This is a genomic window from Gemmatimonadaceae bacterium, assembly GCA_040882285.1.
Classification (GTDB): Bacteria; Gemmatimonadota; Gemmatimonadetes; order Gemmatimonadales; family Gemmatimonadaceae; genus JACDCY01.
This window is the reverse complement of sequence record JBBEBQ010000011.1, coordinates 1-115,343: the sequence shown is the minus strand read 5'-3', so window position 1 is coordinate 115,343 and position 115,343 is coordinate 1. Positions and strand designations below refer to the sequence as shown.

96 protein-coding genes (1 of these 96 running past the window's edge) are annotated in these 115,343 nt (G+C 66.2%); 57 read left to right on the top strand and 39 right to left on the bottom strand.

The window, feature by feature from the left end; translation table 11 throughout:
- Positions 1-1,884, top strand: part of the annotated coding region (locus WEA80_08085) for a hypothetical protein (GenBank protein MEX1186536.1) (this coding region is incomplete at its 5' end). 489 nt of the annotated region lie to the left of the window's left edge; 1,884 of its 2,373 annotated nt are in view.
- A 155-nt stretch (positions 1,885-2,039) separates the two neighbouring features.
- Here WEA80_08085 and WEA80_08080 read toward each other — a convergent pair.
- From WEA80_08080 to WEA80_08065, 4 genes are all read right to left on the bottom strand, one after another.
- A complete protein-coding gene (locus WEA80_08080; protein MEX1186535.1) occupies positions 2,040-2,921 on the bottom strand; it encodes an MlaD family protein in 882 nt (293 codons plus the stop codon).
- Positions 2,922-3,054: 133 nt separating this feature from the next.
- Positions 3,055-3,813, bottom strand: a complete 759-nt coding sequence (locus tag WEA80_08075; protein ID MEX1186534.1) for an ABC transporter permease — start codon at positions 3,811-3,813, stop codon at positions 3,055-3,057.
- Positions 3,810-4,895 carry an LptF/LptG family permease gene (locus WEA80_08070; protein ID MEX1186533.1) on the bottom strand — a complete coding sequence of 362 codons (1,086 nt, stop codon included), beginning with the start codon at positions 4,893-4,895 and terminating at the stop codon, positions 3,810-3,812. Before WEA80_08070 ends, WEA80_08075 begins: the two co-directional genes overlap by 4 nt.
- A complete protein-coding gene (locus tag WEA80_08065; GenBank protein ID MEX1186532.1) occupies positions 4,892-6,514 on the bottom strand; it encodes an LptF/LptG family permease in 1,623 nt (540 codons plus the stop codon). Before WEA80_08065 ends, WEA80_08070 begins: the two co-directional genes overlap by 4 nt.
- Here WEA80_08065 and sprA point away from each other — a divergent pair.
- The 6 genes from sprA to WEA80_08035 all read left to right on the top strand — a co-directional run bounded on the left by sprA (position 6,500) and on the right by WEA80_08035 (position 18,924).
- A complete protein-coding gene (gene sprA, locus WEA80_08060; protein MEX1186531.1) occupies positions 6,500-12,859 on the top strand; it encodes a cell surface protein SprA in 6,360 nt (2,119 codons plus the stop codon). The genes WEA80_08065 and sprA overlap by 15 nt on opposite strands.
- Positions 12,856-13,767: a M28 family peptidase gene (locus tag WEA80_08055; protein MEX1186530.1), complete on the top strand. Its 912-nt coding sequence runs from the start codon at positions 12,856-12,858 to the stop codon at positions 13,765-13,767. The genes sprA and WEA80_08055 overlap by 4 nt, the downstream gene beginning before the upstream one ends.
- A gap of 297 nt (positions 13,768-14,064) precedes the next feature.
- Positions 14,065-14,571: a helix-hairpin-helix domain-containing protein gene (locus tag WEA80_08050; protein ID MEX1186529.1), complete on the top strand. Its 507-nt coding sequence runs from the start codon at positions 14,065-14,067 to the stop codon at positions 14,569-14,571.
- A 74-nt stretch (positions 14,572-14,645) separates the two neighbouring features.
- On the top strand, positions 14,646-16,475 hold the full coding sequence (locus tag WEA80_08045) for an ATPase, T2SS/T4P/T4SS family (GenBank protein MEX1186528.1): 1,830 nt from the start codon (positions 14,646-14,648) through the stop codon (positions 16,473-16,475).
- 25 nt (positions 16,476-16,500) lie between these two features.
- Positions 16,501-17,727 (top strand): type IV pilus twitching motility protein PilT, encoded by a 1,227-nt coding sequence (locus WEA80_08040; protein MEX1186527.1) that lies wholly within the window; start codon positions 16,501-16,503, stop codon positions 17,725-17,727.
- Positions 17,728-17,730: 3 nt separating this feature from the next.
- Entirely contained in the window at positions 17,731-18,924 is a 1,194-nt protein-coding gene (locus WEA80_08035; GenBank protein MEX1186526.1) for a type II secretion system F family protein, read from the top strand.
- A 376-nt stretch (positions 18,925-19,300) separates the two neighbouring features.
- Here WEA80_08035 and arsB read toward each other — a convergent pair whose 3' ends face one another.
- Positions 19,301-20,407 carry an ACR3 family arsenite efflux transporter gene (gene arsB, locus WEA80_08030; GenBank protein MEX1186525.1) on the bottom strand — a complete coding sequence of 369 codons (1,107 nt, stop codon included), beginning with the start codon at positions 20,405-20,407 and terminating at the stop codon, positions 19,301-19,303.
- A 127-nt stretch (positions 20,408-20,534) separates the two neighbouring features.
- Between arsB and WEA80_08025 the strand changes: the two genes are divergently transcribed.
- A complete protein-coding gene (locus WEA80_08025; protein MEX1186524.1) occupies positions 20,535-20,747 on the top strand; it encodes a hypothetical protein in 213 nt (70 codons plus the stop codon).
- Between the two features lie 4 nt (positions 20,748-20,751).
- On the opposite strand, the gene WEA80_08020 is transcribed toward WEA80_08025, so the two are convergent.
- Entirely contained in the window at positions 20,752-21,450 is a 699-nt protein-coding gene (locus WEA80_08020; GenBank protein ID MEX1186523.1) for a TonB family protein, read from the bottom strand.
- 166 nt (positions 21,451-21,616) lie between these two features.
- Between WEA80_08020 and WEA80_08015 the strand changes: the two genes are divergently transcribed.
- From WEA80_08015 to WEA80_08005, 3 genes are read left to right on the top strand one after another with little or no spacing between them, the layout of a single operon-like run.
- On the top strand, positions 21,617-22,501 hold the full coding sequence (locus WEA80_08015; protein ID MEX1186522.1) for a methylated-DNA--[protein]-cysteine S-methyltransferase: 885 nt from the start codon (positions 21,617-21,619) through the stop codon (positions 22,499-22,501).
- 48 nt (positions 22,502-22,549) lie between these two features.
- On the top strand, positions 22,550-23,263 hold the full coding sequence (locus tag WEA80_08010; protein MEX1186521.1) for a cytochrome c biogenesis protein CcdA: 714 nt from the start codon (positions 22,550-22,552) through the stop codon (positions 23,261-23,263).
- A 60-nt stretch (positions 23,264-23,323) separates the two neighbouring features.
- A complete protein-coding gene (locus WEA80_08005) occupies positions 23,324-23,830 on the top strand; it encodes a TlpA disulfide reductase family protein (protein MEX1186520.1) in 507 nt (168 codons plus the stop codon).
- 106 nt (positions 23,831-23,936) lie between these two features.
- On the opposite strand, the gene WEA80_08000 is transcribed toward WEA80_08005, so the two are convergent.
- From WEA80_08000 to WEA80_07980, 5 genes are read right to left on the bottom strand one after another with little or no spacing between them, the layout of a single operon-like run.
- Entirely contained in the window at positions 23,937-24,278 is a 342-nt protein-coding gene (locus WEA80_08000) for a redoxin domain-containing protein (protein ID MEX1186519.1), read from the bottom strand.
- Between the two features lie 9 nt (positions 24,279-24,287).
- On the bottom strand, positions 24,288-24,569 hold the full coding sequence (locus WEA80_07995; protein ID MEX1186518.1) for a hypothetical protein: 282 nt from the start codon (positions 24,567-24,569) through the stop codon (positions 24,288-24,290).
- Between the two features lie 44 nt (positions 24,570-24,613).
- Positions 24,614-25,543 carry a biotin-dependent carboxyltransferase family protein gene (locus WEA80_07990; protein ID MEX1186517.1) on the bottom strand — a complete coding sequence of 310 codons (930 nt, stop codon included), beginning with the start codon at positions 25,541-25,543 and terminating at the stop codon, positions 24,614-24,616.
- Positions 25,540-26,202, bottom strand: a complete 663-nt coding sequence (gene pxpB, locus WEA80_07985; GenBank protein ID MEX1186516.1) for a 5-oxoprolinase subunit PxpB — start codon at positions 26,200-26,202, stop codon at positions 25,540-25,542. Before pxpB ends, WEA80_07990 begins: the two co-directional genes overlap by 4 nt.
- Positions 26,199-26,948, bottom strand: a complete 750-nt coding sequence (locus tag WEA80_07980; protein ID MEX1186515.1) for a 5-oxoprolinase subunit PxpA — start codon at positions 26,946-26,948, stop codon at positions 26,199-26,201. The genes pxpB and WEA80_07980 overlap by 4 nt, the downstream gene beginning before the upstream one ends.
- Positions 26,949-27,063: 115 nt before the next feature.
- On the opposite strand from WEA80_07980, the gene WEA80_07975 reads away from it, so the two are divergent.
- Entirely contained in the window at positions 27,064-28,221 is a 1,158-nt protein-coding gene (locus WEA80_07975; protein ID MEX1186514.1) for a hypothetical protein, read from the top strand.
- Complete coding sequence (locus WEA80_07970) at positions 28,218-29,801, top strand: hypothetical protein (protein MEX1186513.1); 1,584 nt, start codon at positions 28,218-28,220, stop codon at positions 29,799-29,801. Before WEA80_07975 ends, WEA80_07970 begins: the two co-directional genes overlap by 4 nt.
- A gap of 72 nt (positions 29,802-29,873) precedes the next feature.
- On the opposite strand, the gene WEA80_07965 is transcribed toward WEA80_07970, so the two are convergent.
- The gene (locus WEA80_07965) at positions 29,874-32,540 is read right to left on the bottom strand and encodes a DUF5916 domain-containing protein (GenBank protein ID MEX1186512.1); all 2,667 of its coding nucleotides are present in this window, start codon (positions 32,538-32,540) and stop codon (positions 29,874-29,876) included.
- Between the two features lie 197 nt (positions 32,541-32,737).
- Here WEA80_07965 and WEA80_07960 point away from each other — a divergent pair, with 197 nt between their 5' ends.
- Complete coding sequence (locus WEA80_07960) at positions 32,738-34,609, top strand: ABC transporter ATP-binding protein (protein MEX1186511.1); 1,872 nt, start codon at positions 32,738-32,740, stop codon at positions 34,607-34,609.
- Between the two features lie 61 nt (positions 34,610-34,670).
- A complete protein-coding gene (locus WEA80_07955; protein ID MEX1186510.1) occupies positions 34,671-35,579 on the top strand; it encodes a PhzF family phenazine biosynthesis protein in 909 nt (302 codons plus the stop codon).
- A gap of 52 nt (positions 35,580-35,631) precedes the next feature.
- On the opposite strand, the gene WEA80_07950 is transcribed toward WEA80_07955, so the two are convergent.
- Positions 35,632-37,080: a M20/M25/M40 family metallo-hydrolase gene (locus tag WEA80_07950; protein MEX1186509.1), complete on the bottom strand. Its 1,449-nt coding sequence runs from the start codon at positions 37,078-37,080 to the stop codon at positions 35,632-35,634.
- Positions 37,081-37,324: 244 nt separating this feature from the next.
- On the opposite strand from WEA80_07950, the gene WEA80_07945 reads away from it, so the two are divergent.
- The 4 genes from WEA80_07945 (at position 37,325) to WEA80_07930 (ending at position 43,391) form a co-directional block, all read left to right on the top strand.
- Positions 37,325-38,581, top strand: coding sequence for a heparan-alpha-glucosaminide N-acetyltransferase domain-containing protein (locus WEA80_07945; GenBank protein ID MEX1186508.1), 1,257 nt, complete (start codon positions 37,325-37,327; stop codon positions 38,579-38,581).
- 51 nt (positions 38,582-38,632) lie between these two features.
- Complete coding sequence (locus WEA80_07940; GenBank protein MEX1186507.1) at positions 38,633-40,264, top strand: TldD/PmbA family protein; 1,632 nt, start codon at positions 38,633-38,635, stop codon at positions 40,262-40,264.
- A complete protein-coding gene (locus tag WEA80_07935) occupies positions 40,261-41,631 on the top strand; it encodes a TldD/PmbA family protein (GenBank protein MEX1186506.1) in 1,371 nt (456 codons plus the stop codon). Before WEA80_07940 ends, WEA80_07935 begins: the two co-directional genes overlap by 4 nt.
- 155 nt (positions 41,632-41,786) lie before the next feature.
- A complete protein-coding gene (locus tag WEA80_07930) occupies positions 41,787-43,391 on the top strand; it encodes a TldD/PmbA family protein (protein MEX1186505.1) in 1,605 nt (534 codons plus the stop codon).
- Between the two features lie 176 nt (positions 43,392-43,567).
- Here WEA80_07930 and WEA80_07925 read toward each other — a convergent pair whose 3' ends face one another.
- Both WEA80_07925 and WEA80_07920 read right to left on the bottom strand, forming a co-directional pair.
- Entirely contained in the window at positions 43,568-44,125 is a 558-nt protein-coding gene (locus tag WEA80_07925) for a hypothetical protein (GenBank protein MEX1186504.1), read from the bottom strand.
- 478 nt (positions 44,126-44,603) lie between these two features.
- Positions 44,604-46,142, bottom strand: a complete 1,539-nt coding sequence (locus WEA80_07920; protein MEX1186503.1) for a PAS domain S-box protein — start codon at positions 46,140-46,142, stop codon at positions 44,604-44,606.
- 56 nt (positions 46,143-46,198) lie between these two features.
- On the opposite strand from WEA80_07920, the gene WEA80_07915 reads away from it, so the two are divergent.
- Positions 46,199-46,888, top strand: a complete 690-nt coding sequence (locus WEA80_07915) for a hypothetical protein (GenBank protein MEX1186502.1) — start codon at positions 46,199-46,201, stop codon at positions 46,886-46,888.
- A gap of 6 nt (positions 46,889-46,894) precedes the next feature.
- On the opposite strand, the gene WEA80_07910 is transcribed toward WEA80_07915, so the two are convergent.
- From WEA80_07910 to WEA80_07890, 5 genes are read right to left on the bottom strand one after another with little or no spacing between them, the layout of a single operon-like run.
- Positions 46,895-47,491, bottom strand: a complete 597-nt coding sequence (locus WEA80_07910) for a prepilin-type N-terminal cleavage/methylation domain-containing protein (GenBank protein ID MEX1186501.1) — start codon at positions 47,489-47,491, stop codon at positions 46,895-46,897.
- A complete protein-coding gene (locus WEA80_07905) occupies positions 47,491-48,024 on the bottom strand; it encodes a hypothetical protein (protein ID MEX1186500.1) in 534 nt (177 codons plus the stop codon). The genes WEA80_07910 and WEA80_07905 overlap by 1 nt, the downstream gene beginning before the upstream one ends.
- A 20-nt stretch (positions 48,025-48,044) precedes the next feature.
- Complete coding sequence (locus tag WEA80_07900; protein MEX1186499.1) at positions 48,045-48,704, bottom strand: type II secretion system protein; 660 nt, start codon at positions 48,702-48,704, stop codon at positions 48,045-48,047.
- Complete coding sequence (locus WEA80_07895) at positions 48,698-49,306, bottom strand: prepilin-type N-terminal cleavage/methylation domain-containing protein (GenBank protein ID MEX1186498.1); 609 nt, start codon at positions 49,304-49,306, stop codon at positions 48,698-48,700. Before WEA80_07895 ends, WEA80_07900 begins: the two co-directional genes overlap by 7 nt.
- A 59-nt stretch (positions 49,307-49,365) precedes the next feature.
- Complete coding sequence (locus WEA80_07890) at positions 49,366-53,442, bottom strand: AAA family ATPase (protein MEX1186497.1); 4,077 nt, start codon at positions 53,440-53,442, stop codon at positions 49,366-49,368.
- A 271-nt stretch (positions 53,443-53,713) separates the two neighbouring features.
- Here WEA80_07890 and WEA80_07885 point away from each other — a divergent pair, with 271 nt between their 5' ends.
- From WEA80_07885 to WEA80_07870, 4 genes are all read left to right on the top strand, one after another.
- Positions 53,714-54,253: a prepilin-type N-terminal cleavage/methylation domain-containing protein gene (locus tag WEA80_07885; GenBank protein ID MEX1186496.1), complete on the top strand. Its 540-nt coding sequence runs from the start codon at positions 53,714-53,716 to the stop codon at positions 54,251-54,253.
- Between the two features lie 26 nt (positions 54,254-54,279).
- Positions 54,280-54,825 (top strand): prepilin-type N-terminal cleavage/methylation domain-containing protein, encoded by a 546-nt coding sequence (locus WEA80_07880; protein ID MEX1186495.1) that lies wholly within the window; start codon positions 54,280-54,282, stop codon positions 54,823-54,825.
- 410 nt (positions 54,826-55,235) lie between these two features.
- Positions 55,236-55,850, top strand: a complete 615-nt coding sequence (locus tag WEA80_07875) for a prepilin-type N-terminal cleavage/methylation domain-containing protein (protein ID MEX1186494.1) — start codon at positions 55,236-55,238, stop codon at positions 55,848-55,850.
- Between the two features lie 105 nt (positions 55,851-55,955).
- Positions 55,956-58,256 (top strand): O-antigen ligase family protein, encoded by a 2,301-nt coding sequence (locus WEA80_07870; protein ID MEX1186493.1) that lies wholly within the window; start codon positions 55,956-55,958, stop codon positions 58,254-58,256.
- On the opposite strand, the gene WEA80_07865 is transcribed toward WEA80_07870, so the two are convergent.
- From WEA80_07865 to WEA80_07825, 9 genes are all read right to left on the bottom strand, one after another.
- The gene (locus tag WEA80_07865) at positions 58,243-58,749 is read right to left on the bottom strand and encodes a hypothetical protein (GenBank protein MEX1186492.1); all 507 of its coding nucleotides are present in this window, start codon (positions 58,747-58,749) and stop codon (positions 58,243-58,245) included. The genes WEA80_07870 and WEA80_07865 overlap by 14 nt on opposite strands.
- Positions 58,746-59,870: a tetratricopeptide repeat protein gene (locus tag WEA80_07860; GenBank protein MEX1186491.1), complete on the bottom strand. Its 1,125-nt coding sequence runs from the start codon at positions 59,868-59,870 to the stop codon at positions 58,746-58,748. Before WEA80_07860 ends, WEA80_07865 begins: the two co-directional genes overlap by 4 nt.
- Complete coding sequence (locus WEA80_07855; protein MEX1186490.1) at positions 59,867-60,829, bottom strand: AAA family ATPase; 963 nt, start codon at positions 60,827-60,829, stop codon at positions 59,867-59,869. Before WEA80_07855 ends, WEA80_07860 begins: the two co-directional genes overlap by 4 nt.
- Before the next feature lie 3 nt (positions 60,830-60,832).
- Positions 60,833-62,485 (bottom strand): secretin N-terminal domain-containing protein, encoded by a 1,653-nt coding sequence (locus tag WEA80_07850; protein MEX1186489.1) that lies wholly within the window; start codon positions 62,483-62,485, stop codon positions 60,833-60,835.
- Positions 62,486-62,528: 43 nt separating this feature from the next.
- Entirely contained in the window at positions 62,529-62,942 is a 414-nt protein-coding gene (locus WEA80_07845; protein ID MEX1186488.1) for a hypothetical protein, read from the bottom strand.
- A 70-nt stretch (positions 62,943-63,012) separates the two neighbouring features.
- Positions 63,013-63,609: a hypothetical protein gene (locus WEA80_07840; protein MEX1186487.1), complete on the bottom strand. Its 597-nt coding sequence runs from the start codon at positions 63,607-63,609 to the stop codon at positions 63,013-63,015.
- 1,314 nt (positions 63,610-64,923) lie between these two features.
- Positions 64,924-66,321, bottom strand: a complete 1,398-nt coding sequence (locus WEA80_07835; GenBank protein ID MEX1186486.1) for a type II secretion system F family protein — start codon at positions 66,319-66,321, stop codon at positions 64,924-64,926.
- A 10-nt stretch (positions 66,322-66,331) separates the two neighbouring features.
- Positions 66,332-67,993 carry a GspE/PulE family protein gene (locus WEA80_07830; GenBank protein ID MEX1186485.1) on the bottom strand — a complete coding sequence of 554 codons (1,662 nt, stop codon included), beginning with the start codon at positions 67,991-67,993 and terminating at the stop codon, positions 66,332-66,334.
- A 180-nt stretch (positions 67,994-68,173) separates the two neighbouring features.
- Entirely contained in the window at positions 68,174-69,508 is a 1,335-nt protein-coding gene (locus WEA80_07825) for a hemolysin family protein (protein ID MEX1186484.1), read from the bottom strand.
- A 210-nt stretch (positions 69,509-69,718) separates the two neighbouring features.
- On the opposite strand from WEA80_07825, the gene WEA80_07820 reads away from it, so the two are divergent.
- From WEA80_07820 to WEA80_07800, 5 genes are all read left to right on the top strand, one after another.
- Positions 69,719-71,062, top strand: coding sequence for an ATP-binding protein (locus WEA80_07820; GenBank protein ID MEX1186483.1), 1,344 nt, complete (start codon positions 69,719-69,721; stop codon positions 71,060-71,062).
- Complete coding sequence (locus WEA80_07815) at positions 71,055-72,437, top strand: sigma-54 dependent transcriptional regulator (protein ID MEX1186482.1); 1,383 nt, start codon at positions 71,055-71,057, stop codon at positions 72,435-72,437. Before WEA80_07820 ends, WEA80_07815 begins: the two co-directional genes overlap by 8 nt.
- A 118-nt stretch (positions 72,438-72,555) precedes the next feature.
- Positions 72,556-73,107 carry a Uma2 family endonuclease gene (locus WEA80_07810; protein ID MEX1186481.1) on the top strand — a complete coding sequence of 184 codons (552 nt, stop codon included), beginning with the start codon at positions 72,556-72,558 and terminating at the stop codon, positions 73,105-73,107.
- A gap of 205 nt (positions 73,108-73,312) precedes the next feature.
- Positions 73,313-73,738: a prepilin-type N-terminal cleavage/methylation domain-containing protein gene (locus WEA80_07805; protein MEX1186480.1), complete on the top strand. Its 426-nt coding sequence runs from the start codon at positions 73,313-73,315 to the stop codon at positions 73,736-73,738.
- Between the two features lie 106 nt (positions 73,739-73,844).
- A complete protein-coding gene (locus tag WEA80_07800; GenBank protein MEX1186479.1) occupies positions 73,845-74,273 on the top strand; it encodes a prepilin-type N-terminal cleavage/methylation domain-containing protein in 429 nt (142 codons plus the stop codon).
- 14 nt (positions 74,274-74,287) lie between these two features.
- Here the strand turns inward: WEA80_07800 and WEA80_07795 are convergent, their stop codons facing one another.
- From WEA80_07795 to WEA80_07770, 6 genes are read right to left on the bottom strand one after another with little or no spacing between them, the layout of a single operon-like run.
- Positions 74,288-75,007, bottom strand: a complete 720-nt coding sequence (locus WEA80_07795) for a class I SAM-dependent methyltransferase (protein ID MEX1186478.1) — start codon at positions 75,005-75,007, stop codon at positions 74,288-74,290.
- On the bottom strand, positions 75,000-75,947 hold the full coding sequence (locus WEA80_07790; protein ID MEX1186477.1) for a glycosyltransferase family 2 protein: 948 nt from the start codon (positions 75,945-75,947) through the stop codon (positions 75,000-75,002). Before WEA80_07790 ends, WEA80_07795 begins: the two co-directional genes overlap by 8 nt.
- Positions 75,944-76,546 (bottom strand): class I SAM-dependent methyltransferase, encoded by a 603-nt coding sequence (locus WEA80_07785; GenBank protein ID MEX1186476.1) that lies wholly within the window; start codon positions 76,544-76,546, stop codon positions 75,944-75,946. Before WEA80_07785 ends, WEA80_07790 begins: the two co-directional genes overlap by 4 nt.
- On the bottom strand, positions 76,543-78,474 hold the full coding sequence (locus WEA80_07780; protein MEX1186475.1) for a hypothetical protein: 1,932 nt from the start codon (positions 78,472-78,474) through the stop codon (positions 76,543-76,545). Before WEA80_07780 ends, WEA80_07785 begins: the two co-directional genes overlap by 4 nt.
- Entirely contained in the window at positions 78,444-80,495 is a 2,052-nt protein-coding gene (locus WEA80_07775) for a glycosyltransferase family 39 protein (GenBank protein MEX1186474.1), read from the bottom strand. The genes WEA80_07780 and WEA80_07775 overlap by 31 nt, the downstream gene beginning before the upstream one ends.
- Positions 80,492-81,313 carry a glycosyltransferase family 2 protein gene (locus WEA80_07770; GenBank protein ID MEX1186473.1) on the bottom strand — a complete coding sequence of 274 codons (822 nt, stop codon included), beginning with the start codon at positions 81,311-81,313 and terminating at the stop codon, positions 80,492-80,494. The genes WEA80_07775 and WEA80_07770 overlap by 4 nt, the downstream gene beginning before the upstream one ends.
- A 155-nt stretch (positions 81,314-81,468) precedes the next feature.
- Here WEA80_07770 and WEA80_07765 point away from each other — a divergent pair, with 155 nt between their 5' ends.
- The 13 genes from WEA80_07765 to topA all read left to right on the top strand — a co-directional run bounded on the left by WEA80_07765 (position 81,469) and on the right by topA (position 95,228).
- The gene (locus WEA80_07765; GenBank protein ID MEX1186472.1) at positions 81,469-81,828 is read left to right on the top strand and encodes a prepilin-type N-terminal cleavage/methylation domain-containing protein; all 360 of its coding nucleotides are present in this window, start codon (positions 81,469-81,471) and stop codon (positions 81,826-81,828) included.
- Positions 81,825-82,748 carry a prepilin-type N-terminal cleavage/methylation domain-containing protein gene (locus WEA80_07760; GenBank protein ID MEX1186471.1) on the top strand — a complete coding sequence of 308 codons (924 nt, stop codon included), beginning with the start codon at positions 81,825-81,827 and terminating at the stop codon, positions 82,746-82,748. Before WEA80_07765 ends, WEA80_07760 begins: the two co-directional genes overlap by 4 nt.
- Complete coding sequence (locus tag WEA80_07755; protein MEX1186470.1) at positions 82,741-83,166, top strand: hypothetical protein; 426 nt, start codon at positions 82,741-82,743, stop codon at positions 83,164-83,166. Before WEA80_07760 ends, WEA80_07755 begins: the two co-directional genes overlap by 8 nt.
- 226 nt (positions 83,167-83,392) lie before the next feature.
- Complete coding sequence (pilM, locus tag WEA80_07750) at positions 83,393-84,439, top strand: type IV pilus assembly protein PilM (GenBank protein MEX1186469.1); 1,047 nt, start codon at positions 83,393-83,395, stop codon at positions 84,437-84,439.
- Positions 84,440-84,452: 13 nt separating this feature from the next.
- Entirely contained in the window at positions 84,453-85,223 is a 771-nt protein-coding gene (locus WEA80_07745; protein ID MEX1186468.1) for a PilN domain-containing protein, read from the top strand.
- A gap of 2 nt (positions 85,224-85,225) precedes the next feature.
- The gene (gene pilO / locus WEA80_07740; GenBank protein ID MEX1186467.1) at positions 85,226-85,870 is read left to right on the top strand and encodes a type 4a pilus biogenesis protein PilO; all 645 of its coding nucleotides are present in this window, start codon (positions 85,226-85,228) and stop codon (positions 85,868-85,870) included.
- Complete coding sequence (locus WEA80_07735; GenBank protein MEX1186466.1) at positions 85,867-86,289, top strand: hypothetical protein; 423 nt, start codon at positions 85,867-85,869, stop codon at positions 86,287-86,289. The genes pilO and WEA80_07735 overlap by 4 nt, the downstream gene beginning before the upstream one ends.
- A complete protein-coding gene (locus WEA80_07730) occupies positions 86,286-88,190 on the top strand; it encodes an AMIN domain-containing protein (GenBank protein ID MEX1186465.1) in 1,905 nt (634 codons plus the stop codon). The genes WEA80_07735 and WEA80_07730 overlap by 4 nt, the downstream gene beginning before the upstream one ends.
- A 3-nt stretch (positions 88,191-88,193) precedes the next feature.
- On the top strand, positions 88,194-90,554 hold the full coding sequence (locus WEA80_07725) for a hypothetical protein (protein MEX1186464.1): 2,361 nt from the start codon (positions 88,194-88,196) through the stop codon (positions 90,552-90,554).
- A 152-nt stretch (positions 90,555-90,706) separates the two neighbouring features.
- On the top strand, positions 90,707-91,894 hold the full coding sequence (gene aroC, locus WEA80_07720) for a chorismate synthase (protein MEX1186463.1): 1,188 nt from the start codon (positions 90,707-90,709) through the stop codon (positions 91,892-91,894).
- A gap of 27 nt (positions 91,895-91,921) precedes the next feature.
- Positions 91,922-92,440 carry a shikimate kinase gene (locus WEA80_07715; GenBank protein MEX1186462.1) on the top strand — a complete coding sequence of 173 codons (519 nt, stop codon included), beginning with the start codon at positions 91,922-91,924 and terminating at the stop codon, positions 92,438-92,440.
- 31 nt (positions 92,441-92,471) lie between these two features.
- The gene (locus WEA80_07710) at positions 92,472-92,708 is read left to right on the top strand and encodes a DUF494 family protein (GenBank protein ID MEX1186461.1); all 237 of its coding nucleotides are present in this window, start codon (positions 92,472-92,474) and stop codon (positions 92,706-92,708) included.
- A 3-nt stretch (positions 92,709-92,711) separates the two neighbouring features.
- Positions 92,712-95,228 carry a type I DNA topoisomerase gene (topA, locus tag WEA80_07705; GenBank protein ID MEX1186460.1) on the top strand — a complete coding sequence of 839 codons (2,517 nt, stop codon included), beginning with the start codon at positions 92,712-92,714 and terminating at the stop codon, positions 95,226-95,228.
- A gap of 58 nt (positions 95,229-95,286) precedes the next feature.
- On the opposite strand, the gene WEA80_07700 is transcribed toward topA, so the two are convergent.
- Complete coding sequence (locus WEA80_07700) at positions 95,287-96,309, bottom strand: hypothetical protein (GenBank protein ID MEX1186459.1); 1,023 nt, start codon at positions 96,307-96,309, stop codon at positions 95,287-95,289.
- A 94-nt stretch (positions 96,310-96,403) separates the two neighbouring features.
- Here WEA80_07700 and trmFO point away from each other — a divergent pair, with 94 nt between their 5' ends.
- Together trmFO and WEA80_07690 are read left to right on the top strand one after the other, a co-directional pair.
- The gene (gene trmFO, locus WEA80_07695) at positions 96,404-97,774 is read left to right on the top strand and encodes a methylenetetrahydrofolate--tRNA-(uracil(54)-C(5))-methyltransferase (FADH(2)-oxidizing) TrmFO (GenBank protein MEX1186458.1); all 1,371 of its coding nucleotides are present in this window, start codon (positions 96,404-96,406) and stop codon (positions 97,772-97,774) included.
- Complete coding sequence (locus tag WEA80_07690; protein ID MEX1186457.1) at positions 97,771-98,712, top strand: tyrosine recombinase XerC; 942 nt, start codon at positions 97,771-97,773, stop codon at positions 98,710-98,712. Before trmFO ends, WEA80_07690 begins: the two co-directional genes overlap by 4 nt.
- A 6-nt stretch (positions 98,713-98,718) precedes the next feature.
- Here the strand turns inward: WEA80_07690 and WEA80_07685 are convergent, their stop codons facing one another.
- The gene (locus WEA80_07685; protein ID MEX1186456.1) at positions 98,719-99,102 is read right to left on the bottom strand and encodes a hypothetical protein; all 384 of its coding nucleotides are present in this window, start codon (positions 99,100-99,102) and stop codon (positions 98,719-98,721) included.
- 63 nt (positions 99,103-99,165) lie between these two features.
- Between WEA80_07685 and hslV the strand changes: the two genes are divergently transcribed.
- The 10 genes from hslV (at position 99,166) to WEA80_07635 (ending at position 109,659) form a co-directional block, all read left to right on the top strand.
- Positions 99,166-99,714: an ATP-dependent protease subunit HslV gene (hslV, locus tag WEA80_07680; protein ID MEX1186455.1), complete on the top strand. Its 549-nt coding sequence runs from the start codon at positions 99,166-99,168 to the stop codon at positions 99,712-99,714.
- On the top strand, positions 99,714-101,162 hold the full coding sequence (gene hslU / locus WEA80_07675; GenBank protein MEX1186454.1) for an ATP-dependent protease ATPase subunit HslU: 1,449 nt from the start codon (positions 99,714-99,716) through the stop codon (positions 101,160-101,162). Before hslV ends, hslU begins: the two co-directional genes overlap by 1 nt.
- A complete protein-coding gene (argF, locus tag WEA80_07670; protein ID MEX1186453.1) occupies positions 101,159-102,076 on the top strand; it encodes an ornithine carbamoyltransferase in 918 nt (305 codons plus the stop codon). The genes hslU and argF overlap by 4 nt, the downstream gene beginning before the upstream one ends.
- On the top strand, positions 102,073-102,573 hold the full coding sequence (gene bcp, locus WEA80_07665; GenBank protein ID MEX1186452.1) for a thioredoxin-dependent thiol peroxidase: 501 nt from the start codon (positions 102,073-102,075) through the stop codon (positions 102,571-102,573). Before argF ends, bcp begins: the two co-directional genes overlap by 4 nt.
- A 99-nt stretch (positions 102,574-102,672) precedes the next feature.
- The gene (locus WEA80_07660) at positions 102,673-103,707 is read left to right on the top strand and encodes a WD40 repeat domain-containing protein (protein MEX1186451.1); all 1,035 of its coding nucleotides are present in this window, start codon (positions 102,673-102,675) and stop codon (positions 103,705-103,707) included.
- Between the two features lie 103 nt (positions 103,708-103,810).
- A complete protein-coding gene (gene gcvT / locus WEA80_07655) occupies positions 103,811-104,983 on the top strand; it encodes a glycine cleavage system aminomethyltransferase GcvT (protein ID MEX1186450.1) in 1,173 nt (390 codons plus the stop codon).
- Positions 104,984-104,993: 10 nt separating this feature from the next.
- Positions 104,994-105,479 (top strand): MogA/MoaB family molybdenum cofactor biosynthesis protein, encoded by a 486-nt coding sequence (locus WEA80_07650; protein MEX1186449.1) that lies wholly within the window; start codon positions 104,994-104,996, stop codon positions 105,477-105,479.
- Between the two features lie 172 nt (positions 105,480-105,651).
- Positions 105,652-107,193, top strand: coding sequence for a sigma-54 dependent transcriptional regulator (locus tag WEA80_07645; protein ID MEX1186448.1), 1,542 nt, complete (start codon positions 105,652-105,654; stop codon positions 107,191-107,193).
- Between the two features lie 227 nt (positions 107,194-107,420).
- Positions 107,421-108,047 carry a hypothetical protein gene (locus WEA80_07640; GenBank protein MEX1186447.1) on the top strand — a complete coding sequence of 209 codons (627 nt, stop codon included), beginning with the start codon at positions 107,421-107,423 and terminating at the stop codon, positions 108,045-108,047.
- A gap of 295 nt (positions 108,048-108,342) precedes the next feature.
- On the top strand, positions 108,343-109,659 hold the full coding sequence (locus WEA80_07635) for an HD domain-containing phosphohydrolase (protein MEX1186446.1): 1,317 nt from the start codon (positions 108,343-108,345) through the stop codon (positions 109,657-109,659).
- On the opposite strand, the gene WEA80_07630 is transcribed toward WEA80_07635, so the two are convergent.
- Complete coding sequence (locus WEA80_07630; protein MEX1186445.1) at positions 109,656-112,739, bottom strand: AAA family ATPase; 3,084 nt, start codon at positions 112,737-112,739, stop codon at positions 109,656-109,658. The two genes, WEA80_07635 and WEA80_07630, sit on opposite strands and share 4 nt — an antisense overlap.
- 174 nt (positions 112,740-112,913) lie before the next feature.
- Positions 112,914-113,279: a BsuPI-related putative proteinase inhibitor gene (locus tag WEA80_07625; GenBank protein ID MEX1186444.1), complete on the bottom strand. Its 366-nt coding sequence runs from the start codon at positions 113,277-113,279 to the stop codon at positions 112,914-112,916.
- A gap of 342 nt (positions 113,280-113,621) precedes the next feature.
- On the opposite strand from WEA80_07625, the gene WEA80_07620 reads away from it, so the two are divergent.
- From WEA80_07620 to atpB, 3 genes are read left to right on the top strand one after another with little or no spacing between them, the layout of a single operon-like run.
- Positions 113,622-113,882: an AtpZ/AtpI family protein gene (locus tag WEA80_07620; protein MEX1186443.1), complete on the top strand. Its 261-nt coding sequence runs from the start codon at positions 113,622-113,624 to the stop codon at positions 113,880-113,882.
- A 58-nt stretch (positions 113,883-113,940) separates the two neighbouring features.
- Positions 113,941-114,300, top strand: coding sequence for a hypothetical protein (locus tag WEA80_07615; protein MEX1186442.1), 360 nt, complete (start codon positions 113,941-113,943; stop codon positions 114,298-114,300).
- Entirely contained in the window at positions 114,297-115,280 is a 984-nt protein-coding gene (atpB, locus tag WEA80_07610; GenBank protein ID MEX1186441.1) for a F0F1 ATP synthase subunit A, read from the top strand. Before WEA80_07615 ends, atpB begins: the two co-directional genes overlap by 4 nt.
- Positions 115,281-115,343 lie beyond the last annotated feature (63 nt).

Below are 115,343 nucleotides of genomic sequence, written 5' to 3'. Positions count from 1 at the left end.
TTCTTCCCGATGGTGGACGTTCTCAACAGCGGCTCCGTTTACACTTCCTTCGGATTCGAGCCGTTCACTCCGAGCAACGAGCTCCGCTACAACAGCATCCAGTTCCTTAACAACCTCACGAGACACGGGGTCAACCACGAGCTCACGGCGGGCGTCAGCGCCGAGTGGTACGAGTCGGAGAACGTGTTCTTCCCTGGCTCGCAGAGCGCGTACGTCTACAACTCGCTGTCCGATTTCTACACGGATGCGAACGACTATCTCGCCAATCCGAATCGCACCGTGTCGCCGGTGACGTTGCGCCGATTCCAGGTGCGCTGGTCCAACATTCCGGGACAGGACAAGCCCATTCAACCGCTCGAGGTGTTCTACGCCGGCATTTATGGGCAGGATCAGTGGCGCGTCAGCGACAAGCTGCGCCTTACGTTCGGCTTGAGGTTCGACGTGCCGCGCTTCAGCGAGACCGGATTGGAGAACCCGGCCGTTCCGGGCATGACGTTCCGGGATGAATTCGGCGCTCCGGTCAGATTCGCGACCGACAAGATGCCGGGCCGGAACATTTTGATTTCCCCGCGGTTTGGCTTCAATTGGGACCCGACCGGCACGCGCAGCACGCAGGTACGTGGCGGCACCGGAATCTTCACAGGGCGTCCGGCGTATGTGTGGATCTCCAACCAGATCGGCGAGAACGGCATGCTGACCGGGTTCGAGCAGTTGGACAACACGACTGCCCGGCCCTTCCATCCCGACCCGGACCACTACAAGCGTGGCGCAACCGGCGCCCCGGCGGCGAGCTACGGCCTCGCGCTTACTGATTCGACGTACAAGTTTCCCCAGCTATGGCGAACCAACGTCGCGGTCGACCAGCGCCTGCCATTCGGGCTTGTCGGAACCGGTGAGTTCCTGTACAGCCGGGACGTGAACGGCGTGTATTACATCAACGCGAATCTGGCTCAGAATCAGTCCCGGTTCTCCGGGGCCGACACCCGGCCGCGATGGGTCGGGGGTAACAGACTCAACAGTAACATCACCAGCGCGATCGTCCTGAAAAACCAGAACGACGGTTATTCATGGAACCTCGCGGGGTCTCTCGAGAAACCCTTCGGCGCCGGCACTTACGTCAAGACGGCGTACAGCTATGGTGTCGCGAAAAATACCGTCGATCCTGGCTCGATCGCGTTCGGATCATGGAACAACAACCCGCACTCAGGCAACCCGAACAGGCCGGGGCTGGCGTACGCGGGTACTTCGCCGGGGCATCGCTTCTTCCTGGCCGGCTCGATCCGGAGGGAGTATTTCAGCTTCGGCGCAACTACCGCGTCGCTGTTCCTCGAGAACCGCACCATTGGGAACACGAGCTACACTTTCAGTGGCGACTTGAACGGCGATGGCGGCTTCAGTAACGACCTCATCTACATCCATCGAGACGTGTCGGAGATGAACTTCCAGACGTATACCTCTGGCGCGGTAACCTTCACTGCGGCAGAACAGGCGGCCGCTTGGGACGCTTACATCAAGCAGGATAAGTATCTCAGTGCGAACAGAGGCAAGTATGCCGAGCGCAACGCCGTGTTTCTTCCCAGGGTCACGAGAGCTGACTTCAGTCTTTCGCAGGAGGTCTTCGGGAGCGTCTCCGGAAACCGGAATTCCCTGCAGCTGCGGCTCGACTTCCTTAACGTCGGAAATCTCCTCAACAAGAATTGGGGCATAGGCCAGCGAATGGTGGAAAACCAGCCGTTGATCGCTCGCGGCGCCGACGCGCAGGGAAGGGCGCTCTACAGGTTGGAGAATGTCGATGGTAAGCTCCTGACCGAGACCCTGGAGCCGACCGCCGGAACCGGGGACGTTTACCGGATTCAGCTGGGCGTGAGGTACAACTTCAACTAACGCCGCCATGGGTTAGCCGGAGCAGTGCTTCGCAGGAAAAAATCCCGCCTCACGGCGGGATTTTTTTCATGTAAAGGCTGGGTGGAGTTCCTGCTCAAGCTCCAGTCGACCACGAGCTGGGGCGGGAGATCGAGCGGCCGACGCCCTTCGCCGCGCTAGAAGATGCTGAGGTTGATGTAGCGCCGCGGATTGCGCTGAAAGTCCAGCGTCAGCGAATCGACCCGGGTCACGAGCCGCCGGACGTCGTTGTACAGCGCGGGATCGGTGAGGAGCTTGCCGGCCGTGCCTTCTCCGCTGTCGAGCTTGGCCAGCGTCGCGCTGAGCTGCGCCGACGTCCGGCTGAGCTCGGCAGACAGCTCCACGACGTTGGCGCTCGCCGCCTGCATGTTCCTGAGGGTGGAATCGACTTTAGCGGAATCCACGGCTGCCGCGGCTCGGCGAAGTGATGCCATAGTGGCGTCCAACTGACGCGATTGTGCCGTAACGACTGCGCTCAACTGGTTTACCAGCCGATTCGTTCCGGCAAGCGTGGCTCGCAACTCGGCAAGGCCGCGCCCCAACACCAGCTCCCGCTCGAACTCCCGCGTGATCGCCTGAACCGACCCGGCTATTGAATCAGCTTTGGCCGCGAGCTGATCCACCCCGGGCGGGCTCGGGGCCACGGGCAGCGTGTCGCCCTCGGCGTGCGTGACCGGGTTCGGCCGGTCAGGAACCAGCGCCACGGCCTTGTCGCCGAAGAAGCCCGCGGGAACGACCGACGCGCGCGTCCCTTTCGGCACCCGGTAGCCGCCGGTCATCCTGAGCGTGGCCATGACGCCGCCGGTCGGGATGAACTCGACCTTGTCCACGTAGCCGGCGGTCACGCCCGAGAGCAGCACTGGTTGCCCGCGCTTGAGCCCTTCGCCCCATGGGAACTTGGCGTACAGCGGATACCCCCGCTCCAGCCCGCCCTGCGCCAGCCATACCGTGCCGGCGATGGCTACGATCAGGCCGATGGTGACGATGATGCCTACGAGAACCTCGTCGCGTCGCTTCATCGGTTGGTTTGCAATGTCATCGTATGGCTCTGAAGAAGCTGTTGGCTGTTGGCTCTTGGCTATTGGCCAGACGGAAACGTAGGAAAACCAGGGCGGTTAGCTAATAGCCAATAGCCAACAGCCAAAAGCTGTCTCAAATCAGGTACCTGGCCAGCACCATCGCGGTGAGCGCGTCGAGCATCAGTATCGCCACGGAAGTTACGACCACGGCGCTGGCGGTGCTCCGGCCGACGCCCTCGGCGCCCGCCTCGGCATAGAATCCCTCGTACGCGCAGAAAAACGCGATCGCCGTTCCGAACAGCGTGGCCTTGAGCAGGCTGTAGAAGATCTGGAACGGAGCGAAGGAGAGGCGCAAACCCTCGGCGAAATCGGCGTTGGAGATGCCGACGCTCTGGGCCGCGAACATGCCGGTCAGGATCCCGATCGAATCCGCGAATATCGTGAGCAGGGGAACCATGATGATCGACGCGATCAGGCGCGGCACGACGAGATACGCCACCGGATCGTACGCCAGCGTCTCGAGCGCGTCGATCTGCTCGGTCACGCGCATCGTCCCGAGCTCCGCGGTGATGCGCGCGCCCACGCGGCCGGTCAGCACCAGCGCGGTGAGCAACGGGCCGAGCTCGAGCACGATCGACTGGCGCGTGATCAATCCCACGACGGTCAGCTCGACTCCCGGCAGCAGCTGGAATCGCGTCTGCACGGCGGTGACCGCGCCGATGAACGCCGCGACGGCGGCGACCAGCGGCAGGGAATCCACTCCCATCTTCCGCATCTGCCCGATGATTTCGGGCCCGTACGTTCGCGGCGACGCCGCCCCGCGGCCGATGTCGCGCGCGAAGTAGGCGCGCGCGCCTATCCCCCCGAAGACGTTGCCGACGGCTTCGATCAAGTTCTCACCCGCAGAAAGAGATACGTCCCGGTCACGCCGAAGAGAATACTAGGTATCCAGGCCGCGAGGTCGGGCGGGAGCAGTCCCTTCGAGCCGACGGCCTTGGTGAGCTGGATCAGCACGAGGAAGATCATCGTCGTCGCCAGGCTGATCCCGATCCCGTACGCCGCGCCGCCGCGCTGCGTGCTGGTCGCGAGCGGCGCGCCGAACAGCAGGATCACGATGCACGTCATCGGGACCGCGATCTTGAGCATCCGCTCGACCCGAAGCTGATTGACGTCCGCTCCGGACCGCTCCATGGCGCGGATGAACCGCCCCAGCTCCGCGAACCGCATCTCCTCCGGCGCTTTGGGCGAGGCCGTCAGCTCCACCGGCCGCTGATCGAAGTAGCGCGCGCGCGCCGAGTCGAAGGTGAACGTGATGTTGCGGGACGTGTCGGGGATGACGTGCATGACGCCGTTCTTCAGCAGCCAGCCGCGCCCGGGCTCGTACGTGCCGCTGGTGGCCGACAGCACGTAGCTGGGATACTCCGGCCCCGCGCCTTTGCGCTCGATGTCGACCCCGTGCACGGTGCGCTCGCTGACGCGCAGCGCTCCGATCTTGTATACCCGTCCCTGCTCGGCGGCGTACGCGAAGTTGAAGCGCTCGTTGCCGCCGGTGAACTGGTCCGCGCGCAGCAGCTCCTGCCGCTTCCTGTTGGCGAACGGCGCCAGCTCGCCGAGCACCAGTCCGGTGACGGTCGCCAGCAGCGCGCCCGCGAAGATCGGCGCGATGACCCGGTAGAAGCTGATCCCGGACGCCTTCGCCGCGGTGATCTCGGAGTGGCGCGTGAGCCCGCCGATCGAGAACACCGTGGCGAACAGCACGGCCGCTGGCAGGATCAGGAAGACGGAATCGGGGAGCCAGTACACGTAGCTGAGCAGAAGATCCCCCTGCGTCAGCTCGCGGTTCAGGTACGTGTCGAGGTTGTCGGTCAGGTCGAACACGATCAGCAGCAGCGGAAAGCCGAGCGCCGTGGCCACGAAGATCTTCCAGAACTCGCCGAAGACGTATCTGTCCAGCGGCCGCACGCGCAGTCTCATGGAGTCTGCCTGCGGCGCTCGAGCCGGATGCCCACGCGGGCGACGTGGCGCGCCAGCCAGGCGCGGAACGAGTCGGCCATCTCCCGCGCGTCGCCGCCGCGCGACGTGGCCGATTCGGTCCCGAGCTTCGCCAGCAGCACCAGCCCCGCGGCGCCGAACAGAATGTTGGCTCCCCACATCGCGAGGGCGGGCGGAACCATGCCGCGGTTGCCGAGCGACTGGCCGCCGATGAGCGCCACGTAGTAGAGCCCGAACACCCCGATGCTCACGCCGATCGTCAACCCCACTCCGCCGCGGGGAAACCGCAGCGCGATCGGCGCGCCCAGCAGCACGAACACGATGCACGCGACGGCGAGCGCGAATTTCTTGTGGATCTCCACCGAATAGAGATTCATGACCCGGGCCGCCTCGACCATTCTGATGCGGGATGCGTCGAGCAGTGCCGGCAGCACCGCCTGCGTCTCGGGTGGAACCGGTGATACGCGGGTGCCGGCGTTGAGCGCCGCCGGCTTCGGCACCGCGCGCAGGGCCATCGTCGGCCCCTGGCTGTCGGGCGTGGCGTCCATTTCCCGGGAGGCAAGCCCGAGCGATGGCGCTACACCCGGGCGGGTCGCGGCGCCGGTGTCGGGCCGATCGCCGCCGATGGAGCCGAGCGCGCCGAGGAGGGCGCAGTACGCCCCGCCGAACGACAGGTCTCCCGGGGGATCCCGGTCGAGCTCGAGCACCTCCCGGCTCAGCTGGATCTTCGCGGCTCTCGCGTCCCGCAGCCGCTCGGCGAACCCCGCCTGCGCGTCGGTGTAGGTCTTCTGGGCATCACGTCTCGTGCGCTCCATCTCGCAAACGGTCATCTCGCGCTCGCCCTTGTACGTTCCCGTCTGGCTCTCCTTGAATTGATTGCCAACGCTGCGCACCCGCACCAGATCGACCTTGAAGAAGAGCCGCTGCAGCTGCGTCGGGTTGGCGGCGGGCACGTCCTGCAGCGTGCCGTCGTACAGCGTCAGGAGGAGGTCGGATTGATCGCTGGACATCGCCATGTTGCCGCTGTCCGCGTGGATCGTGCGGCGCCGTCCCACGTCGCCGAAATCGTAGATCGTGATCTCGCGCATCCGGTTCGAGTTCTTGTCGATGTGGCCGGCGCGCAGGTAGAACTTTCCGGGGCTGAGCTCGTTGATCACCTGCTCCCGGAGCGCGAACGTGGGCTTCTTCTGCACGATGTCGCGATGCAGCACCGCGAGGCGGTGGTTCGCGCGCGGCATCACCTGGTCGTTGAACAGGATCATGCCGAGCGTTATCGCCGCGGCGGCGATGATCACGGGGGCCATGACGCGGCGCAATCCCACGCCGCTCGACTTCAGCGCGGTGATCTCGTTGTCCGCCGCTAGGCGGCTGAACGCGTACAGCGTCGAGATGAGCACGGCCATCGGCAACGTCATCGCGAAGATGAACGGGACGGTGAGGCCCACGAACTCGCCGATGACCGACCAGGGCAGCCCCTTGCCGGCCAGCTCCCCGAAGCGCTTCGCGACGTAGTTGAGGAGCAGCATGGACGTCAACGCCGAGATCGCGAAGGTGAGCGGGCCGACGTGCTCCTTGAGAACGTACCTGTGAAGTATCTTCACGGCGTGAAATATACGGGTGGGCTGTTCGCGCTCATCGCGGCGGTCTCGCTCGCCGCCGCGGGCGAAATCACCGTGTCATCCGACACATCGGGCCGGCGGCTTGTTCCCGACACGATCCCGCCCGTGCCGCGGGACACGATCCCGCCCGTGCCGCGGGATACGATCCCGCCCGTGCCGCGGGATACGGTGCGCAGCGATACGGTCCGCGCCCCGCGCCCCGGCGTCCCGCCCGTGGGGGTCCGTCTGAGGATCGGTCCGGATTCGCTGCCCTTCAGGCTGCCCACGGTGCGCGCCCTGAGCGAGCGCGAGTCCTTCCGGCTTGCGCAGGAGCAGATCGCGGCCGCGCGCGCGACGGCGTTTCAGCAGAACGTGCGCAGCATCATGGAGTCCACCTGGGGCCAGGTGCAGGCGCGCACGTTCGCCACGCAAGCCCGTTCAGCGACGTTTCCCGAAGAGCTTCCGCCGAAGCCGCCGTCGGGCGTCGCGGAGAGGGCCGCGACGCTGCTCGGTGATTACACCGACCTCTCCGTGCACCTCGACGGGCGCGTGGAGTTCCGCGCCGAGCGCGCCGTCAACGAGCGGTGCTCGGCCGTGGGCGGCTTCGATCCCGTCATCGGCTGCCGCACGGGGTTCGAGCCGCTGTTCGATTTCCAGGCGTCGCTCCGCTCCGGAGGCGTGGTCGCGAACCGGATCCACGTGAACGTCGATTACGATTCGCAGCGCGAGTTCGACGCTTCCAACAACATCTCGATCTACTACCAGGGGAGGGAGAAGGACCTGCTCGAGCGATTCGAGATCGGCAACGTGACGTTCCAGCCGCCCAGGTCGCGCTTCATCACCGCGGGAATTCCGAGCAACAACACCGGGCTGCAGGCGATCACCAGGCTCGGTCCCATGCGGCTCAAGACGATCATGGCGCAGCAGAAGGGAAACATCGTCGCCGACCGCGTCTTCACGGTCGGCGACCGCACGCTGCAGGCGGTCGACAGGAACATCGAGGATTACCAGTTCGAGCCGCGCCGCTTCTTCTTCTCCGTGGACCCGCGGCTCTTCGGGCGCTATCCCAACATCGACCTCCTCGATTCGCGCGCGCTCGAGACGGCCGCCGCGACGCTGCCGGACACGCTCCGCCCCACGCGGCTGTTCGTGTACCGGCTGCTCATCGGCGCGCAGCCCGCTACCCCCAGCGGTCCGCAGTTCCGGCTGCTCGGCGATCCCCGCTCGCGCCGCGGGCAGGTGTACGAGTATCTCCGCGAGGGGATCGACTATTACGCGGACCCGTCGCTGCTATGGATCGCGCTCGTGCGGCCGCTGTCGATAGACAGGGAGCGGCTCGTCGTCGCGTACCGCGTGCGGGTCAACGGCCGCGACACCACGCACGTTACGACCGGCGGCACCCCCGACCTCGAGTTCGTCCCCGAGCGGGAGCAGTTCGCCAACCTGCTCTGGGACCCGCAAGTCGCGCCGGGGGATCCGGCGTTCAACCGCGAGATCCGGAGCGTGTATCGCGTGGGCGGCGCGGGAATCGTGCGGCCGTCCGTGAGCGTGAAGATCGTTACGGCCGCGGGCACCGATCACGAGAGGCCGTTCAGTGGCGTTGCGCAGACGTATCTCGAGGCGTTCGGGCTGGCGCAGGAGACGAACAGCTCGACGTTCGACTTCGAGAACCGGCTCTGGCCGCGTCCGTCCGACCCCAACCTGCAGGTAGGGTTCTCGACGAGCTCCGCGCGAATGATCAGCGATCAGTTTCTGATCTTTCCGTCCGCGCGGCCGTTTGCCAGAGACGGCCTCGCCGGCGGCGGCAATCCCTCCAACGACGCGATCTACTCCACGCCGTCCGAGCATCTGAACACCGCCCAGCGCCCGCGGGCGCTGTACCACATGAGAATACGGTACCAGGCCGAGGGCGGCGGGGACGCGGGCGGATTGATGCTGGGTTCGGTGCAGCTCCGCCCCAGCTCGGAGCGGCTGTACGTGGACGGGATTCTGTTGACGCGCGGAGTGGACTATACGGTCGATTACGACCTCGGTCGCGTGACGTTCGCGCGCCCGGACACGCTCTTCCCGCGGCCGCGGCAGGTGAGTGTGCAGTATGAGGAGAACCCGCTGTTCGCCGACACGCCCACGTCCATCACCGGCGCGGCCGCGGAGTTTCTCATGGAGCGCGGGCAGATCAGCTTCACCGCGATCTCGCAGTCGCAGAAGACGACGTTCAACCGGCCGCCGCTCGGGTTCGAGCCTGTCGGGTCGCTGGTGGCGGGAGTGAGCGGCCTCTTCGACTTCGAGGCCGACCCGCTCACGCGGCTCGTGTCACGGCTGCCGTACGGCCGCACGTCGGTGCCGTCGCGCATAAGCGTATCGGGCGAGCTCGCGATGAGCCGCCCGCGACCCCACTCGGCGCTGCAGGCGTTCATCGAGTCGTTCGAGGGAGAGGGCGGAATCCAGATTCCGCTGACCGACGGCATCTGGTACTACAGCAGCCAGCCCGCGCTCGGGACGGCGCTGGCGCCGAGAGCGGGCAGCGACGTGCTGGCGGTCGAGCGCGCCGCGACGATGGCGTGGCAGAGCGCCGGGCTCGACGTCAGCGGCAGGCCGGTGCAGTACACCATCAGGCAGATCGATCCGCAGACGGAGCTGTTCGGCAGCGGCGTCGCCGGTCCGGAGACGCTCCTCTGGATGACGTTGTATCCGCTCTCGGTGGGAGGTCTGTACAATGCCGAGAAGCGCGCCTTCCAGTGGAACACCGAGGCCACCGCGATCGGACGGCGCTGGCGCTCGATCAGAACCGTGCTCGGTCCATCCGGCGTCGATCTTTCCCGCGTGGAGAACCTCGAGTTCTGGGCGCAGGTCGATACTTCCCCCGAGGGACGCGCGCGCAATCCGCTGCTGGTGTTCGACTTCGGCGACGTGTCGGAGAATACGCTGGTATTCGCGCCGGACACGCTCCGGATCGTCGGCGGCCCGACCGCCGTGTCGGACAGCGTGTATTCCGGCCGCGCGATCCGCGGGCTCGACCGGATGGACAGCGAGCGCGACCAGTTCTCCCGCGCGTTCAACGTGACGACCGACGACATCGGCCTTCCGGGCGACAGGGCTGAGCGGCTGACCCTGATCGCCGGGGCCGCCGGCGGGGCCGAAACGCTGCACGGTCATCCGCTGTGCGTCGGCGGAGCGAGGTTCTCGCAACTGCTGGGAGATTCGCGGGCCAACTGCACGGTCGGGAACAACCGGCTCGACGAGGAAGACATCGACTTCGACAACGTGTTGAACCTGACGCAGGCGGAGCGGGAGCAGGAGCGGTGGCGCAGGTACGTGGTGGACCTGTCGAAGCCCGAGTCGTTCAACCGCGTCGGCCGGTGCGCGCCGGCGCCGCGCACCTTCAACTCCCGCGGCGTACAGCAGGTCTGCTGGGTTTTGGTCCGCGTGCCGTTCCGCTCGCCCGATGATTCACTCGGCGAAGCGCTGCTCCGCCGCGTGAGAGCGCTGCGCATCACCATGATCTCCGGCGCCGGAACGGCGGAGGACGAGTTCGTCCGCGTGGCGCTCGCGCGGCTGCGGCTCACCGGCGCGCCGTGGCTCAAGCGCGACGACAAGCCGCTGGTCGGAATCGGGGGAGAGCGGCCGGCGGCGGGCGGCTACGTGATTGCCGGCGTCATCGGCACGCAGGACCGGAACCGCACCGGTGGGATCGACTACGAGTCGCCGCCCGGCGTCATCGACGAGCCCGACACGAAGACGATCGCGCATTCGTCCGCCCGCGTGCAGATCAACGAGCGCTCGCTCCGGCTGACCGCCGGCGGCATCGAGCGATACCAGCGGGCCGAGGCGTATTACCGCTTCCCCGAAGGGCAGAAGAACTTCATGGGATACAAGCAGCTCCGCCTGTGGGCGCGCGGGATCAACGGCGGCTGGGGCGCCGACGGAGAGCTGCACTTCTTCGTCAAGATCGGCCGCGATCCCAACAACTTCTACATGTACCGGACGCCGCTCAACGGCGGCACCACGCGCGCGGCGTGGCTGCCGGAGATTCGGGTGGACTTCGAGAAGTTCTTCGCGCTCAGGGCCCAGATCCAGAACGCGTTTCTCTCGGGCTCGAAAGCCAACACGTGCACCGGGCTCGATTCCGTGCTCATAGCGAATACGCCGGCGACCGCGGGTGTGTCGTCGGGCGGGCGCTTCGCCGCGTGCGCCGACGGCTACGTCGTGTACACGATCGCCCCCGGATCGAGCGCGCCGAACCTGGCTTCGGTGCAGGAGCTCGCCGTCGGCATGGTGCGGGTGAGCGAGGGCGGCGGGAGCCGGCCGATCGCTCCGGGGGATACGCTCGAGCTGTGGGTCGATGACATCAGGCTCGCGGACGGAGTGGACGAGACGGGCCTCGCCGGCCAGTTCGCCGCGTCGATCGTGGCGAGCGATTTCGGCGACGTGCGGCTGAGCTTCAGCCGCCGCGATCCGCATTTCCGCCAGCTCGCGGAGCAGCCGGAGTATCTCGGCGACAACGCCGTGGACATAAGCGCGGCGTTCCGGCTCGAGAAGCTGCTGCCGCGCTCGCTGGGGCTGTCCATTCCCGTCACGTTGAGCTACACCTCGGCGGCCGCGGATCCCTTGTTCCTGTCGCAGTCCGACATCCAGGCGGAAGCGGTGGACGGGTTGCGCTCGCCGCGGTCGGCGGCCGCGTCTTACACGGTGAGCGTCCGCCGCACCGTGCCGCTCGAAGGGGGCGCCCTTGCACCGCTGCTGAACAACCTGGTGCTCAACAGCAGCTACACGTCCGCGACCGCGCGCAGCGAATTCCAGGAGGGAGGCGCCCGCAACTTCATGCTCGGCGCGGAATTCAACCTGACTCGCGCGCTCGCGCCCAACGTCTCGCGCTGGTCGCCGGTCGAGCTGCTCGTATCGAGCGTATACCGGAAGGGGAGCGACGAGCGCTTCTCCTTCTTTCGCCCCGCCTCGACTCCGGGCGAGCAACCCAGTCCCGTGAGCGGATTGTCGCGCACGTGGCGGAACGGCGCGGTGCTCGCGTTCAAGCCGATGCAGACGCTGCGCGCCCGGTTCGATCTGAGCTCGGTGCGTGATCTGCGCGATTACGATCCCTCCACCCCGCTCGGTATCATCGCCGAGTCGGAGGAGCAATCGCTCGCGGGAGTCGACGCGGGACTGGAGCGGGAGCGCGCGATCGAGAGCTCGATCAACTTCGCGCCGGTGGTGCGGCCGTGGCTCAGGCCGCGGCTCGATTTTGCCAGCACGTACCACATGATCCGCGATCCCAACGCGCTGTTCTACACGGACAGGCTGCTGCCCGACGGCGGCGAGCGCCAGGCGCGCCTACCGCGGCGGCTCGCCAACTCCCAGGTCCTGAACGGCGGGCTGTCGATCGATCTGCCGGGCGCTCTGGCGTTCCTCGGCGACTCTTCGCTGTGGCTGCGGCGCGCGCTGCGGGGACTGCGTCCGTTCGAGGTCGCTCTCAACCGCAACGTCGTGTCGGTGTTCGAGGGTACGGCGATCGATCCGCCGCTCTCCTATCAGTTCGCGCTCGGCGGGGCAGGCCGGTTCCTGAACGTGAAGGGAAGCCAGGCGACGAGCGCGGCTGTCACGAACCGTCTCTCCATCGGCAACAGCTGGCAGCTGCCGCTCGGCGCGCGATTGACCAGCCGGTACCAGCAGCACACGATGCGCCACTGGATCCGGCGGCTGGAAGGCGGCGCGACGACCACCGACGGGACCCAGGTCGTATTTCCGGACGTCGGCATACAGTGGAACGGCGCGCCGCGCGGCCTGTCGTGGCTGTGGTCCAGCGTCGGGTTCAGCGCCCGCGCGCAGGAGACCGACCAGCGGTTCGGCACGCCCGACCCGGAGTCGGCGGGAGCCGACGACCGCAGCGGCAGCCGCTTCAGGAGCTATCCGATCAATCTGTCGCTGAGCTGGGCGCTGGTGCCGGGGCTGACCACGAGCGGCGGGTTCAGCCGCGTGCGGCGGGCCGAGTCGAAGCCGGGCGTGAACAGCCGGTCGCGCAACACCGACTACAACGTCGACGTCGGCATGCCGTTCCGCCTGCCGGCCGGCGAGGGAAAGCACCGCGACGTGCGCACGCGCTTCAGCTATCAGAGCGGCCAGGGATCCAGCTTCGTCATCAATCCACTGGCGCTGAACAACACCAGCCGCCTGTTCGAGAGCGGGCGGCGCGCGCTGACGCTGAGCGCGGACACCGACGTGGGCGAGAACCTGGCGTCCAGCTTTCTCATCTCGCGCGTGGCCAGCTTTGACCGCAACTTCAACCGCGAGATCACGCAGACGGTGCTCAGCGCGGTCCTGCATCTACAATTCTTCGGCGGAGACTTGAAGTGACAAACTGGCCCGCGCTGGTGCTCGCGTGCTCGCTGCTCGCCTGCGACAAGGAAGCGTCGTGGCGCCCGACCGGCTTCAGCGGCGAGTCGGCGCTGCGGCATGCCACGACGCTCATGGCGTTCGGGCCGAGAATTCCCGGCACGGACGGGTGGCGGCAGTCCGGCGACTGGATCCTCGCGCGCATGCGCGAGTCGGCCGACACCGTGTTCACGCAGGAATGGACGCACACGCTCGCGACGGGCGCGCGGATCCCGCAGCGCAACATCATCGCCCGTTTCAGGCCGGAGGCGGCGGAGCGCGTGCTGTACGTCACTCACTGGGACACGCGGCCGCAGTCCGACCGCGCGGGCACGGCGGCGGAGCGCGCGCTGCCGGTGCCCGGCGCGAACGACAACGCGTCGGGGGTGGGACTGTTGATCGCGTTGGGCGAGCTCCTGCAGTCCACGCCGCCGGCGGTGGGCGTCGACTTTCTGTTCGTCGATGGCGAGGACTGGGGCAACTTCGACAGCATGACCGACGTGCTGATCGGCTCCAGCTACTTCGCGCGCAACATTCCGTGGCCGAATTACCGGCCGCTGTTCGGCGTGGTATGGGACATGATCGGCGACCGCGATCTCCAGATCTACCAGGAGATCCATTCAGTGCGCCAGGCGCCGGAGGTGGTGCAGCGCGTGTGGTCGGTCGCGGCGGACCTGGGGTATTCCGACGTCTTCATTCCCGAGCAGAAGATGCCGATCACGGACGACCACCTGCCGCTGCTGCGGGCGGGGCTGCGCGTGATCGACGTGATCGACATCGATTTCCCGGATCATCACAAGCCGAGCGACACGATCGACAAGATCTCGGCGGAATCACTGCAGAAGGTGGGGGATGTCGCCGCTGCGTTGGTGCTGCCGGCCGGTGATTGACGGTCCAGGTTAGGGCAACCGGAATCCAGGCCGTGAGCAGTGAGCCGTTAGCAGTCAGCCGTCAGGCAACTGACATTCGGACGTAACGCTGCGTGGCTCCTGCTTTCCATCTCCCGGAAACGTCCCAATCGCAGTTGCTGATTGCTGACAGCTAATAGCTCAGAGCTAACGGCCTGGATTCCCCCAGTCGAATTCTCGTAGCCGCGTAGCGCGCCTCCGCCACCCCCCGCACGAAAACTGTTCTTCCAAAAACCGTCCGATGCCACCACCCAGCGCCAGACCCGCTATCGGTTTGGCGTGGCCACCCCCGCTGAGCGCAAAGCTCTCCTCTTTCTTGCCGCCGTTGTGTCTCTCGGCGCCGGCGTTCGTGCGGTTCGCGCCGTGTCGCGCGACTCGCCGTCCGATCCGGCGGCGACTGCGGCGCTGAGCGACCAGCTTCGCAGAGTTGATTCCGCCCGCGCGGCCTCAAAGGCCGGGCTGCGCGGCAGGGCGCCCCGGAAGAAGCCGAGCGCGTCGATGGGGCTGGTGGACCTGGACACGTCGTCCGCGGAGCTAATCGAGACCCTGAACGGGATCGGGCCGGCGCTGGCCAAACGAATCGTCGCCGACCGCGATTCGTCCGGTCCGTTCGGCTCGCTGGACGGCCTGAGCCGGGTCAAGGGCATCGGGCCGGCGCTGTCCGCGAAGCTCGCTCCGCAGGTGACTTTTTCGCGGCTCCCGCGTCCTCAAAATGCGGTCATCGCCCCGCGCTCCGTACGGCGGAAGGCGCCGAAAAAAGCCCAGCACGGCCGCGATTTTCCTTGACACGTTTTCCCCAGGCAACGACCTTCCGCAGCCGGAGCGTTTCCAGGCGGAAGTCCTTCTCGTGAGCGCACATGGTGGCACCCGTAGCTGTTAAGAGCGAGCGGATCGGAGACCTGCTGGTCAGCGAAGGGCTGATCCATCAGGAGGAGCTCACGCGCGCCATTCAGGAGCAGCAGCAGAACGGCACGCGGATAGGGTACAATCTCATCAAGCTTGGATTCATCAAGGAGACGGACCTCACTCGTTTCCTCGCGCGGCGGTACCGGATGCCGGCGGTCGACCTCAAGGACTTCGAGGTGGACCTGAAAGTCGCCAAGCTCGTCCCGCCCGACCTCTCGATCAAGCACCAGCTGCTCGCGCTCAAGCGCGAGGGGCGGACCCTCACGGTCGCGGTGACGGATCCGTCGCAGCTCGGCGTGCTCGACGACCTGAAGTTCATCACCGGCTACGCGATATTCCCCGTCGTCGGCGGTGAGTTCACGCTCCGCGGCATTCTCGAGAAGCACTTCGAGTCCACCGACGCGCAGATGGAGTCGCTGCTGCACGACATCGGCGATCTCGACCTCGACGACATCGAGGTGGTCGAGGATAAGGAAGAGGACATGTCGGCGTCGGCGCTGGCGGTCGCGATCGATCAGGCCCCCGTCGTCAAGCTGATCAACGCGATCCTCACCGACGCCGTGCGCCGCGGCGCTTCGGACATCCACTTCGAGTGCTTCGAGCACGAGCTGAGGGTGCGGTATCGCGTGGACGGCGCGCTGTCGGAAGTGATGAAGCCCCCGCCGAAGCTCAAGGCCGCGCTGATCTCGCGCTTCAAGATCATGGCGTCGCTGAACATCGCGGAGCGGCGCGTTCCGCAGGACGGGCGCATCAAGCTCAAGATCGGCAATCGGGTCATCGACTTCCGCGTCTCCACGCTGCCCACGCTCTTCGGCGAGAAGGTGGTGCTGCGAATTCTCGACAAGGGGAACCTGACGCTCGACCTGGAGAAGTTCGGCATCGAGCCGCGGTCCGAGGAGCAGCTGATGGACGCGATCTCGAACCCGTACGGCATGGTACTGGTCACCGGCCCCACGGGCTCGGGCAAGACGACCACGCTCTATTCCGCGCTGTCGAAGATCAACAACATAGACGTCAACATCATGACGGCCGAGGACCCGGTCGAGTACAACCTGTTCGGCATCAACCAGGTGCAGGTGCGCTCGGAGATCGGGCTCGATTTCGCCGCGGCGCTGCGCGCGTTCCTCCGGCAGGACCCGAACATCATCATGGTCGGCGAGATCCGCGATCTGGAGACGGGCGGCATCGCGATCAAGGCGGCCCTGACCGGCCACCTCGTGCTCTCGACGCTGCACACGAACTCCGCGCCCGAGACGATCACGCGTCTGCTGGACATGGGACTGGAGCCGTTCAACGTCGCGTCGGCGCTGAACCTGGTGCTCGCGCAGCGGCTCGTACGGAAGATCTGCTCGCGCTGCAAGGAGAAGTACGAGCCCGACGACATCGAGCTCGGGACCGCGAAGGTGGAGCGGGGGACGACGCTGCGGGAGCTGCGCTTCACGCAGGACTCGCTGAACGGCGCGCGGCCGAACGCGACGCCCGAAGCCGCGCCCTATTGGGCCAAGATCAATCTCGACTCGCGGATCGGCGAGCTGCCGTTCTTCCGGGGCAAGGGGTGCGACGAGTGCCAGGGGAGCGGCTTCAAGGGCCGGCAGGGACTGTACGAGGTGATGTACATGACGCCGGCGCTGCGGCGGCATATTCTGCTGAACGAAGGAGCGGCCGAGCTGCAGAACGCCGCGATCAACGACGGCATGCTCACGTTGCGCATGGACGGCTGGCTCAAGGTGATGAAGGGCATCACAACGATCGATCAGATGATTCGCGAGACGAGCGCCACGTGACTCAACTTTCACAACAGGCATCTAGATGACCGGACCGAATCCGACGTTCACTCCGTCAGCTCCTTCCGCGGGGGCGGCCGCCTCGGTCGCGGCCGGCTCGGCGCCGCTCGCTACCGGAATCAACCTGCGGCAGCTGCTCGACGAGATGACGGAGCGCGGCGCGTCCGATCTGCACGTGGTCGCCGGCGAGCGGCCCAAGCTCAGGATCGACGGCGAGATCGTGAACTCGAACATCGATTACGCGCTCGCCCCGAAGGACACGCTCCAGCTCGCCTACTCGGTCCTGACGGAGAACCAGAAGAAGCGGTTCGAGCAGGAGGACGAGCTCGACTTCTCGTTCGGCATCGCGAACCTCGCGCGCTTCCGCGGGAATTGCTTCAAGCAACGCGGGTGCGTGTCGATGGTGATCCGGCAGATCCCGTTCGACATCCAGACGTTCGACGAGCTCGGCCTCCCCGCGGTGATCGCGAAGATGGCGGAGAAGCCTCGCGGTCTGGTGCTCGTTACGGGGCCGACGGGCTCCGGCAAGTCGACGACGCTCGCCGCGATGATCGACAAGATCAACCGCGAGCGCCGGGCGCACATCATCACGGTCGAAGACCCGATCGAGTTCATCCACAAGCACCAGCTCTCGATCGTGAATCAGCGCGAGATCGGAACGGACACCAAGACGTTCGCCAGCGCGCTGAAGTACGCGCTCCGCGAGGATCCGGATGTCCTGCTGATCGGCGAGATGCGGGACCTCGAGACGATCCAGGCCGCGCTCACGATCGCGGAGACCGGACACCTTGCGTTCGCCACGCTGCACACCAACTCCGCGGCCGAAGCGATCAACCGCATAATCGACGTGTTTCCGTCGCACCAGCAGTCGCAGGTCCGCGCGCAGCTCGCGTTCGTGCTCGAAGGCGTGATCACTCAGACGCTGCTCCCGAAGGCGCAGGGGCGCGGGCGCGTGATGGCCGCCGAGCTGCTGGTGGTGACGCCGGCGATCCGCGCGCTGATCCGCGACGACAAGGTCCACCAGATCTACTCGGCCATGCAGTCGGGCAAGAAGTTCGGCATGCAGACGCTGAATGACGCGCTGTACAGCCTGTACATGAGCCGGCAGGTCGCGGTGGAGGAATGCCTCCGCGTGACCAGCGACCAGACCGAGTTCCTGCGGATGATCGGGCTCACGCCCGAGGAAGTCGCCGAAGGAAAGACGGCGCCGTCTACGCCGCGCCCAGTTGCGGCCGGCGCGGGGAGGAGATAGCCCATGCCCATCTTCACCTACACCGCCCGGGCGACCAACGGCGCCCTCAAGACGGCGACCATCGAGGCCGCGTCGCGCGACGCCGTCATCGCGCAGCTTCGCAAGATGCGGCTCGCCGTCGTCAAGATCGACGAGAACGCGCAGAAGTCGACCAAGAAGGGCTCCGTCAAGATCCGCGACATCGTCGTCTTTACCCGGCAGTTCTCCACGATGGTCAACGCCGGCCTCCCGCTCGTGCAGGCGCTCGACATCCTCGCCAAGCAGACGGAGAACAAGACGCTGTCCAGCATCACCCGCCAGGTGATGTTCGACGTGGAGTCCGGCTACACCCTCGCCGACTCGATGGCGAAGCACCCGCGCGCGTTCACGGCGCTGTACACGAACATGGTCGCGGCCGGAGAAGCGGGCGGTATTCTCGACGTCATCCTGAACAGGCTGGCGACGTTCCTCGAGAAGAACGACAAGCTCATCAGAAAGGTGAAGGGCGCGATGATCTACCCTTCGTCCATTCTCGCCGTCGCCGTCGGAGCTATCGCGATCCTGCTCATCTTCGTCATCCCGACGTTCGAGGACATGTTCGCGTCGGTCGGAGTCCCGCTGCCGTTCCCGACGCGCATCGTGATCGGGATGTCGAAGGGATTGCAGAGCTACTGGTGGGCGATCATCGCGTTCTTCGTCGGGGCGTACTTCATGCTGAAGCGGTACTACGCGAGCCCCAACGGCAAGCTCGCGATCGACAAGCTGCTGCTCAAGCTTCCCATCCTCGGCGACGTGCTGCGCAAGTCGTCGGTTTCGCGCTTCACGCGCACGCTCGGCACGCTGATCGCGTCGGGCGTGAGCATCCTCGAGGGCCTCGAGATCACCGCGCGCACCGCGGGCAACCGCGTGGTGCAGGACGCCATCATGGCGTCGCGCTCGTCGATTGCGGGCGGCGAGACGATTGCCGCACCGCTCGCCAAGTCGGGCGTGTTCCCGCCGATGGTGATCTCCATGATCTCGGTCGGTGAATCCACGGGCGGTCTCGACGAGATGCTGTCCAAGATCGCCGACTTCTACGACGACGAAGTCGACGCGGCCGTCGGAGGGCTACTCTCGCTGCTCGAGCCGGTGATGATCGTCTTCCTCGGTATGGCCGTCGGTGGAATGATCATGGCGATGTACCTGCCGATCTTTGATATGGTCAACGCGGTGCAATAGCTCCGGGGATGCCGCAGGGGAATCCAAGAGGTGAGGTGGCGAGAAGCCAGAAGCGAGTTAGCCAGAGGGCTTGTTCCTGGTTTTGGCGGTGGTGAGCAACTTCGAGCGATAGCCGCAGATCATGCGGCGGATCTCGACCGTACTTGCGACTGGAGCTTGCCGTAGCCTGACCGCGGAAAACGCCTAGTCGCGCGCCGAACCTCGACAGCTTGCGCGTGCGATCTCGCCCAGATTCGTAACCTTCGGTGGTCTCGCATCCACGGAAGAAGGCGGCGGATAGCTCCGGAGCAGCAACCTTCTTATTGCAGCCCGCGCGCTTTGTCTCGCCTCTGGCCATCTGTCTTCTGGCCTCTCATTTCTTGGATTCCCTGTCAGCTCACCTCGTAGCTGTCTCCGCAACGACAGGCTCGCCGCCGATCACCGGGCCGGGGACGAAGCCGAAATACCGTCGCCCCGCCCACAGTGACACGTACACCAATCCGATCAGCGCCGGCACTTCCACCAGCGGGCCCACGACCGCGGCGAGCGCTTCGCCGGAGCTTATGCCGAACGTCGCGACAGCCACGGCGATCGCGAGCTCGAAGTTGTTCCCGGCCGCGGTGAAGGAGAGCGAGGCCGTCTCCCGGTAGCCGAAGCCGAAGCGCATGGACAGCCAGAACGCGAGGCCGAACATCACGAAGAAGTAAACGAGCAGCGGCACCGCGATCCGGAGGACGTCGAGCGGCAGCTGGATGATCCTGTCACCCTGCATCGCGAACATGAGGACGATCGTGTACAGCAGCCCCAGGAGCGCGGTCGGCCCGAACTTCGGCATGAAGACTTCGTCGTACCACGCCATGCCCCGGCGCGCGACCAGAAGCCGGCGCGTGAGATACCCGGCCAGCAAGGGAATGCCGAGAAATATCAGCACGCTCTTCGCGATCTCACCCATCGAGACGTCCACCACGGCGGTCTCCGCGCCGAACCAGGCCGGGACCACGCCGAGAAAGAGCCACGCGAGAAAGCTGTAGGTGAGAATCTGGAAGAGTGAGTTGAGCGCGACGAGGACGGCGGCCAGCTCGCCCGAGCCGCTGGCCAGCGAGTTCCAGATCAGCACCATCGCGATGCAGCGCGCGAGCCCGATCAGGATGAGCCCGTTGCGGTACTCCGGCATGTCGGGAAGAAAGAGCCACGCCAGCGCGAGCATCACGAGCGGGCCGAGGACCCAGTTGAACAGGAGCGAAGTGCCGAGGAGCTTCGTGTCGCGCACGTGGCCGCCGATCGTCTCGTACCGCACCTTGGCCAGCACCGGGTACATCATCCAGAGGAGACCGATCGCGATCGGAACTGACACTCCGGCGATCTGCACGCGGTCGAGCGCGGCGCCGAGGTTGGGGACCGCTCTGCCGAGCAGCAATCCCGCCGCCATGGCGCCGAAGATCCACAACGGGAGGAACCGATCCAGCGTGGAAAGACGTCGAAGCACGGGGGCGGTCGCTGTCATTTGCGCCCAATTTACCGGTGCGGGGCGCGGACCGCACCCTGATCGCGCCGTCCGGCCGGCTTCGGCTGTCGCCGAAACCGGCCGCCGGTCACCCCCGTAGTTGGGTGGTACCTCTCACGGAGTCGTCATGCGTTTCAGCGTGCTTGGCAAGTTCCTGCTCGGGATCGGAATATTCTTCGCCGGTGCCGCGGCGGTCGGACTGCTCCTCGGCTTCGTCCCATGGCTAGCTCCGTTCATAGTCGGCCTGGTCTTCTTCAAGTTCATCTTCGTCCTGGCGGCGATTCTCATGCTGGCCGGGGGCGTCGCGTGGTACTACGCGTGTCAGAACCCCGAAGTCTGACGCATTAGCCGCGCAGCTCGAACACGAATCGCTGCTCCACCAGTTGCCGCACAGGCCTGCCTCCGACACGCGCCGGCCGGTACCGCGCGCGACGCAGGTAGCTCCGCACAGCCGCGGTGAACTCATGGCTGGTGGACTCGAGGATCACGACGTCGCTCTCCACGCGACCGCGCGAGTCCACGATGAACCTCGCCCTGACCACGCCCGAGAGCGCCAGCCTGATTGCGCGCTCCGGATACTCGGGCCCGGAATTGGAGAGCGCAGCGGCCGCAATCTCCACCTCGCCCACTTCGTACGGCCCGCTGCGCGCCGACTGACCGGCGTCGAGTGACACCGGGCCATCCACGGCGCTCGCAGACGGCTCCGCGGGCGCGGCCGCCGACGGGTCGGCGAGCGGCGCGTCCACGGCCGGGATGCTGACCGGCGTGATGGTCGGAGCCGCGACAGCCTTGGCCGGAGCGGCAGCGGGAGTGGTCCGTTTCGGTAGGACGGGCTGCGCTGGCGGAGCGCTTGGCACGACCGTAGCCGGGCGCTGCTCCGGCACGAAGTAGACGCGCGGGTCGGGGACCGGCTCGCGCTCGACTGCGGGCCGCGTCGTGGCGTACAGCGCGGCGAGCACCACGGCCACGTGGACCGATATGCTCAGAAAGGAATGCACTCCTGTGGTCGTGTGCCCGGTGTGTGCCGACTCGATGAGATGCATGGTGCGCACGGTCGTCTCCTTGTTGGTGCTACACAGTAGACGCTCCCGCCCGATTTTCGTGCACACGAATAGATGAAGATTCGATGAAGCCGGCTTAATGAAGATTGGGTTAAGGTGAGCAAGAATCGGATAGCCGGCCCTTCGTCAGGGTCATAGCTTCACCTGCATGTCAGCCGTCGCCAACGGGCGAAATGGAGTAGGAAGAACGGAGGGCTCGGCCGCCGAGCGCCTCGCCCGCAGGGCACAGGCATATCTGGACGAGCATCCGACCAGGCGGATCACGCTCGCCGCACTGGCGCGGAAGGTCGGCGCGAGCCCGTCACACCTGCAGCGCACGTTCAAGCGGGCCGTGGGACTCTCGCCCGCGGAATACGCGCGCATGCAACGCCATCAACAGTTCAAGTCCGCGATGCGGAATGGAAAAACCGTGAGCGAAGCCACGTACGAAGCCGGATTCGGCTCGAGCAGCAGGGCCTACGAGAATGCGGCGGGAGCGCTGGGCATGACGCCCGCGGCGTACCGCAAGGGAGGGGACGGCATGGAGATCCAGTACGCGATAACGCGCTCGCCGGTCGGACTGATTCTCGTGGCGTGGACGTCGCGCGGATTGTGCTCGGTGAAGATCGGCGATTCCAAAGACGCGGTGACCGCGTCGCTGCGAAGCGAGTTTCCCAATGCAGGGCTCAAGCGCGCTTCGGAGTTCTCGCCGTTCGCGGCGGCGATGCTCGAGCATGTGACCGGGGACCGGCCGGAGATCGACCTGCCGCTGGACATTCGCGCGACGGCGTTTCAGCTCCGCGTATGGCGCGCGCTCAAGCAGATTCCCTACGGCGAGACGCGCTCGTACAGCGAGGTGGCCGCGTCGATCGGGGCGCCGCGGGCCGCGCGCGCGGTCGCCCGGGCGTGCGCCACGAATCCGGTCGCGCTCGCAATTCCGTGCCACCGCGTCGTGCGCAACGACGGGTCGCTCGGGGGATACGGCTTCGGTGTGGAGCGGAAGGAAGTCCTGCTGGCGACGGAAAAGCGGACGGCCGGGCGGAGGAAAGCCTAATCGCGGTTGGATGCGCCATCGCGGGAGATTTCGTCGTATCCTTCATTCATGGATGTTTCGGCCGTAGCGGCCCAACTCTCGTCCAATCCGGCGCTCGCGATCCCGCTGCTCTTCGCGGCCGGCGTGCTGACCAGCCTCACGCCGTGCGTGTACCCGATGATTCCGATCACCGCGGCGATCGTCGGCGGCAACACATTGAGCGGCCCGCCGTCGCGATTCATGGCCGCCGGTCTGACGTTCTCCTACGTAATCGGGCTGGCTCTGGTGTACGCCGCGCTGGGAACGATCGCCGGGCTGACGGGCTCGCTGTTCGGCTCGATCAGCACCAATCCCTGGCTGTACTTCGGCATGGCGAATCTGCTGGTGTACGCGGCGCTGGTGATGCTCGACGTGGTTCCGTTGCCGATCCCGCGCTCGCTGATCGCGCGCGCGGCCGGCGTCGGCGGGGGCGGCCGCTACTCCGCGGCATTCGGGATGGGCGCCGCGTCCGGTCTGGTCGCGGCGCCGTGCTCGGCGCCCGTGATGGCCGCCGTGCTCACCTGGGTCGGCACGACGCGCAGCGGCGTGCTGGGATTCGTCTATCTGTTCGCTTTCTCCCTCGGCATGTGCGCGCTGCTCGTGGTTGTCGGGCTCTCGACCGGCCAGGCGGCTCGTCTCCCGAAGGCCGGAGCGTGGATGGGGTGGGTCAAGCGAGGCTTCGCGGTGATCATGTTGGGCGTTGCGGAGTATTATCTCATACAGATGGGACGACTCCTTATTTAGCTAACAGCCAATAGCCAACAGCTAACAGCAAACAACCCCCACGTTACGAGCGCAGATAGAATGAGTGCAGCAGCTGTTCGATCCGCCTTGATCGCCGCGGTTTGCGCGACCCTTCTCATGGGCGGCGCCGCGCGGGCGCAGGACTTCGGTTTGCCCGTGGGGTCCAGGGCTCCCATCGCTTCGGTCCAGGCTCTGGACGGGAGCACCGTCTCGCTCGCGCAGTACGTCGGGAAGGGGCCGGTGCTCATTCAGTTCTGGGCGGCGTGGTGCGCGACCTGCCGCCAGCTCATGCCGTCGTTCGAGCGCGCGAAGCGGATGTACGGGACGCGCGTGAAGTTCGTCGCCATCGCAGTGTCGGTGAACGAATCGCTCGAACGCGTCCGGCGCTACTCCGCCGCGCACAAGTTCACCCACCAGGTTCTGTACGACGCGAGGGGCGAGGCGGTCGACAGGTTCAACGTCCCCGCGACGTCCTACATCGTCGTGCTCGACCGGCAGGGGAGGATCGTGTACACGGGCGTCGGCGGAGACCAGGATCTCGTAGCGGCGGTGCGGAAAGCGTTGTAAGCGATGCCGGTGAAGGAAATGCCACTGGGGTCGTTCACAGGAGCGTCCTAGCGCAGCGTAGCTCCAGTGAATGACCTCAGTGGCATTTCCGCGTGCGAGACGCCGCCTACCCGGAACTGTCGGCGGGCAACGGCGCGATTCTGTCGAGTACGTCGTCCAGCTCCTTGTACGACGCGGCCGACAGCACGCGGAACGGCCGCGCGGAATACGCGACCTTGCCCTCGGGGTCGATCACGTACAGCGAGCGGTCGTCCATCCGGCGCGCGGGGTCGAATGCGCCGTACAGCGTCCCGACGGCCCCGTCCGCATCGCTGCCGAACAGGAACTGGAAGGAGCTCTCTCGCGCCCACGCCGCCAGCGTCGTGTCGGCGTCCGCGCTGATGCCGAGGAGGACTATTCCGCGGCCGTTGTTGAAGATCGTGGCGTACTGATCACGGTACGCCTCCATTTGAATCGTTCAGCCGCGGGTTCGGGCCTGAACGAAGAATGCGAGCACGACCGTCTGCCCCCGGAACTGCGACAGCCGGACGGGCTCGGCCAGCTGGCCGTAGCGTGTGACCGCGGGCAGCGAGAAGCCGGGCGCCATCGAGCCGACTTCCGGGCCTGGTCGTGGTGCCGGCGCCGCCGCGGGCGCCGGAACGGCGGGCGGCTGCTGCGCGGGGACCCCACCAGGCGCGCAGCCGAACAACGCGGCACCCAGCGCGAGCGGAAACGAGCTGCGGATCGAGCTTCGTCGCATCATGAGCCTCGGAGTAATCCCACACCGAAATATTACGCGAAGGCTCAGCGCGCGGCCAGCGACCGTTGCTTCCGCAGAAGGCGCTGTGCTTCCTTCACGGTTATCCGCTCGAACCTCATGCTGTCACCCGGCATTCGCTGCGCCAGCTCGGCGATGTCAACGGAAGCTACGACGCCGATCTTCGGATAACCGCCGACCGTCGGACCGTCGGGCATCAACACAATGGCGCTCGCGCCGTCGGGGACCTGAATGGCGCCGACGCACGCGGGCTCGGAGATCCCGCTCCGATCCGGCGCATCCGGATCGGCATGCGCCTCGCGCGTGAGCCGGTAGCCCGTGCGGTTCGAGGTTGGCGAGAGCGTGAACTCGCTCGCCCAGAACCGCTCCGCGAACCCTTTGGTGAAAGCGGACGTGTTCGGCCCCTCGATCGCCCTGATCGGCCGCATTTCCCGCGAGTCACGCAACGACCGGCTGCTCGCCGGTCGCGGCTTGCGTTTCCTCCTGCCAGCGGCGCCGATCGCCAGCACGTCGCCCGCGCGAAGCCGCCTGCCGTCTAGCCCTCCGAACGCCGCGGGAAGGTACGTGGAGCGGCTGCCGAGGACCGCGGGCACGTCGATCCCGCCGCGCACGGCGATGTAGGCGTACGATCCGCGCACGAGACGGCCGATCGCCAGCTCGTCGCCGGGAGCGAATTCGACGGCGCCGTTCGTGGCCAGTACGGCGCCGTTCCGCGTCAGCTCGATCTCGGCGCCCGCGACGGCAACGATCACGCTCGTGGAGAACCGCACGATCCCACCGGCGAGAGCCCACTCGATCGCGGCCGCCGTCCCCGGATTTCCCACGAGCGCATTCGCGCGCGCGAGCGAGATCGGGTCCATCGCGCCGCACAGGGGAACGCCTTCCGCGCGATAACCGCGTCTGCCGCCATCCTGGATCGTGGCGAACCCGGAGATTCTCCTGATCGTGAGGCTCACCCGACGGGCTCGAATTTGACGCGGTCGCCCGCGCGCAGCAGCGCGGGCGGATCACGCCGCGGATCGAACAGGAGAAGATCGGTAGTGCCGATGAGGTGCCAGCCGCCCGGCGTCTCGTGCGGATACACTGCGGTCTGCGAGCCGGCGATCGCGACCGAGCCGCGCGGGACGCGCGCGCGCGGCACCTCGCGGCGTGGCAGCCGCAGCGCGGGATCGAGGTCGCCAAGGTACGCGAACCCGGGCGCGAAGCCCATCATGTATGCGTAGTACTCGACGGTTGAATGGCGAGCGATCACTTCGTCGGGGGCGAGCCCCGTTGTTTCGGCGACCGCGGCGAGATCCGGCCCGTCGTATCGGACGGGGATCGTTACGAGCGCGCCGGCGGCGTGCCCGGGCTCGCCGGGTAGCGGAGCTTGCACGATCTTCCGCAGGCGGCTCTTCATCTCGTTCATGCTCACGGCCGACGCGTCGTAGTGCACGGCGAGCGAAGCGTATGCGGGGACCACGTCGATCACGCCGGCGAGCCCGGCGGTACTAATGGCGTTGGCGCAGGCGTGCACACGGCGATTCACGTCACGCTCGACGGCAGCGCCCAGCGTGAGCAGGATCGCGCCGTCGCCGAGGGGCGCGAGCTCGGGCGAGCGGGCGCCGCGAGTCATGCCGGATGCACCGGAGCGATCGTCACTCCCGCATTCTCGAGGCGCGCGCGCACCGAGCGCAGCAGCGCGACCGCGGCCGGATTGTCGCCGTGAACGCAGAGCGTATCTGCTTCGATCCGCATGTCCGTGCCGTCCGCCGCGGTCACCATGCGAGCCAGCACCATGCGCTCGGCGCGTGCGGCTGCCTCCGCCGGTTCGCTGATCACGGCGCCGCGAGCTGCGCGCAGTGCCAGCGCGGTGGGCGAATCATATGCGCGGTCCAGAAACGCCTCTCTTGCCACGCCGAGTCCGGCCGCTGTGGCGGCTCGTGCCAGCTCGCTCCCGTCCATGCACATGACGACTAGGCTGGAATCGAACGCAACTACTGCGCGCGCGATGCTTTCGGCGGCGCCGGGATCGCCCATGGCGCGGTTGTACAGCGCGCCGTGCGGCTTCACGTGGCTGAAGGCCGCTCCGGCTGCCGCGCACGCGGCGGCGAATACGTCGAGCTGGCCGAGGATCAATTCGCGGATCTCGGCTGGCGTAGCGCCGGTTTCGATCCGGCCAAAGCCGCTGCGGTCGGCGTAACCGGGGTGGGCGCCGACGGAGATCCCCCGCTCGAGGGCGGCGTCGATCGTCGCGCGGATGGTCCGCTCGTTGCCGGCGTGGGCGCCGCACGCGATGCTGGCGGACGACACCAGCGCGAGCAGCTCCTCGTCGGAGCCGCAGCCTTCACCCAGATCCGCGTTCAGGTCCACAGTCGGCACGACACAAACTTTGTCGTTGGGAAACCCGCCCGCCATCGGCTCGTAGGAATGGCAGCGTGTGGCCGCTCGGGGGCCCTGCGTGGTAGGTTTTGGCTCCGTTCCAGGAGGAACATCGATGGCCACCGCCACGCTGCCTCTAGCCAACAGCCAACAGCCAACAGCCAATAGCCCTCTTTGGCCGCTGTACGCGACGTTGTTCGCTTCAGCCGCGATCGTGGTCGGTCTCATATGGGACATCTCCTGGCACCGCACGATCGGCCGGGACACATTCTGGAGCCCGCCGCACGTGCTCGAGCAGGTTGCCGCGCTGATCGCCGGATTGAGCTGCGGCTGGCTGGTGCTCCGTACCACGTTCGGCGGTGATCGACCGGCGAAGCAGAGCTCTATCCGCGTCTGGGGCTTTTACGGCCCGCTCGGCGCGTGGGTGTGCATCTGGGGCACGGCGATGATGATCGCGTCCGCGCCGTTCGACAACTGGTGGCACAACGCGTACGGGCTGGACGTGAAGATCATCAGCCCGCCGCACATGGTGCTCGCGTGGGGGATGATGGGCATTCAGGTCGGCGCGATGCTGCTGGCCGTCTCCGCGCAGAACCGCGGGGCGCACGACCCGCGGCTGAAGCTCATCTACGCCGCGAGCGCGGGCATCCTGCTCACGATGTTCGCGACGGTGATCGTGGAGGACGCTGGCTTCGGCAACGAGATGCGGTCGCCGATGTTCTACCGGATGACGGCGATAGTGATTCCGGTCGCGCTGATCGGCACGGCCCGCGCCAGCGGGCTGCGGTGGCCGGCGACGACGGTCGCGGCGATCTATACCGCGCTCATGCTCGTCATGATCTGGATTCTGCAGCTCGTGCCGGCGACGCCGCTGCTGGCGCCGATCTACAACCCGGTGACGCGGATGGTTCCACCGCCGTTTCCGCTGCTGCTGATCATTCCGGCGTTTCTCCTCGACCTCGTCCTGCCGCGCACTCGTGCGATGAAGGATTGGCTCCTCGCCCCGCTGCTCGGAGTGGGGTTCGTGGTGGTGATGGTCGGCGTGCACTGGTACTGGTCGGAATTTCTGCTCTCGCCCGCGGCGCGGAACTGGTTCTTCGCCGTGGACAAATGGGACTACACGAATCGCCTCGGGCCGTGGCGGTACGAGTACTGGAACACGGTGGCGGCGACTGGATTCGCGCGGAGCATGGGGTGGACGCTGCTCGCGGCGACTATATCCTCGTTTCTCGGTCTCCGGATCGGCAGGGCGATGTCCAGGGTGCAGCGGTGACGCGTTTGCTGTCGCGCGCGCTTGGCGCGTTCGCATTCGTGCTGATCTGCGCCGCGCACATCGGCAGCCCCGACACCTGGTTCGAGGGCAACGCGGGTCCGTACCGACTGCTGGTTCACGTGAGCTCTCCCGGAGTGGTTCCGGCGATCGCGGACATCTCCGTCAGAGTCTACGACTCGGCGCGGGAGGCCGGCCGCGTCGCGGTGACTGCGAGCGTGAACAAGTTCGACGCCGCCGGCGCGCCACCGCCCCCGGAGCAAGCCATTCCCGTCGCGGGCGATCCGGAGCTGTACGCGATCTCGCTGTGGGTGATGTCCGGAGGATCGAACAGCGTCACGATCAACGTGTCCGGCGCGAAGGGAGCGGGCAGCGTCATCGTGCCCGCTGTATTCGTAGCTTCCCGCAGGTTGTCGCTGGACGGGCCGCTCGCGACCGGTCTCGCGCTGGTCGGGCTCGTGCTCTTCGCGGGAATCGTGAGCATCGCCGGCGCCGCGGCGCGCGAGGCATCGCTCCCGCCGGGCACACCAGTGGACGCCGCGCGGCGCAGGCGCGGCCGCATCGCGCTTGGCGCCGCGGCCGTAATTCTGACTCTGGCGCTCCTTGGTGGCCGCGCCTGGTGGCGCGCGGAAGACGCGGCGTACCGGCGATCCATCTACCGTCCCATGCCGGCGGCCGCGAGCGCGACGGACTCGAGCGCGACGGACTCGAGCGCGACGGACTCGGCCGCGGCGAGCACGATCGAGCTGCGCATCACCGACAGCGCCTGGGTCGCGAGCAGGAACGAGTCGCTGCCGCCGGGAAGGAGTCGTGGCGGGTTCACGCCGCTGATTCCCGACCATGGCAAACTCATGCATATGTTCGTCGTGAGCGACGACCTCCGCGCTTTCGCGCATCTGCACCCTTCGACGTCCGACACGGTGATCTTCACCGCGCGGCGGCCGCCGCTGCCCGGCGGACCCTATCACGTGTACGGCGACGTCGTCCACGAGAGCGGCTTCGCCCAGACGCTGACAGCGCCGCTCGTGCTGCGGCCGCAGACCGCCGAGCCCAGCTCGGGATCGCGGGGCGACGATTCGTGGCACGTCACGGTCGTGCCGGCGACGAGCGGCGTGACTTCGTCGCGGGAGACGATGGTACGCTGGGATCGCCCTGTCGCGCCGCTGGTCGCCGGCCGGCCGGCTCCGCTTCGGTTCACGATTACGGATCTCGAGGGGAATCCGGTGGAGCTGGAGCCTTACATGGGCATGGCTGCGCACGCGGTGGTCATGCGCGACGACCGGTCTGTGTTCATCCATCTGCATCCGTCCGGGACCGTCCCCATGGCGGCCAAGCGCAGCTTCGATCTGCGGACGGCGAGCGACACTGTGCCCGGAACGCTATCGCGCCGCGTTACCGCGACCGATTCAGCGGCTTCGTCGACGCACGCGGGGATGACTCTGGGCAACGTGGTATCGTTCCCGTACGCCTTTCCCAGCGCGGGCCAGTACCGCATCTGGGTCCAGGTCAAACGCGCCGGCCGAGTCGTTACCGGCGCGTTCGACGCCGAAGTGACAGCGGACGAGCGACCGGCGGGTGGCTAGTCACTGATCACTAATCACTAATCACTAATCACTAATCACTAGTCACTAGTCACCAGTCACCAGTCACCGCCCCTACCGCCCGAACCAGTACGTCGCCTTGATGGCGAACACGTTCTCCGGCGCGGCGCGGAACAGCCCGGATACGTCGCGGCCGAGCTCGAAGTCGCCCGCCGGACCTTCAGTGAACCTGCGCTGCTGCCACACGAAGAACAGCGCCGACCCGGGACGATACTCCCAGCGCACCACGGCGTTCCCCAGCACCGCGCGTTCGTGAAAGTCCGGATCTCCGAAGGCAATCACGCTTCCCGGAGCTGGGAACGCGGCGTAGCCGCCGTCGCTCGTGCGGACCAGCGTGCCGTCGGATTCGGAGAAGCGGTCAAAGTCGCGGGTGCGCGGCCGGCTGAGGCCGCGGAAGTTGCTGTACGCGCCCGTCGCCACGAGCGGCTGCAGGAACATTTGCAGAGACAGCTTCGGCGAGAAGGTCCAATCCACGCGAGTCTCCAATGACAGCTCGTGGTACAGCAGCTCGCCGAAGACGTAGCGCCGGCCGTAGGTAGACGTCGCGGCAGCGTCATCCGCCTGCGTTATGTACTGCGTGGCCCGCCGCTCCCGCTCGAACTGGGGAGAGAAGCTCAGGCGCAGCGCGGAAGTCGGCCTGATGTTGAACTCCAGCTCGTATTCGCCGCCGCGCGAGCCGGCGTCGTCCGAGAAATGGCTGTATTTGGCCCGAATCGCATAGATCCGCCGCTCATCGGTCTTGAGATTGAGCTCGAGTCTCCGGGCCGCCGGCTGCAGCATGATCGGACCGCCCCGGGTGAGCCGGTCGTCGTACGCCTGCCGCGCCAGAATCCCCTTCAAGCTGAACTCCCAGAAGTTCAGAAACCGGCCTTCCGTCACGAAACCGTAGTAGTGCTGGGTCTTGTCGCCGTCGGAATTGCTGTTATAGCCGTTGAAGGTCGCGAGAAAGTAGTTCCGAAGAATCCTGCCGGGAGCGTCCTCCTTGTACGCGATCACCGAGGACGCGGCGTGATACGCTGTGAGCGAATGGAATCCGACGTCGTTCGCCTCGAATCCCGGGCTCACTCCCTGATAAGTGGCGCTTCCGATCCAGTGCTTTCCGGAGTTCTTGGCTACGGCCACCTGCGCGCCCGTACCGTGGAGGGAGCGGCGACCCGGATCGAAGCGATCCGACTCCAGATCCGGGCGCTGGAAGTAATGCACCGGCGATAGCTGCGTGCGCGCGATCGCGACGGGAGCCCCGAACACGGAGCTGCGGGCGACCGCGCCGTCGAGGCTCCACTCCCGTTGCTTCCAGCTGTGAGTGAAATCGAGTCCGGCGAGGTACGAGTCTCTCCGCAGCAGCTCGGCCAGAGCGGGATCGTCGAGATCACGATTTACCGCGGTCAGCAGCGTCCCTACAGTGGTGTTTCCCTCGCGGAAGTTCTGCTGCACCCGGCCCACGAGAAAGTTCGTCATCGGCTCTACCGGCGCCGTGCCGCGCGCGCCGGAGGCGTCGGCGAAGCGTGCCCGCTCGCGAGTCGTGACGGCATCCAGTACGCCGACGGACAGGCCACGGGAGGTCTTTCCCGTGACCTTGGCGGCGCCCGCGATCGTCGCCTCGTCGGGCGAGTCCACATAATCGTGGCCCGTCAATCGCCGCTGCGGCTCGCGCCCGATCCGGCGGGAATGGAAGAACGTGGGAAACGAGAACGAATTGTTCGTCCGGATCCTGCCGAACTGAAAGATGTCCGATCCCTCGATGAAGAACGGTCGCTTTTCCTCGAAGAAAAGCTCGTTGGCGGAGAGATTCACCCGTGCCGGATCGACTTCGACCTGGCCGAAGTCCGGATTGACCGTCGCGCTCAACCGCATGCTGCTCGTCAGGCTGTACTTGAGGTCGGCGCCGAAGTTCGTGCGGTACTCGCTCGAGCCGCGGAACGGGTCGCCGGGGGCCACGTGGAGATACTCGGCGCGGGCCGTGACGTACGGCATCAGCTCGAGATTCCGCGTGCGCGGCAGGCCGCGCAGACCGGTCAGGTCGCCCCACGCCTGCGGACCGCCGGGAAGCCGCTTCGGCGTGAACGCCAGCACGGCAATCTCCCCTCTCCGCGCGATGTCCCGCCTGACCTGGATACCCCAGGTCGTATCGGCCGGCCCCACGTTGTAGCGCAGCTGCGAGAAGGGAATCCTGAGCTCGGCGGTCCACCCCGCGGAGTCGATCGTCGTCGCGGATTCCCAGACGGCGTCCCAGGAGTTGTCCTGACCCCAGCCACCGCTGCCGGGAGCGAGCCACGCCGCGTCGCGCACGGCGCCGGCCGGGGTGATCCGGAAGACGAATCCCGTGAGCCGGTCGAGATACGTGTCCATGTAGATCTCGACGAGATCCGCTCCGAAGATCGGCTCGTCGCGCCGCGCGAGGCGGGACCGGATACCGCCGGGCTCGGAATCGAACATGCGCAGGCCGAGGTAAATCGCGTCCCTGTCGTACAGGATCCGCAGCTCGGTCCGCTCCGACACCGGCTGCCCTTCGAACGGATCAGTCTGCCGGAAATCCGTGTACGCCGGCGCGGCGTCCCATGCCGGCTCGATGAGTTTGCCGTCCACGTGGATGCTTCCATCCAGCGAGGTAGCGCGCAGCACCGGTCGCGGCTGCTCGGCGACGATCTGCGGGGGAGCATCGGTCTGTTGCGCCCATACGGGCCCGGCAAAGCAGAAGGCGAGAGCTAATAGTCGGAGCATCAGCGCTTGTTTCGAGGGACGATGGCGGGAGCAAAGGGCTCCCGTCTCGCAGGGAAAACTAGCTACGTGCAGCCTGTACCCGGTGTACGTCCGGCGGGCTCGCTCGGTTTCGGCGAGGGGCGCACTCGCATAGCTTCTCATGCAGCACGTCGCACGCAGCAAGCAGCGCACGTTTCCGCTCTCTCCCGCTACCGCCTGTGGCCACACAACCGCCTCGCCGCATCCAGCCGGAAAAAAAGCCGATCGATTACTCCCGGGCGTGGAGCGAAGCGCGACAGCTGATCTGGAGCCATCGCCGCCCTCTGGCGATCGGCATGGCGCTCATGCTCGTGAACCGGTTCGCCGGCCTCGTGCTGCCCGCGAGCTCGAAGTACCTGATCGACGACGTGATCGGGAACCGGCGGGTGGAGCTGCTCGTGCCGCTGGCGCTGGCCGCGGGCCTGGCCACCCTGATCCAGGCGGCGACCGGATTCTCGCTGTCGCAGGTCGTCAGCGTCACCGCGCAGCGGGCGATCACCGACATGCGCCGCGCGGTCCACGCCCACGTGCTCCGGCTGCCCATCGCGTTCTTCGACTCCACCAAGACGGGAATCCTGATCTCGCGGGTGATGACCGACGCGGAGGGAATCCGCAACCTGGTCGGCACCGGACTGGTGCAGCTGACGGGCGGTCTAGTCACGGCTGTCATCGGATTGATCGTGCTGTTCAATCTGAACTGGCAGCTCACGCTCGGCATGCTGTTCATCCTCGGCGCGTTCGGCGGGATGATGGCTGTGGCGTTCGGGCGGATCCGTCCGCTGTTCCGCGCGCGGGGGGAGCTGAACGCGGACGCCACCGGGCGCCTGGCGGAATCCCTCGGCGGAATCCGGATCGTAAAGGTGTACGTCGCCGAGGAACGCGAGGAGCGGATCTTCACGGAGGCGGTCGAGAAGCTCTTCCGGAACATCGCGCGCACCATCACGGGCACTTCCGCCGTGGGCGCCGGGGCGACGGTGATCGTCGGCGCGATCGGCGTGCTGATGATAATCGTGGGAGGGCGCGCGATTCTCGGCGGCACGATGACGCTCGGCGATTTCGTGATGTACATCTTCTTCGTGGGGCTGGTGGCCGCGCCGCTCATTCAGATCGCCTCGATCGGAACGCAGATCACCGAGGCGTTCGCCGGTCTCGACCGCATTCGCGAGCTGCGGCAGATGGCCAGCGAGCAGGCCGAGGATTCGACGCGCGAGCCGCTGCCGGAGGTAAGTGGCGAGGTCGCGTTCGAGAACGTCTCCTTCGCGTACGTGCCGGGGCGGCCGGTGCTGAAGGACATCTCCTTCGTCGCGCCCGCCGGGTTCACTACGGCGCTCGTCGGGCCGAGCGGATCGGGGAAGAGCACCCTGATCAACCTCGTGATGGCGTTCAATCGTCCCGACCGCGGCCGGGTGCTCGTGGACGGGCGCGACCTGGCGAGCGTGCGGCTGCTCGACTATCGCTCGCAGCTCGGCGTCGTGCTGCAGGACAATTTTCTGTTCGACGGAACGATCAGGGAGAACATCGCCTTCTCCAAGCCCGACGCGACGGACGAGGAGATCCGGGCGGCGGGCCGCATCGCGCATTGCGACGAGTTCGTGGAGGAGTTCGAGCTCAAATACGACACGATCGTCGGCGAGCGCGGCGTGAAGCTGTCCGGCGGGCAGCGGCAGCGCGTCGCCATAGCGCGCGCGATCGTGGCCGATCCGCGGATTCTCATTCTGGATGAAGCGACATCGAGCCTCGACAGCGAGAGCGAGGCGTTGATTCGCGACGGTCTGCGGTCGCTGCGTCACGGACGGACAACGTTCGTCATCGCGCACCGGCTCTCGACCATCGAGAGCGCGGACCAGATCCTGGTGCTCGACGGCGGCCACCTGGTGGAGCGAGGGACGCACGCCGAGCTGATCGAGATGGACGGCCGCTACCGGCAGCTGTACGACAAGCAGTATGGAATCGAGCGGGACCGGTTCATCAATCCCGGGGAGGACTTCACGCCGGAAGAGCCGTCGCCGTTGGAAGGGATGGGCGGGGTGGCAACAAGAGGGCCGCTGTAATGCGGAAATGGCCCTGCGTGCTGCGCGCTGCGCGCTGCGCCCTGGAGAGATTGTTCCAAGGATGAAGCATCGGTTTTTCACGCTCGACGTTTTTACCGACACGCCGCTCGCGGGAAATCAGCTCGCGGTGTTTCCCGACGCGGAGTCGATACCCGACGACCGGCTCCAGGCGATCGCGCGCGAGTTCAATCTCTCGGAGACCGTGTTCGTGTATCCGCCGGGGGATTCGCTGAACACAGCGCGCGTGCGGATATTCACGCCCGCAGTCGAGCTGCCATTCGCCGGTCATCCGACCATCGGCACGGCGATTCTTCTCGCCGCGCTACAGCGCGTCGCACGGCGCGGTGGGAAGGCGCGGGTCGTCCTGGAGGAAGGTGTGGGCGCCGTGCCGGTTGAGGTGCGCTTCTCCGGCGCGGTGCCGACTTGGGCACAGTTAACGACCGCGCGACTCCCGGAGGGCGGCGCGCCGGCTCCTGGGGCCGTGGAATTGGCGGAGGCGATTTCGCTAGAGCCCGTACACCTGGACTCCGAGATGGAGTCCGCCGCGTTTTCCTGTGGCGTTCCGTATCTGTTTGTGCCACTGCGCAATCGCGCCTCGCTCGCAGCAGCCAATCCCGACCTCGGTGCCTGGCGGGAGGCGCTCGGCGATTACTGGGCTCCGGACCTCTTTCTTTTTACTCGCGACGCCGAACTGCCCGGTTCCGATTTTCGCGCGCGGATGTTCGCGCCTCTGCTAGGCGTCCCCGAAGATCCCGCCACCGGCAGCGCGGTTGCCGCGTTTGCAGGTTACCTGGCGGCGAGCGAAAGGCTCTCCGACGGGCGGCACAATTGGCGAATCGAGCAGGGTTTCGAGATGGGGCGGCCAAGTATCCTCGAGCTCGAATGCGACGTGCGCGGCGGGATCGTCTACACTGTTCGTGTGGGCGGAAATGCAGTGATCGTCAGTCAGGGCGAGTTCAGCCTGGCCTGACCCGGCACGCAGCACGCAGCACGCAGCACGCAGCACGCAGCACGCAGCGCAGTTACTGCGCGTACCGCAGAATGTCGTACAGGTACTTCACGCCGAACGCGATGTTCTCGAGTGAGATCCGCTCGTTGTTGCCGTGGACTCCCATGCGGTTCTCGCGCGTTTCGACAAGAAACGGGTCGACGCCGTAGGTGAGGATCCCGGCCGCCTGGTACGTGGGCCGGTCGGTCGCTCCGTTGAGCAGCGGCGTCGTGACGAACACATCGGGCCGCCGTTCCAGCGCGGCCCGCTCGATCGCGCGCACGATGGGACTCTCCAGCGGACTTTCCAGCGGCGCCTTCGGCTCGATCAGCGTGCTGAAATGGACCGCCGTGTCGTTCACCACCCGCTTGAGCATCGCGAGCACGGTGTCGCGGTTGTGGTGCGGGAGGATGCGGATGTCGACTTCCGCCGTCGCTTCCGGCGGGATCACGTTGGTCTTGTTGGACCCGGCCAGCACCGTCGGCGTGATCGTGATGCGGAGATAGGCGTTCCAGGTGGGATTGTCGAGGATCCATGCACGCGCGGTCGAGTCGTCCAGCGCGCGGCGGACGTCCGCGAGCCAGCTGCGCTGCGGCTCGTCGTATGTTCGCGAGATGTCGCGGAAGTACCGCTCGACACCGGGCGTCACCTCGAGCGGCGTCTCGAACGTGCCGAGGCGGTGTACCGCCTGCACGAGCCGCGGCACGGGGTTCTGCTTCGTCGGCATCGAGCCGTGCGACGGAACGCCCTTCACCGTGAGTCTCTGCCAGAACGTGCGCTTTTCGGCCACCCCGACGCTGAAATGAATCAGCTTCCCGTCTTCCACCAGGTTGTTCGTGCTCTCCGTGAGCACGTACTCCACGTCGCGGATCAGATCCGGATGGCGCTGGACGAAGACCACGGCGCCGGTCGAGCCCAGCTCCTCGTCGGCGTTGCCGATGAAGACGATGTCGCGGTTGAGCGGCACCCCGCTCCGCTTCAGCGCGATCAGCGCCATCAGCTGGGCGATGCCGTGTCCCTTCATGTCCAGCGCGCCGCGGCCCCACAAGTATCCGTCGCGGATCTCGCCGGAGAACGGCGGCACCGTCCAGAACGAAGGCGTGGCCGGCACCACGTCGATGTGATGCACCAGCGCTATCGCCTTCTTCGATCCGTTCCCCTTGAGCCGCGCGTAAATGTTCGCGCGGCCTGATCCCAGCTCGGCGGTGTCCAGCACCTGGACCTCGAAGCCTTCCCGCTCGAGGATGTCCTTGAGGTAGAGCGCGCCGGCCAGCTCGTTCCCGGGCGGATTGCTGGTGTCGATTCTCAGGTAGCCCGCCATGATCCGCGTGGTCTCGTCGGCCAGCGCGGGCCAGTCGATCGGGCGGGTGCCGACGGGTGCCGGCGCCCCAGGTCGTTGCGCGGGGAGTGGGGCGCATGCGAGCGCTACGACCGAGAAGCAGAACGCAAGGCTACGGGCAAACGGGCGCGCGGAGAAAATCATTGGGAGGCCATGACTGGGGACAGGCGACGCGAGATTTGGAAACCTCGGAAGGGACGGGAGGAAAGGCAAGCGGTGAGCGTTGTGCGTTTACCGTAAAACCGTTGTGCGTGAGGACGTGGAGGCGGTGGGAACTGCTCGGCCCCCCGCCGTTCACGTCCTAACGCACACACAGATAAACGGTAAACTCACAACGCGCCCCGCAGTCTTATCCCGGTCGCTGATCTGGGGCTATCTTCTGCCGCCCATGCCAACTTCGACCGTTGACCCGACCACGGGCAGGATTCCCGGAGAGCCGTATCTCCATGCCGTGGCCCCGAAGTCGCGCGTCGACCCGGTGGACCTGCTTCGCGGCATCGTGATGGTCATCATGCTGCTGGACCACACTCGCGACTTCACGCACTGGGGAGCGCAGCAGTTCGATCCCTCCGACCTCACGCGAACGAGCACGGCGCTGTTCTTCACCCGCTGGATCACGCACTTCTGCGCGCCGGCATTCGTGTTTCTCGCCGGCACCGGGGCCTACCTCCAGCTCTCGCGCGGCAAGACCAGGGCGCAGCTCTCGAAGTTTCTCTGGACACGCGGGCTCTGGCTGATCCTGCTCGAGTTCACCGTCGTCCGCTTCGGCGTCTTCTTCAACGTCGATTACACCTTCCTGGGCGTGGCGCAGGTGATCTGGGTGCTGGGCTGGTCGATGATCGTGCTGGCCGGGTTGATCCACCTGCCGCTCAGGGTCGTGGGTGGATTCGGCGTCGCGATGATGCTGCTGCACAACCTGCTCGACCCGTTTCAGGTCGCGCAGTGGCAGGGCCCTGCTTCGCCCGTCCCCGACGCGGCCTCGAAGCTGTGGATGGTGCTGCATCAGCAGGGCGCTTTTCCGGTGGCCGGCTTTCCGTCGCCGATCGTTTACGTCGTGTATCCGCTGATCCCCTGGGTCGGTGTGATGGCTGCTGGCTATGCGCTCGGAGCGCTGTACGACATCGACCCGGACCGGCGGAGGGGCATCCTCCTGCGTCTGGGTCTCTGGCTCACCGCAGCGTTCATAGCGCTTCGCGCGTTGAACTTTTATGGCGATCCTTCGCGCTGGTCGGAGCAGAAGTCGGCCGTCTTCACCGCACTCTCATTCCTGAACGTCACGAAGTACCCGCCGTCGCTGCTGTTCCTGCTCATGACGCTGGGACCGGCGATGCTCGCGCTCTGGTGGTTCGAGCGCCCCATTCGCACTGCGCTCGGCCGCGCGCTGATAACCTTCGGCCGCGTGCCGCTGTTCTTCTACATATTGCAGTGGTACACGGCCCATCTGATTGGAATCGGGCTGCACGTCGCCGCGGGGAGGCCGGTTCCCGGCCCGCCCGGCTTCGGTCCGCCGCCGGCGAACTTCGGCTTCGGTCTCGGTGTCACATACCTGGCATGGATCGCGGGCACACTCCTCCTCTACCCGCTCTGCCGCTGGTACGCCGGCGTGAAGGCGCGCCGCAGGGACTGGTGGCTGAGCTACCTCTGACTTTGCTTTGATGGAGCTTCACGCAGCGTCTTTCTCAGGAGAACACGGCTTGTGACTCAAAAACGCAGGGACTTTCTCAAGGCGATGTCCGCCGTTGCCGTCGCGAACGGGGCGATCGGCAAGGGGTTCGACCCCGAGAAGCTGTTCGCCGGAATCACGCAGACAGCCACCCCGAGCGTGGGCGATCCGCTGTTCCGCGAGCTGGCGATGGTCGGACTGGAGGCGGCGAGGGGAGCCGGCGCCGAGTACGCCGACATCCGCATCTCGAACCGCAACGACCAGGGCATCTTCACGCGCGAGCGGCGCGTCCAGGGAATGCAGTCGAGCGAGACTTTCGGCTTCGGCATTCGCGCGCTGGTGAACGGCGCCTGGGGCTTCGCGGCGAGCAGCCGCCTGACCCGGGACGACGTCGCGGCCACGGCGCGGCAGGCCGTCGCGCAGGCGCGGGCTAACCGCGTGGCGCAGCTCAAGCCGCACGTGCTCGCGCCGGTGACATCGGTGGGAGACGTGGAATGGAAGAGCCCCGCGCGGATCGATCCGTTCACGGTTCCGATCGAGGACAAGGCGCAGCTGCTGCTCACCGCCAACGCGGCGGCGATGCAGGTGCAGGGCGCGCGCTTCGTGACCTCCAACATGTTCTTCATGAAGGAGGAGAAGACGCTCGCGACTACGGACGGAAGCTTCATCGTCCAGACGATCATCCGCTCGCAGCCCGGGATGAACGTGACGGCGGTGGACCAGTCGCGCGGCGACTTCCAGTCCCGCAGCTCGACCGAGGTGCAGCCGCACGGCAAGGGCTACGAGCACGTGCTCGACGCGAAGCTGGTGGATAACGCGCCGAAGTGGGCGGAGGAGGCGGTGCAGAAGCTGAGCGCGAAGCCGGTCGAGGTCGGCCGCTACGACCTGATCCTGCATCCCACGCACCTCTGGCTCACGATCCACGAGTCGATCGGCCATCCGACGGAGCTGGACCGCGCGATGGGCTACGAGGCGAACTACGCCGGCACGAGCTTCATCGCGCCGCCGGAGGATTTCCTCGGCAAGTTCAAGTACGGGCCGGAGTTCATGAACGTGCAGGGCGACCGCTCGCAGGAAGGCTCGCTCGCGCAGGTCGGCTGGGACGACGAGGGCGTGAAGCCGGAAGACTTCATGATCATCAAGAACGGAATCTTCAACGATTACCAGACCACGCGCGAGCAGGCGATGTGGCTGGACTGGTGGTACAAGCAGAACGGGCAGCCCACGCGGTCGCACGGCTGCTCGTACTCGCAGTCGTGGGCGGACGTGCAGTTCCAGCGTATGCCCAACGTGTCGCTGCTCCCCGGCGAGCAGGACATCTCGTACGAGGACATCATCGCGGCGACGGATCGTGGCATCGCGATCGTCGGCGACGGCTCCTTCTCGATCGACCAGCAGCGGTACAACGCGCAGTTCGGCGGGCAGGTGTTCTACGAGGTGCGCGGCGGGAAGATCGTCGGCATGCTCAAGGACGTCGCGTATCAGATGCGGACGCCGGAGTTCTGGAACGCGATGGACATGATCGGCGGGAAGAGCTCGTACATCCTCGGCGGCGCATTCAACGACGGTAAGGGTCAGCCGAGCCAGTCGAACGCGGTGAGTCACGGCTGTCCGCCGACCCGCCACAAGCAAATCAACGTCATCAATACCGGGAGGACCGCGTGAGCAAGCCCAGATCACTGTACGCCCCCGCGGGCTTTCTCACCCGCGAAGAGTCGGAAGCCATTGCGCGGCGCGCGCTGGCGGCGGCAAAGGCCGACGAGACGCGAGTAATAGTCAGCAGCGGCGCGCGGGCCAACACGCGCTTCGCCGAGAACCAGGTGTCCACGTCCGGCGACAACTACGACGCCGAGATCACGGTGCGCAGCGTCTTCGGCAAGCGAGTTGCGAACGCGAATACCAACAAGCTCGACGACGCGTCGCTGGCGGCGGTGGTGGCGCGGTCCGAGGCGCTCGCGCGTCTCGCGCCCGAAGATCCGGAGCTGATGCCCGAGCTGGGACCGCAGACTTATGGCACGCGGCCGGAGCCGTCGCAGACGGAGACGCCGACGCCGGCGCAGCGCGCGGCCGCGGTCCTGGCGGTGTCCGAGCCCGCCCGCGCGGCGGGATTGATATCCACCGGATACATGCAGTCGAACGTCGGATCCTTCGCCATCGCCAACAACAAGGGGCTGTTCGCGTACAACCGCGGCTCGTCCGCCGCGATGTCGACGACGGTCCGGACGCCGGACGGCACCGGCTCCGGCTGGGCAGGCAGCGCGCACGACGAATGGAATGACCTCGACGCGGCGACTCTCGGTAGGCGCGCGATTGACAAGGCCGTGCGATCGCGCAATCCGGTAGCGGTCGAGCCGGGCCGTTACACCGTGATCCTCGAGCCGACGGCGGTTGCCAACCTCGTGCAGCTCATGGCGTTCTCCCTGAACGCGCGCAGCGCCGATGAGGGGAGATCGTTCTTCTCGAAGCCGGGCGGCGGCAACAAGAACGGCATGAAGGTGGTGGACGAGCGCGTGACAATCGTGTCCGACCCGATGGACCCGGCTGGACGCGGAGGTCTGTTCACGGGTGAGGGACTTCCGACGGAGCGTATCGTGTGGGTCGAGAACGGCGTCGTGCGGAACCTCAACTACGACAGGTTCTGGGCGCAGAAGCAGGGAGTGAGCCCCACGGCGAGCTCCGGAGTTCTGCGCATGAGCGGAGGCAACTCGTCCATCGAGGAGATGATCGCGAGCACGCAGCGCGGAATTCTCGTCACGCGGCTGTGGTACATCCGCGGCGTGGACCCCAGGACGATCCTGTTCACGGGTCTCACGCGCGACGGGACGTTCCTCGTCGAGAACGGCCGGATCACCCGGGCGATCAAGAACTTCCGCTGGAACGAGTCCCCGGTCTTCATGCTCAACAACATCGAGGCGATGGGCACGCCGATGCGCGTCAACTCGAGCGAGAGCGGCCAGGGCGGGGGAGTGGTGATCGTGCCGCCGATCAAGGCGCGCGACTTCAACTTCACGAGCCTCAGCGACGCGGTGTAGTCAGTAAAGGTTTCGAGGGCGGTAATAGGCCGGTGCTACGACGCCCGGTATCTCATTTCGGCGCTACGCGAGCAAACTGCGCTCGCTAAGACGCGCCTGCATGAGACACCGGGCGTCGTAGTACCGGCCTGTTGGAACATCAAACGGATCATGCCATGACATCACGCAGAGATTTCGTAAAGACCGTTTCCGCGGTCGCGGTCGGCGGCACGCTCATAGGTGACCCGTTCGCGCGCGGGCTCGCGCCCATGACGAAGCCGAGCGTGGGCGATCCGCTGTTCCGCGAGCTGGCGATGGTCGCGCTGGACGCGGCGAGAGGCGCGGGCGCGCAGTACGCGGACGTGCGCATCTCGAGCCGGCAGGACCAGGGGATCTCGACGCGGGAGCGGAGGGTGCAGGGGCTGCAGTCGAGCGAGACGTTCGGCTTCGGCGTGCGGGCGCTGGTGGACGGCGCGTGGGGCTTCGCGGCGAGCAGCCGGCTCACGCGGGATGAGGTGGCGACGGTCGCGCGGAGAGCGGTCGCGCAGGCCGGGGCGAACAAGGCCGCGCAGCTCCGGCCGCATGTCCTGGCTCCGGTGACTCCCGTGGGCGATGTCGAGTGGAGCAGTCCTTTCCGCATCGACCCGTTCACGGTCTCCATCGACGACAAGGTCGCCCTGCTCATCAGCGCGAATGAGGCCGCCCTCGCGGCCGGCGCGAGGTTCGCTAGCTCCGGAATGGATTTCGTGAAGGACGAGAAGACCCTCGCGACCACCGACGGCAGCTTCATCGTGCAGACGTTCATCCGGACGCAGCCGAGCATGAACGTGACCGCGGTGAAGGACGGGGACTTTCAGACGCGCGCGTCCACCGAGATTCAGCCGATGGGGCGCGGCTACGAGCATGTGCTCGACGGCAAGCTCGTGGAGAACGCGCCGATGTGGGCGAGCGACGCGGTCGAGAAGCTGAGCGCGAAGCCGGTCGAGGTGGGGCGGTACGACCTCGTGCTGCATCCCACGCATCTCGCGCTCACCATTCACGAGTCCATCGGACATCCGACGGAGCTCGACCGGGCGATGGGCTACGAGGCGAACTACGCCGGCACGAGCTTCATCGCGCCGCCTCAAGAGTTCCTAGGCAAGTTCCGCTACGGGCCGGACTTCATGAACGTCCAGGGCGACCGCTCGCAGGAGGGCTCGCTCGCGCAGTGCGGCTGGGACGACGAGGGCGTCAAGCCCGACGACTTCATGATCGTGAAGAACGGAATCTTCAACGATTACCAGACCACCCGCGAGCAGGCCATGTGGCTCGACTGGTGGTACAAGCAGAGCGGGCAGCAGACACGCTCACACGGCTGCTCCTTCGCCGAGTCGTGGTCCGACGTGCAGTTCCAGCGCATGCCGAACGTGTCGCTCATGCCGGGGGAGCAGGACATCACCTGGGACGACATCGTCGCCGCGACCGACCGCGGCATCGGGATCAAGGGGCGCGGCTCGTACTCGATCGACCAGCAGCGGTACAACGCGCAGTTCGGCGGGCAGGTGTTCTACGAGATCCGCGGCGGGAAGATCGTGGGGATGCTCAAGGACGTCGCGTACCAGATGCGCACGCCGGAGTTCTGGAACGCGATGGACATGATCGGCGGGAAGCGCGACTACCAGCTCGGCGGAACGTTCAACGACGGGAAGGGCCAGCCGAGCCAGTCGAACGCGGTGAGCCACGGCTGCCCGACCACGCGGCACAGGCAGATCAACGTCATCAACACCGGAAGGGCTGGATAACCGGTGACCGGTTATAACTGACGTGCTACTCGCGCTTCTGCGGCCTGCGCGGGCGACTAACTTCCACGTCCGCTACGGCCGCAGAAGCGCTCGCACGCACGCGCCAGACCATCATTCGATGGGTCGTGCGGGCGCAGCGCTTATCGGCAAAAAAGCGGCAGAACCGCCGCGGCCGATCAGTCCACCGGCAGCATTATGTGCGCGTAAGGAGTTCTCGCCCACATGACCCACGGCCCGCCGCTGTGCGGATCGGTGGGAAGATCGGCGAGATGCGCGGTGTCGGGAACGAAGATCATTACGTGCGGGCCGCTCACGTGCCAGTCCGCGGCGGCACTACGGTCGGCCGCCGGGTTCGTGATACTGGCGCCCGCGTCGCCCAGCAACATGTAGCCGAAGCCGAGGGAGGAAAGTTGCGGCTGCGCGCCGCTAAGCCAGGCGCCAGCCCACGCGTTTGCCTCCCGGTCGAGGCACATCGCTTTCTCTACCGCCATGCTCGGATAGCAGGTCCAACCGTTAGTCCCTGCGCGCAGCAGACGGAACTCGCCGCCTGCCGTCGCCGGCCAGTCCATGATTGTCGCGCCGTGCGCGATTAGCGGCGGTGCAGCCCGCATGGCATCCGCGATTTTCTCGGCCTCCGAGAGCGGCCTCGTTTGCGCTCCGGCACTCGGCCACGCCGGCGCGAGGATGACCAACGAGACTGCGACGGCCGCGAGGCGGGTGATTCTCCTGCTCATGTCGTCCTCCATGGTGGGTGACAGTCGGACTATGCCACGCGAGCGCCTCGGATGCAACCGCCGATGATGGGTACGTCGATTGTCGAGAAAGTCCACGCTCATGTGCCGGCTCGCGTATTCGGCGTCCACGACCTCCATTCGTCGGTCGCGATGGTGAGCACTCCTTCCTGCGGCATGGCGTCGCCGGCGTTGACCACGAGGTCCACCAGCACCTGCTCGAGCTTGCTCGCGTCGGCGAGTACGGGCTGCGGCTCCGGTGCCGGGAGAATTGTCAGCTCGCCGCCGTCGGCAGCCGAGCCAGTCGAACGCGGTGAGCCACGGCTGCCCGACCACGCGGCACAGGCAGATCAACGTCATAAATACAGGTAGAACGGCGTGACTAGTGACTGGTGACTAGTAAGGGCGGGATTGTTTGCGAGGAACGGCGAGGGCGCGGTTGGTAGTTACTAGTCACTAGTCACTAGTCACCAGTCACCAGTTATGCCCTTGGCAGGTATATCTTGAACGTCGTCCCCGTCCCCAGCTTGCTGTACACCCAGATATAGCCCTGCGCCTGCTTCACGATGCCGTACACGGTCGCGAGCCCGAGGCCGGTGCCTTTGCCCTTCGGCTTCGTGGTGTAGAACGGCTCGAACATGTGCGACTTGGTCTGCGCCGTCATTCCGTGTCCGGTGTCGCTCACGCTGAGCACGGCGTAGACCCCGATCGGGACGTCGACGCCCATGTGCCGGCTGGCGTACTCGGCGTCGGACACTTCCATCTCCTCCGTCGAGATGGTCAGAACGCCACCCTGGGGCATGGCGTCGCCGGCATTGACCGCGAGGTTGACCAGGATCTGCTCCAGCTGACCCGCGTCGGCCAGGACATACAGCTGCTCGGCCGAGGACACCAGCCGCAGCTCCACCGTGTCGCCTAGCAGCCGCCGCAGCATCTTCTCCGTGTCGTGCGCGACCTCGGTGAGGTCCATACGGTGCGGCTGCACGGGCTGCTTGCGGCTGAACGCCAGGAGCTGGCGGGTGAGCGTCGTTGCCCGCTCGGCAGCGCGCTGTATCTCCTGCACGTCTTCCCGGCGGGGGTCGCTGTCGGCGATGTCGGTGAGCAGGATCTGCGTGTACGACAGGATGACGGTCAGCAGGTTGTTGAAGTCGTGGGCAACGCCGCCCGTGACGCGTCCGATCGCCTCCAGCTTCTGCGAGTGGATGAGCTGGGCCTGGCTCTCCTGCAGCACCTGGGTGAGATCCTTTATCTCCGCCTCGGTCATCCGCACGCGGTTGACCATCGAGAGATCCCGAGCTACGACGATGCGTACCGTCCGTCCGCCGAGCGTGCCAGTGCGTCCGTGGACTTCGACGGGAAACGTCGATCCGTCCTTGCGCATCAGCTTTACTTCCAGCGGTTCGTCCCTCGGCTTGGCGATTCGTCGGGCGGTCTTGTCCCGGTCTTCCAGCGCGACGACGATCTCGCCGGGCTTGCCGACGAGCTCGTCCTCCTCGTAGCCGAGCAGGTGGAGGGCGGTCCTGTTGGCGTACATGATCGTGCCCGCTTCATGGATCATGACGGCATCCAGCACGGCATCCGCCACGAGGCGGAATCGCTGCTCGCTCTCCTCGAGCTGGACGCGGGCGGCGCGCTGCTCCGTGATGTCCGTCGTGAGGCCGCGGAGGACGGTGACCCTGCCGGATTCGTCCGTCTCGGCCGAGATCTTATCTTCGACGCAGATGCTGCGCCCGTCGGCGTGGACGATCCTGTACTCGCTCCGGTGGCTCCCGCCCTCACGGGCGAGGCGGTTGAAGTCCGCCACGACGCGATCACGGTCGTGCGGGTGGATCCGGCTCTCCCAGAACTTCGGGTCGCCGCGCCAGCGCTCCGCCGGGAAGCCGAACATCGACTCGACGCGGCTGTTGACGTAATCGAGCTTCCCCAGGCGCGCGTCCCACTCCCACACCACAGCGTCGAGGCTGTCGAGGATCTGGTCGAAGCGTCGGCGCTCGAGCTCCAGGGAGTGCGTGTCGGTCACGGTCGGGATCAAGGTCCGGTATGGCGAGCGCCGCGCGCTCGCGCGATACTCCGACCATGAGTGATCAGCCAGTCGTGCGCAGCGGAGAGATCACCGTGCCGCGCACCGCCAGGTACGCTGTGCTCGGCGCGGATGTTTCGCTGGCCGACGAGCTCTGGCTCGTCTGTCACGGTTACGGACAGCTGGCGTCGAGGTTCATTCGCAGGTTCGGCGTGCTGGACAATGGCAGGCGGCTGATCGTGGCTCCCGAGGCGCTGTCACGCTTTTACCTCTCCGGCGGGACCGGGCCGCACTCGGACGAGGACAAAGTGGGGGCGTCGTGGATGACCCGCGAGGGGAGGGACGCGGAAATAGCCGACCAAGTCACATATCTCGACCTTGTTTGCGGCGCGGCTTTCAAGGGCTCGGACCGCTCCCGGGTGCGCTTCGTCGCGCTGGGCTTCTCCCAGGGCGCAGCCACGATATGCAGGTGGGCCGCCCGGACCGACACGCCACCGAACGATCTCATCCTCTGGGCCGGCGGAATCCCGCCAGATGTTCTCGAGGGCGCGGCCAGGGACCGGCTTGCTCGCGCGACGATTACGATTGTGTCGGGCTCCCGCGATCCCATCGCCGACGGAGGCCGCGTTACGGCGCATAGGAGCCAACTCGATGCGGCCGGGTTGACATATCGTCTCGTGACGTTCGATGGCGCACACGAAATAGACGGCGCGACTCTCCGCGAAATCGCCGTCACCGGCGAGTGACGGCGATCAGCAGCCGGCTATCGGAATCGAATACGACAGATTGACCGTCTTGGGCGGAGCCGCGGGCAGCGGGCCGACCGCCGCGGTCGTGTACTGGATTGTTCCGCCTGCTGCGTTCGCGGGCGTCCCGTCGAACTCCGCCTCCAGCCCGATCGCGATCAGCGTGTCGACGTTGGCCGCGTCCATCAGCAGAAACACCGAGCTTCCCGACGTAACGCGACGGAGAGCGTTTTGAATGTGGGCGTCGCCCATCGGGATACCGCCGCTCAGTAGCTGCCGCGAGACGTAAGGGCCTCGCCAGTTGACGATGTTGGCTTGGGAAAGCAGGTTCCCGCACGCGTCCGTTGCCGTATTGAGAACCGGCGTCGTAGTGAGCAGCGTGAGGTAGGACGGGTAGCGCGCGACCGCTTTCTTGTACTCGGCGATCCCCTGGCTCAGGCCGAAGAAAGTCTGCGACAGCGCCGACTGGCGAGACTCCCTGATCCGCCCGATTACTTGTGGCGTTATCACGGCCGCCAGGATGGCCACGATGGCCAGCACCACGAGGATCTCGACCGCCGTGAAACCGGGTGCCCTGCGGCCGCCGGCAGGATGAGGATTCATCAGCAAGCAGCCGTGATCGGCATTCTGTAATGAACCGTCAGCGGGCTGTTACCGCTCGGCGTGAAGCTGATGGTGTCTCCCGTCGTGCCGTCTACTTTGCCTTTGAGTGCCTGCGCATCCGCGACCGGCACGTCGATCATCACGATAGCCAAAGCGAGAGCTCCGTTCGTAAATGTGGTCCGTATGGTCGCGTCCTGCGCGACGATCCCCGACGAAAGCGTGTAGCCGACGGCTGGATTGAACGGGATGAGATGATAAGGACCCCGCCAGGTGTTGACGTCCGGGTTCGCTCGGTATGGGTCCCCGCAGCTGTCCACATCGCTTGTCGAGATGCGGTTCGTCAGATCGGAAAGGTGGCCCGGATACTTGCCGATGCGGGCGTAGAACGACGGCGCCGTTCCGATGATCTCCGTCTTGAACCGGTGCAGGATATTTGCGGCAAGCACGATTCGATCCACGCCACCACCGCGCAACGCCGCGAAAATCACCGTCGCTCCGATAACCAGGACGGCGATCGCGGCCACCGCGAGCATCAGCGCAAACCCGCGGCGATTCAGCACCCGCGCACCGTGAAGTGATACTCCAACTGCACCGGAGAAGAGCCATCCATGGGGAAATAGCGGACGGCGCCGAGCACTCCTCCCTGATCGCCCTCGACGCGCGCAGCCAGCGCCACCGCGTCGGAGAGAGCCGTATTCGGCATGACGATCGCGGATGTCCCTTCGACGAAATTATCATTGTTGGACGGCCGGTTAGCGAGCGTAGTGGGGACACCGGGTGAGTTATACCGGACCACGCTATCGATTGCGATGTAGCCCGGAGCGATCTTCAAGCCCGTCGTCGGCAACGGGCGGTAATAGAACGGGGTCAGCCAACGATTTCTCTCACCTCCCGAATATCCATAGAAGCAGCTATCCTGGCTCGCGGTCGTGAGCTTCGTAGTGAGCTGCGACAAAAGGCCTATATTCGCCGTGGTGGCCCCGCTGGATTGACCGATCACCTGGTTGAACGAGGTTTCTCCGCCGGTGCCCGTGATGCGGCCCGCCGCGTCAGCGAGCTCCGCGAGGATGCGCGCCGCCTGGTCCACGTTTGCCGCATCACCACCCAGCGCCGAAGCTGCGGACTGATTCAAGTAAACCGCGCCACCGATAACGCCTAGAATTGCCACGGTGACGATGACCTCGACGAGCGTCGTGGCGCGTCGGCTCAACATCCGCCTACCATGGTCAAGTAGGATACACTAACCGGCGAGCTGCCGTCGTTCGGCGAATATCTTACCGTCCCTAACGTTCCGGTCGAATCGCCATCGATTGTCCACGCGAGAAGTATGGCGTCGGCGCGTGTGACATTGGGAATCACGATCGCGAGCGTCCCCGCAGGTACGGTCGCTACGTCAGGCGGCGTGCGCACGAGAGAATCCGCCGTAAGAAACCCCGGAGCGATGAAAAGGCCGGACGTCGGAATATCCTGGGTGAAATATCCACCAACCCATGCCAGAACGTTCGTAGACGAGTATAGCGCGCCGCAGCTATTGCGCTGTAGCGTTGTAATCGGTGTAGTGAGATGCGAGAGGCGTCCCGGGTATGCCCCGACGGTTTGATAGAAGGAGAATTTGGGGAGCGTAGCCTCGAAGAATGCCATCGCGCGCGAGAGCCGATCCAGTGTGTGCGCGACCTCGTTTATCCGGGCCTGATCGCTTCTCTCGGATGCAGACATGCCGCCGGTGCTCGACACGATGACCACTCCCAGCACGCCCAGGATCGCGATTACGACGGCCAGCTCGAGGACCGTAAATCCCTTGCGCAACCTGTTCACCCGAGCAAGATGGGTGAGTGATTTCGGTCGCGCCAGAAGCAAAGCCGGGGACACGCCGTTCAATTCCCGCCGACGATACTTAGGCGGACATCGTCCACCGCTACGTCGCCATCCGCGGCCCGTCCGGCCACCCAAAGTTGAACTGGAAAGGCACCCTCCCGCCCGGTGACGACCACGTCCGAGCGGCGGCGCAGCCGGTCACCCACATAGAAGGCGATCCTGCCGTCGCCCTCGACTTCGATGCGGAAATCCTGCCAGACGTCGTCCCGCCCGAACGTCACCGGCTCCGACCAGAATTCCCGCTCCGCCGAGTAGGACAACCGCCCGGACTCGGGGAGCCAGGACAGGGCGGCGACCTTGAGGAACTGCGGGGCGGCCGGATCGACCAAACCGGGGGGCTCGGCCGCTACGAGCGCGAGGGTGAACCCGCCGCGCGCCGTCGTGGAGTTGAACGACGCGCGGATTCGCGCGGTGAGCAGGAGCCCCTTGCGAAGCGGCACTCCCCTCGTGCTCAGAATTCCGCTCTCCCATCGCCGGCCAGATCGGAGGACGAGACCGCTGCTTCCCCGCACTCCCGCGCCCGCCACGACTGCCGAGGGCGGTGAGCCCAGCACGGTCCACGCGCCTGCCGGCAACCCGTTCGAAAAGCTCTCATCGATCAGCACCACTGGAGCGCTGCCCACCACGGCGAAAAGCGTGTCGGCACGCCACGCACCGAGGGACGCAACGATGCGGGCGATCCCCGGACGGCGTGCGAGCAACACCGCTTCTCTCGCGCTTCCCGCCGTATCCGCCGGCACCATCCGAACCTCCACCGCGGCGGGGTCGAGCGCCGACCATTCGACCGACGACACGTCGAGCGGAGCGCCGAACTGGTCGATCCCCGTTGCCGACAGCGTCACCTCCCGCCCCGGCTCCAGGACATCCGGCAAGTCCGCGCGTAACCGCGCGACGTAGGCCGGCGTACTCCCGCGCCAGCCCGCCAGCGCAAAGCTCCTGTCAGCCGGCGTCAGCCGGATCGCGCTCCCGCCCAGCGGTGGCATTACGAACACTCCGGTCCGCCCGCCGCGCGTGGACTCGAACGCGATGAAATCGCCGTCGGGGGAATAGCTTGCCCGGTCGTCCTGGCTCGCGTCGAAGGTGAGGCGGCGCAACTCGCCGGTCAGTAGTTCTGCCGAATACAACTCGGCATTACCGTCGCGCTCGCTCGTGAATGCGACGCGGGCTCCGTCGGGCGACCACGTCGGATGATAGTCTTCGCTCGGGGACGTGGACAGGTTGCGCGCCCCGGTTCCGTCGCTCAGCGCGACGTACACTTCCTGGTCCCGGGTTTCGCCCGTGCGCGCGGTCCAGGCAATGTGCGGCCCGCGTGGTGACCAGGCGGCTTCGGTGACGGCGTGCGCGGACGAAGTATCGAGCGCGATCCGCCGGTCGGGGCTTTCGAGCGAGTGGGCATGCAGCGACGCGTGGTATGCGCCGCTCCCGTCCGAGGCGTGGATGACGAGGAGCCAGCGACTGTCCGGGGACCAACCGGCCGCGGTGTTGTCACCGAACGCATCGCCGACGGAGACCGTATCCGTCTGGTCGCGGCTGATCACGTGGACGCGTGTTCCTGCCGGCGTGATCCGCTCTATGGCCACCAGCCGGCCGTCCGGGCTTACGCGGGGGTTGACCCACGGGAGAGATACTGCCGTGACCCATTGCGGATCATCACCGGCGTTCGCGGCACCGGCGAGCGACGCTGCCGGCAGCATCGAGCCCGTCACCGAATAGCTCCTGCTTCCGCGCGTGCCGACCCTCTCCCTTACCACGACCGTGTCGGAGAGCACGGTGCCGCGCGCTCCCGCGCCGAGCCCCTGAGCGCGGTACACGGTCGCGGCGGCGAACGCGAGAAGCGCCACGCCCAGCGCCAGCGGCAGCACGCGTTTGGCCTGTTTGATGACGATGGTTGGCGTCGGCGGGGCCTGCGCGCTCGCGCGCGGCTCGGCGGCAGCGGGTGCGGTTTTCGGCTTCCGGACGTCGCGGCTCCCGGGGATGCGTCGGCGGCCGCGGCCGAACGCGGTGCGAAGCGATTCGACGGCGCTCCGGTCCTGGTTGTTGAACGCGGTCTCCGCGGCGAGGGTCAACAGCTCCGCGAGTTCGTCGTGCGCGCCGGATGCAGCGGCATCGTGGATCGCGGCGCGCGCGTGCTTGTGCGCGGCGGAGGGCTGGCCGGCCGTCGCATACAGTCGCGCCAGCTCGGCGTGCGACGCGCCCGGTTCCGACGCGACGGCGTCGGCCGTCCACCCCGCGAGCAACGCGCGCCCTGCCGAGCCCGTGCTGTCCAGCGCGAGACCGGCGAGCACGTCGTGCGCCGGGGCGATTCCTCCGCGCCGCTGCACCACCAGACCGCGCTGCTCGAGCGTGACGGCCGCGTCGAACGCATCCGGTTCGGGCAGATGGGTGGCCGCGGACAGGAGTCGCAGCGGCGCCGGCCGCTCCAGGAGAGCGCACGCCAGAAAAAGTCTTTGCTCCGGTGGCGAGCAGCCCTGCAATCGAGCCCACAGCGCGGCCGCCAGCTCAGTGGGCAGGTTGGCCAGTGGCTCGCCGCGCCTGGCGCGCCGCAGCAGATCGAGCGCGCGGAACGGATTGCCCTCCGCCATTCGGGTGATCGTCGCCAGCGTGTCCGCGTCCGGGTCCCCGCCCGTGGCGACGGAGGCCAGCAGCCGTTCCACCGCGTTTTGCGTCAGCGGCTCGAGCTCGATGCTCTCGCGAGCAGCTTGTGCCGGCGCAGGGCCACGCGCGCCGGCGACCTGAGCCGGCGAAAAGCGCTCCGTCACGTGCGGGGGGGCCTCGGCGGGCCGGCAGCTGAGCACGAACAGGACGGGTGATGCGGCGAGCCGGCCCGTGAGGAAATGCAGCAGCTCCGCGCTGGACCGCGAGGAGTGGTGGAGATCCTCCAGGATGAGACACACGGGCTGCTCGTACGCGACGGCATCGATCAGCGCGGCCACGCCGTCGTAGAATCGAACGCGGGCAGCTTCGTCATCAATTGCGGTCGCTTCAGGCAGGTCGAACTGGTCGCGAATCTCCGGCAGGAGTCGCGCGGCCTCCGCGAGCAGATGCCGGCTGGCGCCGGCTATGCCGGGGGCGGTGACCGCCGGGCGCAAGGCGTCTGCCAGGGCGGCGTATGGGATTGCGCGGTTCCCGTGCCGCTCCTGCCCCCACAGGATGAGTGCCGGCCCGAACGCCTGAATGCGCTGCGCGAGCTCCGCGATCAACCTCGTCCTGCCGATTCCGGGCGGCCCGGTGACCACTACGGTCGCGCCGCTCCGCTCCACGCCGCGCCAGAAGGCCAGCAGCTTGCCGAGCTCCTTGTCGCGTCCGACGAATTCGGTCTCCACGAGCTGGTCCGCGGTTTCACCGGGTCTGGCCACGGTGGCCGGCGCTTCGTTGAGCAACCGGGTCAACATTGCGCGCACGCCGGCGGAAGGTTTCTCGCCCAGCTCCGATTCGAGCCGCGTGGAGTGCTGCGTGAGAACCGAAATCGCTTCGGGTTTTCGCCCGGCCCCCGCCAGAATTTTCGCTTCCAGGAGTGCCGAGTCCGGATCGAGCGGCGCTGTGCGCGAGAGCCTCGCTGCGTGCGCTGCCGCCAGCGCGGTGTCCCCGGATTCGAGCGCGCGGTTGGCCGCGATAGCGAGCGCGCTGCGGAACTGCGCCTCGAATCGTTCCCGACGCGAGTCCGCCCAGTGCTGGAAATCGCTCGAAGCGACATCGAGTCCGTCGAGGAAAGGCCCGCGGTAGAGTGCGATGGCCCGCTCCGGATCGGATGCGACCGTTGCGCCGAACTCGAGGGCGTCGCACCAGACCGCGCCGGCGGGATCGATCTTGATCCGGTCCCGGTCCGACGCCAGGGAATCCGAGCCCAGTGCTCCTCGCAATCTGTGCAGGGTCTGGCGGAAGGCGTTGCGAGCCTTGTCGTCCGGAGTCTCTGGCCAGAACAGCGCTACCAGCTCCTCGCGAGTAGCCGAGCCGGTGATGACCACATAAGCGAGCATGGCCAGCGGCTTGCCTGGCCCCATCCCCGGTACCGGGCGGCCATCGTCGTCCTGTAACGAAGGAGCCCCGAGAAGAAAAAGCTTCCGGGATGGGGTCACGCGAGCGCTCTCTGGTGTGACATTGGCGTTCGGCTAATATAACGTTCCGGTCACGACGCTGTCGCACCGTGCCGCAACCGCAATAGCACCAATGAGTTTGTTATTGCGGCTTTGGCGAATCCGCCCTACTTTCGTGTCGCTACGGCCAGCGACCGACCGTAGGTGCCGTTGTCATGTGCGGGGGTCCGGTTGTAATGGCCTGGTGACGGCGGGCGTGTATAGTGCGCACCGAAGCATGTTGACAACCGCTCACACTCCGGGATGGATGACAATGAAGTCGCGGCGCAAGGGATTCACGCTGGCCGAGGTTCTCGTGACGATCGCGATCATCGCGACGCTGGCGGCGGTGCTGTTGCCGGCGTTGAACAGCCAGCTCTCGAAGGGTGAGGCAACCCGGGGATCAACGGACCTGCTGGCGGTGCAGACCGCGATCAACACGTTCGTGACGGACGTTCGGCGGTATCCCGCGTCGCTCACGCAGCTGGCTTCGCCGATCACCGGCTTGATCGACATCAACGGGAACACGTATTCGGTCGGGCTGGCCAATCGGTGGAAGGGTCCGTACCTGGCGAAGGCGCTGACGACCGGCGGTGAGCTGTCGACCGGGTTCGGGGCGAACATCCTGGGTCCGTTCGTTCCAGGCTTGTACAACGGAATTCAGTACGTCAGGGTTGACGTCTCGCCGATCACTCCCACGGACTTCAATCGACTGGACGAGATAATCGACGAGACAGTGAGCTCGAGTACGGGGCAACTGCAGTACAACGCGGTATCCAGCGTGGCGCAGTTTTTCGCCATCCCGATTCAGTAACCATACAGCTTATCCAGGAGCAGACAATGAAATCCAGGCAGACGCGCGGCGGCTTCACGCTCGCGGAAGTTCTCGTAACGATCGCCATCCTGGCCACTTTGGCTGCGGTGCTGCTGCCGGCGCTGATGGGGCAGATCTCCAAGGGGGACGCCACCCGGACTGCTAACGATCTGGTGGCGCTGCAGACCGGGATCAGCACGTTTGCGTCGGACGTGAAGCGATACCCGAGCAGCGTCGGCCACCTGGTGACGGCGGTCACCAATTCCGACTTCGACATCAACGTCGTCGCATATACGGCCGGACTCGCGAGCCAGTGGAAGGGGCCGTACATCACGAAGGAACCGTTCTCTCCGGGTGACAGTCTTCGTACCGGGTCGGGCGGCACGATCCAGGGTCCGTTAGTGAAGAGCAACTATAACGGCATAGAGTATGTCACGATCCAGGTTAAAAACCTCAATACCGAGGCCTTCGACGATGTTGACCGGATCGTAGATGAAATCGCCAGCTCCACCACGGGCCGGTTCGTGCTGAGCGGGGCGGACGCGCTCTATCGGGCCGTACCGATCCAGTAACCCGGCTTCCATCCGGGTGGTTGTTTCAAGGGGGCCGCGCGAGCGGCCTTTCTTGTCGGTGCGGCGTGACCGGCTCGCTCCAAGGCCAATAGACGGTCAAAAGATGCGGTCAATTCGACCGGATAAAGACCTTTCGGGAGCACTCCGTCGGCCCGGAAACGGCTCTCTGACTCACACAACGGGTATTACCAACCGAAACTTGGCGTGGTAAAGATCGTCACTCGTTGGGGATGGCTGGACCTGGACGCTTCGCGTAACAGCACGGCGTCCGCTGCTGACACCGATGTAACGGGCCCGCACTACCATCCGCCTGCACTCAGCGAACGCCGTCTGATTTCTCAGACCGTTCGCATCCGCGCCTTCACCGCTTCAGGTGAGCGCGACACGTAATTGGACTACGAGGAGGAAGGATGAAGAAGGTCGCGAAGATGGTGCGGAAGGGCTTCACGCTTATTGAAATTTTGGTGACCTTGCTGATCCTGTCGATCCTGGTCGCGATTCTCGCGCCGGGCGTGATCGGGCAGTTGGGCAAGGAGGATCCGGTTCGGGTCGCGGCCGATCTGACGAATATCAAGACGGGCATCAACCTGTTCCGTATTAACATGCGGCCGCAGTTCCCGGGTGACCTGGAGGATCTCGCGTATGCGCCAGCCACGAGCGGAGACTCGGCTTTCGGTGGCGGATCCTTCAGCTCGAATACCGCTTGGAAGGGCCCGTACATCGATGCGTCCATCATTGAGAAGAACACTCAGGTCGATTCGACCGCGATACCGACAGCCTTCGGCGCGACTATCAATGCGAAACTTCGCCGGTGCTTCGCCGCCACGAGCGCGTGCACCCTCGATCAGCAAACGGGCATTGGCGGCTTCGTCTCCGTGGTCATCAACGGGCTTGATGCCGCGAAGTTCGCGGCGATCAACGACCTGATCGACGGGGAAGGCGAATTGGCCCCCAGCACTACCGGCAAGTTCCGGGAGGGAAGCGCGGCTACCCAGGCAGTTTATTACGCGGTTCCGATCAACTAAGCTCCGCTTGAGTTTTGAAGAGCGGCCGCCGGGTTGTCCGGCGGCCGTTTTTTTCATTAGCCGGCCTCATGAGTGCCGATAACGTCCGCTAGGAGTTTACGATTGGTGGCGGTCGCGCGGTGGTTGTTGCATGCCACCGTGCTGGTCCCGTTGATTCTCATTCCAGGCTTTTACTTCGCGTTCGTCACCACCCGGGCCGTTTACTTCCGGGTTCTCGTCGAGCTCGCTACCGCCGTCCTCGTAGTTCTGCTTCTTCGGCACGAGACCAAGCTTGACCGGCGCGACTGGATATTCTGGGCACTCGTCGCCTTCCTCGGCGCGAACACGCTCGCCGCGATCGTCGGCCCGTCGCCGCTCCGCAGCGTGTTCGGAGATTTCGAGAGGATGGGGGGCGTATGGAGCTGGCTCCACTTCCTCGCGTACTACGTCGCGCTGCGCACCTTCTTCGATTCCACGGAGTGGGTGCGCTATTTCCGGAACGTCGTCGTCGTCGGCGCCGTCGTGTCCCTGCTCGCCCTGATCCAGTACCGCGGCGATGTCCTCGGTCTCGGATTCAAAGGTGCGGACGCGGGCGCGACACTGGGGAACCCGGGCTTCCTCGCGGCTTACCTGCTGGGTACCGTCGCCGTGGCGCTGTTGCTCGCGCGCCGCTCGCATGGCATCGCCCGGCTCGGGTACTTCGCCCTCGTCCCGCTCTTCGTAGCTACCATCGTTCTCTCGGCGAACCGCAGCTCGCTCGTTGGCGGCTTGGCGGGAGTGGCCTTCGGCTTTCTGGTGTACTGGCGGCTGACTTCCCGTCTCACGCCCATGCGCGCCGCAGCAGCCGGAGCGTTCGTGTTCGTCGTGGCGATGCTCCCCCTCCTGGCGCGCACTTCCCCGGCTCGCGCCGCTGCGGCCAGCGTCCCTGTCCTGAGCAGGCTGGCCGGCACGAGCGCGACCGGCGACCCGAGCCGCGTCACGCAATGGCAGGCCGCGCTCGGCGGAATCCGACAGCGGCCGCTGTTCGGCTACGGCCCCGAGAACTACCACCTCGTCTGGAGCGAGAATTTCCAGCCGGAGATGTACGGCGTCCTGGGCAGCGACGATCGCTGGGACCGGGCCCACAACGCTTACCTCGATGCCTTCACGTCCGCCGGCGTCCTCGGCTTCGCGGCGCTCGTCGCCATCTGGCTCCTGCTCTTTCGCGCAGTCACGAAGCGCAGGACCGGGCACGAGCTCGACCCGGGTGACGCGGCGATCGCCGCCGGTTTCTTCGCCGCGTACGCGTTCTTCCTTTTCTTCTGGTTTTTCGATCTCAATTCGACCTTTCTCTGGCTGGCGCTGGCGGCGTTCGTCACCGGCGCCGCAGGATCCAGCCATCTGCTTCAATTCGGGACGCGCCGCGAGCCGCGCTGGCAGACCAACGTCGTGCTCGGCGCCGGCGGGCTCGTGCTTGCGGCCGCGCTCTACATCCATGCGTTCGAAACACTCCGCACCCTCCGCGTTTTGCATCATGCGGAGGAACGCGATCGACCCGTCCGGTTGGCACTCCGGGATTTTCAGGCGGTCTTCAGCTCGCCCGCTCCGGCGACCTATCACGCTTACCTGCAGTACTCGAGCTATCTCCGCTGGCTCCAGCCGCATTTCGACGACATACGGTCCGACCCGCGCACCGCCGCCGCGATGGACAGCTCACTCGCGCTGGCGTTCCGCGCGGTCGAGCAGGAGATCAAACGCGATCCGCTGAACGAACGCCTTGCGATCCAGAAAGGGCGCATCGCGTTGCTCGCCGCCTCGTACTACAGGGACGCTCGCTATTCCGTCCCGGCGCTCGAGAGCTTCCAGCGGGCTGTCGAGCTTGCGCCGCGGCGCGTGCAGCCTCGACTCGTGCTTGGCAACGTCCTGCTCGTCGGCGGGTACCCGCAGCTTGCGCTGCGAGAGTTCGAAGGGGCATATGCGGCATATCCGCCGCTCGGCCAGACTCACGCGTACATCGGTGAGGCCTACTTCGCGCTCGGGCGCTACGTCGACGCAGCCGCGTGGCTCAAGAGCGCGTCGGAGCGCGGCTTCGAGCCGCGTCCCGAGCTAATCGCCGAGGTCCTCGGGACAACGCTCCGGTGGGGATACCACGAGCCCGCCGCCGAGCTTGGCACGGCGTACTTGTACAGACGCCATGGTCCGTTCTTTCTCTGGCACGTCAGCCGCCCACAGATCGAACGCTTGCGAAACGACCGCGAAGTCATCGCGCTGACCCAGCGGGCGCTGGACGCGGCGCACCGACCGGAAGCCGCCGCACTGTCAGCCGCCTCCGGTGCGGCGTGCGCTCCGCTTCCACCGCTGACCAGGCTGGCACCCCTCACTTCGGCGCCTGCATTGCAAGGTGAGGGTACCGACTGCGGTCCGATCCGGTGGATCAGGGATCGGTGACGAACAGCACCGGCTTCGACTTCACGATCCACTCGGCCAGTTTCGCGCTCACGCCGAAACGCGCGCTGATCACCGCGGCGGGAGCGGTGTTGACGTTCACCGGCGGCTGATGGAACACGGACTCCGGCCACGGCTTCTCGATGCCGGTCTCCACCGCCAGCCCGGCCGCGTCGATCACGGCGAGTAGGGCCTCCACAGCCGGCAGATTCTCGAACCGCACCGCCACAGTTCCCCGCACAGTGCTGTCCATCACGACGCTCAAGCCCGCGATCTCCGCCAGCGCCGGAATCAGCACCCGAACGTCCGCGCGCGACGCGTTGAGCGTCACTCGAGGTTGCGCGCCGGCGGGTTCGCCGACCGCCGGGGGAGCGGTGATGATGCTCACCTCCTCGACCGGCAGCGGCGGCAGTTCCGCGCCCGGGCGCGGTAGCGGCGTGATGGTCGGCGCGCAGGCCAGGGCTACCAGAGCCGACGCCGCGGCGAGAGCCCTCACTGCCCCATCCGCGCGAGCCTGTTGCGCACTGCCTGCTCCAGCGCGGGGAAGCGGCCACCCGCGGTAGCGAGAAAGAGCCGGTACTCGCGGGCGGCTGCGCCGCGATCGTTCTGCTTCTCCAGCACCCTGCCAAGCTCGTAGTGCGCTTCGGCCATCGCCGGCTCCGCGCGAACGGCTTCCTCCAGCAGCGTGCGCGCGTCGGCAACGGCACCGGCTTTGTGCAGCTCGATCGCCAGGTTGACCTTCGCGCCGGAGTTGGCAGGATCGAGCCGAACCGCTTCGTGGAGCGCGATCATCGCATCCTGAGCCCGGCCCTGCTGGGCGAGCACGAGCCCGAGGTTGTTCCAGGCGGGAGCGAAGCTCCGGTCTATTTCGGTCGCGGTGCGAAATGCTCCCTCGGCGCCCGACAGGTCATTGAGGGAGCGGTAAACCGTTCCGAGATTGTTCCACAGCTCGAGACTGCGCGGCTGCTCGTACGTCGCCTGCAGATATCGGTTCTTCGCGGTCTCGTAATCGCCGCGCCGTTGCGCCGCGAGTCCCTGCTCGAACAAGCCGCCGCCCTGAGATCCCTGGATCGGGCGGTCCACGGTGATCTGCAGTCGCCCGCCAGAGCTGCTTCCCGACCGGACGGGGGAATTGGCCGCGATCGCCGGCAGCGGGTCGTCCGTGTCTCCCAGGTCGTCCCGCGGCTGCGGCGCCGGCACTCTGCGCGCGGGAGCGCGCGAGGCCGTCCGCGCCGGCGGCTCGTCCGCGTATTCTTCGAGATCGTCCGGCACCGCGAGATCTTCAGCAGTCGTGTCCAGCAGCGCGAGCCCGCCCGGATCGCCGGGCGTCTCGAGCACCAGCGTGGCCGGAGCCGAATCGGGGAACTGCGCGAGCGCGGGCGACCGCGTGTCGGGCCGGCGCGACGAGCTGAACATCACCACCAGCGCGGTCAGCGCGATCGCCGCCGTCGCCACACCAAGCCCGATGGCGAGCGGCGATACGATCGGCTCGCCCGAGCCGCGGGTTGGAAAGCGGAACGGGAAATATCCCTGCTGCTGCTGGGCGCGCGCCGGCGGCGTGACGCGCCGCGCCTTCTCCTTTTGCGCGGCCTTGAGGGCATCGGCTATGAGGCTCATATGGGTGGCAGCCCCGGCACGACGATCAACCCCGCGCCATGCAGCGCCAGCAGCGACACCGCGATCAGGGCGAGCAGAAACAGCACCAGCCCGGCGATGAACATCAGCTTCATCCGCCGCTGCCTTCTCTCGGGAGTGGGATCAGCCTCGTCGCCGCGCAGCGACGCGACGGCCTGCTTCACCTCGGGGACGCCGATCTTCTGCGTCTGCGAGACGAACCCGGCGAGCAGCGCCTGATCGCATATGGCGTTGATCCTGCGCGGAATGCCGTGCGCCGCCTTGTAGATCGCGCTGATCGCGGGCCCGGTGAACTCGAGGCGGCCGCGCGCGCCGGCGACGTTGAGCCGGTGATAGATGTACCGCTTCGTCTCGTCGAGGTTGAGGAACGTGAGCGCCGAGCGCACGGAAACTCGCTGGCTGAGCTGCGCCATCCCCGGCATCTTGAGCCGCTGGCTCAGCTCGGGCTGGCCTACGAGCACTATCTGGATGAGCTTCTCATCGGCGGTCTCGAGATTCGACAGGACGCGGATCTGCTCGAGGAATTCCGAAGAGAGGTGCTGCGCTTCGTCGAAGATCGCCACGCACGTCCGGCCCGCGGCCAGCTGCTCGAGGAAGAACTTGTTGAGCCTGCTCAACAGCTCGTTGCGCGGCGCGTTATCCTGGTACTCGACGCCGAACTCGGTGAGCAGCGCCTGCAGCATCTCGGGCCCGTTCAGGAACGGGTTGAAGATCAGCGCCGAGCGGTGCTTGTCGGGGTCCAGCTTCTCCAGCAGGTCGCGCGACAGCGTGGTCTTGCCGGTCCCGGGCAGGCCGGTGAGGAGCATGAACCCCTCTTTGCGGTCTATGCCGTAGGTGAGCTCGTCCAGCGCCGTTCTGTATCGGTCCGAATAGAAGACGTACCGCGGGCTCGGCGTGAGTGAGAACGGGCGCTCGGTGAGACCATAGAACTGCTCGTACATCCTCTATCGGCCGGCGGTTTGCTGGGCTCCCACGATGATCGTGGGGGTAAGGAAGATCACGAGCTCGTCCTTCTCCTCGACGTCCGACCGCCCGCCGAACAGCCCGCCTATGCCGGGGACGCGGCTGAGCCCGGGAACGCCGGTCCGCGTGCGGTCGCGTCTCGTCTGGGTCAACCCGCCGATCACTATCGTCTCGCCGCCGCGCACTCGCGCCATCGTGTCGGTTTCGCGCCGCGTAATGACGGGCGCGGTGATCCTCCCGCCCTCCGGCGTGATGAACTCTTCTACGCGTGACACTTCGCTGAGCTGCGGACGAATCTGCATCGTGATGACGTTGTCGGCTCCTATCTGGGCCAGCACGTTCAATACGATCCCGACCGATACTTGCTGCGGCTGCACCTGAGAAGTGAGCACTACCGAGCCGCCGGTGCCTACTACCGGTGTTTGTGTCACTGCGAAGAAGACTTCCGCACTGGTGGCATCGAAGACAGCCATCTGGTTGTTCAGCGCGGTGATCATGGGGCTCGAGAGCACCGCCACTTCACCCTGACTCTCGAGCGCTTCGAGGGCGATGCTGACCTGCGACGTTCCGCCACCGAGAGTGATGGAAAACGTGTTCGTCTGCGAGACCGGCGCGCCGATGTTGAGCCGGGCCTTGCTCGTCAAGAGCTGCCAGTTGATGCCGAACCGGAACTCCCTGTTCAGCGATACGCGAACGATCTTCGCCTCGACGAGGACCTGTCGCTGGACCGACGCCTGGAATGAGGCGATGTACGACTCGACCAGATCGAGAGTGGAGGGTGGGGCCGTGACGAAGATGCTACCCGCGAGCGGATTGATGATGAGCCGGCGGCCATCGCCCGACGTCTTTGCCGTCGCGCCCGGCGCGCCGGCGGCGATACCGAGCACTGAGCTCGCCGCATTTATCGGAGCGATCCCGGTCGTGCCTTCGGCCGTCGCCGCCGACACGATCTGGCGCGCACTGTCGGACGTGATGTCATAAAACACGAGCGCTTCCAACGCGATGCGGACGTCCTGCCAAAGATTCGCCGCGGTGGTGCTGGAGATCTGCGAGCCGCCTCCACCTCCGCCGACCTGCTGTCCCCCGAGCTGCTGCCCGCCAAGTTGCTGGCCGCCAAGTTGCTGGCCGCCGACTCCGCCCGTGCTGAGTCCGCTGGTCACCACCGTCTGCGTGGCGGAGATCCGGCTCAGCGACACGTAGTCCAGCGAAAAGGTCTTCGACTGCATGCGCGAACCTGTGACACGCAGCACTCCGCCCTGGATCTGATACGCGTACGAATGCCGCGCGAGGAGACTCGCCAGCGCTTCGTCGAGCGTGACGTTTTCCAGCCGCGTGTTCACCAGCCCGTGCACGTCGGGGTCGATCTCGAGACCGAGGCCGAAGCTCTGCGCCAGTCCGCGAAGCGCCGTGCGAAGATCCTGCTCCACGGCATCGAACCGCTGGATCCGGGGCGCGGACCGGCCGCCCTCCGCGACCTGCGCAACGGGGAGCGCGGGCAAGGCGTCGACCCGGTCGTTCGCGCCGGCAACGTCGGCGACGTCTGCGGCGGTGCGCGTGCCCTCCGTCGCGCGCGGCGCGCTGGCACACGCGTTCGCCGCCAGAACGATCGCCGCGAACGCGATCGAGAACCTCAACGCTCGTTCCGTTCCGGTCGAGCTGATCCCAAGCATCACTGCCTCACCTATTCAAGGAGATGACTCTCCGAACACCACCAGACTCCTGCAACACCACCCGATCCGATTGGATCTCCAAGATCCGCGCGCCGCCCGGCAGCGTGGAGCCCACGACCACGACAGAATCGTTGACCACCGCCATGCGCTGAGCGTCCGTCAGCAGAATCGCGCTCACAACCCATCGCGGCCGTGCCGGACCCGCCGGCGCGGACGACCCGCCGGAATTCCGCTCCCGCGGCGCGGGCTGCGCGTAGTAGTCGTCCCGCACGAACAGCTCGGCGGCCTGGCCCTGCCCGCGCGCCGGCGTGAGCGCGATCGGCCGCAGGTACCGCCCCAGCGAATCGAGCGCGGACGGAGCGATGTAGCTCTTCGGCGCGCGTACGACCGCGGCAGCCGCGGCGTTTGTGCGCCAGGCCACCCCGAACGCAACGATCACCCCCGCCGCGATGGCGAGCCAAATGTAATTGGAATGGTCCGAACTGTCGCCCTTAATTTTGCGGCCCTCCGGCAGGGTGATACACCGCGAGATGAAAAGTTGCCTTCAGTTGGTCGGTGTGGCCGGAAATGGAAAGCGATGTGATCTCCGTTGCCGGCGGAAGCCGCAGTATCACGCGCGCCAGGGCCGGCACCGTCCCGTTGGCCTCGAGCCGCAGGCCGAACGTGCCCGGCTCGAACGTGAGATCGCCCATCCTGCGGGTATCGGCCAGGCCGACGGAGTCGGGCGGAATGAAGCTCGCCTTCACCGTTGACATGCCGGCGACTTCCGCGATGCGCGATACGGTCTGCGCCAGCGACACCTTCGTGGCTTCCGGCGCTCCGAAAGCGGCGGCTTCCTCGGTCGTGCGCGCCCATTCCTCGGTTTCTCCGATGGTCGCGGGGACGAACTGTCGGGAAAACCGTGTCGCCGTTTCACCGATGGCGGCGGCCTCCCAAGTCGCTGCGCGCGCCTCCTTGGTCGTGCGCAGCGCGGAACACGACGTCCACGCGGACATCGCCACGACGAGTGTGGTCACGCCGAGCAGCCTGGCCGCGTGGCGATTTCTGGAGAGGTACGCGCCCACGTCCGCGAGCTTCAGGTCTTTCATGGAACGGCCGCCACGGTGAAGCTGATTCGAAAGCTGCCGGACATCTCGCCCTCGCCGGAACCGTACTCGAACGCGCTCATGTTGAAGGACTGGAGCGGGATTCTCGCCGGTAGCTCACGCGAGAAGTCGGCGACGCCCTCCAGCACGTCCGCGCCGGTAGATCCCACGGCGGTTCCGGCGAGGTCCACCCTCCAGCCTTCGCTCGTGCGCGTCAAGCTCGCGCTGCTCAGGCCGACGTTCAACGGCTGAGCCAGGCGGATGCCGTTGATCAGCCGCGCGAGTTGCTGTCGGCTGGCATAGTGCTCCTGAGTCGCGGCAATGCGTTCCATGTTCGCGCGCCGCTCGGCGATCACGTCCATGGCCGGCGCGATGCTCGCCATCCGCGCGTCGGCGGCGGCGCGCTCCGTCCGCAGCTCGCCCGCGGCCCGCGTGGCCGCCACCGACGAGAACGCCGCCGTCATGATCGCGAGCGCGCACACCGCGCCCGCGGCCATCGTCAGGCTGCGGGCTCGCCGCCTGGCCGCATCCCGGCTGACGTCCCCGGGCGACGGGTAAAAGACCATCTCGGGATTCGATTCCGCATTGAGGATGCTGCCCAGCGCGGCGATCGCCGCCGCCGGCCCCACGGCTGGCGCCAACGGCACAACCTCCATGTTCAGGGCGGCGTTGAGCACCGCGTCCACGTGCGAGTGGTCGGCGGGATCGGCCGCGACGAAGATCCTGCCGATGTCCGCGCCCCGGAAGTGTTGTCGCATGTACATGCGGGCACGGCCTACCTGGTCGATCACGGTCTGAACGTCGACTGAGGACAGACCCTCCTCGAAGGTCGGCGGCTCTGATATGAACCGCACGTCGCCGCCCTGAAACACTCCGATGACCGGCGACCCCTGCAGCATGATCGCCAGCGCGGCCGGCTGCGGCGAGCCGTTAACCTCTCGACACAGCCGCGCCATCGCCTGCGGCACGACGGTCAGGTGCTCCAGCCGGATCCCCGCGCGTTCGAGCGTCGCGGCGACGGTGCTCACGACATGCCGCGGCGCCGCGGCCGCGAATATCGCAAGCGGGAGACTCTCGCCGGTGGCGGTGCTGCGCCGCTCAGGCATCCCCTTCTTCGCTGCCGCCGGCGCGGGCCGTCCCGTGCGGCGATCGATGCTACCGCCCAGCGCGAAGCCGACGAGCGGGTCCTCGATGTCGGGAAACATTCTCCGCATCTCGCGATCGATGATCGGCGCGAGCACGTCAGCGCCCGCGGGCGGCAGCGTCAAGAGCTGGTAGGAAATGCCGAATCCACGAATGGCCGCGGTGACCTGAGCTTTATCCCGTCCCGCCGCCGGCCGGATCAGCTCCACGAGGGCATCGCTCGCTTCCTCGACGCTCGGCATGCTGCGCGCGACGCTCATGTGGTTCATGATCTCGACGCCGGCGGCCTGCCGCACATACTCGATCACGTACACGCGATCGGGACCTATCAGCGCTCCGAACCGCCGCGCGGAAGGCTTGTTCATCGCCGGCCGATGGAATCGTAGATGCCGAGGATGGGGAGGATGATCGCGAGCGCAACGAGCAGAACCCCCCCCCCATGAACACGATGAGCAGCGGCTGCAATCCCGTGACCATCCGCTTCACCGCGGCGGGTACTTCACGCTCGTAGTAGACAGACGTGCGCTGGAGGGCGTCGTCCAGGTGGCCGGTGACCTCCCCGAGCGTGATGCTCCGCAGCACTATGGGTGGGAACAGCGGCGACGCTCCGAACGCGATGCCGAGGGACTCGCCGCCGGTGACTCCCTCGCGCACGCCGTCGATCGCGCGCGCGATAGCCCGGTTCCGCACCATATTGGCGGTCAGCTTGAGCGACAGGATGATGTCTAATCCGGTCCTGTAAAAGAGCGAGAGGTACGTGACGAGCCGGGCCATGTTGATCTGGAGGATGAGCTCGCCGAAGAGAGGCACGCGCAGCACCGCCGCGTCGATCGCGGTCGCGATGTCCTCCTGCCGGCGCGCGACCGCGAGAAGCAGCGCCGCGCCGACCGCCGCCGCCACTCCGACCAGCCAGAAGTCGCGGATGACCTCGGACGCGCCGATGACGAGCCTCGTAGCGAGCGGAAGCTCCACGGCTCGCGAGGTAAGAATCGGAATCAGACGCGGAAAGACGAATCCCACGAGCACGAGCAGCAGGCCGATGATCGCCACCACGATGATGATCGGATACGTGACGGCTTGCCGGATCTGCGATCCGAGGGCTTCCTGCCAGTCCAGGTGCTTCACGAGCTGTTCCAGGACGAAGTCGAGCTGTCCGCTCGCCTCGCCCGCCTCGACGGTGCTCACGTAGAACGAATCGAAGGCCTTCGGGTGCTCGCGCATCGCCTCCGAGAGGCTCTTTCCCTCGAGCGACATCGTGTCGCGCATCTCCGCGACGATCTTCCGCAACAGCTTGGATTCCAGCCGGGGCTCGACGTCGGTCAGCGTCGTCATGATCGGCAAGCCGACTTGCGCGGATCCGGCCATGTACTCGATGAGCGCGAGCAGCTGCTTGCGCGGCACCTTGCCGTCCGCCTTCCTGGCCGGCGCCGGCTTTTCCGCGGGACGGCTGCGCACGAGATACGCGCCGTTCTCCCGGAGGCGCTCGGCGAGATCCTCCTCGCTCGTCGCCGCCATCGTTGCCTTCTCGACCTGGCCGGTCGAGGTCAGGGCTTCGTACCAGAAATGCGGCAACGTCGGTTCCCTAGGCCGCGATCACGCGGATCAGCTCGTCCAGACTGGTCACGCCGGCTTTGACCTTGGCGATTCCGTCGTCGAACATCGTCGGGCGGCCCGACACGCGGTGGATCTCTTCCGCGGGCCTGCGCTCGTAGATCACGCTCGAGAGGTTGTCGTCCACCGGCAGGAACTCGAAGATGCCGATCCGGCCGCGATAGCCGGTCTGCCGGCAGTTGACGCATCCCTTCGGTCCCCAGAGCGGCTCGTCGTCCAGCCCGTGCCGCTGGCGAACCACCTCGGGCACTTCGATCACCGTCTTGCACTTGTCGCACAGCACGCGCACGAGCCGCTGGGAGATCACGAGCTGCATCGAGGACGCCAGCACGAACGGCTCCGCCCCCATGTCGATCAGCCGCGGGATGGCCCCCGCGGCGGTCGTCGTGTGCAAGGTGGTGAGCACGAGGTGGCCGGTGAGCGCGGCACTGAGCGCTATCTGCAGCGTGTCCTTGTCGCGGATCTCGCCGACGAGAATGATGTCCGGATCGTGCCGCAGGATGGAGCGCAGGCCGGAGGAGAACGTGAGTCCCGCGCGCACGTTGATCTGCGACTGCCGTACCGTCGCCAGCTCGTACTCCACGGGATCCTCGAGAGTGATGATGCACCGCTCGTTCGTATTCAGCTCGGACAGCACCGAGTACAGCGTGGTCGTCTTTCCCGATCCGGTAGGACCGGTGACCGGGATCAAGCCGTTCGGCCGCTGCATGACCTGGCGCAAAAGCGCGAGATCGTCGGGCGCGATGCCGAGCGCCTCCAGCTTGAGCGCCGTGCGCCCGCGGTCCAGGATGCGGAGCACCACGTCTTCGCCGTAGATGGTCGGATACGTGGACACGCGGATGTCCACGTCGGTCGAGCCCACGGTCGTGCGGATCCGGCCGTCCTGCGGCAGCCGCGTCTCGGCGATGTCCACTCCCGCCATGATCTTGATCCGGCTCAGCAGCGGGGCCTGCACGTTCTTGGGGTACGCGCCCGCGTCCTGCAGCAGCCCGTCCACCCGGTAGCGGATCCGGGTTTCGTGCTCGATGGGCTCGATGTGCACGTCGGTCGCGCCCAGCTCGACGCCACGCTTGATGATCCCTTCCGCGAGCGCCGCTGCGTTCACCGTGTCGCCACCCACGTCCTGCTCGATGACCTGGATCGGCGCGGGGGCGTATGCCGGCTGCTGCGGCCGCGCTGCCGGCGGCGGCGCGACGATCGGCTTGCCGTCGTACGCGCGCGCGATCATCGCGGTGATGCTGTCGCGCCGCGCGGCCACGACACGGATGGGACGCCGCGCGGCGCGCTCGACGGCGGTGACCGCCTCGATCTGAAACGGATCCGCCATGGCGACGAGCAGCCGGCCGTTGTCGTCCCGCAGCGGGAGGGCGGCGTACTTGGTCGCGATGTTGCCGGGCAGCGACGCGACGGCCGCCGGATCCAGCGTGACATCCTGCATCGTGACGTACGGGATGCCCGCGTCCGCGCACAGCGTGCGCACGAGCGAATCGTCGTCCAGATAGCCGAGCTTGACCAGCGTCTTGCCCAGCGTCTCACCGGTGGCAGCGTGGACCTGCAGGCCCTTCTCGAGTTGTTGTTTGTTGATGAGGCCGGCTTCGATCAGCCGCTCACCTATCCGCGCGCGTGGCGCCATGGCGGCTCGGGAGTGATTGCGCTGTCAAAGAAACGGCGTAGAGCCGCGATGCGCAACAAGAATTTTGCTCTATAGAAAGGGCCGCCCCCAGCGGGCAGCGGAACCCGGTATCTCACTTCGGCGCTACGCGAGCAACTGCGCTCGCTAAGACGCGCCTGCGTGAGACACCAGGTCCCGCTGCTAGCTGCTAGCTGCTAGCTGCCCCCCTCGGTGCACTCGCAACCCCGCCACGCGCCTGCCGTCCATCGCCACGATCTCCAGCTCTCCCTCCGGGAAAGCCACGCGATCGCCGACGCGCGGGAGGCGGCCGAGCTTCGCGAACGCGTACCCGCCCAGCGTGGAGTACTCGCCCTCGGGAATGTCGAGCTTGTGGTCCGAGCGCACGTCGATGAGCGACAACGAGCCCGCCAGCTCGAGCACGCCGCCCTCCTCGAACGAGTCGCGCGCGGCCAGGTCGTACTCGTCGGAGATGTCGCCGATGACCTCCTCGATCAGGTCCTCCATCGTGACGATTCCGGCGGTGCCGCCGTACTCGTCGAGCACGACCGCCATGTGCGCCCGCGTCCGGCGCAGGTCCTCCAGCACGCGCTCCGCCGGGCGGCTGTCGGGGATGTACAACGCTTCCCGCAGCGACGCTTCCAGCGAGAACTCCTCGCCGGGCGGATGCAGCCAGAGGTCCTTGGCCAGGAAGACTCCCACCACGTCGTCCAGCGACTCGCGGTACACCGGGTAGCGCGAGTACCGCTCGGTGCGGATAGTCTCCCGGACCTCCTCGGTGGTAGCCGTGATGTCGAGCGCCACGATCTCGGTCCGCGGCCGCATCACGTCCACCGCGGCCTTGTTATGAAAGTCGAACACGCCCGCGAGCATCGCGCGGTCGGATTCGTCCAGCACGCCGTGCGCGTGCGACTGAATGACCAGCAGCCGCAGCTCTTCCGGCGAGTGGATCGAATGCAGCTCCGACACGGGCGTGACGCCGAACAGCTTCAGGACCAGGTTGGCGGCCCCGTTGAACACGTAGATCAGCGGCATCATCAGCCGGGAGAACAGCACCAGCGGAGCGGTGACGACCTTGGCCACCTTCTCCGGCATCGTGAGCGCGATGGACTTCGGCGCCAGCTCCCCGAGCACCACGTGCAGAAAGGTGATGATGAAGAAGGCGGTGAAGAACATCGCGGTGCCGTGCAGCGCGGCCGGCGATGCGACGTACCCGAAGAAGCCGAGGACCCAGGCGAACAGCAGCGCCATCGCCGGCTCGCCGATCCAGCCGAGCCCGAGCGAGGCCATGGTGATCCCGAGCTGGGTCCCGGAGATGTACCGGTCCAGGTGGGTCAGGGCCTTCTGCACCACCTTCGCCGCCGAGTCGCCCCCGGCAGCCATCTGATCGATGCGGCTGCGCCTGGCAGCGACCAGAGCGAACTCGGCCGCGACAAAAAAAGCGTTGGCAAAAACCAGCAGTATGACAGCGATCAGCCGCAGCGCTACATCGCCGCCACTGACTTGTAGTGACTCCACCAAGACTCCTTCGTCGGAAAGAGCGGGGATGTTCGAGCAAAAAACCGTGCAAGACGCACCCGCCGTGCCCAAATCTAAGGCCCGGAGGGCATTTGACGGGGCTCCCACGGTCTTGCATTTTGCAAGGGACGGAGCGCTTTTCGACCGCTGAATCGTGCCCAACAGTCACAAACACGCCCACAACCCATTGTCTCACATCCAGAGCGACCGGTGCAAACGGTAGTCCGTGAGCCTTTCGCAGCACCGCTGAACGCGCGCCGCATCCTCCGGGGCGTCCATGTGGCGCGCCTGTCGCTGGCTGCCGCGATCTACCTCGCGGCCGTGTTCGTGTGGCTCACGACCGAAGGGTCCTCCACGCTCCTCTCGTCGCTGGCGCTCGTGACCGCCATGACCTTCACGGCCGTCTCGCTGATTTACACCGAGGTCTACAAGCGGCCAGCCGGGCGGACATTCCTCTACCTGCAGGCGCTGTTCGACGTCGCGCTGGTCACGGCGGTCGTGCATGTGACCGGCGGAATCGGCTCCGGCTTCGCGGCCCTGTACATCCTGGTCACCGCGGAAGCGGCCCTCCTCCTGAACGCTCGCGGAGTCGTTCTCATCGCGGCTCTCGGCATCGCGATATACGTCGCCCTCGCGGTCATGACGCCGGGCGGTGAGCGCGATCTGAGATTCTGGCTGCGCGTGGGCGTGTTCGCCGCCGTCGCGGCGGGCTGCGGCTACGTCAGCGCGAAGCTGCGCGAGCAGAGCAGCGGGCAGGAAGCGCTCGCGGCCGAGCTCGCCGAGTTCCGCCTGCAGAAGGCGGATCTCGACGAGCTTCGGACGCGCGCGCGGAGGCTCGAGGCCGTGGCGGAGCTGAGCGCGTCGCTGGCGCACGAGATCAGGAATCCGCTCTCGGCCATTCGCAGCGCGGTCGAACAGCTGAGCGATTCGCCCCGCGCCAGCGCCGACGAGCGGGCGCTCAGCGCGCTGGTGCAGCGCGAGTCGGACCGGCTCTCGCGCCTCCTCTCCGACTTCATCGATTTCGCGCGGCTCGACGCCGCGCGCTGGGCGCCGATCGACGCGATCGAAATCACCGGGGGTGCGATCGCGCTGGCGGAGAACCATCCCGACAAGCCGGCCGACGTCCGCATCACCCGGAATCTTCCGCGCACTCCCGTGATGATCGAGGGCGATTCCGATCTGTTGCATCGCGCGCTGTTCAACCTGCTGCTGAACGCGATTCAGGCGTCGCCGCCGGGCGGGAACATCTTCGTGGAGGCGGCGGAGCTGTCCCCGCGCCAGACACCGATAGACGGCGCGCCTTTTCTGGCCGGCGGACTCGCGATCCGCATCAGCGACGAAGGCGGAGGGGTTCCGGAGGACATCCGCAAGCGGATGTTCGATCCCTTCGTCAGCACCAAGCGGGGCGGAACCGGCCTCGGCCTCGCCGTGGTCCAGCGCGCGGTGACCGCGCACAAGGGTCTCGTGCTCGTCGACAGCACCGCCCGCGGCTCGCGCTTCACCGTTCTCCTTCCGCGATCCACCAAGAGTCCCAACGGAGTCAGCAATGTCTGAGAACCCGATCTCGGTCCTCGTAATCGACGACGAGCCCGCGATCGTCGAGACGATGGAGATCCTTCTCCGCAAGGAAGGGTACGCGGCTCACACCGCCACCGACGGCAACGAGGGCATCAGCCGCATGGCTGCGCTGCGTCCCGACATAGTCATCAGCGACATCCGCATGCCTACGATGAGCGGGCTCGACGTGCTCACGGCCGCGCGCAGCCTGGACACGGAGATGCCCGTGATCCTGATGACGGCGCAAGCCACGGTGCCGGCGGCGGTGCAGGCCGTGAACGACGGCGCGTTCTATTTCCTGGAGAAGCCGTTCCCGAACGAGCAGCTGCTGGCGATAGTGCGGCGCGCGTCGGAGCACCGGCGGCTGCGCGCGGAGAATCGAACGCTCAAGGCGGAGATCCGGCGGCGCGAGCACACCGGCCGTCCCGCCGGCACCAGCTCGGCCTGGCTCGAGGTGCTGAAGGTCGCCGAGACGGTGGCGCCCACCGAATCGACCGTGCTGCTCCAGGGGGAATCCGGCACGGGTAAGGAAGTGGTCGCGCGCTATCTGCACGAGCTTTCCGCCCGGGCGCACGGCCCCTTCCTGTCGATCAACTGCGGCGCGCTGCCGGAGAGCCTTCTCGAGAGCGAGCTATTCGGTCACGTGCGGGGCTCGTTCACCGGCGCGGTCCGCGACAAGCAGGGCCTCTTCACGGCCGCCGGCGCGGGAACGTTCTTCCTCGACGAGATCGGCGAGACGACGCCCGCCACGCAGGTGAAGCTGCTGCGCGTGCTGCAGCACCGGGAAGTCATACCCGTGGGCGCGACGGAAGCCGTTCCGATCAACACCCGGCTGATCGCGGCGACGAATCGCGATCTGGAAGAAGAGATCCGGCGCGGGACATTCCGCACGGATCTGTTCTATCGCCTGAACGTGATAGCGATCCACCTGCCGCCGTTGCGCCAGCGGCGGGAGGACATTCCCGTGCTGGCCGAGCTGTTCCTGCGGCGGACCGCGGAGGCCAACGGCGAACCGCAGAAGACGCTGGACGCCGACGCGGTCGAAGTCCTCCAGTCCTACCAGTGGCCTGGTAACGTGCGCGAGCTGGAGAACGCGCTGGAGCGCGCCGCGCTGCTGACCAAGGGCGACATCATAGAAGTGCGGGCGCTGCCGGAGCGGATCGTGGAGCGGCGCTCCGAGCCGCTGGTCGCCGACCGCCAGGCGGTCAACCCCACCCTCGAGGTGATCGAGCGGGCCTACATCACCTGGGTGCTGCAGCAGGAAGGCGGGAACAAGACGCGCGCGTCGGAAGCCCTAGGCATCGATCCGTCGACGCTGTACCGGAAGCTCGCGCGCTACGGGGGAAGTGCGGAGGATGTGGGACCGCAGTAGGGCGCGGCGGGGGTTTGGCTTCGCGCGGATGAAAATGGCGGCGCTCCGCGGCGAGGCGCGGTCAAAGTTCAGGTGTGGTCCCTTGTTCGGCGCCCCATGAGGAGGGCATAGTATGGGTATGCCAGCCACTGCCAAGCGGTGGACCGCGGACGATGTCCGCGCGTTGCCGGCCGACCGCAACCGCTATGAGGTCATCGAGGGCGAGCTGTACGTGACGCCCGCGCCGTCGTTCCGGCACCAGGAAGCGCTCGGCACGCTCCATTTCGCCATGTCGCTGTATCTGCGCGAGCATCCGGTCGGAATGGTGTTGTTCGCGCCGACCGACGTTGAGTTCGAGCCCGAGAGCATGGTGCAGCCGGATCTCCTCGTACTTCCGCTCGTGGACGGTCGCAAGCCCCGGAGCGTCAAGGAGGCAGGAGGGCTTCTGCTGGCGGTCGAAGTGCTCTCGCCGAGTACCGCGAGATTGGATCGCCAGCTCAAGCGTCTGCTGTATCAGCGGTTCGGCGTGGCGGAGTATTGGATCGTGGACACCGACGCCCGCGTGGTCGAGCGTTGGGTTCGCAGCGAGGATCGGCCTGAGATAGTTACGGACGCGTTGCAGTGGCATCCGGCCGGTGCCCCTCAGCCGTTCGTCCTGTCCCTTCCAGCGTTCTTCGAGGGCCTGCTGTAGCCGGCTGTTTCCGCCGCATTTTGCAAAGATGTTCGCGCAATACGGCACAAACGCCTGAGGCGGATGCCAGGAAACTTTTCGATAACTCGTTTCCCGCGTAGCACTTAGCCAGCATTGGCATGAGTGGCCTTGGCGTTGCCTTACCAGTGGGCGACCGGCACGCCTGATCTCAGTGGCTGCCGCATCCTCCCATTGGAGAGCTCTCATGCAGAACAGGAAACGGAAAGGCTTCACGCTCATCGAACTTCTGATCGTCGTCGTGATCATCGGCATTCTGGCCGCGATCGCGATCCCGAAGTTCGCGAACACGAAGGGCAAGGCGTACAAGGCAACGATGAAGGGCGACCTGCGGAACCTGGCGACGGCCGAGGAAGGCTATGCGGCCGATAACGCCGGCAATTATTTCTCCGGTACCGCGATTGGCCCGAACGAGATCACCGGCGGGACGAGTTACGCGCCCTCGACCAACGTGACTGTGACCGCGACGCTCCATGCGAACGGCTGGTACGCAGTGGCGACGCACCCGGCGCTGCCGACCGGCGAGCTGTGTGAGATGTTCATTTCCGCTGTCATCGGCGTGCCAGGGGGAGTGACCATAGCCACGGCCTCCGGCGAGCCCAAGTGCAACTAGTCTCTTGACCTGACAATGGTAGGGCCCGTCCCGGCGCTTCAGCCGGGCGGGCTCCACCGGCGCGGCGGGAGTGCCTATCCGCCACGGTCAGCAACCGACGACAATCATGCCCAATCAACGAGCGGCTTTTACCCTGATAGAGCTGCTGATAGTCGTCGTAATCATCGGCATCCTGGCTGTCATGGCGATTCCCAAGTTCGCCAGCACGAAGGAGAAGGCGTACTTCGCGACAATGAAGGGCGACCTTCGGAACCTGGCCACCGCGCAGGAGGGGTACGCGGCCGACAACAACGGCATGTACGCCAGCGGAACGACCACCGGCCCCGCCTCGCTTCCGGGGATCACCTATGCGCCGTCGACCGGCGTCACGATGGTGGTCACTGCATCACTCATGGGATGGGAGGCAATCGCCTCGATGCCCGCGCCTGGTACCACCAAGATCTGCGGGATGTTCATCAGCAACGATGACCCCCCGGTGCCTCCCGGTCCGCCTAATCCCGCCACCAACACCGGCGAGCCGAAGTGCGCCCCCTAAAACCAGGACGTCAGCTAATGGCGTCGCGGGCGCGCGACGGCCAGTAACGAGCTGCCGAACGGAAGGTGAAGAGGGGCGAGGAGTCTAGACTCCCATAGGGATCCGAACTCGAGAGCGCGATTGATCGCAGATGGCGGCACAGTCGGCAGAGCGGCACCACCCGGCATGATGCGCTCCCACGTCCGCACCACCACTTTCGCTGCCGCGAGCCAATGAAAGAAGTAGCGCGCTTCGGAAACGACGAATCCAGCGCGGGTCAGCATTTCGGTGAGCGTTCGACTCGTGTAGCGCGCGCGATGTCGATTGAGGTCGTCGTGCCGGGTCCAGAGTTGCGGGAACGCCGGAACAGTGACCAACACGCTGCCTCCCTCATCGAGCAGCATTGCAGCCGTGCAAAGAGCTTCTTCGGGGCGGTCGAGATGCTCCAGCACGTCTAGAAACAGAATCAGCGAATAACGACGCCCGGGTTGGAATGAGTGGTCAAACGGGGCCACGTGAATTCTATCAGCCCACGGTCCGCTTCCACTGGCGGCCGGATCCACTCCCTCGACCTCGCCAAAAGCGGTCAGGCGATCAAAAAAAAATCCGTCTCCGCAACCCACGTCGAGGATGCGCGCTCGGACTCCATTTGGCACGAGCCGCCGGATGGCGTGAAGAAGGAGCCTCTCGCGCGCCCGCCACCACCAGTGCCGCTCGTACAGATGGCGGTACTGCGTGATGTATCGCTCATCCATCGCTCCCGCCCCCGGTGGTCTTGGAGATCACGTACAGCGGCCGTCTCTTCACCTCTTCGTAGATCCGGCCGATGTACTCGCCGATTACGCCCAGAAAAAAGAGATTCATGCCGGCGAGAAACGTTCCCAGCGTGAGCAGCGCGGTGAAGCCGCGTGGCGACTCGTCCAGCATGATTTTCCTATAAAGGGCGTATAGCGTGAATGCACCGGCCATCGCGACGGTGCTTACGCCCAGGGCGGCGGCGGCGCGGAGCGGAACGATCGAGAATGCGAAGATCCCGTCGAACGCAAGCTTCAGCAATTTGATCGGCCCATATTTGCTTTGCCCCGCGAACCTTTCGCTCCGCTCCACGACCACACCGGTCTGCCGGAAGCCGACCCATCCGCGCAGGCCCCGGAGGTATCGATGGTGCTCGGGCATCTTCCTCAACTCGCGTACGACGCGGGCGGAGAGGACGGCGAAATCACCGGCGTCGAGCGGCAGCTGTCGTTCGGCCAGGCGCGCGAACAGCCGGTAGAAGAGGAAATAGCTGAGACGCAGCGGCCATGCTTCCTTCCGCTTGGTTCGCTGAGCGTACACGACGTCGTGCCCTTCGTGATACCGCTCCAGCAGCGCCGGTATGGCCTCGGGCGCGTCCTGCAGGTCACCGTCCATCACCACGACGGCATCGCCGTCGGCATGATCAAGCGCGGCAGTCAAAGCCGCCTGGTGTCCGAAATTGCGCGACAGCGCTACGCCGAGAATCCGATCATCGGTGGCGGCCGCCGCTTCCAGAATCTGCCAGCTCCGATCGCTGCTTCCGTCGTCCACCACGACGATGCGATGAGGTCCGCCCGGGATGCCGTCAAGCACCGCCCGGACTCGTCGCAGCAGCTCTGGAATGACGTTTTCTTCGTTGTACAGCGGGATCGCTACGTCGAGCTTGAATGGCGCGCTCATAAGGCGGAAGCGCCCTTGAAATAAATCATCTCCCAAAGTGGCACCCCGAACGCGGACAGATCATACCGCGCGAAAGAAACGGTCTCGAACACACCGGCGAACATTACGCGCCATTCGTCGACCGGCCGCGGGAATCGCCCCCGATCGGCCAACGCCAGATACCTCGCGACCGAGGCGCGTTGCGGCAGCACCAGGTCCAAGACATGAATGTGACCGCCGGGCGCGAGCAGTGACCTGCTGGCAACGAGGACCCGCATCGCCTCGGCCGCGCTAAGGTGATGCAGGAAGCTGTTCATCAGGATGAAGTCAAACTTGCCAAGGTCCTCTTGCATCGGAGCCGTGACATCGGTCGCGATGAACCGCCCCCGGTGACGCCTCCGCGCGGCGGCGACGTACTTGTCGTTGATATCCACTCCGACGTAGTCGGTATGCGAAAAACGAGCGGCATTCGTTCCGGGGCCGCACGCGATGTCGAGCACGCGTCTCGCGCGTGCGATGTCTCCACTCTCGTCGATGGGGGCAAGCTTGCGCTTCGCGAACGGAGTCTGCCAGAGGCGGTACACTGCCGCCTGCTCGAGCAGGGAATCGGCGAAGCTCATCGCCACCTCACCTCGAACCGGCCCACCGACGCCGAATGCGGAAATCGCTGTCGTAATTCCCATGTGAGCCGGCCGGGAAGCGGGCCCGAGAATGCGGGGCGCCGATTGATCGCGATGACGGAGACGGCATGGCGGTCGATGGCTGCGAGGGTTCGCGGAACGCGGGCTTCCCGCGTCTCGAAAAAATCAAACAGCGTCCGCGTCGGATTTCGCAGGCCGCTCAGAAAGTATACCTCCGGACTGTCGGGCGCGGCGTACACATAGCCGCTCGACGCGTGCGACCGCACTACCGCAACCAGCTCGCGGTACTCCGCGTTGTCAGGGGGCGGCACCCTGATCCCGCCGCGCTCCAGCTCCAGCGGCTCGAACCTGGCGCCGGCAATGCGCGTGAATCTGGTCGTGTAGATGACTCCGGGGTTCACGTACAACAGCCCGACGCCGGCATACAAAGCCAACAGGACGGCCGGAATCATTCGCGGCACGCGCGGCAGCTCGCTGCTGAGCGCCAGCGCCGCGAGCAAGGCGAACGGCGCTACATAACAGAAATAAACCGGCGCGGTAAACGGGAACTGGACCAGGCTCACCGTGGCGCTCATCGCGAGCAGCAACATCAGTATTTGCCGCCGGGCCCGGGCCGCCGTTTCGGCCCCCCCGTCCCCGGGGGGGATGGCAGGCCGTGCCGCGCGCGCCAACAATGCGGAGCCGCCAACGACCATTACAGGGATCAGCGTGAGCAGCGAATACCAGAGAAAGCGGTAAGTGCGCGGCCCCGTTCCCGCCATCCATAGCACCCACGTCGCGACCGCCGCCAGGACGGCGCCATCTACAAGGTCCGACCGCCTTCGCGCATACGGTGAGCAGGCAGCCAGCAGCACGAGAGGGAGAACGGCGAACACCGCAGTAATCGGCACGGGACCGACTGAAGCGAATGACAGCCGCAACAGCGGCAGGACGAACAGCCCGTCGAGCAACAAGTGCAGCGCGCCCATCCACGCGTACATGCCAAGCCACGGCCCGATTACCAGTGCGACTCCGCAAAGAAATGGAAGCGCCAACCTCGACCAATTTTTCACCCGATCCGCGCCGGACCCGCGGCAGCGGGATTCACGCACGGCGAGCATGACGGCGAGCGCCGTACCCGGGAGGACGAACTGGAACAGCTGAGCCGGCCCCGGGCTGGCGCTGACGGCGACCAGTAGCGACGCGACGAAGGCTGCTAGCGCGGTGACGACGGCAGCTGAAAACGCGACGCCCCATATTTCGCGTCGTCCGCGAATCCCCCCAGCGGTTTCCTGTTCCAGAAAGACGAACAGCAGTAGCGCCGCGGCCACGTAATACAAACCGGACGTCTTGAAGCTTATCGAAATACCGCCGAGCACTCCGGCGATCACGAGCCACCGCGCGCGTCCCGTCTCGATGTGGCGCACGAGCGCGGCGGTACCAAAAAGCGCGAAGTACAGATTGTACCAGGATGGTAGCGCCGCCGGATAATTGGCGACACTCCAGACCATGGCCGTGAAAGACACCGCCGCCGCCCCGACGTACCCGGTAAAACGTGAAGCGATGTAAAAAATCGCCGGCACACAAGCAACCGCGACGGCCAGCAGTACGATCCGCATCGCCGCGAGGTTTACCCCGAACGCGCGGAAGGCCAGAGCATTGAGCGCGCTGAGGCCGCCACTGTAGGGATCATCAAAATCCCTGTGGGGAATCTCGCCCTGCAGCACGCGCTCGGCGGCGTGCGCGAGCGTGCCCTCGTCGTGCGGGATCCACCCGCGGTCCCAGTACCCCGCCAGCAGTAAGGAGGACGCCATGAGCGCGACGCCGAGCATTGCCCACCAGGGAGCCCGACGATTCGAGAAGGAGATCAAGCCGGCTGGCCCGTGCCGCACCTGTCTCAGCCGCGTGGTGGCAGCGGGATCCCCCATAGCATGGAAACTCCAGTCGAGTACGGCAACAGTACCGGCGGCTCATCGTCGGAACGGCGCATGAACATCATCGGGACCCGGCCGGGGTGGGCGGCCATGAAGGCGGCGTTTGCCGCGGGACCCATGTCGCGTACGATCATCACACCATCCCGCGACGCGCCCGGCAGATCGCTCTGCCACAGGAGCGGCGCGACGTCGACGATGCCCAGCGTGTCGGATGCCGCCTCCCGGAAGCAGTCGGGCGTGAGGCGCTCGCCTTCGCTCAGCCGGATCCAGTTTCCCCGGGAGATCTGAACGCGGGGCAGCTCGCCGCTTCGAAGCGCGAAGTCCAACGGCCGCGCATTGACGTCCCGCGCCGACGGACTCGGATAGCGCTCGGCGAACTGGTGTACAGCGCAGGTGGGATTGTGCGTCAACGCCATCTCGAGCGAGTCCAGCCTCATTCCGCGTGCAGCCAGGCGCATCGCTATTCGACTGGTCCACCCTCCGTGAACGAACATCGTCGAAGGCTGCGCGACATGCGGAACGTCGATTCTCGTGCTCGCCATCCAGCCCCGGTATTGCAGCAGCCGGTCGGGACCGAGGTAAAAGACTCCCGCCGCCGCAGCGAGAGCGAAGGCGCAGGCTAGACCGGCGCGTATCGAGTACCCGGCGGGCTCCCAAGCTCGCGGCACGCTGCGCACGACTCCAGCCGCGGACACTACCGCCAGGATCGCCCACGCCGGCGCCGATTCGTTGAGCATGCGCGGCCCCATGAACATCCCATGATGCCAGTACAGCGCGTTCGCGGCCACCGGAAGCAGCGCCCAGAGCGCGATCAATCGCTCGCCCGGCTTCAACCTGGGAGCGGCAAGCAGAAACAGTCCGGCCACGACCACCACGGGAATCGGAGTTCCCAGGAGATGGAGGCTCAGCGCCGTGAGATCGGAGGACGTGAACCCGATCGCCTCGACGACACCGTACATGTTGCCCCACGGGTCACGATGAAATCCCAATCCCATGGCCGGACCCTGCGCGGCGGTGTAGCCGAAGCGCAAAGGACTGCCGAAGAAGTGCGCGTTATACGCGCCGAGCGCGACGACGAAGGGCAGCGCTCCCGCGGCGGCGGCGAGCGAGTATCGCGACCACCCGGCCAGCGAGGGTCGCTCCCTCCTTCCAGCGCTCGCGAATATCGCCGCGACCGTCGCCGCCGTCACGACCGCGGCGAGCGGCCTGATCGTAAGACCCGCCCCGGCGGCGACTCCGGCCAGGAGCGCCCAGCCGAACCTCGCGTCGTCGCGCGCGCGCACGCCGCAGTACACGGCCGCCGCGCCCATGGCCGCCGCGGACACGTGGTTCATGTACGCGCCGGCGTGCGCGACGAAGAACGGGCTCGCCGCGGCGAACAGGGCGCCAAGGCGAGCGATTGCCCGATCATCAGGGAGCAGCCGCTCCGCGGCGAGCGCCGCGAAGAAAACCGCGACGCCGCACAGAATCGGACCGACCGCCCATACCGCGCCCATGCGGAAGCCCGCTGCTAGGAGGACGACGTGGCCCGGCGGATACTGCGACACCCAGCCGTGCGGCGTCAGCAGCGAATTCTGTACGTGCCAGAACTCGTTCCACCCGTCGACCGGCCCAGCCATGCTGCCCGCGGCCAGGAACCGCGCGTGCAGCAGCTGCGCCATTGCGTCGATCAGGTTCGGCTTGCCGTCGAGAATCCAGAGCGAGAACGCGGTCGTGTAGACGACGGCGAGCGCCGCGGCCGCGAGCGCGAACCAGTGAATGGGCACGCTCGTCAAAGCCCGGCCCGCGCGCGACGCCGCGCTCTCGACCCGCTCCCAGCCGATCGCCCGCGCGAGAATGAGCCCGAGCACCAGCGCGATGGGCGCGCCGATCATCAGCAGCGACTGATCCTGCTCGGTGAAGAGCAGTACGTCGTTCCCGATGACGCCGATCTCCCGGCCGTACAGCAGCCGGTAGACGGGGAACGCCACCAGGACAACGAGCCCCGCGCCGCAGACGCGGCGGAATACGCTCACGATGTGCTCGATACTTTCCTGTCGGGCAGCGGCTGCCCCAGCAGCCTGATGCTACGGGGCGTGAGGCTCCGGGCGCCGCGCCGCCGAGCCGGCAGTCGGGGCTGCGACCGGGCCGTCAGCTGCGCCCGGAAGATGTGACCGATCGCCGCCACCCCGTCACGCCAGGTGATCTTCTTTCCCTCGGCGTACGTCCGCCCGTAGTAGTTGATCGGGACCTCGTATATCCGCGCGCCCATCTGCGACAGGCGCGCGAGGATCTCGGGCTCGATTCCGAACCGCCGGCTCGTCAGCCGCATCGTGAGGAACGCGTCCCGGGAGAACGCCTTGTAGCCCGACTCCATGTCGGTGACGTTGAGGTCGGTGAGCATGTTGGACAGGAGCGTCAGCATGCCGTTGCCGACACGGTGCCAGAAGTACAGCACCCGGTGCGCCCCCGCTCCACCGAACCTCGTGCCGATGACCGCGTCGGCGTATCCGTCCACGATCGGCGCGATCAGCGCTGGAATGTCCTGCGGATCGTACTCGAGGTCGGCGTCCTGGATGAGAACGATGTCTCCCTTCACGAGCCGCGCCGCCGTGAGGATCGTGGAGCCCTTGCCGCTGTTGGCTTCGTGCGCGTGCACCACCAGATGCGGCGTGCCGATCGCGCGCTGGCGCAGCTGCGCGAGCGTGTCGTCGGTGGATCCGTCGTCCACGGCGACGATCTCCAGCGCCATGTCCGCGCTCTCCAGGCGCGGGGGGAGCATCTCCAGGGCGTCGATCGTGGCGGAAATGGTCGACGACTCGTTGTAACACGGTACGATGACGCTCAGGAGCATAGTCTTTTCGTAGGGTGCTTCCCGCGGCCGGATTGTTTCGCTGAGTAAATGTACGGCCGGGTGACGACGCGTCGCATTCCGGGGCAACCTTCACGTTGCTTTCACGCGCAATCGACCGATGTCGCTTCCGGCGGGATACGGCGCCACGATCCGGCATGCGCGTCGGTTCTCGCTCCGGCTTCACGCTCATCGAGCTCGTCATCGCGGCGTTCATCTTCGCCGTGGGCGTCCTCGCGCTCGAAGCCACCGCCGCCTCGTCGCTCCGGCGCCTGCGGCGGTCCGCCGATCTCTCGCTCGCGGCCGCGGTGGCGCGGTCCCGCCTGGAGGCACTGGCAGCCGCGCGCTGTACCGCGCTCGCGAGCGGCAACGAAGACATTCGCGGCGTCGCCTCCAGCTGGACGATCGAGGCGACCCCGCTCCCGTCCGTTTGGGCCGTGTCGCAGACCGTCGTGTACGCGCTCGACGGACGGCTGCGCACGGACACCTATCGCGCGATGATCAACTGCTCCGAATGACCGCGCGCCGCGGCTTCGCGCTACCGGAGCTGCTGATCTCCGTCCTCCTGCTCGCGATCGTTGGCGGCGCGATTTCCGAGGGCCTTCGCCGGCAGCAGCAGGTGTTTCGCTCGATCGCGTTGCTGACATCGGTTCGGGGAGACGCGCATGACGCTGCCGAAGTGCTCGTGGCCGACCTGTCCGCCGCCTCACCCCTCGACACGCTTCCGCTCGCGCTCGACTCGGCGGTCGAGTTCTACAGCCTGATCGGCGCTTCGGTCAGCTGTGATTCGGCGCCGGAGTACCAAATCGCGATGCCGCCGGAGAAGCTTCGGAGTGGCATCCGGCTTACGACGCTGCTCGCTTCGCCCGACAGCGGGGACGTCCTGCTGGTGTTCAACCACGACAGCGCGGCGACGGCGGGCGAGCCGCGCTGGGAGCGGCATGCGGTCGCAGCCGTCTCGTCGGCGCCGTCGACGACGGTGTGTCCGCCCTCGACCGGCTTCACCTCCGCGGCTGACGTAAACACACCGGCGTACGTCATCACGCTGAGCGGCGCGGTGAGCGGCGCTATCGGGCGGGGCGCCCCCGTCCGCATTTTGCGGCGCACGCGCTACAGCCTGTATCGCGCGTCGGACTCGCGCTGGTACCTCGGTCAGCGCCGCTGCAGCCCGCTCGGCGCGCCGGCATGTGGGGCAATCCAGCCGGTGAGCGGACCGTACATGGCGTACGCCGGGTCGGGCGGGCAGAGCGGGATCGGACTGCGGTACTTCGATGGGGCTGCGCTGCCCGTTTGGTCGTCGGGGGGGACGACGCGCGTGGCGCTGGTCGAGGTCATCGTCCGTACCCGCACGCCGATCCCGGTGCGGCCCGGCGGCGCGCGGTCCGCCGCGTACATCGATTCCACGTCGCTCTCGGTCGCGCTGCGCAATCGTGACTGACCGCACCGGCCGCGGCGGATTCGCGCTCGTGCTGGCCATCCTGGCCGTGGTGGTCGCGGGTGCGCTCATTGTCGCCACACACGTCGCGGTTACTCTGGAGCACAGGATGGCGGCTTCACGGATCGCCAGGCAGCGCGCCTTTGCCATGAGCGAGTACGCGCTGTGGGGGGCGGTGGCCGCGTGGGACGCTTCGAGCCCGGGTTTGCCGGAGGGGAGCGCGACGGTGAAAATCATTCGCGCGGGGGGCGACAGCGCGATTCTCACGACCACTCGCCTCAATGAACAGATGTATTGGCTCGTGGCGGAAGCCACCGTGGGTGAAGCCCGCAGGCGCACCGGCGTAAATGTGCTGGCGCTGACGGATTCGACCGGAACGCATGTGCGTGCGGTGAGACGCTCGTGGGTCGAGCTCCACTGACCGAACCGCGCCCGCGCCCGGGGAAGGGCATTTTGCGAGAGAAGTGTTACCTCCGACCGCCCGAATCGTTTTGCTGGTTGTAAGGAAGCCGTGAGTCGGGGCCGAAAATCAACCGGCCCGCTCCGCACAAGCAGAAGCAAGAGCATCGTTTAAGGCGCGCCACTTAAAGTTTTTGTTGACAAAGGTGGCAGGGCGCCAGACTTTAGCGAACCTCCACCAGGACAGCATGGCGCTTCTCGGCCGTCGTAAGCCGACCGTTGGCCTAGACATAGGTTCCGGACTGATCAAGGCAGTAGTGATCGACCACTCCAAGGGTGCCCCGGAGCTGGTCAAGGTCGGTATTGCCCCCCTTTCCACGGATGCCATCGTGGAGGGCGAGGTCATGGATCCGGGTATCGTCGCCGACGCGATCCGCGAGTGTCTGGCGATGGCCGAGGTGAAGACGAAGGAAGTCGTGACCGCCGTCGGCGGCCGCGACGTGATCGTCAAGAAGATCCAGGCGGAGCGCGTGGGCGAGCGGGAGGCGCGCGAGGTGATGCGCTGGGAGGCGCAGCAGCACGTCCCGTTCGATGACATGGACGCGGTCGAGCTCGACTTCCAGGTTCTCGATCCTGACGACGAGGGCAACAGCCAGATGAGTGTGCTGCTCGTCGCGGCCAAGCGGGACCTGGTCGAGGCGAAGCTGCGGCTTCTGAGCGAGGCCGGGCTGTCCCCGTCGATCGTGGACGTCGATGCCTTCGCCCTGCACAACGCGTTCGAGCTGAATTATCCCGGGGCGATGAGCGGCATCGTCGCGCTGATGAACATCGGCCACGAAGTGACCAACATCAACGTTCTCGACTCGGGCATTCCCGTCCTGACCCGCGACCTCGCGGTGGGGACGCGGCGGCTGCGCGAGGACCTGCAGCGCGAGCGCGGCCTCACGGCCGAGGACGCGAACGCCCTCATCACGGGGTACGACCGCTCCGCGCACGTGGACGCGGTGCTGGACGCGCGCGTCGAGGAGCTCGCCGTGGGCGTCGAGCGCGCGGTGGCCTTTCTGCTCTCGACCGCGAAGGCCGGCGCGGCGCTCCGCTCGGTGTACATCTGCGGCGGCGGCGCCCGCACCCCGGGACTCAATGACGTGCTCGGAAAGCGTATGCGTGTCCCGGTAGAGCTGGCCAACCCGCTAGCGAATCTGCAGATGCGCTCGGGCGCGCTGGAGTCGCTGGTGATGGATGAAGTCGCGCCGCTGCTGATGCTTCCGGTCGGTCTCGCCCTCCGGAACCGGTGAGGGCGAAGACACCATGATTCACATCAATCTGTTACCCGGCGCCAGGCGCCGGACGGCCGGGGGCGGCGGGGGCGGTTTCAGTCCCAAGGAGCTGCTCGGCTCCCTCGGAGACCGCGTCAAGGACAAGTACCTCGTCGGCGCGGTGATCGCGGTGATCGTCGCCGTCGCACTCGGCGCGTTCATGTTCACGCGTCAGGCGCAGGCCAGTGGCGAGCTCGCCGAGCGGGAACGGACGGCGCTGCAGGACTCGGCGCGTTTCGCGACCGTTCTGCGGGCGCGTGTCGCGGCGGAGACGGAGCGGGACCTCGTGCTGCGGCAGCTGGCCGTGATCCAGTCGATCGACGATACGCGCTTCATGTGGTCGCACATTCTGGAAGAGATCAGCCGCGTGGTACCGCAGTACACCTGGCTCGTTTCGATCGCGCAGACGAGCGCTCCGCCGAGCGCGGCCGCTCCAGATTCCGAGATCGTGGCGCTGCAGCGCGAGGCCACTACCCCGGCCGGAAGGGCCCGCCTGGAGAAGGCGCGGCGGGAGAAGGCCGTGGCGATCGGCAGGCGTGCCACTCAGTTCCGCATCATAGGACACACAGTCGACATACAAGCGCTGACCCGGTTCATGCGTGACCTGGAGTCGTCGCCCTTCATTCAGAACGTCAACCTCGCGCGGTCCGACCTCGTGACCAGCGACGGCAAAGAGGTCACCGAATTCCAGCTGGACGCTGCATCCGAGCGTCCCCCGCCGACGGAGATTCGGACGCTGCCGCTATCCGTGAGGGTTCAGTAGCCATGGCCATCGGCGAAAACTTCACCAAGCGCGAGCAAACGCTGATCGGGATCGCGCTGCTCTCGTTCGCGCTGCTCGGCGCGTTCTGGTACCTCATGTATTCACCGAAGTCGAAGACTCTGAGCGCTATGGAGCTGCGCGTCGACTCGCTGGAGGCGGCCAACCAGCAGGCCCGCACCGACCTCGCGCGCGGGAGCGTCGATTCGCTGCGCGCTTCCGTGGCGCGGGACAGAGAGGCTCTCAAGGTCATGACGCGGCTCGTCCCCACGAAGAACGAAGTTCCGGGTCTGCTCGAGGACGTCTCGACCGCGGCGCGCAGAGTGGGACTCGACCTGGCGTCGGTGGAGCCGATGCCGGTCATCCCCGGCGACGACTTTGACACGCACCGGTACAAGATCTCGGTGATCGGCGGGTACCACGAGCTGGGCAGGTTCCTGAGCAACGTCGGCTCGCTGCAGCGGATCGTGGCGCCGGTGGCGCTCGAGATGAAGCCGTTCGTGTCGTCGGGACGGGGAGCGACGCGGCGGGCCGCGCCGGGCAAATCGATGCTCGACTCGAATTTCCAGATCCAGACGTACGTGGCCAAGGTGCGTCCGGACGATCCGCTGGCCACGCGCGCCGGTGATGAAGAGGTAGCGGCCCAATGAGACTGACTTTGCTCTGCGTGCTGCTGGTGTCGTCGACGGCGGCGGCGCAGTCCACGCGCACGACCCCGCCAGCGCCCGCGCCGGAGGAGCACATGATCTACCGCGAGGTGTTCGAGTACGACGCCGCCGGTCGGCGCGATCCGTTCGCGTCGCTGCTGGCAACGTCGGATCTCCGGCCGTTGCTGATCGATCTGCGGCTCACGGCGATCGCGTACGATCCCAACGGAAGGAATTCTGTTGCGGTTCTGCGCGATCTCACGTCCAAGGAACAGTACCGCGTGAAAGTAGGACAAACTCTGGGACGCATGCGTGTCGCGGCCATCCAGCCGAGATCCGTGACGTTCACCATACAGGAATTCGGGTTGAGCCGTCAGGAGACACTTACAATGGACGACAGCACACGAGTGAGGACGCCATGAGCGCGGTCCGCCGGATTTTTGCGCCCGCTTTGATATTGGCCCTGGCGGGTTGGACCGCCGGAGGCCACACCGCCGATCCGATCGGCGTGACTTCGCTGAGCGTCGTGCCCGCGACTGGGCGGGCGGAAGTCGTGATCGGGGTCACGTCCGAGATCTCGGCCAGGGACTTCGTCCTGTCGTCTCCGTACCGGCTCGTGATCGATCTCGACGGCGCCGTGCTCGACATGACCGGCAGCTACGATCGCGTCGCCCGCGGCGGAATCACCAACGTCCGCTACTCGCAGTTCAATTCCAACGTCGTTCGGGTGGTGATAGAGCTCGACGGCCAGCATCCGTATCAGGTCAGGCGAACGGCCAACGAAGTCCGCGTGGCCGTGGACGGCGGCACTTCCGCGTTCGAGGCGTGGTATTCGTCCGGCGCCGCGGCGGAGCGCGAGGTCGCGCGCGAGGCCGAGCCGGAGCCGGAGATGCGCATGACGCCGGTCGCGCAGCAGTCCACGCAGCCGCGCATCACCGTGACGTATCAGGACGCGGACATCCGCGACGTCATCGCCGCGTTCGCGACCTTCGCCGGCCGCACCATCGTCGTCGGCAAGGACGTCTCGGGCACGGTCACGGCCGAGATTCGCAATCAGCCCTGGGACGTGGCGCTGCGGGCGATCCTCGAGGGCCAGGGGCTCGCCGCGGCCGAGGATCCGGTCACCGGAATCATCACCGTCGACAGCTACCAGAACATTCAGAACAAGCAGTCGGTCGAGCCGATGGTCACCCGCATGGTGCCCGTGAACTACGCCAACGCGGCCGGACTGGCCAACACCCTGCGCCAGATGCTGGCGCGGGATTGCCAGCCGGGCAGCGCGGTGCCGCAGGCCGCGGGGCAGAACATGCAGACCAGCTGCGTCGCGCGCGGCGCCGTCGTCGCCGACACGTTCACCAACTCGCTGCTGATCACGGAGTCCGCGTCGCGCATGGGCGGAATCCTGGATTATCTCAGGAATCTCGACATCCGCACGCCGCAGGTCGCGATCAAGGCGAAGATCATCTTCGTCAACCGCTCGGACATCGAGGACCTCGGTCTGTCGTACGACATCGGCACGCGCGACCAGTTCTTCACGCAGCTGGTCAGCCGTACCGATCCGACTACGCTGGTTCCGGTGGACACCGACGGTGACGGGGTTCCCGACGCGCTCGGCGGCGGCAGCCCGGTGACGGGCGACCGCATCCTGCTCGGTGGAAACACGCTCTCCGCCATCGCCAACGCCAACTCGCGGGTCACCAATCCCGCGCTGTCGCTCGTCTTCTCCACCGCGCTCGGGAAGTTTTCGCTCACGGCCTTCCTCGACGCGCTGCAGGAAGTGCGTCTGGCGGACCTGCAGGCCGAGCCGAGCATCGTGACGCTCAACAACAGGAAGGCGGAGATCGCGGTCGGGCAGGAGATCCCGATCCGCGTGCTCGACGCCGGTACCGCACAAGGGGGCGCAGGCGCCGAGGGCGGCGGTGTCCCGCGCGCCACGGTTCAGCTCAAGGAAGTCGGCATCATTCTGGGCGTCACGCCGCAGGTCACCAACAACCGGCAGATCCTGCTCACCGTGCACGCCGAGAACTCCAACGCGCAGCTCGCGTCGTCCGACGTCGGGTTCATCTTCAACCGCCAGCGCGCCGACAACCAGCTGCTGGTGAACGACGGCGAGACCGCGGTCATCGGCGGCCTGACGGTTACCGAGGTAACGCAGTCGAAGTCGGGAATCCCGTTCCTGGTCAACCTGCCGATGATCGGCCGGTTGTTCGGGCAGACCCGCACCGCCGAGGAGAAGCGGGACCTGTTGATACTGATCACTCCGCACATCGTCGACGAGGGCGAGCAGATGCAGCAGCTGCGCGCTCCCGGCGGGGGTCGATGATTCATGGGCACTAGTCGAATGCGCCGCTCGCTCGCTCTCATATGTGCCGCCGCTTTCACCGGCATCGCGGCTTGCGGGGACTCCCTGACGGAAGGCACCACGGGCGACGCAAACCCGCCCGCGCTGGACCTTGCGGGTACCACCGCCTCCGCCGACACGGTGCTCTCCTTCTCGGCGGACGCGCGGGACAACCTCGGCCTCAAGACGATTCACGTGAGCGTGTCCGGAGGCGTAGCGTTCACCTTCGACACTACGTTCACCTCGACCGTCCTGGAAACGACCATCCCGTTCTCGCTGAGCGTTCCGCGCAGCGTGCCGTTGGGCACGGCGGTGACGGTCGTGGGCTTCGCGACCGACGGCTCGGGTAACCGGTCTCCGACCGATACGCTCCGGCTGGCCGTCGGCAACGTAGTGCCGCCCGACGCGCGAATCATCAGCCCGCTAAGCGGGACCGTAGCGGTGGTGGGCAAGTCGGTGGTGCTGGCGATCATGGGAAGGAGCGGACAGCGCGTCAGCTCGCTCGGCTTCAGCACGAGCGGGGTTCTGACCGTCGCCGATTCGACCGTGTTCACTACGCCGCTGCGCGACTCTCTTTCCATCAGCGATACGCTCCTGATACCGGAGGGAACGCCGGTGGGCCAGCTCACCGTCACCCCGTTCGTGTACGATTCCCTGGGACAGCGCTCGGTCGGGCCATCGATCATCCTCACGGTTCAGACGCTGGCTTCCACCACGTCGACGCCGGTGGTGACGTTCGGCATCACGCCGCGCGTCGAGGTGACCGACACGATCCACGTCAGCGCCAGTGACCAGGCTGGGATCGCTACGCTCGGCTATGAGGTAAGGAGCTCGCCGACCGGCGCAGTCGAAGCAGCGGACTCGCTCGTCTCGACCGGCCAGATCACGTCGCTCTTCCGCACGTTCAACATGCGGTTGCCGTATACGACATTCCCGCAGACGATCTTCGTCCGCGCGTTCGCGACCAACGCGAACGGCACGCGCTCGTACGCCTTGCTCGCGGGCGGCGCGATCCGCACCGACACGGTTACGGTCGTGGCCGGCGCGACGCGCCCGCTACCGTCCGGCGGGGCGGTTGCCGACGCCCTGTATCACCCGGTCAAGGACAGGCTGTATCTGACGAACATCGAGCGCAACAGGCTCGAGGTGTTCGCGTTCGCGGACTCCAGCTTCAAGCCGTCGATCAGCGTCGGGTCGCGCCCGTGGGGTGTAGCGGCATGGCCGCGGGACCGGAACGGAACGATGGGCGACACGCTCCTCGTCGCCAATTCCGGTGGTACGTCGATCTCGTACGTCGATCTCAATGCCACAGGCCCGCTGTCGCCGTCCGGCCGCGACGTTTCGGCGTATGCGCTCCCGAACATCATCGCCTACAGCGTGACGTCCACCGAGTCGGCAACGGTGCCGGGTCTCATGATCAGGCAGCGTACCAAATACGATTTCAGCGACCGGCCGCAGTTCCTCGCCGCCACGTGCCGCGGCAGCGCCACGCCCGGAACGCCGTGCGGCGACGTCATCCTGGTGTACTCCACCAGCCCGACGGGCGGGCAGTCGGTTCCGTTCCCCAACAAGGGGTCCGTCCGCTGGGAGAACCTGACAACGCGTACGTCGCACTTCTTCTTCGAGCAGGCCGTCGGCCAGAGCGCGTCACGTGCCGATACGCTGGAAGTGGAGCGGTACGCGTCGGCTGGCTTCGGCGCGGACGAGGTTCTCGTGTCGGTTGACAGGGCGATCGTGGTCGTGATCGACCAGCTCGGCTTCAGGGACACGACCTACGTCCGCAATTCCGGCAACTTCCGCAGAGCGGTGATAGGCGAGGGCGGTCCCGCCCTCGGCAGCCGCGCCCTCATGTACGACGTGACGAGGGGAATGGAGGTCCATCCGCTCCAGGCGGTCGACCTCGGCGTGTCGCGCGCGGCGGACGTGACGGACTACATCGCCAACACGTTCTCGCGGGTCAAAGGCGCGGCCATCAACTTCGACGGCGAGCTCGCCGCTATCCGCGGAGACTCCACTTACCTGATAGACGCGACACTGCGCCTGCAGGGGCTCTTCCAGACGTCGGGCGGGAACCCCGGCTTCGACTTCCATCCGAACAACAGCGGCAACGGCACCAGCATTCCGCGGTCGAGCTGCTACTCCTTCGCGGCGTCTACGGAGCCGGTGATCGAGATCTACGAGAATCGCAGCTACGCGCGCGTGAACGTTGTCCCCGTTCGCGACCCGATTATCGGACCGATCAAGTCGGCGCTGCGTCCCAACGGCGAGATAGTGTTGGTGGGCGCGACCGTGCGGGGCGTAGTGATCGTGACGCTGCCGAGCAACTTCGTGAGCGGCTGTCCATAGCTGGTGATAACTGCCACCTAGAACTGCCAAGCTGCGGGCCACCAGCTAGAAGCCGCCAGCTACGAGCTTGAGTTTGCTCGTAGCTGGCGGCGTTTTTTGCTGGTAGCGCGTAGCTTGGCAGTTCTAGGTGGTAGTTGGCAGTATCTTTTGCCATGCTCCGATTCACGACGGCCGGGGAATCTCACGGCCAGGCCCTCGTATGCATCTTGGAGGGCATGGTCGCGGGCGTGCCGCTCTCAGCCGGCGACATCGACGCCGAGCTCGCGCGCCGCCAGCACGGCTACGGCCGCGGCCGGCGGATGCAGATCGAATCCGACAGCGTCGAGCTGCTGGCCGGTGTGCGCGCGGGGGAGACGATCGGATCGCCCATCGCGCTGCTCATCCGGAACCGCGACTGGAAGAACTGGTCGGAGATAATGGATCCGGCGCGGAGCGGGGCCGACCCCGACAAGCGCAAGCGCGCTGTCACGCGCCCGCGCCCCGGACACGCCGACCTTTCCGGCATGCTCAAGTACGACCGCGCCGACGCGCGCGACGTGCTCGAGCGGGCGTCGGCCCGCGAGACCACCGCTCGCGTCGCGGCCGCCGCGGTTTGCCGCCGCTTCCTCTCCGAGTTCTCCGTCAGGGTGGGCAGCCACGTCGTGCACCTCGGCGGCATCGACGCCGCGCCGCCGGACGCGCTGCCCGAAGACGTCAACGCCGCGGTCGGCGACTCTCCGCTCCGCACGCTCGACAAGGACGCGGAGCAGCGGATGATCGCGCGGATCGACGAAGCCAAGCGCGACGGTGACACGCTCGGCGGGATCTGCGAAGTCGTGTGCACCGGCCTGCCGGTAGGGCTCGGATCGTACGTGTCGTGGGACCGCAAGCTCGACGGCCGCCTCGCGGCCGCGATCATGTCGATCCCGGCGGTGAAAGGTGTGGAGCTGGGATTGGGGTTCGAGGCGGCGCGAATGCCGGGCTCGCGCGTGCACGACGAGATCGACGCGGAGTCGCAGGCGACTCGCGCCGGCGGAGTGCACCGCCGCAGCAACCGCGCGGGCGGGCTGGAGGGCGGGATGACGACGGGCGAGCCGCTCGTGCTTCGCGTCGCGATGAAGCCGATCAGCACGCTGATGAAGCCGCTCGCGACCATCGATACCGAGACAGGAGAGGCGGCGGCCGCCGTCGCGGAGCGAAGCGACGTGACGGCCGTGCCGGCTATGGGGGTGATAGCGGAGGCGATGGTTGCATTCGTGATCGCGCAGGCGTTTCTGGAGAAGTTCGGGGGGGATTCGCTCGGCGAGACGCGGCGGAACTACGATTCTTACATCGCGCGGATCAACGAGCGGGGGAAGTGAACTGCTCCGCATTTTCCGCCGCTCTTAATGCCCGTTTTCCTCATCGGCCTCCCCGGCGCCGGCAAATCATCGGTAGGAAATGCGGTGGCGACGGAGCTCCACATACCTTTTGTGGATCTCGACCGCGAGATTGAAAAGGCCGCCGGGAAATCGATATCGAGCATTTTCGCGGAAGGCGGCGAACCGGCTTTCCGGGCCCTGGAATTCGAGGCGACCGAGCGCTTGCCGCGCACCTCCGCTATAGTTGCTCCTGGCGCCGGGTGGATCTCGAACGAGGCGGTCAGGGTACTTGTGCCTCGTGCCGGCCCTACCATATACCTTAGAGTAGAGCCTCGGACAGCCGCCCTGCGACTCGGGACGGCCGCCGCGGACCGGCCGCTGCTGGCCGGCGACCCGCTCCGGGAGCTGGAACGGCTTCTGACGGTCCGAGGAAAACTCTACGAGTCGGCGGACGCGATCGTCGACACGGAACAGGACCCATTCGATCAGGTAGTTCAACGGACCGCCGAGCTCGCCTCGGCGTTTCTGCAACACCGGCGGGAATAAGAGGATTATGGACGAACAGCTGCCAATCGCTATGCCTTTCAGGGTCCTGGGACCACACGAGCGCGGACGCTTCGCCCCCGAAGCGTGGGGCCATCTGCTCGCGCTCAGTGGATCCGGCGCAATAAACCCCGCCGAGCTCGAGCACATCATCGAGCGCGCCCTGGTGCAATTCGAGGGACGGATCGCGCTGGACGACCTGCGCAACCTGCTCGAGGGCACCGGGCTCGACGATGTCGGTGCTCCCGGCGACAACCCGACGGTGCACTGAGCGATGGCCGCGAAAAAGACCAGCAGGTCCACGGTGAAGAAGAAAGCGCCCGCCGCGAAGAAGACGGCCGCCCGCACGGCGGCGCCGCGCAAGCCGGTGGGCAGGCGGAAGAGTGCCGCGCCGGCGAAGTCGCTCAAGGCAACCACCGCGCGCCGGCGCAAGCCGGCGGTCGCCGATGACGACGGCGATCCGAGCGCACAGGGCGGAACCACGTCGCTGGTGATCGTCGAGTCGCCCGCCAAGGCGAAGACGATCGGCAAGTACCTCGGCCGCGGCTACCGCGTGCGCGCGACCATCGGCCACCTGCGCGATCTCCCGGAGAAGAAGCTCGGCATCGAGATCGAGAACGACTTCAAGCCCGAGTACGTCACGATCCCCGGGAAGGAGAAAACCCTCGCCGAGCTGAAGGCGGCGGCGAAGTCGTCGCGCGAGATATTCCTCGCGACCGACCCCGACCGCGAGGGCGAAGCCATCGCGTGGCACGTGGCCGGCCAGATCAAGGGGAAGAACGGCGCGCCCATCCGGCGCGTGCTCTTCAACGAGATCACCAAGGACGCCGTGCAGGAAGCGATCGCCAACGCCGGGGACATAGACGAGAACAAGGTGAACGCGCAGCAGGCGCGCCGCGTGCTCGACCGGCTCGTCGGATACAAGGCGAGCCCCGTGCTGTGGAAGACTGTGAAGAAAGGGATCTCCGCGGGCCGCGTGCAGACCGTCGCGCTCCGGCTCATCGTCGAGCGCGAGCGCGACATCAAGGCGTTCAACGCCGTCGAGTACTGGAGCGTCGAAGCGCAGCTCCGGAAAGGCGATCAGGATTTCACCGCCAAGCTGCACCACGTGGACGGGAACAAGCCGCACATCCCGGACGAGGCGACCGCGAGCAGAATCCTCGGCGACCTGAAGAAGTGGAAGGAGTTTCCGGTCAGCGACGTCAAGCGGCGCGAGCGGAGAAAGAATCCCGCGGCGCCGTTCACGACGAGCACGCTGCAGCAGGAGGCCGCCAAGAAGCTCGGTTTCGGCTCCAAGAAAACGATGCGCCTGGCGCAGGACCTGTACGAGGGAATCGAGCTCGGCGAGGAAGGTGCCGTCGGACTCATCACGTACATGCGCACCGACTCCACGCGGGTATCGGAGACCGCCGCCGCGCACGCGCGCGATTACCTGCGCACGCTGTTCGGCAAGGAGTTTCTCGCGGCCGGCCCTCAGCTGTACCGCGGGGGCAAGACGCGCGACGGAGAGAAGGCGCCCGCCAAGGAAGGAAAGGTGAGAGCGCAGGACGCGCACGAAGCCGTGCGCCCGACGGATCCCGAGCGCAGGCCCGACCGCATCGCGCGCTTCTTCAAGGACGAGAAGGGCCGCGACCGCCTGCGGCTGTACCAGCTCATCTGGGAGCGGTTCATGGCGTCGCAGATGGCGCCCGCGGTATTCGACACCACCACCGTGGATTTCGAGCTCGACCAATACTTGTTCAGGTCCACCGGGAGCGTGATCAAGTTCCAGGGCTTCCTCGCGCTGTACAAGGAGACGCGTGAGGAAGGCGAAGGACGCGCGCTCGAGGACGAGCAGGCGCTCCCCGCGATCGCGGCCGGCGAGAAGATCCCGGTGAAGTCGATCACGCCGTCGCAACACTTCACCGAGCCGCCGCCGCGCTACTCCGAGGCGAGTCTCGTGAAGGAGCTCGAGCGGCTCGGGATCGGCCGGCCGTCAACGTACGCGTCCATCATCTCGACTCTGCTCGACCGGCACTACGTGAACCTGGAGCAGCGCCGCTTCCACCCGAGCGACCTCGGCAATCAGGTCGAGCGCGTCATGGTGAAGAAATTTCCCGACGTGTTTAACGTCGCGTTCACGTCGCACATGGAGACCGACCTCGACCGCGTCGAGGAGGGCGACGTGGACTGGCACGAGATGGTCGGCGATTTCTACGGGCCGTTCGCCGCCACGCTCAAGGTCGAGGACACCGAGTCGCTGATCGCGGAAGCGCACGATCTGTCGGCGCTGGCCACCGAGCGCTGCCCGCAGTGCGGCGGGAAGCTGGTCGCGCGCGGCGGATTCTTCGGCCCGTTCGTCGCGTGCGAGAACCATCCCAAGGAGTGCAAGTTCACGCGGCCGCTGCGCGGCGACAGGAAGCCCGCGCGGATGTCCGACGAAATCTGTCACGAGTGCGGCGCGCCGATGGTCATCCGCACCGGACGGACCGGCGAGTTCCTCGGCTGCAGCAAGTTCCCCAGGTGCCGCGGCACGCGCTCGATGCCGACGGGCGTGAAGTGTCCCAAGGACGGCGGCGACATCGCGGTGCGCCGCTCGAAGAAGCGAGGCAAGGCGTTTTACGGCTGCGCCAATTACCCGAAGTGCGACTTCGTGCTATGGGACAAGCCCGTCGCGGAGAAGTGCGCGGAGTGCGGCTACCTCGGCGCGGAGCAGAAATTCAACAAGACGCGCGGCGAGTACCGGAAGTGCATCAACTGCGCGAACGAGTGGGACGTGGAGTCGCAGCCGCTCGAGGCGATACCGGCATAAGACGTGACTAGTGACTAGTCACTAGTCACCCAGCCCGTCGGCGATGCCTGCCGCGCTTCTAGTTATCCGGCTTCGGGGCGGGCCGCTTCCCCTCGGAGCGCGAGGATTGCGGCTGCGGCCGTGATTCCGCCGGCCGGGACGGAGCAGAAGCCGGCGAATGCTGCCGGCTGGAGCCGACATCACGGGCGGGCGCTCGCGCGGACTCGATCGGCCGTCGCGCGGACTCCCGGCCGGTGTCTTCCCGCTTCGACACTGTTTCAGTCCGGGACCGCTCACGACGAACGACTTGGCTTCCGCCGCGGGACGCCTGCACGACGACGTCGGGTGGCAGCGGCACGCTCGGGTCGCGGTCGAACGGCTTCTTCGGCGGGTTGCGCCGCTTGACTTCGACGACTGGGACCACCGGCGTCGTGGTCACCTCGCGCCGGTCAGTGTAGCACCGGCTGGTGTTCAGGAGTGACAGAGCCATGTAACTGCGTCCATCGCCGCAGTCCTGCAGAAATCGTCGCGGATCGGAGACAAACGTGAGGAAGGGGTCGCGCCAGTTGAGATACACGTCCGACGCCCACGCGTCATCGGGCAGCCCTTCGACCAGCATCTCTTCGAGCGCATACCACGTGTCGCTCAGGTTCGTCGCGCGGAACAGGTCCGCGCCCACGAGACTGCGGAGCGCCCACGGTGACTCCAGGATTCCTTCCACGGGGAGAGGATATTTCGACGCGATCACGAAATACGCGTCCGCTTGTCCGAGCAGTACCCTGGAGTCATACCCGGCGCTCACCGAGTACGACCACGGTGCGTTGAGGCGGTGAATTGTTTGCTGGTTGAAGCCCGCCTTGCTCCGAAAGTCGATCTGACTCCGGAAGTGCGGGTAAATCATGCTGATTCCCTCGCCGCGGCGGACTGCGAAGATCGCGACATACGCCGGCTCGCTCAGCTCGTAGTTGAGCGCACCGCCCGTGGGGGCGAACAGCCGCACGTGCAGTGGCTCATCCGTGGGCAGAGTGGGGACGTGCATTGCCGACTGCTGGGCGCATCCGAGAGCGAAGGGGATCGCGGCGAGTAAAAAGAACGGGCGCACGTTTGCCTCCTGCAGCTAAGAACTCTTTCGGCCTATAGGCAATATTATCCCTGGTTCCCTGAATCGCCCGCGCGATTTTCGATAACTTTGAGACGTGACGAGCTCCCGACCCCCTGTACACGTGATCGGCGGCGGCCTGGCGGGGTCCGAGGCTGCCTGGCAGCTCGCCTCCCGCGGTCAGCCGGTCCGGCTGCACGAGATGCGGCCGGTGCGCCACACCCCGGCCCACAAGACCGACCGGCTCGCCGAGCTGGTCTGCTCCAACACGTTCAAGAGCACGGAGCTGTCGTCGGCGCACGGCCTGCTCAAGGCCGAGATGCGCGAGCTGGGCTCGATTATTCTCGAGTGCGCGGACATCGCCCGCGTCCCCGCCGGCTCCGCGCTGGGCGTCGATCGCGACGTGTTCGCGGCCGCCGTGACCGAGCGCGTCACGAGCCATCCATTGATAGAAGTCGTGCGTGAAGAGGCGACGACGATGACCTCGCCGTGCATCGTGGCGACGGGCCCGCTGACCTCGGACGCGCTGGCGGCGGTGATTCGCGCGCGCCTCGGCGCGGACTCGCTCGCGTTCTACGACTCGATCGCGCCGATCGTTTCCTTTGAGTCGATCGACGCGAGCGTGGCGTTTCGCGCGTCGCGCTACGGCAAGGAAACGATGGAATCGGGCGCCGACGACGAGGGCGCGTACCTGAACTGCCCGATGACGCGCGAGGAGTACGAGCGGTTCCTCGACGCGCTCACCGCCGCTGACCAGTTCCACGGCCACGAGTTCGACGCGGTGCCGTACTTCGAGGGATGCATGCCTGTCGAGGAGATGGCGAAACGCGGGCGCGAGACGCTCCGCTTCGGCCCGCTCAAGCCGGTCGGCCTCCGCGATCCGCGCACGAACGAGCGCCCGTACGCGGTGGTGCAGCTTCGCCAGGAAGACCGCGCGGGTCGCATGTGGAACATCGTCGGCTTCCAGACCCGTCTGCGCATCCCCGAGCAGCAGCGCGTGTTTCGCTCGATCCCCGGCCTGGAGAACGCGGAGTTTCTCCGCTACGGCTCGATCCACCGCAACTCGTACGTCAACGCGCCGGGCGCGCTCACGCCGCACCTCTCCGCGCGCGACGACGACCGCGTGCTGTTCGCCGGGCAGATCACCGGCGTCGAGGGCTACACCGAAAGCTCGGCCACCGGTCTGCTCGCCGGCCTGAACATGGCGCGGATGCTGGAAGGCGACGCGCCCGTGGTTCCGCCGCCGACGACGATGCTCGGCGCGCTGTACCGCTACATGCGCGAAGCGGATCCGGCGCACTTCGCGCCGATGAATGCAAACTTCGGTCTGGTGGACGATCTGCCGGCGAAGGTCCGCGACAAGAAAAGGAAGCGCGAGCTGATCTCGGTCCGGGCCCTGTCCGACCTTCGCGTCTGGATCGCGGAGACCGGCGTCGCCCTCGCGCCCGAGCCGGCGGTGCGCGCGTGACCAGGCGCGGGCGGGCGCGGGCGAATCTGCTGGAAGATTTTCTGACTCATCTCGAGAAGGAGCGCGACGTCTCGCCCAACACGCTCGTCGCCTATCGCCGCGATCTCAACGAGTTCGTGGAGTATTTGGGCGACTATTACGGCGGGCAAAAATGGACGTGGGACGGGATCGACCGGCTGGCGATCCGTGGCTTCCTCTCCCACCTCACACGCCGCGACCTCAACCGCCGGTCGATCGCGCGCGCGCTGTCGGCGGTGCGCACGTTCTACAAGTTCCTGCACCGCAACGAGAACGTCGAAGCCAACCCGGCCCGCGGCGTCAGCTCGCCCAAGCTCGGCAAATATCTCCCGGGCTACCTCGACCGCACGCAGACCGAGATCGTGTTCGCGTCGGCCGAGCTGCGGGCGCGGGAGGGCAGGTTCGGCGACGTGCGCGACTTCGCGATTCTCGAGCTGTTCTACTCGACCGGGATGCGTCTGTCGGAGCTGCGCGGAATCAACCGGTCGGATCTCGACCTGCTGTCACAGCAGGTGAAGGTGCGCGGCAAAGGAAGGAAGGAGCGCATCATCCCGCTCGGCGATCACGCGGCGGTGGCGCTCCGGAACTACGAATCGAAGCGCGACGTGCTGGCGCGCGCAGTCGGTGTGAGCGGCGCGGACAGGGAAGCGTTTTTCCTGAGCGCGCGTGGCAAGCGCATGAGCGTGCGCACGATCCAGAACGCGGTGAAGAAGCTCCTCGACCGCGTCAACGAGAGCGCGGGACTCTCGACGCACTCGCTGCGGCACACGTTCGCCACGCACATGCTGGACGCGGGCGCCGATCTTCGCGCGGTGCAGGAGCTGCTCGGCCACGCGTCCATCTCGACCACCCAGATCTACACCCACACCAGCGTCGAGCGGCTCAAGCAAGTGCATCAGAAGGCGCATCCCCGCGGATAGGTTGTCCTATCTGATCCGGTAACTCCCCGAAGGCGGAGGGCTCTCGGGCGGCTGCTCGTCCGGATCCCGCCGGCGCGCGGCCCCGCGGTTCAGCAGCGTCTCCTTCAGGTACGCGCGGTTCATGAATCCGCCGGCCGCCAGCAGCACCGCCCCGAGCAACACGGCCACCGTGCCGAACCGCCACATGTCGCTGCCGATCAGCGCGGCCGACATGGCGGCCATCCCGGCTCCGATCAGCGCCTGCCCGTTCCGGCTCCGGTCGGCCCTCGCTCTCCGCCGGCGCTCGCGGAACCGGTGCAGCCCAGCGGGAACGAAGGCGTCGTAGACCACGGCGGCCGCGGCCAGCAGGACCAGGGCTCCCAGGATTATCGGGACGTACTCGAGGCGCATCATCTGAAGCTAGCGGCGCGCTCCCGCCGAAGGGCCGGGCTGCCGGAGTGATATTATTCCCGGATGCCCCACACACTCCCGGTCATCCGCGCCACCACGATTCTCTGCGTCCGCCGCAACGGCGAAGTCGCCGTGGGCGGCGACGGGCAGGTCACAATCGGCGAGACGGTCATGAAGTCGAACGCGCAGAAGGTGCGGCTCCTGCGCGGCGGCAAGCTCGTGGCCGGGTTCGCGGGCGCCGCGGCCGACGCGTTCACGCTGTTCGAGAAGTTCGAGGAGAAGCTCGAGCGGTATCCTACCAACCTCCAGCGCGCGGCGGTCGAGCTGGCCAAGGATTGGCGCAGCGACCGCGTGCTGCGCCGGCTCGAGGCGCTGCTCGCCGTGGCGGACGCGGACCACGGCTTCATCATCTCCGGCACCGGCGACATCATCGAGCCGGACGACGGCATTCTCGCGATCGGCTCGGGCGGGCCGTTCGCGCTCGCCGCGGCGCGCGCGCTGGTGGCGCACACCGATCTCCCCGCGCGCGAGATCGTGCGCAAGGCGCTGGAGATCTCCGGCGAGATCTGCATCTTCAGCAACACGAACATCACGGTCCTCGAGCCCACCTGATGGCGTCTCCCCGCACGCTTCAGGCGCTCGCGCGCCTGGCCGATCTGACGCCCAAGCTGATCGTCGCCGAACTCGACCGGTACATCGTGGGGCAGGACGAAGCCAAGAAGTCCGTGGCGATCGCGCTGCGCAATCGCTGGCGCCGGCAGCGCGCGCCCGACGCGATCCGCGAGGAGATCTCGCCCAACAACATCATCCTCGTCGGACCCACGGGCGTGGGCAAGACCGAGATCGCGCGGCGGCTGGCCAAGCTCGCGGGCGCGCCTTTCATAAAGGTAGAGGCCTCCAAGTTCACCGAGGTCGGTTACGTCGGCCGCGACGTCGAGTCCATGGTGCGCGATCTCGTCGAGAGCGCGATCGCGATGGTCCGCGCCGAGCGTGAGGAGGAAGTCGCGGACCTGGCGCAGGAGCGGGCGGAGGAGCGGATCCTCGATCTGCTGCTTCCGCCCCCGCCTTCGATCTCCAAGACCGCCGCCGAGCAGAAGGCCGAGAACGGGCCGCACGTATTTCTGGTGTCGACCCAGGGCGAGGCCGCGCAGGAGCTGGACCCGTCGCAGGAGCGGCACGCGCGCACGCGCGAGAAGCTCCGCAACCTGCTGCGCGAGGGAAAGATGGAGGACCGCGAGGTGACCGTCGAAGTCACGCAGCAGTCGCCGGTGATGTTCGACGTGATGGTGCCGCAGGGCGCGCCGGAGGGGATGGGCAACTTCTCCGAGATGTTGCAGGACATGCTCCCCAAGAAGAAGAAGAACCGCACGGTGAAGGTGTCCGAGGCGCGGCGGATTCTGCTGGAGCAGGAGCTGGAGAAGCTGATCGACAGCGACGATCTCACCGCCGACGCGCTCGAGCGCGTCGAGTCCATGGGGATCATCTTCCTCGACGAGATCGACAAGATCGCCGGGCAGCGCGGCGCGCAGGGCGGCCCCGACGTCTCCCGCGAGGGCGTGCAGCGCGATCTCCTTCCGATCGTGGAGGGCTCCAACGTGCAGACGCGCTACGGCATGGTGAAGACCGACCACGTGCTGTTCGTCGCGGCCGGCGCGTTCCACGTGTCGAAGCCGAGCGATCTGATTCCGGAGCTGCAGGGCCGGTTCCCGATCCGCGTCGAGCTCAAGCCGCTCACCGAAGCGGATTTCGTGCGCATCATGACCGAGCCCGAGAACGCGCTCACCAAGCAGTACGCGGCGCTGATCGCCGCCGACGGCGCCTCGCTCGAGTTCACCGAGGACGGGATCGCGGAAGTCGCGCGCACCGCGGCGCACGTGAACGAGCGGATGGAGAACATCGGCGCGCGGCGGCTGCACACGATCATGACGACGTTGCTCGAGGACGTGCTGTACGAGCTGCCTGACCGCGGCGACGCGCCGGTGAAGATCGACGCCGCCGCGGTGCGCGAGCGGCTGAAGACAATCGTCGAGGACGAAGACTTGCGGAGATACATCCTGTGACCGAGCGCATCCACCGCGACTTCCTCGCCATTACCGACTTCTCCGCCGCCGAGCTGGCGCAGCTGTTCGCGCTCGCCGACCGGATGCGCGCGGGCCACTACCGCGAGAAGCCGCTGAGCGGAAAGTCGCTCGCTATGATCTTCATGAAGGCCTCCACGCGCACGCGCGTGTCGTTCGAGGTCGGCACCTGGCAGCTCGGCGGGCACGGGCTCTTTCTCTCGCCGCGCGACGTACAGCTCGGCAGAGGCGAGCCGATCGCGGACACCGCGCGCGTGCTGTCGCGCTATGTGGACGGGATAATGATCCGCACGTTCGCGCACGCGGAGGTCGAGGAGCTGGCGAAGTTCGCCGACGTGCCGGTGATCAACGGCCTCACCGACCTGTCGCATCCGTGCCAGATCCTGGCGGACATTCTCACGGTGCGGCAGCACTTCGGCGACATCGCGGGGAAGAAGGTCGCGTGGATCGGCGACGGCAACAACATGGCCAACTCGTGGATCGAGGCCGCGGGCGTGCTCGGCTTCGCGCTCGTGCTTGCGTGCCCGGAGGGCTATGACCCGGACCCGGCGATTCTCGCGGCCGCGGGCGAGCACGCGCGCGTGGTGCGCGATCCCGCCGAGGCTGCCAGCGGCGCGCACGTCGTGAACACCGACGTGTGGGCGTCCATGGGACAGGAAGAGGAGCAGGCGGAGCGCGAGAAGGCGTTCGCGGGCTACAAGGTCGATTCCGCTCTGATGCAGCGCGCCGACAAGGAAGCGATTTTCCTGCATTGCCTCCCCGCGCACCGCGGCGAGGAAGTCGCGGCGGAGGTAATAGACGGGCCGCAGTCGCGCGTCTGGGACGAAGCCGAGAACCGGCTGCACGCGCAGAAGGCGATCATGGCCGTGCTGATGGGAGGAGAGCAGCTGATATGACGGAGCCCAGGGAGAATCCGCCGCCGGCGGACGCGCTAAAGGAAGGCGACGAGGCGCCGGACTTCACGGCGGACACGGACGAAGGAGTGCCGTTGGAGCTGAACACGCTCCGGGGGAAGCGCGTGGTCCTGTATTTCTATCCCAAGGACGACACGCCCGGTTGCACCATCGAGTCGTGCGAGCTGCGCGACGCGCATCCGAGCATCACCGCGGCCGACGCCGTAGTGCTCGGCATCAGTCCGGACTCCGCCGCGTCGCACCAGAAGTTCAAGCAGAAGTACGACCTGCCCTTCACGCTGATCGTGGACAAGGGCCACCACATCGCAGAGCGATACGGCGTGTGGAAGCCCAAGAAGTTCGCGGGCCGTGAGTTCCTCGGCGTGAAGCGCACGACGTTCATCATCGACCGCGACGGGCTGATCGCGAAGATCTTCCACGACGTAAAGCCGCGGGGGCACGCGGAGGAGATCGAGACCGCGCTGGCCGAGCTGCCATAGCCTGCGCGCGGCGGCTGGGGCGTGAAAATTCGCATCTCCGATTCGAAAACGGGACGTCGCATCGGCGAAACCACTCGCGCCAGCGCACGTACGGCGAGCATGCCACTCTTCCAAAAATGTGTCCTGGCGGCTGCGCTGTCTTTCAGTCCCGTGTCGAGCACCGCGCAACCGGCGCGCACCGCGGATACGGTGCACGCAGCCGAGTACAGGACTCTCGCCCACTCCGGGCCGGGGCGAAGGATCGCATTCAGCCCGGACGGCCGACTGCTCGCCACGACGAGTGTCGACGGCACCGTCAAGCTCTGGCGGATCCCTGAGGGATCCCTGGCCGCTACGCTGAACCATCCAGGCCCGGTCACCGCGGCTGTTTTCAGCCCGGACAACAGATCCGTCATCACCAGCGCATACGACGGGAACGTGCGCATCTGGCGTATTGCCGACGGTACACTGAGTCGAACGCTCATCGGTCATCGCGGAACGGCGTGGACCGTCGCCGTCACGCGCGACGGAAGCCGGATCGCCAGCGCCGGCGAGGACTCGGTCATCCGCATCTGGCGTGTCGCGGACGGCACGATCGAGCGCGTGCTGCGCGGACATCAGCGCAACGTGTGGTCGGTCGCATTCACGCCCGACGGCCGCACGCTCGCGTCGGGCAGCTTCGATCACTCGGTACGCCTGTGGGACGTCACCACCGGGACCGCCCGTCGTGCTCTGATCGGACACACACAAGCTGTGGTCGGCATTGCGGTGAGCGCGGACGGAAGATGGCTCGCCACCGGAAGCGATGACGCATCGATCAAGCTTTGGCGGCTCGATACCGGGCAGCTCGTGCGCACGCTCACCGGTGGGACCGACCACGTCTATTCCGTCGCCTTCAGTCCCGATGGGCGGTGGCTTGCGAGCGCGGGGCGCGGACAGGGAGCGCTCGCCACGCTCTGGAAGCAGCTCATCGGTCCACGCCGGTCTCCGCGCGGAAGAACCGTGCGTCTCTGGCGCATGCGCGATGGAAAGCTGCTGCAGGTGCTCACCGGGCATGCGGATGATGTCTTTTCCGTCGCCTTCAGCCCCGACGGCCGATGGCTCGCGACCAGCAGCGAGGACGGCTCGGCCAAGCTCTGGCAGCTACGCCCCTAGCACGATCACCGGGACGAATTCCACAGCCCGGATCGGCATAGTCCCCGCCGAAATGGCAGAAATGGCCTAGACCCACGGGGTTACGTGGGGGATATTTGGACTAATGGCCTCCCCAACCCCCGGCGCGCCCACTCCGCCGCCCCCGAACGCCCTCGACACACCGCCGACCAACCGGCCCGCTCCGGAACCGATCCGCACCCCGTTCTACGACATTCATGTGGCGCTAGGCGCCAAAATGGTCCCGTTCGCGGGCTACGTGATGCCGATCCAGTACGCGGCCGGGATCACCGCCGAGCACAAGGCGGTGCGCACCGCGTGCGGCCTGTTCGACGTCAGCCACATGGGCGAGTTCATCGTCCGCGGCAAGGATGCGTGCGATTTTCTGAACTACGTCACGACGAACGACGTTGGCGCGCTCGAGGTCGGCCAGGTGCAGTACTCCACGATCCTGAACGAGCGCGGCACGATCGAGGACGACTGCCTGGTGTACCGCGCAGAGGATCACTACATGATGGTCGTCAACGCGTCGAACGCGGCGAAGGATCTCGCGCACATCGGCAAGTACAGCGCGTCGTTCGAGTGCGTGATAGAGGACATCAGCGACGCGACCGCGCTGCTCGCCCTCCAGGGCCCGCGCGCGGCGGAGGTCCTCGCGCCGCTCACCGACGCCGACCTGTCGAAGATCAAGTACTACTGGTTCGACAAGTGCACCGTCGGCGGCGTGCGGCACGTCACGGTCTCGCGCACCGGCTACACCGGCGAGGACGGCTTCGAGCTGTACTTCCGCGATGAGCACGGACCCGCGATCTGGGACGCGCTGATGAAAACGGGCGCTGTCACGCCCGCGGGGCTCGGCGCGCGCGACACGCTGCGGCTCGAGATGGGCATGGCGCTGTACGGCAACGATATCGACGACACCGTCACTCCGCTCGAGGCCAACCTCGGCTGGCTCGTCAAGCTGAAGAAGGATGACTTCGTGGGGCGCGACGCGCTGCTCAAGCAAAAGAGCGCCGGCATCCCGCGCAAGCTCGCGGGCTTCACGCTGCACGACCGCGTCGTCGCGCGGCACGGCTATCCCGTGTTCTACGAGGGCGCGCAGGTGGACGTCGTGCGCAGTGGCACCATGAGCCCCACTCTCAACGTTCCGATCGCCACCGCCTATCTCCCGCCCGACGGCGCCGCCGAGGGATCGAAGGTCGAAGTCGAGATCCGCGGGCGGCGCGTAGACGGCACCGTGCAGAAGCTGCCGTTCTACAAGCACGCTTCGCACCTCTAGCGCTCCGGTCGTGCGCGTCGCCGTCCTCACGATCTCCACCTCCCGCGCCGCGGGCACCGGCGCCGACACTTCCGGCGACGCCATCGTCGACTGGATCAACGCCGGCAAGCACACGCTCGCCGCGCGCGAGCTCGTGTCCGACGACGGCGCGGCGATCATCGCCCGTCTCGTGGAGTGGTGCGACTCCGACAGCGCCGACCTGATTCTCACGACCGGCGGCACCGGCCTCAGCCCCACGGACGTAACGCCGGAAGCGACACGCGTGGTGATCGAGCGCGAAGCGCCCGGCATCGCCGAGCGCATCCGATCACTGTCACTCGAGAATTTCCCACGTGCGGCACTCTCCCGGGGTCTGTCAGGCGCGCGCAACAGGACTTTGATCGTGAATCTCCCGGGCTCGCCCAACGGTGTCCGCGATGCGCTGTCCGCGCTCGACCCGATCGTCGTCCACGCGTGCGACGTCCTCCGCGGTTCCGCCGTCCACGACCGTTCCTGATGACCGCCGTTTGGGAGGGGAGGGAAACGTGTCGGGATGTCCTCCAAGGTCGCGTCTTAGCGAGCGTAGTTTGCTCGCGTAGCGACCACTGGAGGACATCCCGACACGTTTCCCGGGTTTGCTCGCGTAGGGCTCACTTGGCGACACACCGACCCGCAGCCTGCGCGCGACGATGAAGGTCCTCATAACTCTCGCGGACGTGGAAACCGCAGTCCGCCTGAACGCGCTGCTGGAAGAGAGCGACGTCGAGACCGCGCTGGTGTCGCCGATGGACGACATGGCGAGGGAGATAGAGCGGGAAAAGCCCGACCTCATCGTGTTCACGGGCGGGCTCGCCGAGCCCATGAACCTGCACATCGCCAAGGAGCAGCTCTGGAGCGGCGTCGCCGTGATCGGCCTCGCCGACATCGCCGACCGCAACCTGGAGAACCGCCTCCGCGCCGCCGGCTTCTCGGCCGTGTACACCAAGCCCATCTCCCCCGACGAGCTGTTCGGCGTCGTGCGCCGGCACCTCGACCGGGTGCGGCTCGCGAGCGAGACCGGGCTGTACGGCGAGTCCGAGGCGATCCGCGAAGTGCTGGTGAAGGTCGAGCAGATGGCGCCGGTCACGAGCACGGTCCTGATCGAGGGCGAGAGCGGCACCGGGAAGGAGCTCGTCGCGCGCGCCATTCACCGGCTGAGCCCGCGCCGGTCCAAGCCGTTTATCGCCGTCAACGTGAGCGCGCTCCCGGAGACTCTGCTCGAGAGCGAGCTGTTCGGTCACGAGAAGGGCGCGTTCACCGGCGCCGCCGAGCGCAGGATCGGCCGGTTCGAGCTGGCGAACACCGGGACGCTGTTCCTGGACGAGATCGGCGACATGCCCGTCGCCACGCAGGTCAAGCTTCTCCGCGTGCTGGAGGAGCGCGAGATCACCCGGCTCGGCGGGACCGCGACGATTCCCGTCAACGTGCGCGTCGTGAGCGCCACCAACCAGCCGCTGCGGCAGCGGGTGGAGGAGGGGCTGTTCCGCCCGGACCTCTATTACCGGCTGAACGTGCTGAGCATCTACCTGCCTCCGCTGCGGGAGCGGCGGGAGGACGTCGTGCTGTTGGTCAGGCGGTTCATCCGCGAGTTCTCCGAGCGGCACGACCGGCCGTTCCACGGCATCTCGGCGGAGGCGATGCAGCTGCTGGTCGAGTATCCGTGGCCCGGGAACGTGCGGGAGCTGCGGAACCTGATCGAGAGCATGGTGGTGCTGGCTCCCGGCCGGGAGGTCGGACCGCAGGACATCCCCCGGCAGATCCGGGAGGGCGGCGTCGCCCGGTTCCTGCCGGTCCACGTGGGTCCGGTCATGCGCGATACCGAGGCGGCGCACGGTCGGGAGCTCGAGTTCATCCTGCGGAGCCTGGTCGAGCTCAAGCTCCAGATGGAGGAGCTGCGCCGGCGGGTGGACGACCAGGGCGACGGCGGGCTGCGCGAGATCGCCGGGCCGGAGCGCTTTCACCGGATCGCGAGCGCCATCGAGCCGCAGGACCAGCCTCCGCCGCCCAACGCCGTGACGATCGAGCCGGGGATGACCATGGCCGAGATCGAGCGGGCGGCGATCGAGGCGGCTCTCAAGGAGACTCGCGGCAACCGCCGGCGGGCGGCGCAGATGCTCGGCATCGGCGAGCGGACGATGTATCGCAAACTGCGAGATTACGGTCTCGTCGCCGTCGAATCCGAGCTGAGCTGAGGCGGTTTCGGGCCGGATTTTTCTTGCACTACAGCCAGTGGAACCGCATATTGGGTTGCGGTTGCGCGTGCGCGAAAAGAACTTTGCGGCGCGCTTTTTTGTGAGGCCTTTCTCCACCTGCGGGTGATCCCGTTACGACGAGTTTCTTGACCTCTCCACAGTCACCGATCGCCGGCAGTGTACTGCCTTTGAAGCGGGCCGAGGATCTAATCTCGACGCTTCCGGGGGTGATTTCCGCGCGGATCGTCGCCGGGGACACCGGCGCCGTCAACGAGATCCACGTGCTGACGACGGCCGAGTATCCGGCCAAGCAGACCGTGCGGAACATCGAAAGCGCGCTGATCGCGCATCTGGGGATGCGGGTGGACCACCGGAAGGTGTCGGTGGCGATCACGAGCGAGACCGGCCGGCCGGAATCATCTGTCTCCAAGGTGACAGAAACACAAGAAATCCCTAGCCGGATTTCGGCCTGGCGGCATATTTACTTCGAGGACGTGGAGGTTCGCGGGTCCCGGGCGAAGGGTACGACCTGCCGGGTGACTTTGCGGAAGGGTACGGACGCTTTTGTGGGGGAGGCCGAGGGGGTCGAGAGCGAGCGGTCGCGGGTCGAGCTGGCCGCGCGGGCGACGTTGCTGGCGATCTCGCGGGCCTACGGCGACAAGAAGCTGGTGTTCGAGGGTGTGAAGATCATCGACATCTTCGAGCGGACGATCGTGGTGGCGGGTGTAACGGCGCATGTGGGCCGGGATAACAGGATATTGACGGGGACTTGCGAGGTTAGGGAGAGCGCGGAGACAGCGAGCGTTCTGGCGGTCCTGGACGCGACGAACCGTTGGCTGGAATATCAGAGGTAGAGCTTTGGATAACGTGTGGGCTCGGCGGTGTGAGCCCGTGACCTTCAAGAGTCGAGACGACTAGAGGAAAAAGGAACCCCCGACCCCGGTACGAGCGGAGTACGAGCGAGGCGAGGCCAAGCGTTAAGAGCGGAGCCAACCGAGACAGCATACGACAGCGAGCGCTGCGTATGACTACCCTTTGGGAGGTGACGCGAAGTGAGTTTTCTGGCTGAGCTTATAGGCGGGTTTTTCGCCGCAGCTTTTCGAGATTTCATGGTTTGGGGCTGATCGGGGCGGGGGTTCTTCACCGTTTATGAAGCGTATCAACGTTTACGTATCCGCCGTCGCCGCGTTGGGCGCGATGTTCGCTGCGCTTGTGTATCAGCTGGGTCCGGTTGCCAGGCCGGACACGATCCAAGCAGCGATAAGTTTTGCGGTGCTAGGCGTAGTCTTTCAGCTGGTTGGATATCGCAAACCAGCAAAAGGCGCCGTCGGCTCGATAGCGTTTCTTCCGCTTCTTGCTGCGATCGTTCTCAGCCCGAATTGGGCGACATTGGCCGCGATCGGTGCGGGAATGGCCTTGTGCGAGCTTTTCGTTCGACGGAGCCCCATTAAGGCCATTTTTAACATTTCGCAGTCGATCCTTTCGGCGGCGATTTCAGTGTTGGTCTACCAAGCTCTCGGTGGGGTCTCCCTCCTGACCGATGCGTCTGCGTCGGTCCTCGCTGTGGCCGTAGCACTCCCCGTATTCCTCATCGTTAACACGGTAGCGCTATACGGGGCAGTTTCACTCAGCACGGGTACATCGTTCTGGACCCTTATTGCGGCGCACAATCCGACTGAAATTCTTTACGACTTACTCGCGCTTCCTTTCGTATTCGTATTTGCTTGGTTCTATACTCAGTTCGGTCCTGCTGGCGTGGGTATGCTGGCGATCCCGCTGTTCGGCGTGCGAGAGTTGTACAAGACTAACATGCAATTGCAGCGCACGAACCGCGAGCTACTCGACATGATGGTAGCCGCGATCGAAGCCCGGGATCCGTATACGTCAGGACATTCAAGGCGAGTCGCGGCGAACACGCGTGTGATAGCCGAAATGTTGGGGCTGGGTAGAAAGGAGGTTGAGCGGATTTATGTCGCCGCTCTTCTACACGATGTTGGGAAGATTCACGAAGTCTTCGGTCCGATCTTGAGCAAGCCCGGCAAGCTTACGGCAGATGAGTTTGCAGTTATGAAAACCCATTCTGGCCTCGGTGCAGAACTCATTCAGCGGCTCACAGATCTACAAGATTGCGTGTTGCCGGTGCTGCACCATCATGAAAATTGGGATGGCACAGGCTACCCCCACGGCATCGCGGGGGAGCGAATCCCGCTCTGGTCGCGAATCATAATGTTCGCGGATACCGCCGATGCCATGATGTCGGATAGGCCGTATCGAGCTGCCCTGTCACCCGCGCAAGTCCGAGCAGAGTTCATGCGGCTCAAGGGCAAGCAGTTCGATCCTTACGTTTGCGAGATCCTGCTCGAAAGCCCGGCGTTCGACCAGCTATTCGTCAACGCTCCGCCGCGAGAGGTGTCCAAAGTAGCGGGTCGCGCTACTCCCGCGCGCCCGGTGTCATTAGCGGTCTAGGCCAGATTCAATAGCTCGACTTCGTGCGCTAGAGATGGTGGAAGAGGCCCGCGCTCTCTTCTCTTGTACGTAACATATTGCGTGAGCATCCGTACGGCGCTTACCTGCTCTCCGATCGCCCGCAGGCCTTGGTAAGTCGCGAGGGCGCAGAAGTCTTGCTGACCCAGGTCACAATACTGTTCGAAGTCTCGATGTAGCGCCTCGACTAGATCGCGCTCCACGCACCTTTTCGAGGTTATCTGTGCCAAGCATCGAATGGAGGCGACGGTTTGCCGTGTCCGGAAATTGATGCAATGTGAGACGTCGGACCAGATAGAGAGAAAATGTTCGACTGCCTCGGTCTCTTCGCGATGTAATCCGATCCGCGCGGCGATGTAGGAAAAGTGGTCCGTTACAATCCTTTCGTCGCGGGCGTTCACATAGTTTGTCGCCTGCGCATGCCAACGTTCTGCTCCTGCGAAGTCTTCTTCTTGCAGAGCTATCAGACCCAACTGAAGTGATGCGAAGGCAGCGACGTTGTCCATCCGGTGCTCTATAGCGAAAGCAAGGTTCTGTTTGCAGAGGAGTTTGGATTCTTCAATAAGGCCGAAGCGTTGATAGCACATTGTGACATTGCACCGCGCGCGAGTTAGCGAGGCTGGCTCCCCAATCTTGCCTTCAAGCGCCAGCAAATCCTTCGCGTGTTTCAGCGCTAAGTCGCCGTTTCCGAAATCGGCATGATAGATCATCCGAATGTGCGCGACCAGAGCCTCCTGACGGTCGGCAGCTTCGAGTTCTTCCACAATCCGATAAAACGCTTGAGCGTGGTCTCTGCGCCCTTGCTCAGAGCATCGGATCATACCAATGCGAACTGCTCCTAACCGGTACTCTGGAAGCTTCGATTGATCACTGGCGAAGCTAACCAGCCATTCAAGACCTTGCTCCTCCCGAATACGTAGGCGCCAGTCAACTTCCACTCGGAGCAAGTCCACATAGTCACGGAGAGAATCAGGGTGGTGTTCCTTGGTGAGAAGCGTTACGAAATCGCGAAGTTGCTCCTTAAGCCGGGACCATTTACCAGCCGTTCGTAGACTGGCGGCAAGTTCTTGCATTGTCTGCAAACGTTCCTCAACCGTTACGCATATAGCCAAGGCCTTTTCGTATAGCTCAATTGATTGATCTGATTGCCCTACCGAATGGAGATGATTAGCGCATAAGCGTACCGTTGCGAGTGCGTACTCCGTTTCCCCTGCGCACTGCCAATGCTCCGCGCAGTCCCACATCAACGCCGCTGTATGCTTTTCGTTTATTTCCGCCTCGAGTACGGTCGCGACCTGCCGGTGGACCAACTTCAACGTCGCGCCGCCGAGACGCGTGAGGGCTGCAGTCGCTAGGAGGTCATGTTTGACAGCGACGCCTGGCTTGTCCGATGCGAGCATCGCTGCACTGGAGAGCTCCTCGATCGCATCGAGTAGCACGTGGTTCTGATAACCCGTGGCCTTCTCCAGCCGCGCGAAGCTGGAATGCTTTCCGAAGGCCGCGCACAGCTGTAACACCCGCAGCGCGAGCGAACTGAGTCTGTTTAGCCTCGCTTCGATCAGCTCGGCCAAAGAGCGCGGCACCCCGAAGACCTGCTGCGTCTCGACCCAGTGCCGCACCAGCTCGCGGAGGTAGAACGGATTTCCCTCGGCCGCGGCCACGGACCATTCTCGAACGCCGTCCGGCAGCGGATTGGCATCGTCGGCTGCAAGCTTGTCGATTAGCGTAACGGAGTCGACGTCAGCAAGCGGCAACAGGTGATGTGCGTGAAAGCCGCGATCCGGATGCGCGACCTTAGTCTCCGTCGCGTGAGCGGTGCGCGACGTCATGAGAATCAGCAGCGTCCGCGTCGTGCTCCACTCGACCATCGCGCTCAGAATAGCCCAGGACGGTTCGTCCAACCAATGCACGTCCTCGATCACCATCACGAGCATCCCTTCGTCGGCGACGGCGTCTACCAGGTCGAAAACCGCGCGCCGAATGGTCGCCGCAAGAAACGCGGCGTCACCGGCCTCCTGCGGCGGAAACGAGTCGCCCTTGTTTCGATCCGTCAGGCGTTGCAGCAGCGATAGAGTCTGCGCGGAACAGCCGAGCGCGCCCGGCAGCGTTTTCAGCATCGGCACAAAGTCGGCGAAAGCGGACAGCGGCCGGCCGGCATCCGTGGGATGGCACTTGGTCGACACGATCTGCGCATCGTCCAAGCCAGCCACCTGCGTCAGCTCCTGCACCAGCCGCGACTTGCCGATTCCCGGCTCACCCCAGATCAGCGCGGCGGAGCCGGCGCCGCGCTTTGCCTCGCGCAACAGCCCGAGCAGCAGCTCCATGCTCGCCGTACGCCCGATGAAATGCTCCTCGCTGATCATGGCGTACCGCTGGTCGGTCAAGCGCTCGGCGATCCGGGTGCGCAGGATCTTCGCGGGGAGGCCGATCGTGCCGACCTGGGTGCCGAGCGCCTCCATGTAGCTGTCGAGAATGGAGAGAGCCTCGCGCTTCGAGCCGCGCATCACCGCGCATTCGGCGTGCGCCATCACGGCTTCCTCGTTGTACGGATCGAGCCGCAGACATTCGGTCGCCAGCTCGTCTATCTCAGCCCAGTCGCCGCGACTGCGGGCCTGCTGCATCCGCGCGAGAAAGTGCCGCTGCACCGTGGCGTGTACCCGGGAGCGGTGCGTCTCGACCCAGTCGAGAAAGCGGTCGGAGATTCGGGGCGCGTAATGCGGCAGGAATTCCAGACTCTGCCCGATGCGAATCGTGTCGGGCGACGCAAGCGTGTCGAAGTCCGTATGTGCCGCCGCCCTGTCGAGCAGCAGCGTACCGTTCTCGCCGGTGATCGGCAGCCCGCATTCGCGCAGCCGCAACAGCGCCTGGCGGAAGCGCTGCCGCGCGCGCTTCTCGTCCCGGACGTTCGGCCAGATGAGATCGACTAGCGCCTGCCGCGGAATTCTCTTGCCGCGCTCGACGATCATGTACAGGGCGATAGCGAACAGGTAGGGCTGCTCCGGCCCGATCCGGGTATCACCTACCTCGATTGCGCTCTGTCCTAGTGCCTTGAGACGAACCATTCCTGCTCCGCCGCGGATGCCGCCTGGACGCTACTGGAGTCCGTCAGTCTGGCGTCACATTGGCGTTTGGAGGCCCTGACCGCAAGCCGAGGGACGCTCCAGCCCGGGCGAGGCCACAAAAAACTCCGCTCGAGGCGGAGTCTGTTTGCCTGGCAGGGAAAAACGCAAGTCGTGCTATTGCTGCACGAACGCGACCCTGGTCTCCATCGGATGATTGTTGCTCCGCAGCACCGCGACCGCCGTGTACTCGCCCTTCGGCAACTGCCGCTTCGCCTTGTTGTGGTACGTCACGCTGCCGGTCGAGCGGAGCAGGCGGGTCTGCAGCGCGGAGGTGAACATCCGCCCCTCGCTCCACCGCCACACTTCGTGTCCTTCGGAATCGAGCACGAAGAAGTCGTGCGTGAATCCGTCGGCGAAGAGCAGCTCCAGCGTGCGCTTGCTGTTGTTCGTCACGCGCAACGCGAGATCGATCTCTCCACCCGCGCGAACTTCCAGCACGCTGCCCAGCGGTTTTCCAGCGGTGATGTGTTGGCGCGACACTCGTGAATCGGCTTGCGTCTGACTCCACGGTCCGCATGCGAACGCGAGAGTCGCTGCTGCTGCGATTGGAATGACGAGCTTGATATCCACGATACAGACCCGATGTAAACGCCGCGGCCGACTTGCTGCTCACGTTTCTGTGAGCGGGCGAACTTATCTACAGAAAGGACGACGCGCAATAGAAAATGCTACATCTAAATCCCTGTGCTGCATCGACTTGGAAAATCATCTTTGTGACTACCAACATTGGGCGGTCAAAATGTCCTGTAGCTTGAGAAAAATTTCACAAGCGATAAATTCACCTCGCGGAAACACCAATGCGTCGCATTTGCTGAGGGGAGCGTGAGCGCGAAAATGCCCGGCGGCGACGATCGATTAGGTGAGGAAAAGGAAGCTCCGGCAACCAGCGGCTATGCTGCTGCGGGACTTCAGTTTGCGGTCGCGCTCATCCTGTTCGCGCTGGGCGGCGACTGGCTCGACGACAGGTTCGGAACAGGGCCCCTGTTCCTCCTGCTGGGCGTGTTCGGCGGCGGTGCCGCAGCGTTCTACGGCATGTACCGGAAATTGATGGCGCCCCACGGCAAGAAGCCCGAAAAGAGATGAGCCGCACCGTCCACGACACCTCCACCTGCGTCGCAATCACGATGCTCGCCAGCGTAAAATGTCGCCCGTTCTGAAGCGGTCCCTCCGGTTCCTAGCCGCGGCGACCGGGCTGATCGCACTCATCGCGCTCGTCATGCTGCTGGTTTTTCCGGGCGCCGAGAACATGCGCGCGATAGCGATCAGCGCCGCGCTGGCGCTGGCCGTTCAGCTCGCGTCGTTCCTGATCCTGCACGCGATGCGCGGGCAGGGCGTGATGATCGGCTGGGGACTCGGCTCGCTCCTTCGGTTCGCGGCGCTCATCACCTACGGCTTCCTCGCCGCGGGGACGCTCGGCCTCCCGCTCGCGGCCGCGCTCTTCAGCCTGGCTGCGTTTCTGTTCGCCACAAGCATCCTCGAACCGGTTATGCTGGAGCGATGATGCGGCGACGCTTTCTTCTCGCGGCCACGGCGATGCTCGGCGCTCTGTTCGCGCCCGCTGCGGCCGCGCAGGACCACGCGGCCCCGCCTGCCGCCCTCACGCAGGACGAGGCGGTCCAGCATGCGACGAACGTCCCCGAGCGCGTGGACATCATCACGCCGCACATCACGGACTCGCATTCACTCGAGATGCCGTGCTTCGAGCCCGGCTGGGCGTGCCACTACGAGCTGCCACGATGGAAGCCGATTCACATCGGCGGCCTGACACTCGACCTCTCGCCGACCAAGCACGTGGTCTTTCTCTGGATAGCCGCGGTGCTCTGCCTCGTCGTGCTGATCGGCGGCGCGCGCGCGCACGGTGGATCGAAGCCGGACGAGTCCCCGCGCGGCTTTTCGAACGTGATCGAGGCGGTCGTCCTGTACCTGCGCAACGAAGTCGTCCTTCCAAACGTCGGACCGCACGGGGATCGCTACGTGCCGTTCGTGCTGACGCTCTTTTTCTTCATCCTCTTCGTGAACCTGTTGGGGATGCTGCCGTACGGGTCGACGGCCACCGGCAACATCAACGTCACGGCGGTCTTGGCGTTCATCACGTTCATCGTGGTCGAAGTCGCGGGAATGCGCGCACTCGGCAAGAAGTACATCAACACGATCGTGTTTTGGCCGCACGACATGCCGCTCGCCCTCAAGCTCCCGATGACGTTCATCATGACGCCGGTCGAGCTGTTTGGAAAATTCACCAAGCCCATCGCGCTCGCCATCCGGTTGTTCGCGAACATGACGGCCGGTCACGTGATGGTGCTGGCGTTGATCGGAATGATCTTTACGTTCGGCGCGACGTTCATCGGCTTGGCGGTGTTCCCGTTCATCATGGTGGTCGCGATCATGCTGCTCGAGCTGTTCGTGGCCTTTTTACAGGCTTTCATCTTCGCCCTGCTTTCGGCCGTCTTTATCGGCCAGATCAGAGAAGCAGCACACTAGAGTTGTTCCTAGTCACTAGTCACTAGTCACTAGTCACTAGTCACTAGTCACTAGTCACTAGTC

Excerpts from the sequence above, each read along its gene's own strand:
- WEA80_07785 (MEX1186476.1), bottom strand. The coding sequence starts at position 76,546 with ATGAGCTTCGCCGATTCCCTGCTCGAGCAGGCGGCAGTGTACCGCCTC.
- WEA80_08035 (MEX1186526.1), top strand. The coding sequence starts at position 17,731 with ATGCCCATCTTCACCTACACCGCCCGGGCGACCAACGGCGCCCTCAAG.
- WEA80_08005 (MEX1186520.1), top strand. The coding sequence starts at position 23,324 with ATGAGTGCAGCAGCTGTTCGATCCGCCTTGATCGCCGCGGTTTGCGCG.
- WEA80_07710 (MEX1186461.1), top strand. The coding sequence starts at position 92,472 with ATGCCTTTCAGGGTCCTGGGACCACACGAGCGCGGACGCTTCGCCCCC.
- gcvT (MEX1186450.1), top strand. The coding sequence starts at position 103,811 with ATGGCCTCCCCAACCCCCGGCGCGCCCACTCCGCCGCCCCCGAACGCC.
- WEA80_07805 (MEX1186480.1), top strand. The coding sequence starts at position 73,313 with ATGCAGAACAGGAAACGGAAAGGCTTCACGCTCATCGAACTTCTGATC.
- WEA80_07645 (MEX1186448.1), top strand. The coding sequence starts at position 105,652 with ATGAAGGTCCTCATAACTCTCGCGGACGTGGAAACCGCAGTCCGCCTG.
- WEA80_08000 (MEX1186519.1), bottom strand. The coding sequence starts at position 24,278 with ATGGAGGCGTACCGTGATCAGTACGCCACGATCTTCAACAACGGCCGC.
- arsB (MEX1186525.1), bottom strand. The coding sequence starts at position 20,407 with ATGACAGCGACCGCCCCCGTGCTTCGACGTCTTTCCACGCTGGATCGG.
- WEA80_07900 (MEX1186499.1), bottom strand. The coding sequence starts at position 48,704 with ATGTTGAGCCGACGCGCCACGACGCTCGTCGAGGTCATCGTCACCGTG.
- WEA80_07795 (MEX1186478.1), bottom strand. The coding sequence starts at position 75,007 with ATGGATGAGCGATACATCACGCAGTACCGCCATCTGTACGAGCGGCAC.
- topA (MEX1186460.1), top strand. The coding sequence starts at position 92,712 with ATGGCCGCGAAAAAGACCAGCAGGTCCACGGTGAAGAAGAAAGCGCCC.
- WEA80_07615 (MEX1186442.1), top strand. The coding sequence starts at position 113,941 with ATGTCGCCCGTTCTGAAGCGGTCCCTCCGGTTCCTAGCCGCGGCGACC.
- pilO (MEX1186467.1), top strand. The coding sequence starts at position 85,226 with ATGGCCATCGGCGAAAACTTCACCAAGCGCGAGCAAACGCTGATCGGG.
- pxpB (MEX1186516.1), bottom strand. The coding sequence starts at position 26,202 with ATGACTCGCGGCGCCCGCTCGCCCGAGCTCGCGCCCCTCGGCGACGGC.
- aroC (MEX1186463.1), top strand. The coding sequence starts at position 90,707 with ATGCTCCGATTCACGACGGCCGGGGAATCTCACGGCCAGGCCCTCGTA.
- WEA80_07815 (MEX1186482.1), top strand. The coding sequence starts at position 71,055 with ATGTCTGAGAACCCGATCTCGGTCCTCGTAATCGACGACGAGCCCGCG.
- WEA80_07860 (MEX1186491.1), bottom strand. The coding sequence starts at position 59,870 with ATGAGCCTCATAGCCGATGCCCTCAAGGCCGCGCAAAAGGAGAAGGCG.
- WEA80_07765 (MEX1186472.1), top strand. The coding sequence starts at position 81,469 with ATGCGCGTCGGTTCTCGCTCCGGCTTCACGCTCATCGAGCTCGTCATC.
- WEA80_07780 (MEX1186475.1), bottom strand. The coding sequence starts at position 78,474 with ATGGGGGATCCCGCTGCCACCACGCGGCTGAGACAGGTGCGGCACGGG.
- atpB (MEX1186441.1), top strand. The coding sequence starts at position 114,297 with ATGATGCGGCGACGCTTTCTTCTCGCGGCCACGGCGATGCTCGGCGCT.
- WEA80_07840 (MEX1186487.1), bottom strand. The coding sequence starts at position 63,609 with ATGAAAGACCTGAAGCTCGCGGACGTGGGCGCGTACCTCTCCAGAAAT.
- WEA80_07945 (MEX1186508.1), top strand. The coding sequence starts at position 37,325 with ATGCCAACTTCGACCGTTGACCCGACCACGGGCAGGATTCCCGGAGAG.
- WEA80_07800 (MEX1186479.1), top strand. The coding sequence starts at position 73,845 with ATGCCCAATCAACGAGCGGCTTTTACCCTGATAGAGCTGCTGATAGTC.
- WEA80_07725 (MEX1186464.1), top strand. The coding sequence starts at position 88,194 with ATGGGCACTAGTCGAATGCGCCGCTCGCTCGCTCTCATATGTGCCGCC.
- WEA80_07735 (MEX1186466.1), top strand. The coding sequence starts at position 85,867 with ATGAGACTGACTTTGCTCTGCGTGCTGCTGGTGTCGTCGACGGCGGCG.
- WEA80_07810 (MEX1186481.1), top strand. The coding sequence starts at position 72,556 with ATGCCAGCCACTGCCAAGCGGTGGACCGCGGACGATGTCCGCGCGTTG.
- WEA80_08040 (MEX1186527.1), top strand. The coding sequence starts at position 16,501 with ATGACCGGACCGAATCCGACGTTCACTCCGTCAGCTCCTTCCGCGGGG.
- WEA80_08015 (MEX1186522.1), top strand. The coding sequence starts at position 21,617 with ATGTCAGCCGTCGCCAACGGGCGAAATGGAGTAGGAAGAACGGAGGGC.
- WEA80_07875 (MEX1186494.1), top strand. The coding sequence starts at position 55,236 with ATGAAGAAGGTCGCGAAGATGGTGCGGAAGGGCTTCACGCTTATTGAA.
- WEA80_07660 (MEX1186451.1), top strand. The coding sequence starts at position 102,673 with ATGCCACTCTTCCAAAAATGTGTCCTGGCGGCTGCGCTGTCTTTCAGT.
- WEA80_07730 (MEX1186465.1), top strand. The coding sequence starts at position 86,286 with ATGAGCGCGGTCCGCCGGATTTTTGCGCCCGCTTTGATATTGGCCCTG.
- WEA80_07855 (MEX1186490.1), bottom strand. The coding sequence starts at position 60,829 with ATGTACGAGCAGTTCTATGGTCTCACCGAGCGCCCGTTCTCACTCACG.
- WEA80_07965 (MEX1186512.1), bottom strand. The coding sequence starts at position 32,540 with ATGCTCCGACTATTAGCTCTCGCCTTCTGCTTTGCCGGGCCCGTATGG.
- WEA80_07770 (MEX1186473.1), bottom strand. The coding sequence starts at position 81,313 with ATGCTCCTGAGCGTCATCGTACCGTGTTACAACGAGTCGTCGACCATT.
- WEA80_07790 (MEX1186477.1), bottom strand. The coding sequence starts at position 75,947 with ATGAGCGCGCCATTCAAGCTCGACGTAGCGATCCCGCTGTACAACGAA.
- WEA80_07915 (MEX1186502.1), top strand. The coding sequence starts at position 46,199 with ATGAGTGATCAGCCAGTCGTGCGCAGCGGAGAGATCACCGTGCCGCGC.
- WEA80_07630 (MEX1186445.1), bottom strand. The coding sequence starts at position 112,739 with ATGGTTCGTCTCAAGGCACTAGGACAGAGCGCAATCGAGGTAGGTGAT.
- WEA80_07715 (MEX1186462.1), top strand. The coding sequence starts at position 91,922 with ATGCCCGTTTTCCTCATCGGCCTCCCCGGCGCCGGCAAATCATCGGTA.
- WEA80_08025 (MEX1186524.1), top strand. The coding sequence starts at position 20,535 with ATGCGTTTCAGCGTGCTTGGCAAGTTCCTGCTCGGGATCGGAATATTC.
- WEA80_07995 (MEX1186518.1), bottom strand. The coding sequence starts at position 24,569 with ATGCGACGAAGCTCGATCCGCAGCTCGTTTCCGCTCGCGCTGGGTGCC.
- WEA80_07760 (MEX1186471.1), top strand. The coding sequence starts at position 81,825 with ATGACCGCGCGCCGCGGCTTCGCGCTACCGGAGCTGCTGATCTCCGTC.
- WEA80_07930 (MEX1186505.1), top strand. The coding sequence starts at position 41,787 with ATGACATCACGCAGAGATTTCGTAAAGACCGTTTCCGCGGTCGCGGTC.
- WEA80_08080 (MEX1186535.1), bottom strand. The coding sequence starts at position 2,921 with ATGAAGCGACGCGACGAGGTTCTCGTAGGCATCATCGTCACCATCGGC.
- WEA80_07830 (MEX1186485.1), bottom strand. The coding sequence starts at position 67,993 with ATGGCGCCACGCGCGCGGATAGGTGAGCGGCTGATCGAAGCCGGCCTC.
- WEA80_07975 (MEX1186514.1), top strand. The coding sequence starts at position 27,064 with ATGGCCACCGCCACGCTGCCTCTAGCCAACAGCCAACAGCCAACAGCC.
- WEA80_07885 (MEX1186496.1), top strand. The coding sequence starts at position 53,714 with ATGAAGTCGCGGCGCAAGGGATTCACGCTGGCCGAGGTTCTCGTGACG.
- WEA80_07950 (MEX1186509.1), bottom strand. The coding sequence starts at position 37,080 with ATGATTTTCTCCGCGCGCCCGTTTGCCCGTAGCCTTGCGTTCTGCTTC.
- WEA80_07880 (MEX1186495.1), top strand. The coding sequence starts at position 54,280 with ATGAAATCCAGGCAGACGCGCGGCGGCTTCACGCTCGCGGAAGTTCTC.
- WEA80_07925 (MEX1186504.1), bottom strand. The coding sequence starts at position 44,125 with ATGAGCAGGAGAATCACCCGCCTCGCGGCCGTCGCAGTCTCGTTGGTC.
- WEA80_08070 (MEX1186533.1), bottom strand. The coding sequence starts at position 4,895 with ATGAGACTGCGCGTGCGGCCGCTGGACAGATACGTCTTCGGCGAGTTC.
- WEA80_07685 (MEX1186456.1), bottom strand. The coding sequence starts at position 99,102 with ATGCGCCTCGAGTACGTCCCGATAATCCTGGGAGCCCTGGTCCTGCTG.
- WEA80_08010 (MEX1186521.1), top strand. The coding sequence starts at position 22,550 with ATGGATGTTTCGGCCGTAGCGGCCCAACTCTCGTCCAATCCGGCGCTC.
- bcp (MEX1186452.1), top strand. The coding sequence starts at position 102,073 with ATGACGGAGCCCAGGGAGAATCCGCCGCCGGCGGACGCGCTAAAGGAA.
- hslU (MEX1186454.1), top strand. The coding sequence starts at position 99,714 with ATGGCGTCTCCCCGCACGCTTCAGGCGCTCGCGCGCCTGGCCGATCTG.
- WEA80_07955 (MEX1186510.1), top strand. The coding sequence starts at position 34,671 with ATGAAGCATCGGTTTTTCACGCTCGACGTTTTTACCGACACGCCGCTC.
- pilM (MEX1186469.1), top strand. The coding sequence starts at position 83,393 with ATGGCGCTTCTCGGCCGTCGTAAGCCGACCGTTGGCCTAGACATAGGT.
- hslV (MEX1186455.1), top strand. The coding sequence starts at position 99,166 with ATGCCCCACACACTCCCGGTCATCCGCGCCACCACGATTCTCTGCGTC.
- WEA80_07745 (MEX1186468.1), top strand. The coding sequence starts at position 84,453 with ATGATTCACATCAATCTGTTACCCGGCGCCAGGCGCCGGACGGCCGGG.
- WEA80_07905 (MEX1186500.1), bottom strand. The coding sequence starts at position 48,024 with ATGCTCGCGGTGGCCGCGATCGCCGTCCTGGTTATCGGAGCGACGGTG.
- WEA80_07635 (MEX1186446.1), top strand. The coding sequence starts at position 108,343 with ATGAAGCGTATCAACGTTTACGTATCCGCCGTCGCCGCGTTGGGCGCG.
- WEA80_07910 (MEX1186501.1), bottom strand. The coding sequence starts at position 47,491 with ATGAATCCTCATCCTGCCGGCGGCCGCAGGGCACCCGGTTTCACGGCG.
- WEA80_08020 (MEX1186523.1), bottom strand. The coding sequence starts at position 21,450 with ATGCATCTCATCGAGTCGGCACACACCGGGCACACGACCACAGGAGTG.